The following is a 112,081-nucleotide window of genomic DNA, read 5'->3' on the forward strand; positions in this document are numbered from 1 at the left end:
CGGGCGAGGAATTCGCGGATCTGGGAGGAGCGCGGCGACCAGCGGTTGCCGACCACCTTGGTCTCGGTCACCGGTTTGTGATCGCTGGAACGCCACGCCTCGAGCAGCCCGTCGAGCACCGGATACAGCTTCTCCTCCGGCGGGTCCCACGGTTTGAGCAGGTAGTGGTCGAGATCGATGACGTTGATGGCATCGATCGCGGCGTTGGTGTCGGCGTAGGCGGTGAGCAGCACCCGCCGCGCGAACGGATGCAGGTCCATCGCCTGTTCGAGGAATTCGATGCCGTCCATTCCCGGCATCCGGTAGTCGGCGATGAGCACCGCCACCGGTTGACCGCGCAACTTCATCTCGCGCAGGGCTTCGAGCGCGTCCGCACCGGATTCCGCGCGCAGGATCCGGTAGTCGGCCCCGTAGCGGCGGCGCAGGTCGCGGACCACGGCACGGGACACCCCGGGATCGTCGTCGACGCTGAGGATGGCCGGTTTCGTCGTAGCGGGTGCAGTCACCTTAGAAGTATGTCGTGTCGGGCCCGGGGGTGCGGGGGTGCGGCGGAGCGGTCACAAGCGGTGTTGTTCGACTATCTCGCGTTCGTCGGGCGTCAGTAGCCGTTCGAGTTTTTCCTCACGTGCGTTGGACTTGGCCCGCCGCACGATGTGTTTGCCGGTATCGGCGGACTCTTCGGGATCTCGGGACGGGAGGAGCGGAACCTGGTCCGCGTGGCGACGCTGGAGGAAGGAGCGCAATTTCACGGCCGATCACCTCACATTGGACGTAATGCTCGAGGGCTGTGTGTTGCTCGGGAACCATTGTGCGCTCGCCGTGACCGTCGCAGGTGACCAAAGGCCGAAATGTGACCTGGACGCCTTCCACCCGGTGGCACGTAGGATGCTGACCGACTCGTCGTTGACCCGCGCTCGATGGGGAGCGCGACGACCCACGGAGGCGCAGTGCCCAACACACTCGAAGCGACCATCGATATCAGCGCCCCGCCGGAGCAGGTGTGGAAGGTGCTCTCCGATCTGAAGCGGATGCCGGAGTTCAGCCCGCACACGGTGAAGATGGTCCCGCTCGGCAAGCCGAAAGCGGGCACGTGGACCGTCAACTGGAACCGGGACGGCAAGAAGTTCTATCCGACCACCTCGCGCATCACCAAGTTCGGTCTCGACGAGGGTTTCGCCTTCCGCATGACCGAGAACTTCACCACCTGGAGTTTCACCCTCGAGCCGACCGCCACCGGCACCCGGCTGAATCAGCGCCGCGACGTGGTCGACGGCGTGTCGTGGCCGGTGCGCAAGATGGTCGACGCGTTGCTCGGCGGGGAACAGGCGTTCGAGGCGAATCTGGTGCGCGGCATGAACGAGACCCTCGGCCGGATCAAGACCGCGGTCGAGTCGGGGCGGTGAGTCCGTCGGGACGGTGCGCCGTCCCGACGGGCCGTCACGCCCAGACGGGCAGGGTGACCACCTGAGCGGCGTAGGACAGGCCGGCGCCGAAGGCGATCAGCAGCGCGGTGTCGCCCGGTTTCGATTCGCCCTTGCGCAGCAGCGCCTCCATGGCCAGCGGGATCGAGGCGGCCGATGTGTTGCCGGTTTCCTCGATGTCGTTGGCGAGCGCGCAGCTCTCCGGCAGTTTCAGCACCCTTGCCATGATTTCGATGATCCGGCCGTTGGCCTGGTGCGGGATCATGGCCTGCAGGTCGTCGGTGGACAGTCCGGCGCGGTCGATGGCGTCGCGGCAGACCTTCTCCAGTGAATGCGCCGCCCAGCGGAACACCGCGGTGCCTTCCATCGTGAGGTAGGGGCGGACCGCGTCCACGCCCTTCTCCTCGATCTCGCGGAAGAATTCCACCCAGTCCTTGTCCTGGCGGATCGCGTGATGCTGGGTGCCGTCCGAACCCCAGACCGTTGGGCCGATGCCCGGTTCTTCGGAGGGGCCGACGATGACCGCGCCCGCGCCGTCGGCGAACAGGAACGCCGTCGAGCGGTCGGTGGGATTGATGGTGTCGGTCAATTTCTCGACGCCGATGACGAGCACGTTCTTGGCGGTGCCCGCGCGGACCAGGTCCGAGGAGAGCGCGAGCGCGTGACAGAAGCCCGCGCAGCCCGCCGAGATGTCGAAGGCAGCGGCGCCGTTCATGCCGAGTTCGGTGGCGATGCGCGGTGCGGCGGCGGGGGTGAGCAGCAGATGCGTCGAGGTCGCGACGATCACGCAGTCGACCTCGTCGACTTCGACCCTGGCGGCTTCGAGCGCGCGCTGCGCCGCGGCGACGCTCATGCTCTGCAGCGTCTCGTCCTCGGCGGCGAACCTGCGGGTCTTGATGCCCGATCTGGTTCGTATCCACTCGTCGCTGGAGTTGATCGGTCCTGCGACCTCGTCGTTGGTGACCACTCGGGCCGGGCGGTATACGCCGAGCCCGAGGATCGCGGTGTGCTCTGCCCCCGTGGTCTGGGCGATTCGAGCAGACATGGTGCGTCTCCTATGTACCTGCGGCGCTGCCGCCGGGGTTTCCCCGAAGCATCCGAATTTTCCTCATCTGGTGCGACCTACCACGACGGTAGACATGAGGCCCCCTCATATTAGCGTCCGAAGGTGAACAATGACGCGCGTATTCCCAACATCTGCCGGGTATACGCTCGAATAGCACGTCATTTGCTGAAATATCGCGTGTCCGTCGGGTGTCGTTATCGGGTCGACCTGTGCACCGGACCCGGGGCGGCTGACCGCACGTGCCACGGGTCCGCTTCCCGTAAGGTGTGATCGCGCTGCGCCCCGACCCGTCGTCGGCGGCGCGCGACGAACGCATCGAGCACGAAAGAGGAGACTGTGGCACGCCGTCCCACCCCGCCCGGTACGCCCGAGACCACCGGAATCGGCCATGTGGTCGACCTGGTCCGGGCCGCGATTCCACCGCTGCACCCGGCCGGGCTACCTTTCGTCGCCGCGCCGCTCGCGGTCGCGGTGGTCGGCGGCAGGCGGCGCAAATGGCTGCGCAGGACCGGACTCGTCGCGGCGGCCGCGTGCGCCGCCTTCTTCCGTCACCCGCACCGGGTGCCGCCGAACCGCGCCGGTATCGTCGTCGCCCCCGCCGACGGCGAGATCGCCCTCGTCGACACCGCGGTGCCGCCCGCCGAACTCGGTCTCGGCGATCAGCCGCTGCCCCGGGTCAGCATCTTCCTGTCCGTGCTCGACGTGCACGTGCAGCGCGCCCCGGTCGCGGGCACCGTGCGCACCGTGATCCACGAGCCGGGCCAGTTCCGTTCCGCCGACCTGCCCGAGGCCAGCTCGGTCAACGAGCGCAACAGCATGGTGCTCGAGACCCCGGGCGGGCACACGGTCGTCGTCGTGCAGATCGCGGGTCTGCTGGCCAGGCGCATCGTCTGCGACGCGCGCGCGGGCGACGTGCTCACCATCGGCGACACCTACGGCCTGATCCGTTTCGGCTCGCGGGTCGACACCTACTTCCCGGTCGGCACCGAATTGCTGGTGCGGCCGGGACAGCGCACCATCGGTGCGGAGACCGTATTGGCCGTACTGCCGACGTTCGGTGCGTCGCCGACCGATTCATGATGGAGGCAGCACTGCCTGCACAACCACCGCCACCCCAGCGCCGCCGCCGCAGCATCCGACTGCTGCCGAGCATCGTGACCATCCTTGCCCTCGCCGCCGGATTGTCAGCGGTGAAATTCGCGCTGGACGGAGTATTGGACGTCGCGCTCGCGATGGTCGGCGCCGCCGCGGTGCTCGACACCCTCGACGGCCGCCTCGCCCGCATGCTCGACGCCACCACGAAGATGGGCGCCGAACTGGATTCGCTGTCCGACGCCATCTCCTTCGGCGTCGCGCCCGCGCTCGTGCTGTACGTGGCGCTGCTCGACGAATACAGCGTCGGCTGGATGATCGCGCTGCTGTTCGCGGTGAGCATCGTGCTGCGGCTGGCCCGGTTCAACACCCTGCTCGACGACGACACCCGTCCGGAATGGTCGCGCGAGTACTTCGTCGGCGTGCCCGCACCGGCGGCGGCGTTGATCGCGCTGGTGCCGATCGCGCTGTTCGTCCAGTTCGGCGACGGCTGGTGGGTCGGGTTCTACGAGGTCGCGGCGTGGACGGTGTTCGCGGCGGCGCTCGCGGTGAGCACCATTCCGACGCTGGCGATGAAGTCGGTGTCGGTGGTGCCGCAGGCCGCTGCCGCGCTGCTCGCGCTCGTCGCGGTGGCCGCCGCGCTGCTGGTGACCTACCCGATCGTGCTGCTGCTGATCCTGGTCGGGCTCTACCTCGCGCACATCCCGTTCGCGTGGCATTCGCAGCGGTGGGTGGCGGCGCGGCCGGAGACCTGGGAGCACAAGCCCGCCGAGCGTCGCGCCCAGCGCCGGGCGCAGCGGCGTCGGCCCGCGCTGCGCCGACCGGCCATCCGCGGCGCGAGCCGGTTACGGTTGCGTCGGCCCGGTGCGCGTAAACCAACGGCCGACGACGTGACGCGCTGATTCCGCGTCCGTCGGGGCGAGGAAGGTGACCGGTGGAATCGGAAGGGCTGCGCGAATTCCAGGCGCATCGCGGGCGATTGTTCGCGTTGGCCTACCGGATGCTGGGTTCGGCGACCGAGGCCGAGGACGCGGTGCAGGAGGTCTACCTGCGCTGGGACGGCACGGATCGGGCCGTCATCGGTTCCGCGGAGGCGTGGCTGACCACGGCGGTGGTGAACCTGTGCCGCACCTGGCTGGTGTCGGCGCGGGCGCGTCGCGAGACCTATGTCGGTCCGTGGCTGCCCGAGCCGGTGCCGACCGCGCGCGGTGAACTCGGCCCGCTGGAGACCGTCGAAGAGCGCGAACAGGTTTCGCTGGCACTGCTCGCCACGCTGGAGCGGCTCGGTCCCGTCGAGCGCGCGGTTTTCGTGTTGCGCGAGGCGTTCGGTTACGCGCACCGCGAGATCGCCGACATGCTCGCGATCTCGGAGTCGCTGTCGCAGCAGTCGTTTCGGCGGGCGACCCAGCGGGTGCGCGCGGACGCACCGCGTTTCGAGGTCGATCCGGGCCGGGCCGCCGCCCTGCTCGAACGGTTTCTGAACGCGGCGCGCTCCGGTGACATCGCGGCGCTGGAGAAGATGCTCGCGGCCGACGCCACCGCCACCGCCGACGGGGGCGACCGGATCAACGCGGCGCGCAAACCGGTGCTCGGTGCGCGTCGGGTCGCGCGGTACCTGGCCGGGCTGTTCCGCTTCGCGACCCCGGAGATGCGCGTGGAGACGCGCGAGATCAACGGCGCGCCCGCCATGGTGGTGTGGCTGGACCGCACGCCCGTGGTCGTGGTCGACGTGCGGTGCTCAGCAGAGGTGGTCACCTCGCTGCGGCTGATCGTGAATCCGGACAAGCTGGCCTATCTCGGGCGGGTCGGCGGGGTGTGACGCGGCTCATGCGCCGGGGCTGTCATGGATCGGGTGGCTGTCCGGTCTAGGTGGTGTCGGCAATCGGAAGGAGCCACATCATGAGCGCGGAACATCGGATCGTCGTCCTCGGCGCGGGCTACGGGGGACTCGCGGCGGCGCTGCGTCTGGCGCGCGGGCGCGGGGTGCGGGTCACCGTGGTCGACTCCCGTGCGGAATTCGTGGAGCGCGTGCGGCTGCACCAGCGGGCCGCCGGGCAGTCCATCCCGCGCTGGGATCTGCGGGAGCGTCTGAGTGGCAAGGGTATTCACTTCGAGCGGGCGCGGGTGCGCGGTATCGACCTCGACGCGAAGCGGGTGGATCTCGAACCCGTCGCACCCGATGGCGAAACGGCCATCGACTACGACACGCTGGTGTACGCCCTCGGCAGTGGATTCGATCCAGCGGGTGTGCCGGGAGTGGTGCGGTACGCGGTGTCGGTGGCGACGCCGGAGGACGTGCGCGAGCCGCGCGGGTCGGTCGCGATCGTCGGCGGCGGGGCAACCGGTATCGAATTGGCCGCCGAACTGGCCGAATCGCGGCCGGGTTCGCGGGTGACGCTGCTGAGTTCGGAGGAGCCGGGCGGGTGGATGTCCCCGCGTGCGGCGGCGCATGTGCGGCGGGCCCTGGAACGGCTCGGGGTCGAGATTCGTTCGGGGGCAAAGGTCGTCGAGGTGCTCGCCGACGGGGTGCGGCTTGCCGACGGGAGCGTGGTCGCCGCCGATACGACCGTGTGGACCACCGGATTCGGCGTGCCTCGGGTTGCGGCGGAATCGGGTCTCGCGGTCGACGCGCACGGGCGGGTGCGCACGGACGCGAGTCTGCGGTCGGTGTCACATCCTGATGTGTACGCGATCGGCGACAGCGCGGTGCTTCCCGGTCGCGGCGGTCGAGAGCTGCGGATGGCGTGCGCGACGGCGATTCCGTCGGGCGGATACGCGGCGCGCGCGATCGCGGCCAGGCTGCGCGGACACGAACCCCGCGATTTCGATTTCCGGTATGTGGCGCAGTGCGTGAGCCTCGGGCGCCGGGACGGGGTGATCCAGCTGCTTCGCGCCGACGATTCGCCCGCGCGCACGGTGCTCACCGGTCGACTCGGTGCGCGGGCGAAGGAGTTGGTGGTGCTCGGTGCGGGGTGGTCGGTTCGGCCCTGAGCGGTGATCTGCTGTGGATCAGCGTCAACCAAGTGTTGACGATCGAAAATCGTCAACCTATGGTTGACGCATGACCTCATTTCGACTCGATGACCTGATCAACGGCATCAAGAAGGCTCGTCCCGACAACGTTCTCGACCAACTCTCCGACGCGGTGGTGGCGGGCAGTCACCTCGGTGAACTCGCCGACCACCTCATCGGCCACTTCGTCGACCAGGCCCGCCGCTCCGGCGCTTCGTGGACCGACATCGGCGTCAGCATGGGCGTCACCAAACAAGCCGCTCAGAAACGCTTCGTGCCCAAGGATCCCGGCGATCCGGCCGAGGCCACCACCATGGACCCGAACGCCGGATTCGCCCGCTACACCTTCCGTGCCCGCGCCGTCGTCGTGGCCTCGCAGGAAGCGGCGCGGCTGGCGGGCAATCCGCTGATCGGTACGGGGCATCTCGTACTCGGCCTGCTCAGCGAGCCGGACGGTCTCGCGGTCAAGGAAATCCTGACCAGCGGAGTGGAATTGGACGCGGTGCGCGACGCGGCAACGGCATCGCTGCCCGCCCCCGAGGGCGAGGTGCCGCCGATGGTGCCGTTCGGGCCAGAAGCGAAGAAGGTCCTCGAGCTCACCTTCCGCGAGGCGCTGCGGCTCGGCCACAACTACATCGGCACCGAACACATCCTGCTCGCCTTGCTGGAACAGGAGAACGGCACCGGCACGCTGTCCGGGCTCGGACTCGACAAGGCGCGCATCGAAACCCACCTGCGGGAGGTGCTCGCGGCGATCGTCGCCGACAAGCCTTGAGCCCGAGTCTCGTTCGCGTGCTCGCCGCGCGACGTGTGCTGCGTGTGGTGGCGCGTGCGCACGGTATCGGCATGCGTGCGCGGTTCCTCTCGGGGCTCGCACGCACTGCTCGCCGCGATGGCTAGCTCGCGCGGGCATGCCGCGATGCTCGGTGTGCGCGCCTGCTTTGTTCGCGTGCGCGGTGGGTGCGCCGCCGCCACGTGGTGATTCCGAACGATCGGACGGAGTCGCCGAACCTGTTGCACCGGAAACCTTTCCGCCAGTGGAAGCGGCGGCGCCTCGACTCGCCGCTCGCACAGTGGTCTGCATGCGCGGTTCGCCACGCGTGGAATGGATTTCGGGCGCTCAGTCGGGCACGTTGCGGGCGAGTTCGTCGAGCCAGGCCGCGGCGGACGCGTCGCTGGGGGCACGCCAGTCACCGCGCGGTGACAGCGAACCGCCGGAACCGACCTTCGGGGCGTTGGGCAAGGTGGAGCGTTTGAATTGGCTGGTCTGGATGAAGCGACGCAGGAATTCGGCCAGCCAGCGCTTGATGGTCGCCAGGTCGTAGGCGTTGCGCTGGTCGGCGGGAATCAGTTCGGGCCATGCGCCGACCGTCGGATCCGACCACGCCCGGTGTGCCATGTAGGCGATTCGGCTCGGGCTGTAGCCGAAACGCAGGAGGTAGTACAGGTGGAAGTCCTGGAGTTCGTACGGGCCGACGGTGGCCTCGGAACTCTGCCCGGGGTCGTCGGCGTCGGCGCCGGGTACGAGTTCCGGTGAGATCTCGGTCTGGAGAATGGATTTCAACGCCTCGCCCGCCTCGGGACCGAATCGTCCGGTATCGGCGGTCCACGCGATGAGGTACTTGATCAGGGTCTTCGGCACCGAGGCGTTCACGCTGTAGTGCGCCATGTGGTCGCCGACGCCGAAAGTGCACCAGCCCAAGGCGAGTTCGCTGAGGTCGCCGGTGCCGACCACAAGCGCGCCGTGCTGGTTGGCCAAGCGGAACAGATGCGAGGTGCGTTCGCCCGCCTGCACGTTCTCGTAGGTGATGTCGTAGTGCGCGACCCCTTCCGCCGCCGGGTGGCCGAGGTCGCGCAGCATCTGGGTCGCGGACGGGCGGATGTCGATCTCCGCGGCGCGCACGCCGAGGGCCGCCATCAGCCGGTGCGCGTCGGTGCGGGTGCGGGTGCTCGTGGCGAACCCGGGCATGGTGTAGGCCAGCACGTTCGTGCGCGGCAGGCCGAGCCGGTCCATGGTCTCGACCGCGACGATGAGCGCCTGGGTGGAGTCGAGGCCACCCGATACGCCGATGACCAGGCGCTGCGATCCGGTGGCGCGCATGCGCGTGCTCAATCCCTCGACCTGGATGTGGTGCACCTCGGCGCAGCGCTCGTCCAGGGCCGCCGGATTGCTGGGAACGTAAGGGAAGCGCGGCAATTGGCGTGTCAGCGGCACCGGACCGTCCGGTATCGGCAGCCGCAGCGGTAGCCGCCGCATGCGGGTCAACCGCTCGCGGTGGTCGTGCACGGTGTCGGCGAAACTGGTGGTGCGCAAGCGATCCGCGGCCAGGCGGCGCAGATCCAGGTCGGCGTGCACCAGGCGCGGGTGATCGGCGAAGCGTTCGCCCTCGGCGAGCAGGTCGCCGTTCTCACAGATCAGCGCCTGGCCGTCCCAGGCCATATCGGTGGTCGACTCGCCATGTCCCGCAGCGGAATACAGATAGGCCGCGAGATATCGAGCGGAATGCGATGTGCACAGCGCGCGCCGATAATCGGCTTTCCCGATCACGATATTGCTCGCGGAGAGATTGACCAGAACGGTGGCGCCCGCCAATGCGGCATAACCGCTCGGCGGCAACGGCACCCAGCCGTCCTCGCAGATCTCGAGATGGAACACGAAACCGTCGAGATTGTCGGCCGTGAACAATAGATCGGCGCCGAACGGCACGCGCTGCCCGGCAATCACGATCTGGTCGTCCAATGCCTCGCGGGCCGCCGCGAATTGCCGTTTCTCGTAGAACTCCCGGTAGCCGGGAAGGTAACTCTTGGGCGCCGCGCCGAGCACCGCGCCGCCGTGGATCGCGACCGCGCAATTGAACAACCGGCCCTGCGCGCGCAGCGGCGCACCGACGATCAGCACGGTGTCGATATCGGCGCTCTCGGCGACGACGCGTGCCATCGCCTCGGTCACCGCGACGTCGAGGGCGTCCTGGTGGAACAGGTCGTCGGCGGTGTAGCCGGACAGCCCCAACTCCGGGAATACGGTCAGCACCGCGCCCGCGTCGGCCGCCCGGCGCGCCAACGCGAGGGTGTGCGTCGCGTTGTGGGCCGGGTCGGCGACCCTGACCTGTGGCACCGCCACCGCGACACGGGCGAACCCGTGTCGGTACATCGAGTCGAACGGCAGGTCCGCCACCGCGCCCCCTCGTCAATCTCAGGACGAACGATCATGATCCGCCCCGAAATCTACGCCGCCGCGCCCGCGGACGCCCCATCGCGGTGCCGGGCGGAATTCCGGGCCGGTGGGCGGGGAAGTGCGACCACCGGACACGGATACTCGCGAAACACTCGTGCGCTGAGCGCGCGGGCGTATCCGGTTAAGCTATAGCGATGGCGGATGACACCGACGAAATGGATTCCGACCTAGTGGCGGGGGAACGTCGCATCGATTTGTTGCGCGCGCTTTCCTATGTATCCACGGAATCCGGGCCGGACGGTGAATATATCGTCAACGGCGATCTGCCGCCCGAGGTCGCGCCCCCGTTCATCCGCGCGATCATGCGGGTCGAGGCCGAACTGCTGCTGCACGACGCCGAACTGGTCACCGTCGACAACGAGGAGCCGCGCACCCCCGACGAGCGCCGCACCGACGCGTTCGTGGCCCTGGTGCTGCGCATCGATGACTGTCGGTGACCGTGGGGAGTCGACCCTCCGAGGTCGCGTTCGACCTTGCACTCGGCACCGGCGAGTGCTAGAAATGGCTTTGGCACTCTCCACGTGTGAGTGCCAGGTCGGGACGGTGAGATCGGGTTCCATCGACACCCCTGGTCGTCCGTCGCGGGCACCGAACCTGGCCAGCGTCAATAGGGCGACCCAACCGGCGGTCGTCCTGTGTGTCAGCCATACACATGGAGGATCTCGAGAACGCCATGGCCAAGACAATTGCGTATGACGAAGAGGCCCGCCGCGGCCTCGAGCGGGGCCTGAACGCCCTCGCCGACGCGGTCAAGGTGACGCTGGGCCCCAAGGGGCGCAACGTTGTCCTGGAGAAGAAGTGGGGCGCCCCCACGATCACCAACGATGGTGTGTCCATCGCCAAGGAGATCGACCTGGAGGACCCGTACGAGAAGATCGGCGCCGAGCTGGTCAAAGAGGTCGCCAAGAAGACCGACGACGTCGCCGGAGACGGAACCACCACCGCCACCGTGCTCGCCCAGGCGCTGGTGCGCGAAGGTCTGCGCAACGTCGCGGCCGGTGCGAACCCGCTGGGTCTGAAGCGCGGCATCGAGAAGGCCGTCGAGGCCGTCACCGCCAAGCTGCTCGACACCGCCAAGGAGGTCGAGACCAAGGAGCAGATCGCCGCCACCGCCGGTATCTCGGCGGGCGACGCGTCCATCGGTGAGTTGATCGCCGAGGCCATGGACAAGGTCGGCAAGGAAGGCGTCATCACCGTCGAGGAGAGCAACACCTTCGGACTCCAGCTGGAGCTCACCGAGGGCATGCGCTTCGACAAGGGCTACATCTCCGGTTACTTCGTGACCGACCCGGAGCGTCAGGAAGCGGTCCTCGAGGACCCGTACCTGCTGCTGGTCAGCTCGAAGGTCTCCACCGTCAAGGACCTGCTTCCGCTGCTGGAGAAGGTCATCCAGGCCGGTAAGCCGCTGCTGATCATCGCCGAGGACGTCGAGGGCGAGGCCCTGTCGACCCTGGTCGTCAACAAGATCCGCGGCACCTTCAAGTCCGTCGCGGTCAAGGCCCCCGGCTTCGGTGACCGTCGCAAGGCCCAGCTCGCCGACATCGCCATCCTCACCGGTGGCGAGGTCATCAGCGAAGAGGTCGGCCTCTCGCTGGAGACCGCCGGTGTCGAGCTGCTCGGCCAGGCGCGCAAGGTCGTCGTCACCAAGGACGAGACCACCATCGTCGAGGGTGCGGGCGACGCGGAGGCCATCAAGGGCCGGGTCGCTCAGATCCGCGCGGAGATCGAGAACTCGGACTCCGACTACGACCGTGAAAAGCTGCAGGAGCGTCTGGCCAAGCTGGCAGGCGGCGTCGCGGTCATCAAGGCGGGCGCGGCCACCGAGGTCGAGCTCAAGGAGCGCAAGCACCGCATCGAGGACGCCGTCCGCAACGCGAAGGCCGCCGTCGAAGAGGGCATCGTCGCCGGTGGTGGCGTGGCCCTGCTCCAGTCGGCTCCGGCGCTGGACGCGCTGAACCTGACCGGTGACGAGGCCACCGGCGCCAACATCGTGCGCGTCGCGCTGTCGGCTCCGCTGAAGCAGATCGCCTTCAACGCGGGCCTCGAGCCCGGCGTCGTCGCGGAGAAGGTCTCGAACCTGCCCGCGGGCAACGGCCTCAACGCCGACTCGGGCGAGTACGAGGACCTGCTGGCCGCCGGTGTCGCCGACCCGGTCAAGGTGACCCGTTCCGCCCTGCAGAACGCCGCCTCCATCGCCGCGCTGTTCCTCACCACCGAGGCCGTCGTGGCCGACAAGCCGGAGAAGGCCGCCGCTCCCGCGGGCGACCCCACCGGCGGCATGGGCGGCATGGACTTCTGAGTCCAGCTCCCCAGCACCACCTTTCACCCCGAAAACCGGCCCACCCCACCAGGTGGGCCGGTTTTCGGCATTTCGGGCGCTCGGATCCGCCTCGCGATATCGAGAAGAAGGTGGTTCAGCCGCCGAGGACGAAGGCGGTGAGAAAACCTGCGGCGGTGGCCATTCCTACCCACCAGCCGCCTTCCTTGTAGGCCTCCGGCATGAGGGAGTCGGCCAGGACGGCTATGGTGGCGCCGCCCGCGAAGGCTTGGACGATGGCTATGTGGGTTTCGGAGAGGTTGTCGGACAGGCTGTTTCCGAGGACGGTGACGGCGACGAGGATGACGGCGGTCGCGGTCCACATGGTGAACGCGCGGCGGTGGGAGAAGCCGTGTTCGCGGCGCATGAGGGCGGCGCCGCCGATGGCTTCGGGGACGTTGCCGACGGCGACCGCGACCAAGAGCACCACGCCGCCCTGGGTGGTGAGGGTGACGCCGAGCGCGGTGTTCTCCGGCACGCCGTCCAGGACGGTGCCGAGCATCAGGGCCCAGCCGATGGCGGCGGGGCCGAGTCGGGTCTCGATGGCGTGGTCGGCGATCACGTAGACGCCAGCGCCGAAGAACAGCGCGAGGCCTGCGACGAGCGGGCCGCCGACCTGGAACGCCGGTTCGAACAATTCGGAGGACACCGCGGCGATCATGGTGCCCGCGCCGAACGCCATCAGCGTGGCGAGCACCTGTTTCGGCAGACTCCACCGCAGTCCGATCGCCGCGCCGACGACCAGTGGCGCGGCCGTGCCCACACCGTAGAGCAGCGCTTCGAGCATGGGCTCACCTTAGGCGGCGGCTCGGGCGGGGTCAGATTCCGGTGACGGTGAGGATGCGGAAGGGGGCGGTGGGGGTGCCTTCGCCCATCGGTCCGCCTCGGTCGAATTGTGAGGCGACGACGAGGGTGGTGTCGTCGATGCGGACCAGGGTGGTGGGGATGGCGAGGGCGGGGTCGGTGAAGGCGGCGGTTCTGGTGGCGGTGGCGCGGTCTTCGGTGAGGGTCCACCTGGTGATGGTGTTGGTCAGGTTGTGGGCCGCCCACAGGGAGTTCTCGCGTAGTTCGAGGCCGTCGCCGTTGACGAGGTCGCCGCCGACGAGGGTGACTTTCCGGATGGGGTCGGCGCCGGTGAGCGGTATCCGGTACAGCTCGCCGGGGACCATGTCGACGACGAGCAGGTAGCGGTCGTCGGCGACGATGCCGTTGAGGTTGAAGGCGTTGGGCGCGCGGGCGGCCAGTAGTCCACTGAGGTCGAATTGCGTTGTCATTTCCGTGATTCCGCCGCCGCTGCGCGCTTGTTCCAACTGCGCGGGGGTGATTCGGTAGACGACGCCGCGCACGGAGTCGGTGACGTAGGCCGTGCCGTCCCGGGTGATCGCGAGGTCGTTGACGAATCGCGGTGCGGCGCCGGGGACTTCGAAACGCGCCAGGGCGGTGCGCGAGGCGAGGTCGTAGACGGTCACGCCGTGTGTGGAGTCGGTGACCCAGAGTCGGCCCGCGCCATCGACTTTCAGCCCGTTGGCGGTGCGGCGTCCGTCGGCGCCGGAGGGGAGGAACACTTCGGCGGCGCCCGCGCCTTTGGCGGCACGGTAGACCGCGCCGTCGGTGTAGGAACCGACGTAGGTGTCCCCGGTGCGCGGGTCGGCGGCGATGCCTTCGGGGTAGACGCGTTCGCCGGGCAGCGTGTACGCGGTGGTGAGCGGTGCGCTCGGTTCGTCGGAGCCGCAGGCGGTGAGGCTCGTGGCGAGTAGCGCGGCGGCGGTGGCGGTCAGGAATCGGAAGCGAGTGTGGGACATGGGGTCCTGCCTCTGCGATCTCGTGATCGAATGAAGTCATATCAAATGACGAGCACGAATGTATATTAGAGCTCTAATGATCGTCAAGACTCGAACTTCCAGGTGGGCGGATACCATGCGTGCATGACGTCCATGCCCAGCGCCGAACGCCTTGGCGGCTATGTCAAGCGCGCCGAACAGGCGCTCACCATGGCGAAGAACGCCGCGCTGAAACCGGCGGGCGTCACCGTGCCGCAGTACTCGGCGCTGTTGTTCCTGACCGAGAATCCGGGCATATCGGCCGCCGCGCTGGCCCGCCTGTGCGGGGTGACCCCGCCGACGATGAACACGATCCTCGGCAACCTCCAGGACCGCGGGCTCATCGAACGCACGCCGCACGAGTGGCACCGCAACGTGCTCGAGACGCACCTCACCGAGCGCGGCGCGGCCGTGATGCGCGACGCGGACGAACGGGCGGTGCGCGTGGAACGGACGGTCGACGGGGCGTTCACCGACGCGGAGGGCGCGACCCTGCGTGAGCTACTCGCCAGGCTCATCGATGCCTTCGACGCGGTCCGCACCGAATCCGCCGTCGACCCGAAGGCGTAGTCGCGAAACCGGGCACGGCCGACACCCAAGGCTCGAGCGGGCCGGTCAGTCGAAGGGCGTGACCCGCAGACGCTCGGCCAGCTCGTTGAAGATGTAGAAGTTGGGGATGTTGGCGACCGGCATGAGCGAATGCCAGCGCCCGTCGACCTTGATCCTGACCAGTCCGCCGCGCGCGTCGATGAGCTGGATCCGCTCCCACGGGTAACTCTGGTCGAGGTGCAGCAGCGCGTCCAGGTTCAGCGCCACCTCACCGAAGTGCACGGTTTCGCCGTTGTCGATCGCGGTGACCGCCCGCGGCAACTGGGTGGCGGTTATCGCGGACTGGATCGCTTTACCCCATTCCGGCCCTTCGCCGAAAAGGATGTCGTCGAAGATCGCGTGCGCGCCATCGGGGCCGGTCATTTCCAGCGCGTATTCCGAAGGGGGTCCGCTCTGGAACGCGACGACCCGCTGCCGCACTTCGGCGGTATCCCACCGGAATCCTTGCACGCGTTCCCCCGCGCGATAAATGGTCATACCGAAATCGAATAAATCGAGTCGGGATGACCTGTTCTGCCGATTCAGCTGCCCGCGCCACAGCGCGAACGCGCCGGGAACGGCGGCGAGCAGCCCGATCGCGATGCCGCCCGGCACCGCACCGACGGCGACGCAGATGATGCCGAGGATCGCCAAACCGCCTGTGACGATGATGAATCCGCGCAAGAGGGTGTCGCTGGCCGCGCCGACGGGCAGGAAGGTCTGACGGTGTGCGCCGAGTTTCTGATACTCGGACATCAGATGGATCAACTGGGTCAGCGGGACGGTCCGTCGTTCACGGGTCTCGCTCACGTCGTGCTCCGTCAAGTTCGGAGTGGCCAATCGTCCCTCCACAAGGCGGCTTTCATCCGCGCGAAAGCGTATGACACTCGATCCGCGACCGCTACCGCAGCACCGACTTTTGTGGCCGTACGGAATTCACCGGTATGCCCGCCGACGGGGATCGTATTGATGCGCCCGTGATATCACAGCTGGTCCACGCGCTTTCATGCGATCGCGGGCGCGGGCTTTTCGCGAGTGCGCAATCCGAAACCCGCCGTGACAGCCAGCAACGCGATTCCCACCGAGACCCACGGCACCACCGAACTGCCCGCGGCGCCGAGTACCGCGCCGCCGATGATCGCGCCGAGTCCGCCGCCGAGGTAGGTGGCCGAACCGTTGAGGCCGAGCGCCACCGTCGGCGCGTCGGGCGCGAGGGCGAAGAGCCGATGTTGTTGCGGCACCATCGTCATGCCGACGAAGAATCCGGTGACGGCGAGCGAGACGAAGACGGCCCAGGTGATCTCGGTGGTCGTCGCTAGGCAGAACAGGCCGAGCGCGGTGCCGAGCAGTGCGACGGCAAGGGTCGGGCGCGGGCCGTAGCGGTCGACCCAGCGGCCGATGAGGCCGGTGCCGACGACCTGGCCGATGCCCATCGCGAGCAGCAGCCAGGGGAGCAGGCTCTGCGAGACCGAGGGCGCGACGACCACCGGCAGGTAGTTGAGGGTGATGAAGGTCGCGGTCATGGCGACGGTGCTGACCGCGAGGACGCCGAGGACCGGCGGGCGGATCAGGACCCCGAGCCGGTCCCGCAGTCCGGTGCTCGGCAGGGTGACGCGCGGCAGCAGCGGCACCAGGGCGGCCGCGACGGCGCCGCCGACGGCGATCAGCCACAGCACGCCGCGCCAGCCGATCCAGCGTTCGACGAAGATCCCGATCGGCACGCCCGCGACGGTGGAGACGGTGATGCCGCTGGCGACGATGGCGAGCGCGCGTCCGCGTCCTCGATCGTCGGCGAGGACGCCCGCGACGGCGAACGCGTTGGCCTGGAAGGCGGCGGCGCCGATGGCGGCGACGATCCGGCCGAGCGCCATGACGGCGAAGGTGGTTGCCGCGGCTTGCCCGATCATGCCGAGCACGAACAGCGCCGCGCCGCCGCCGAGGAGGGTGCGGCGGTCCCACGATCCGGTGGCCGCGGCGATGAGCGGTGAGGCGACGGCGTATGTCCAGGCGAACAGGGTGGTGAGCTGGCCCGCGGTGGCCACGGAGACGTCGAGGTCGGTGGCGATGAGCGGGAGCATGCCGGTGAGGACGAACAGGTCGGTGCCCAGGACGAAGGTGCCGACCGCGAGCGGGATGAGCGCCCGCCACGGATTGTTCGATCCTTGTCGAATTATCATAGTGTTAGGCTCCGATACAATTCGATGACTGTCAAATTATTAGGAGTCGTAGTGCGTCAACTGCCCCAGCCGAGCGTCGGCGACCTGGATCTGGTCCGAGTGCTCAGCGCGTTCGCCGATCCGGTCCGGCTCGAGCTGGTCAGGTCGTTGGCGGGCCGTCGCGAGCCGCTGAGCTGTTCGGCCCAGGCATTCGACGTCGAGGTGACCGCCGCGACGCTGTCGCATCACTGGAAAGTCTTGCGGGACTCCGGCGTCACGACCACTTACGTTTCGGGTCGCAATCGCCTGATCGAATTACGCGAACGGGATCTCGACGCGCGGTTCCCGGGTCTGCTCGGCGCGATCCTGTCCGGTGTCGATGCCCGCGCTGTTCCGACTTCGGTTAAAAACATGTCGGCCGGTCGGTAGTCTGCGGGGCATGACGCACCTGCCCGCCATCGGATTCGCCCTGGTGGCCGCGCTGTGCGTGGCGCTGAGCGCGGTGTCGCGTCAGCGGGAGGCCGCGCGGGTCCCCGACGGTGACCTCGGCGCTTTCGGCGTGCTCGGCTCGCTGGTACGCCGCCCGAACTGGTGGCTCGGCACGGCGGTCGGCGCGGGCGGTTACATATTCCAGGCGCTGGCGCTCGGCCGCGGTTCGGTGCTGCTCGTGCAGTCGCTGCTGGTGACCTCGCTGCTGTTCGCGCTGCCGCTGGCGGCGGCCTTCTCCGGCCGCGTGGTGCGCCGCGCGGAATGGCTGTGGGCGACGGTGCTGGTCGCCGCGATCGTGGTGCTGCTCGTGGTCGGCGATCCGAGGCAGGGACATCAGCACGTGTCGAACCGGCGCTGGCTGATCACCGCCGCGATCGGAATCCCGCTGCTGCTCGGCTGTGTGCTCGGTGCGCGCAGGCGGGTTGGACGCACCAGGGCGCTGCTGTTGGGGTTGGCGGCGGGCGCGATGTTCGCGCTGGCGGCCGTGCTCACCAAGAGTCTGGTCGCGCTGCTCGGCGACGGACCGCTCGCGACGTTCACCTCGCCGGTGCCGTACGCGCTCGCCGCGGTGGGGCTGGCCGCGGTGACGTTGCAGCAGAACGCCTATCACGCGGGCGACCTGCAAGCCTCGCTGCCCGCGGCCACGGTGGCCGAACCGGTGATCGCCGCGGTGCTCGGCGTGCTGTTGCTCGACGAATACCTGGACGCCGATCGTGATCATGTCCTGTTGCTCGTGGTGGCCTTCGCCGCCTTGATCGCGGCGACCCTCGCGTTGGCGCGTTCGGCCGCCGATACCGGCCGCGACGACCAGCCGGCGCGGGTGCGCGCGTGACGGGTGCGGGATATCCGAATTAAGACCTGACCGCCCCAGCGGAAAACGGTCGTTGCTTTGGCGAGAAAAACTCTATGATTTCCCTTCAAAAAGGGTGTCCAGTAACGGGGCGCTCGGTATGACACCATCTGGCAAACAGTCAGTGACGGTTCGGTATCGGCCGCCGCGGCGCTACTTTGCGGCAAATCCTCTGATTTGTGCTGCTAGAGCAGGTATCTGGGACAGTTGCGGCCCGGCATGTGGGCGAAGATGGTGAGCTCGCTGGAGTGACGCCATCTTTCGGCTATCGCGCGGTCCGGCGTGGCGCGAGACGAAGGGCCCGATCCATGACAAGGGGCTCGGACGCTTCGGTATTGTCTGGCCCAATGTCACAGGATGCGAATACGGGACGAATGTATGCCGGGCAACCCGTAGAGGACCGGCAACGTCAGCGGCGTGCGCGTTTTCTGGAGTCGGGCCTCACGGTCTTCGCACGCGACGGCTACGCCAATAGCTCGGTCGGCGCTATCTGCAAAGACGCGGGCCTCTCCTCGCGGCAGTTCTACGAGGAGTTCACCGGACGTGAATCCTTACTGCTCGAACTGTACGAGCAGATCGACAAGGAGTCGCGCGACTCGGTGACCACCGCCCTCGACGGCAGAACCGATGCCAGCGCGCTGGAACTCATCGACACCGCGGTGCGCGCCTACGTCGAATCGATCGGCTCGGATCCGCGCAAGGCGCGGGTCGCGCTGGTCGAGGTGGTCGGCGCGGGACCGAAGGTCGAGAAGTTCCGTCTCGAACTCCGTCGCACCTGGGGCTCGCTGCTGGCCAGCGCCGCCGAGGACGCCGCGCTACACGGCGAGATCCCGCCCGGTGACTACGAGATGCGCGTGCTCGCCATCATCGGCGCGGTCAACTACGTCGTCGACGCGTGGAGCGGCGCCGATCCGCGTCCGCCGCTCGACGATGTGATCGGGGTGCTCAGCCGGGTGATCATGGGGGCGGTCAAAGCCTGACCGCGCCCGCGGCGGGTAGCGTGCGCGACATGGAGACCGTTGCGATCCAGGCGCCCGACGGCAGCACGATTCCGGTGCGGCTGCTACCCGCCCGCGGAACGCACCGGCATCCCGTGACGCCCGACGCGCCGCGTCCCGTCGTGGTCGTGATGCCGGGACTCGGTGTCCCCGGCGCGTACTACCTGGTCTTCGCGCGGTATCTGGCCGAGCGCGGCTTCGACGTCGCGGTCGGCGAGATGCGCGGAAACGGTGACAGCACACCGAAACCCAGCGCCACGAGCGCCTACGGGTACCACGAGCTGGTCTCGGTCGACCTGCCCGCGATCTTCCAGGTGGTGCGCGACCGCTTCCCGGCGAGCACCCCCTACCTGCTCGGCCACAGCATGGGCGGCCAGCTCGCCGTCCTCTACGCCTCGCGCGTCAGGGGCAGGCTCGGCGGGCTACTGCTCATCGCCTCCGGCACGCCGTATCACCGCGGATTCCGCGGTGTATTCGGTCCGGGCATGCTGGTCGGGACCACCGCGGCGGCGCTCACCGCCAACCTCGCGGGCTTCTGGCCGGGCGACCGGATCACGGTGGGCGGCTTCGGTCGCCAGTCGAAGGTGCTCGTCTCCGACTGGGCGAGGCTGGCGCGCACCGGCCGGTTCGTGCCGGTCGGCGCGGACATCGATTACGAGGAGCGGATCACAAGGCTGAAGTTGCCGGTGCTCTCGATCACGATCGCGGGCGACGAACTGACGCCGCCGGGTTCGGCCGAGCACCTGCTGTCGAAGATGCCGCTGTCCGAGGTCACCACCTGGCATCAGCCCGAGCCGCTCGGCCACAACGGGTGGATCACGGACCCGAACTCGACGGTCGACCGGATCGAGAAGTGGTTGCGGGACAGGTGATGTCCCGCAACCGGTCGCGAGTCAGCCTTTCATGAGCTGCTCGGCGAAGAACTCGTAGATCAGCGCGGCCTGGAACGCGGACTGCTTGTTGTCGGCCGCGCCGCCGTGGCCGCCCTCGATGTTCTCGTGGTACCAGACCGGATGGCCGAGCTCCTCGAGCAGCGCCGTCATCTTGCGGGCGTGCCCCGGATGCACGCGGTCGTCGCGGGTGGAGGTGGTGATCAGGATCGGCGGGTACCGCAGATCGGAGCGGACGTTCTGGTACGGCGAATATTCGCTGATGTAGGCCCATTCCTCCGGCTTGTCGGGATCGCCGTATTCGGCCATCCAGGACGCGCCGGCGAGCAGCAGGTGATAGCGCTTCATATCCAGCAGCGGCACCTGGCACACGATGGCGCCGAACAGTTCCGGGTAGCGGGTGAGCATCACGCCCATGAGCAGACCGCCGTTGCTGCCGCCGACCGCGCCGAGCTGCGCGGGCGTCGTGATGCCGCGCTCGACCAGATCCTTCGCGATCGCGGCGAAATCCTCGTAGACCTTGTACCGGTTGGCCTTCTGCACCGAGGTGTGCCACTGCGGGCCGTATTCGCCGCCGCCGCGGATATTGGTCATCACCCAGGTGCCGCCGCGTTCGAGCCAGCCCATGCCGGAGGCGCCGCTGTAGGCGGGGGTGCGCGAGACCTCGAAACCGCCGTATCCGGACATCACGGTCGGGCCCGGCACGCCGCGCCGGTCGCGACGGCGGATGACGAAGTACGGCACCCGCGTTCCGTCCTCGGAGCGGGCGAAGAACTGCTCGGTCTCGACGGTGTCGGCGTCGAAGAAGCCAGGTTCCTGTTTGAGCTTCTCGGCGCCCTGCCCCACCGAACCCGCCAGCAGGGTGGTGGGGGTGGTGAAACCGCTGGTGGTGAGCATGTATTCGTCGCCGCCCTCCAACGGGTCGAGATTGGCGACGCTGGTCGAGGCCATCGGCGGGGTGTCGGCCAGCGGTTCGCGTTTCCAGCCCTCGGCGGACGGGGTGAGGACGTACAACTTGGTCTGCACATCCTCGAGGGTGGCCAGCAGCAGATAATTCTCGGTCCAGCCGAAGCCGTGCAGCGCGGTGTGCTCGTCAGGGGTGAACACGATCTCGAAATCCCGTTCGCCCGCGAGGAATCGCTCGAAATCGATGGCGAGCAGCGCGCCGGCGGGATAGGCGGCGCCCGCGATCTCCCACGGCGACTTGAGCCGGATCAGCAGCCAGTCCTTGTACCAGGACTCGCTGGCGTCGGTGGGGATGTCGAGGCGACGCAGCGACCCGTCGTCCTCGAGCAGGAAAACCTCTTCGTTGAAGAAGTCGGTGGCCCGCCCGACGAAATGGCGTTCGTATCCCGGCGTCCTGTCGTAGCCTGCCGATACCGCGACATCGCTCGGTTCGCCTTCGAAAACCGTTTCCGCCGAGGACAGTTCGGTGCCGCGCCGCCATTTCTTCATGATTCGCGGATAGCCGGATTCGGTGAGCGAGCCGGGCCCGAAATCGGTGCCGACGTAGACGGTGTCGATATCGATCCAGCTCAGCTGGGATTTCGCCTCGGGCAGGTGGAATCCGCCGTCGGCGGGATCGATGAAAGTGCGGCTCGCCATATCGAATTCGCGGACCACCTTGGCGTCGGCGCCGCCGCGCGACAGGCTGATCAGTGCGCGCGACTGCTCGGGGCGCAGCACTCCCGCGCCGCCCCACACCCAGTTCTCGTCCTCGGCCTCGGCCAGCGCGTCGACATCGATGAGCACATCCCAGTCCGGCGCGGGTTTCGCGTATTCGTCGAAGGTGGTGCGCCGCCACAATCCGCGCGGATGTTCGGCGTCGCGCCAGAAGTTGTAGAGCCACGGCCCGCGCCTGCCCGGATACGCGATCTTGGTGTCGGTGTCGAGCATGTCGAGGATGCGACCTTCGAGCTCGACGAAGCGGTCGGACTCGGCGAAGGCCGCCACCACCACCTCGTTGTGCGCCCGCGCCCAGTCCAGCGCGCGGTCGTCGGTCACCTGTTCCAGCCACAGGTAGGGGTCGGTCGCAGTCGGCTCGCTCATGGCAACATTCTCACGTAAGCGACCGAGAATCGGGGCGTTCGGTCGCCGTTGCCCCCGCCGGAACGCGAACGAACAGGAGCGAGTCGTGTCTTTCGAAAAAGCTTCTGCCGCTCTTCTGTGGGAACAGCACTGTTGCCTGCCGATGTCGCTCACCGCGCGGGTCACCGAACTGACCAGGTATCCGGTCGGTTCCTACCTGTCGGTGAATGTCGGCTACGCGCCGCAGACCACCGCCGACACCCTGGCGTTGCTGCGGCTGTTCCGCACCGACGCGGTCGCCGACGGCCGTTTCCGCCTGGTCCGCACCCTCGCCGACATCGCGCGGGCCGACACCGCCATCGCGCTCGCCTTCGACCTCGAGGACTGCGGTCCGCTCGGCGGCGACCTCGACAATGTCGCGGTATTCCACGCCCTCGGCGTGCGCTCGCTGGCCGCGACCTACAACCACGCCAACGCCGCGGGCTGCGGCTGCCTCGACACCGACGACACCGGCCTGACCGGCTACGGCCGCGACCTGGTCCGCGCGCTGAACGAGGTCGGCATGTTCGTCGACGGATCGCACTGTTCCCGGCGCAGCGGGCTGGACATGGCCGAACTCACCGAGACCCCGATGATCTACAGCCATTCCAATTTCGCCGCGCTCTGGCCGCATCCCCGCAATATCACCGACGAACAGGCGGTGTCCTGCGCGCGCACCGGCGGCGTGATCGGGATCAACGGGGTCGGCATATTCCTCGGGCGCAATGCCGAATCCGAGCGCGCCGCCCGCGTCGAGGCGATGGCGCGGCATATCGAATACGGCGCCGAACTGGTCGGGATCGACCATATCGGGATCGGTTCGGACTTCTCCTTCGACGCCGACGACTTCAATGCCGAGATACGCGCGAATCCGGAGAACTTCTCCGACGACTACACCAAATACGGTCCGCTGTGCTGGGTGCCGCCAGAAGACCTGCTCGGGCAAGGCGCCACACCGGGGCTGGACGAACTGCTCGCCGGGCGCGGATTCACCCCCGCCGAGCGCGCCGCGGTATTCGGCGGGAATTTCGCGCGCGCCGCCGCACGGGTGTGGCGCGATCCCGCTTGAGCGCGCGAGCGCACCGATGCGGGGGCACGCGCGGTGAAGTTCTCGTGACAGAGCTAGGCTCGCAGATGTGACTTCCCACTACGATGTCGTCGTTCTCGGCGCTGGTCCCGGCGGTTATGTCGCCGCGATCCGTGCCGCTCAACTCGGCCTGCGAACAGCGATTGTCGAGAAGAAATACTGGGGCGGTGTATGCCTGAACGTCGGCTGCATCCCGTCGAAGGCGCTGCTGCGCAACGCCGAACTGGCCCACATCTTCACCAAGGAGGCCAAGACCTTCGGTATTTCCGGGTCGGCGAGCTTCGACTTCGGTGTCGCGTTCGACCGCAGCCGCAAGGTCGCGGACGGCCGGGTCAAGGGCGTTCACTTCCTGATGAAGAAGAACAAGATCGACGAGTTCGACGGTGTCGGCTCCTTCGTCGACGCCAATACGCTCTCGGTCGCGCTCAGCAAGGGCGGCGACGAGCGGATCACCTTCGACAACGTGATCATCGCGACCGGCACCGTCACCAAACTGCTGCCTGGCACCGCGCTCAGCGACAACGTGGTCACCTACGAGGAGCAGATCCTCACCCGTGAGCTGCCCGGCTCCATTCTCATCGTCGGCGCGGGCGCGATCGGCATGGAGTTCGGCTACGTCCTGAAGAATTACGGCGTCGACGTGCGGATCGTGGAATTCCTCGATCGCGCGCTGCCCAACGAGGACGTCGACGTCTCCAAGGAGATCACCAAGCAGTACAAGAAGCTGGGGATCACCATCACCACCGGCGCCGCTGTGCAGTCGATCGACGACGACGGGTCCAAGGTCACGGTGTCGATCAAGGACAACAAGTCCGGTTCGGTGGAGACCGTCACCGTGGACAAGGTCCTGCAGGCGGTCGGCTTCGCGCCCCGCGTCGATGGCTACGGCCTGGAGAACACCGGCGTCGCGCTCACCGAACGGGGCGCGATCGCCATCGATGACAACATGCGCACCAACGTGCCGCACATCTACGCCATCGGTGACGTCACGGCCAAACTGCAGCTCGCGCACGTCGCCGAGGCGCAGGGCGTGGTCGCCGCCGAGACCATCGCGGGCGCGCCGACGCTCACCCTCGGCGACTACCGGATGATGCCGCGCGCCACCTTCTGTCAGCCGCAGGTCGCCAGCTTCGGCCTCACCGAACAGCAGGCGCGCGACGAAGGCTACGACGTCAAGGTCGCCACCTTCCCGTTCACCGCCAACGGCAAGGCGCACGGCCTCGGCGACCCCACCGGCTTCGTCAAACTGATCGCCGACAGCAACTACGGCGAACTGCTCGGCGGCCACCTCATCGGCCCCGACGTCTCCGAACTGCTGCCCGAGCTCACCTTGGCCCAGAAGTGGGACCTCACGGTGAACGAACTCACCCGCAACGTGCACACCCACCCCACCCTGAGCGAGGCGCTGCAGGAGGCCATCCACGGCCTCGCGGGCCACATGATCAACTTCTGATCGGCTCCGACAGGGCGGCGGCATCGACACGGCGGCGGCATCCGGATTCGGGTGCCGCTGTCTCGTTCGCGCCGCGTTCGCGGTTGGCGTTCGACGGGCGTGCGCGATAGACACGTACGGTGCGTCGGAAGATCCTGCTCGGTGGTGCCCTCGTCCTGGTCGTCGCGGCGGTGCTCGGGTTCGGCGGCTACCGGGCGATGAACGCGCGCACCTTCCAATGGACGGGTCGCCTGGTGGCGCGCGTCGACACCGCCGAGAAGGTGGTGGCGCTGACGCTGGACGACGGGCCGAGCGCGAGGGCGCCGGAAGTGCTGCGGGTTCTCGCCGAGGCCGAGATCCGAGCGACCTTCTATCTCAACGGCCGCGATCTGGCGGCACGCCCCGAGGCGGGGCGGGCCATCGCGGCCGCGGGCCACGAGATCGGCAATCACACCTACACCCATCGACGCATGATCCTGGTCTCCGGCGACACCATCCGCGCCGAGATCGAGGACACCGATCGCGAGATCGCCGCGACCGGCTACCGAGGTCCCGTCACCTTCCGACCGCCCTACGGCAAGAAGCTGTGGGGTCTGCCGAAATACCTGTCCGACCACGACCGGACCACGGTGATGTGGGATGTGGAACCCGATTCGGGCAGGTCGGCGACCACCGACGAGATCGTGGCCGAGACCGTGCGCGGGGTGCGCCCGGGGTCCATCGTGCTGCTGCACGTGATGGGCGAGCACGGCGCGACCTCGTTGGCCGCGATTCCCCGCATCGTCGCCGAATTGCGTTCGGCCGGCTACCGCTTCGTCACCGTTTCCGATCTGATCGGTCGCGGTCGGTGAGCATTCCGTACGCGCGCTCCGGGATGATGCGGACTATGGCCCTGCGGTCGGCGACCATCGCGCGTCGGTAGTCGGCCCAGTCGGGGTGTTCGCCCGCGGCGGTGCGGTAGTAGGTGACCAGTGCGTCGACGGTGGCGTCATCTGTGGATTCGGCGGGCGGGGTCAATTCGACCGAGCCTTCGAGTACGGCGTAGGAGAAGAAGTCCGCGCTGGTCACGTGCAGTGCGGCCCAGGGGGTGCGGCGCAGGTTGTGATACTTGGCACGGTCGGCGGTGATGGAGATCGAGATGTCGCCCGCTTCGCCGACCACGTGCAGGACGTTGGACAACTGCGGGCGGCCGTCGCGGCGCAGGGTGGTCAGCACCGAACGGTCGGTGGTCGTGGCGAACCGGAGAGCTGCGGAGAGGTCCATACGTGAGGTAACCGCGAACCGTGGGCGTGGCTTCCCGTCGGACTATCTGTCGTCGCGTTGGATGCGCAGGGCGGTGATGGTGGCGGCGAGGCCCTCGTACTGGTTGGTGAGCAGGACGATCTCGATCAGGGCGCGCTCGTCGTAGTGTTCGGCCAGTTCGTTCCAAGTGGCGTCATCGAGGTCGCGGGTTTCCACCACCCTGTCGACGGCGGTGAGCAGGGCACGGTGTTTCGGTGACCAGCCGGGCGCTTCGGGGCCGGTGTGGATGCGGTCCAGGATTTCCGGGGTGATCCCGGCGCGTTTGCCGAGGCGGATGTGGTGATCGGTCTCGTACGCGCAGTCGCGCAGGTGGGCCACGCGCAGGATGACCAGTTCGGATTCGTGGCGCGGAAGGCGACCGCCCGGCATGAGTTTGCCCGAATAGTGCAGCCAGCCGCGGAAAAGTCCTCCGGTGCGGCCGAGCGTGCTGAACAGGTGCGCGTCGGGAGTGCCCGCGGCGCGGGAAAGCACCTGCCACGCAGCCCAGTTGAGCGGACCGAGCTCGCGTAGCCGTCCGGGGGCGATACGCGGTCGCGACGTCGAAACCATGGCCCTTGCCTCTCGTCGAACTCGGATGGGGAGCGCGGAACCGGTGCGCCAGCGTACCCTTTCACATCGGTGCGGCGTGTATGTGACAGCACGCGAGCGGCGCCACGAGTCGGATCGGTGGGCAGGGGATATCGCACGATGCTGGTGAAGGTCAGGCCTGGAGCCCAGCTCTCCGCGGCCGAACGGGAATTCGTGGAATGCCTGGGCGCGTATCCGATCACCTGCCTGGCAGCCGTCGACCTGCACGTCGGTGACAACGGCACCCGCCAGATCGACACCGTGCTGCTGACCCCGCGCGGCATCGCGGTAATGGAGGTCAAGGGATTCCGGCGGCGGCAGAGCGGCATCCTGCGCGTGGACGACGACCCGTGGACCATCAGCGACGTACCCGCCGACCTCGACGACGAGTCGACGATCAGCACCTCAGCGCAGGTGGAGCAGGCCGTATTCGTGATCAAGGACAAACTCGAACGCGCACTGATCGATCCGGGCGCCATCTGCGGAGCGGTGGTGCTCGTGCCGTACCGCGGCGTGGTGGTCCGCCCCGCCCACACCACGATTCGCCCCGGACTCGACGTCCTCGTCGCCAACGTCCCCGACTCCACCGAATTACGCCTCTACGTGCAGAATTACATGGCCTCCGCGCGGGATTGGAGCGCGGATCGGGTACTCGCGGCGGCCCAAGCCCTCGGCGTCGGCGACGCACCGACGCACGCCGACCTCGTCGCCGACGGGTTCGCCGCGAACGCGTTCGCGGCGCAGACGGCTCCGCGAACCGCTCCGCAGGCGAAGTCGCGCAAGCGCCCATGGAGGACGCAACGCGCCGCGACGCTTCCGGCACCGCCGCCGAGTCCGAAGCCGTCCTCGAAACCGACGCTGCCCATGAGCCTTCCCTCGGGTTCGGCCCCGTCCTCGAGCCCGCCGCCGTCGAGTTCGGCACCGCCGTCGAGTGCGACGCCGTCTTCGAGACCGACGCCGCCCTCGGGTACGACGCCGCCCTCAGGTACGCCGCCGCCCTCAGGTACGACGCAGCCCCCGGGTTCGGCTCCGGCTTCGAACCCGCCGCAGCCCTCGGGTTCGGCCTCGCCGTCGAGTTCGAATCCGCTGCCGAGTGCGAAGCCGTCCTCGAGACCGACGCTGCCCTCGCGTTCGGCTCAGCCTTCTAGTCCGCCGCAGCCTTCTAGTCCGCCGCAGTCCTCGGGTTCGCCGCAGTCCTCGGGTCCGGCCTCGTCGTCGAGTGCGACGCCGTCCTCGGGACCGCCGCAGTCCTCGGGTTCGGCTCCGCCTTCGAGCTCGCCCTCGGGTTCGCCGCAGTCCTCGGGTCCGGCCTCGTCGTCGAGTGCGACGCCGTCCTCGGGACCGCCGCAGTCCTCGGGTTCGGCTCCGCCTTCGAGCTCGCCCTCGGGCTCGCCGCTGCCTTCGGGCCCGCCGTCCCCTGGTTCGGCTCCGTCCTCGGGTTCGGCTCCGCCTTCGGGTTCGTCGCAGTCCTCGGGTTCGGCCTCGTCGTCGAGTGCGAATCCGCTGCCGAGTGCGGCGCCGTACTCGAACCCGGTACGGTCCTCGAGCCCGCCGCTGCCGTCGAGTTCGGCTCCGTTGTCGAGTGCGACGCCGTCCTTGGGACCGACGCCGCCCTCGGGTTCGGCTCCGCCTTCGAGCTCGCCCTCGGGTTCGCCGCTGCCTTCGAGCCCGCCGTCCTCGGGTTCGGCTCCGTCCTCGAGTGCGAATCCGCCGTCGAGCCTGCCGCCGTCCTCTAGCTCGCCGTCGTCCTCGGGTTCGGCCTCGTCGTCGAGTGCGAATCCGCTGCCGAGTGCGCCGTCGTCCTCGAGACCGACGCAGCCCTCGGGTGCAACGCCGTCCTCGGGACCGACGCTGCCCTCGGGTTCGCCGCTGCCCTCGGGTTCGCCGCTGCCCTCGGGTTCGCCGCAGTCCTCGGGTTCGCCGCAGTCCTCGGGTTCGGCCTCGTCATCGAGTGCGAATCCGCCGTCGAGCCCGTCGCTGCCGTCGAGCTCGCCGCCGTCGAGTTCGAAACTGCCCCCGACGCAACCTCCGGGTTCGGGACTGCCCCTGGGTTCGGGACTGCCTTCGAGCCCGCCGCCCGCGAGTTCGAAGCCGCTCCAAGAGCCGAGAACGCTTCCCGGTCGGAAGCCGCGACCGAAGCCGAAGTCGTCGAGTCGGGGTCAGTCCGCGGGTGCGTTGGCGGTGCTCGCGGTCGCGCTGATCGGCATGGTCCTGGTCGCCGGGGTGATCGTCACCGCCCTGGTGTCCAAGAACGACTCCGCCTCGGAGACCGGGGACGCGCCGCCGCCGACCAGCGTCGTGACCACCGGCCCCGCGACCCCGAGTCCGCCGCCGACCAGCCCCGCACCCCGCTCCCGGGCGGGCTGCTTTCCCTTCCAGGCCAACTGCTGACCGCGTCGCGGTCAATCACGCATGGCGCGACCGAGTTTGGTCAGCCGCAGCGCCTGCTGCGCGCGGGCGAGCGCGTGCGCGCGTGAGGTGTCGATATGGCCGACCAGCGCGCGCAGCGCGGTATCGGGGGCACCGGCGAGCAACTGTTCGGCGACGGTGATGTGCTCGGCCGTCATGGTGGCGATGCGTTCCGGTGTCGGCAGGTCGAGTGTGCGCAGCGGGCGGACCCGGACGTAGACGGCCGTGAGCGCTTCGGCGAGCGCGGTATTGCCCGCCGCCGCCAACAGCGTCAGGTGGAACTGTTCGTCGGCGGCGACCAGCGCCGGTCCCGGTTCGGGCGGATCGTCGCGAAGTGCGAGCCACCGTTCGAGTTCCGCGCGCACCGACGTCAGATCGTGTGCGGGAGCCACTGATTCGGGTTCGACGACGCGGTGCGCGGTGCGACCGGTCTGTTCGAGCACCCGCTGGATTCCCCTGGTCTCCAGCACGATCCGCAGTTCGTACAGGTGGTCCAGTTCCTCCAGGCGCGGCCGATACGGGTAGAGGCCGTCGGCGTGGCGTTCGACGAGCCCGTCGGCCTGCAGCCGGGCCAGCGCCTCGCGCACCGGAGTGCGCGAGACGCCGTAGGTCTCGGCGAGACGTTCCTCGCCGAGCCGCTCGGTCGGCACGATGGCGCCCGCGGCGAGGTCGCGGCGCAGCGAGTGGTAGACCCGCTCGCTCAACGAGACTCGCCCCTTGCGAGGCACGCCTCCCGCTCAGATCGCCATCGCCGCGCGCACGTCGGTCTCCGCGCCCGCGCCGCCCGCACCGCTGGAACTCACCCGCCCCGATTGCAGCACGTAATACTGTTGCGCCGCTTGCAGTGCGAAGCCGATGTGCTGTTCCACGAGCAGCACGCTCAGCCCGCCGCGCCGGGTGAGATCGATGATGGTGCGCTCGATCTCGGCCACCACCGAAGGCTGGATGCCCTCGGTCGGTTCGTCGAGGATGAGCAGTTTGGGTTCGGTGATCAGCGCCCGCGCGATCGCCAACTGCTGGCGCTGACCACCGGAGAGCAGACCGGCCTTGCGCGCCAGCAGTTCCCGCAGCGCGGGGAACAATTCGAGGGCTTCCTCGATCAACTGCTTGCCGCGTTTGCGCCCGTCCGCCACCACCTGCAGATTCTCCGCGGTGGTGAGCTGCGGAAAACTCTGCTGTCCCTGCGGCACGTAGGCGATGCCGCGTTTGACCCGCCGCGACGGTGCCATTTTCGTGACCGCCTCGCCGTCGAAGCGGATCTCTCCGGATTTGACGCCGATGAGCCCGACCGCGGTGCGCAGCAGGGTGGTCTTGCCCGCGCCGTTGTGGCCCATGATGGCGACCACGCTGTCGTCGGGCACGGTCACTGTGACACCGTGGATGACCTCGGTGCGGCCGTATCCGGAGTGGACATCGATCAGTTCAAGCATCAGCTGCCTCCTTGCTCGGCGCGGTCGACTCGTCCTCCAGTTCGGTGCCGATGGCCGCGGCGGTGCCGAGATAGACCTCCTGCACCTTGGGATCGGCCTGCACCTGTTCGACGGTGCCCTCGCTGAGCACCTTGCCGCCCGCGAGCACCGTGACCGAGGTGGCGAAGGACCGCATGAAGTCCATGTCGTGTTCAACCACGACCACCACGCGCTCACCGCCGATGCGGCGCAACAGATTCCCGGTCTCTTCGCGTTCCTCGGCGCTCATGCCCGCGACCGGTTCGTCGAGCAGCAGCACCGAGGCGTTCTGCACGAGCAGCATGCCGATCTCGAGCCACTGCTTCTGGCCGTGGGCGAGCACGCCCGCCTGCTTGTCGCGCAGTTCGCCGAGTCCGGTGATCTCGAGGGCTTCCTCGATCGCGGGCAGCACCGACTTGCGCTTGCGCAGCATGGTCAACGCCGAACGCCGCGCTCCCGCGGCGATATCCAGGTTCTGGAGCACCGAGAGCTGTTCGAATACGCTCGCGGTCTGGAAGGTGCGCCCGACGCCGAGCCGCGCGATCTGATGCACCTTCTTCCCGACCAGCTGCGCACCGGACTTGGTCGCCGACCCGGTCGCGGGCACAAGACCGGTGATCGCGTCGATCAAAGTGGTCTTGCCCGCGCCGTTGGGACCGATGAGGAAGCGCAGATCCCCTTGCAGCACGGTCAGATCCACGTCGGTTACTGCCTTGAACCCGTCGAAACTCACCGAGAGGCCGCGGATTTCGAGGTATTCGCTGTCCATGCCCGCGTTGCCGCCGAGTTTCGGCTCGTGCGTTGTCGTCGTCATCGCGTCTGCACCTTCTCCTCGTCGACTTCGGTGGTCTCGCCGTCGGTGGTTTCCGCGACGGCGGCGGGCGGTGGTTCCGGCGCGGGCGCCGGTGTGCTCGACCTGCCGAACCGAGCGTCGTAGGCGCCCTTGAGCATCGGCCACACCCCCGCGAGACCGGCCGGAATGAACCCGACCACCACTATGAACAGCACGCCCTGCATGTAGGTCCACCCGGAGGGGAACTGTTCCGACAGCGCCGTCTGCGCCCACGCCACGCCGATCGCGCCGAGCACCGGCCCGAGCAGGGTGGTCCGGCCGCCGATGGCGACGCCGATCAGGAACGCGATGGACGGCACGACCCCGATGTCGGCGGGGGAGATGATGCCGACGATCGGGGTGAACAGCGCGCCCGCGATCCCCGCGAAGAAGGCGGCTACAACGTAGGCGACGATCTTCACATTCGCCGGGTCGTAGCCCAGGAAGCGCACCCGCTCCTCCTGATCGCGCACCGCGACGAGCAGTTCGCCGTAGCGGCTGTGCATGAGCTGGCGCACCAACGCCACCACGACGAGCAGGGTGCCCGCCGCGATGAAGAACAGCATCTGGCGGTTCGCCGGATCGGACAGTTTGAATCCGAAGAAGGCCCGGAAATCCGACAGGCCGGTGAATCCGCCGATGGCCTGCTGACCGGTGAGCAGAATCGCCAGCGCCGCCGCGAGCGCCTGACTCAGGATCGCGAAATACGCGCCCTTCACCCGGCGTTTGAACACGCCGTAGCCGAGCACCGCCGCGATCAGGCCGGGCAACACCAGAATCGCGATGAGCGCGACCGGCGCCGACGCGAAAGGCTGCCAGAACGTCGGCAGTTCGCGAATGCCCGAGATCTCCATGAATTCCGGCACGTCGTTGCCGAGGCGACTCGCATCCGACATCTGCAGATGCATAGCCATGATGTAGGCGCCGACACCGAAGAACACGCCCTGCCCGAGGGTGAGCATGCCGCCGCGCCCCCACGCCAGGCCGATGCCCGCCGCCACGATCGCGAAACACAGGAATTTGGCGAGCAGATTCAACCGGAAATCGCTGAGCACCGCGGGCGCCACCGCGAACAGCAGGATCGCCCCGACGGCGAAACCGCCGAGCGTGGTCAACGACGAGTGCGCACGCATTCGTTGCAGGAATGGAACGGTCATGCCAGGCTCCTGGTCCGAACGGTGAACAGGCCCTGCGGCCGGACCTGCAGGAAGACGACGATCACCACGAAGACGATGACCTTCGCGATCGACGCCGTCGTCGAATACTCGATGAACGAATTCAGCAGGCCGAGTGCGAATGCCGCGATCACCGTGCCCTTGATCTGGCCCAGCCCGCCGATCACGACAACGAGGAACGCGTCGATCAGATAGCTCTGCCCGATCGTCGGACTGGTCGAACCGATCAATGTCAGCGCGACGCCTGCCACACCGGCCAGGCCCGACCCGATGAAGAAGGTGCTGATATCGGTGAAACGACTGGACACGCCACTGGTTTCGGCGAGACCGCGATTCTGCACGACCGCGCGAATCCGGCGACCGAGCGGCGTGGTCTTCAACGCCACCGCCAATACGGTCACCGCGACCACGGCCAGCACCAGGATGAAAATTCGGGACTTGGGGACGACGGCGCCCAGAATGGTGACACCGCCGCTGAGCCAATCGGGCGCGAGCACGTTCTTCGCGGGCGCGCCGAAGATGTCGCGCGCCGCCTGCTGGAGCACCAGCCCGACACCGAAGGTGACCAGCAGGGTGTCCAGCGGGCGGTCGTACATCCAGCGGATCAACCCCATTTCCAGCGCCGCCCCCAACGCGCCGCCGACGAAGAATCCGATCACCAGCGAAACGAGCAGCGAGACGCCCGCCGAGGAAATGAATTTCTGCACGACATAAGTGGTGTAACAGCCTGCCATGATGAACTCGCCGTGCGCCATGTTGATCACACCCATTTGACCGAAGGTCAACGACAGGCCGAGCGCAGCGAGCAGGAGAATCGATCCGAGACTCAATCCGGTGAAGAGCTGACCGATCACGATGTCCATAAGGACTCCGGGGTCTATGGCGGCGACCCGGTCGCCGCGGTGTACATGCTGTCGAACAGGGGGCCACCGCGACGCGCGTGCGTCGCGGTGGCCCGTGGTGTCACTTCAGGTTCTTTGCCCAGTCGTAGGACTTCAGGTACGGGTCGGGGGTGATCGGCGAGCCGGAATCCCAGACGGTGTAGATCAGTCCGTCCGTGCGGATTTCGCCGATGCGAGCGGTCTTGGTGATGTGGTGGTTCGAACCGTCGATGGTGACCTTGCCCTCGGGGGCTTCGAAGCTCACGCCGTCGGCCGCGGCCTGAATGTCGGCCACCGCGAAGGAATTCGCCTTCTCGACGGTGTTCTTCCACAGGTAGACCGACGCGTACGCGGCTTCCATCGGGTCCGAGGTCGGCTTGTCGGCGCCGAAGGCGGCCTTGTATGCGTCGACGAATGCCTTGTTCTGCGGGCTGTCCACGGTCTGGTAGTAGTTCCAGGCGGTGAGCTGGCCCGCGATGTTCTGCGCACCGATGCCCGCGACCTCCTCCTCGGCGATGGACACCGAAACCACCGGCATGTCAGCGGCTTTCAGGCCCGCGTTGGTGTACTCGCGGAAGAACGCGACGTTGGAGTCGCCGTTGAGGGTGTTGAACACCGCGCCCGCCTTGGCGGTGCGCACCTTGTTGACGATGGTGGAGAAGTCGGTCGAGCCGAGCGGGGTGTAGTCCTCACCCTTGATCTCGATGCCGTTGGCCGCCGCGTACGCCTTGATCTCACGGTTGGCGGTCTGCGGGAACACGTAGTCCGAGCCGACCAGGTAGAGGGATTTGACGCCCTTCTGCTTCAGGTAGTCCAGCGCGGGAATGATCTGCTGGTTCGTGGTGGCGCCGGTGTAGAAGATGTTCTTGCTGTCCTCGAGGCCCTCGTACTGCACGGGGTAGTAGAGCAGCGAGTTGAGGCTCTCGAATTTGGGCTTCATGGCCTTGCGGCTCGAGGAGGTCCAGCCGCCGAAAACCGCGGCGACACAGTCGGAGCTGATGAGTTTCTCGGCCTTCTCCGCGAAGGTCTTCGGGTCCGAGGCGCCGTCCTCGAGCACGACTTCGATCTTCTTGCCCAGCACACCGCCCGCGGCGTTGATCTGGTCGACGGCCAGCTTGGTGGAGTTGGCGACCGTCACCTCGGAAATGGCCATCGTGCCGGACAGGGAGTGCAGTGAGCCGACCTTGATCGTCGGCTTGGAGGTGTCGACGCAGGACGCGGCGTTGGAACCTTCGGTCGAGGCGTCGTCCTTGGCGCCGCAGGCGGTCAGCAACAGACAGGCGAGCGCGAGTGCGGTCGGTGCGACCAGCGCTTTCGTCAGACGGGAATCTGGCATGGGGCGGGACCCTTCTCACTTCATCAGGTGTCGGCGGCGTTGGCTGCGCCGCGCCGAATACGCCCGCCTTCGCACCGGTCAGACCTGTAGACCGGTGTGTATACAACGGCTGTATTCGTGGTGCGAACGGTAGACCTCGCTTGTTGCGCCGGAATATCTGTCGGTGACGATGCCGTTGCGCATGTTTCGGCGAGGTGAACGTTTGCGGCTACCCCGCGGTGAACCATCGCGCGCGGTGCGTTCGCCCGTCGCGTCTTCCTACGGTTGCGTAGCCGAGAGCGGGTGCGGCAGGCTTCTTTTGTACACCGTCGGAACGCCGATCCAGGAGAACCGTCATGGCTCACTACAGGGCGAACGTGCGCGATCTCGAGTTCAATCTCTTCGAGGTGCTCGAGCTGGGCAAACTCCTCGACACCGGGGCATACGGCGATCTCGACACCGACACCGTGCGCGAGATCCTCGCCGAGGTGAAGCGGCTCGCCGAGGGGCCCGTCGCGCAGTCCTTCGCCGCCGCCGACCGCGACCCGGTCACCTACGATCCGGCTACGTTCTCGATCTCCGTTCCCGAGCCGCTCGCCGAGACCGTGCGGGCCGTCCACGCGGCCGACTGGAGCAGACTCGGCCTGCCCGAGGGCATGGGCGGCACCCCGGCGCCCGCCGCGGTGGTCTGGGCCGTCAACGAGATGCTGACGTGCGCGAACCCGTCGGCCAGCTTCTTCAACATGGGCCCGGTGATGGCTTCGGTGCTCTACAACGTCGGCACCGAGCAACAGCGGCACTGGGCCACCGCGGGCTACGAAAAAGGCTGGCAGGGCACCATGGTGCTCACCGAACCCGACGCGGGCTCCGATGTCGGCGCGGGCCGAACCAAGGCGATCGCGCAAGCCGACGGCTCCTGGCACATCGAAGGCGTCAAACGGTTCATCTCCGGCGCCGACGTGGGTGCGACCGCCGAGAACATCTTCCACCTGGTGTTGGCCCGCCCCGAGGGCGCGGGGCCGGGCACCAAGGGGCTTTCGCTGTTCTACGTCCCCAAATACCACTTCGACCCCGAGACCCTCGAACTCGGCGAGCGCAACGGCGTCTTCGTCACCGGCGTCGAACACAAGATGGGCCTGAAATCCTCTCCGACCTGCGAACTCACCTTCGGCGGCACGAGCGTGCCCGCGAAAGGCTGGCTGGTCGGCGAGGTGCACAACGGGATCGCCCAGATGTTCCAGGTCATCGAGAACGCGCGCATGGTGGTCGGCATCAAATCCACCGGAACCCTGTCCACCGGCTACCTGAACGCCCTCGACTACGCCAAGCAGCGGGTGCAGGGCGCCGACCTCACCCGGATGTCGGACAAGGCCGCCCCGCGCGTCCCCATCACCAACCACCCCGACGTGCGGCGTTCACTCGCCATGCAGAAGGCGTACGCCGAAGGTCTGCGCGCGGTCTACCTCTACACCGCCGCCCACCAGAACGCCGATGTGGCGCAACTTGTTTCGGGTGCGGATGCGGAACTCGCGCACCGAGTCGACGATCTGTTGCTGCCCATCGTCAAGGGCGTCGGCTCCGAACGCGCCTACCAGTACCTCGCCGAATCCCTACAGACACTGGGCGGTTCGGGCTACCTCCAGGACTATCCGATCGAGCAGTACATCCGCGACGCGAAGATCGACTCACTCTACGAGGGCACCACCGCCATCCAGGCGCAGGACTTCTTCTTCCGAAAGATAGTGCGGGACAAGGGTGTAGCGCTTGCCCACGTCAGCGGCCGCATCAAGGAATTCCTAGACACCGACTCGGACCGCTTCGCGGCCGAGCGCGCGCTGCTGGCCACCGCCGTCGCCGACATCGAAGCCATGGCGGCGACCCTCACCGGATACCTGATGGCCGGTCAGCAGCAGCCCACCGAGCTCTACAAAGTCGGCCTCGGCTCGGTCCGCTTCCTCCTCGCCGTCGGTGACCTGCTCATCGGCTGGCGCTTGCTCGCCCAAGCCGAAATCGCCGCCGCCGCACTGGCCACCGACGCCACCGAGAAGGACCGCCCCTTCTACACCGGCAAGGTAGCGGTGGCGAGCTTCTTCGCCAAGAACGTCCTCCCCCAACTGACCGCGACCAGGAACATCCTCGCCGCCCTCGACACCGACATCATGAGCCTCGACGAAGCCGCGCTCTGACCCGTTCGATCACTCGGTGAGCAGGCCGAGGACGACCGGGCGGGACAGGGTGCCGTGCACCCTGCGGGCGAGTTGGTTGGCGCTCGTGCCATCGGCGTGCGCCGCTCGCAGGGCGACGGCCAGGTCCTCGCGGGCGGCCTCGGCGGCTGCTCTGGCCTCGCGCAGGCGGCGGGCGGCGCGGTCGACGGGATCGTCGCTCTCGCTCGTCGGCTCGGCGTCCGTCGAATTACCGGTCAACTCATTGACCGCCTGACGGCGGGATGCGCCACCGCGCGGGCCGATGGATTCGTTCTGCATGGCGGCCCTGGCGAATTCACGGAGGAATTCGCGGGTGGTCGCGGTGTCAGCGGCGGCGGGGTCGCCGAGTAGCAGGCGGGTGGTCTGCGGGACGGCGAGGGTCCAGTTCGCCAGTCCGCACAGGGCGAGCAAGGTGCGGCCCGCAGCCTGTTCGTCGAGGTCGAACTGCTGTCGGGCGCTGTCGGATTTGCGCACGTAGTGTGCGGCGCGCCAGCCGTCGATGTCGTGGGCGTCGGCACCGCGGTGCAGCGCCTCCCACAGCAGCAGGCGCAGCAATTGGGGATGCTCGCGGTGGTAGTCGAACAGGTCGGCCACGTAGTCGCCGGGATCGGTCTGCGCGAGCGGGCGCACGACGTCGAGGAATTCGCGCATGCTCTCGATCAGGATGACGTCGAAGAGTTTGTCCTTGCTGCCGAACAGTCCGTATATGCGTTCCTTGTTGACCCCCGCGGTCTCGGCTATGCGATCGACTCGCGCCCCGGCGAGGCCGTACTCGGCGAATTCGGCGCGGGCCGCCCGGATCAGCGCCTGTCGGGTCGCGTCGCTGCGTTGCGCCTGTCGCGCCGCCTCCGGCCGCTGGTGCGCCGCCCGTGCGCGCTCCTCGTCGCCATGGGGCGCTTGCGCGGAAGCGTCCTCGCGCCGCGCGCGGGGGGATCGCGCCGCGCCGGGATCGATGCCTGCCGTCATGGCGTCGACTCTAGCATCCACTAACCAACTATTTGGTTGACAACTGCTCGCGGCTGAGCCTAGCGTCGGGGTATGGCTACGCCGACACTCCGCAGTCCGGCCCTCCCTTCGATTCGCGACCTCTCCGCGCGGGCGCACACCGGGCGCACCCTGCCCGTCTTCGTTCTCTCCGCTCTGCTCGCCACCGGCCAGATGTACGTTCCGATACCGATGTTCAGCGCCATGCGGGCGGACTGGCAGGTCGGCTCCGGCGTCATGACCTGGATCATCAGCGCGTTCGCCTTCGGATACGCGGGTGGGTTCGTGCTGTTCGGTCCGCTGTCGGATCGCTACGGGCATCGCCGCGTGCTGTGCGTCGGCATGGTCGTCGCCGCAGTGGTCACCCTATTGACCGGTCTGGCGCCCGCCGCGCCGGTCGCCGTCGCCCTGCGGGTGGTCCAAGGGTTGGTTGTCGGGTCGATACCGCCCGCGATCATGGCCTACATCGCCACGCGAATCGCGCCGGGACATCGAGCCGTGGTCACCATGTCGGTGGCGACGTCGTTCCTCGCCGCGACCGTGATCGCGCAGCTGGTCTCCCAGACCGTGGTGGAATCCTTCCCGTGGCGCACCGTATTCCTCGGCTCCGCGGTCCTCTTCGCGACACTCGCCGCGGTGCTGCGCGTGGTCATGACGGGTGACGCGCCCGCCGGTCGCGACAAACCGTTGCGGCACAGCTACGCCGCGATCCCCGCGGTGCTGCGTATCGGCGCGCTGCTGCCGATGCTGGCGGCGGGTGCGCTGAGCATGGCGGTCATGGTCGGCGTATACACCGGGATCGAGATCACCGGACTGGTCGATGGTTCCGGTGAACTGCTGGCGCTGCGCGCGGGTGCGCTGCCGGTGATGTTCGCGCTGCCGCTGCTCGCGATACCGCTGTCGCGGCTGTCTCGACCGGCGCAGATGGTCCTCGGCGTGCTGGTCGCGGCCGTGGCCATGGTGGCGGCGACCTTCGAGGGAGCGCATCCGGCGGTGCTCGCGATCCTGCTGGCGGTGTTGGTCGGCGGGCTCGGCGTCATCGCGCCCGCGGTACTCCAGAGCGCGGGCGAGCTCGGCGGGGAATCCCGTGCCGCCGCGTCCTCGGTCGCCATGTTCAGCTTCTACGTCGGCGCGACCTTCGGTCCGATCGTCGCCGCGCTCGCCGCGCCGCACGGATTCGCCGTGCTGGCTTGGACTCTCGCCGCGCTGCTGCTCGCCGCGCTGGCGCTCACCCTGTTCGGCGCGCGTCTGCTCGGTGCGCGCGCCGAAGTCGCCGGATAGCGCGGTCGAGGCAAAGGCCGTTGTGGGGCAGCCTATTTCAGGACGTAGGGGGATACCGAGCTGCGGTGTTCGCTGATGTCGAGGACCTTGCCGAGGGGCGGGAAGGCGCGTTGGGGACAGTTGGCTCGTTCGCAGACGCGGCAGCCCGCGCCGATGGGAGTTGCGTTGACTTCGCCGAGGTCGAGGCCGTCGGCGTAGACGACGCGGGCGGCGTGGCGCAGTTCGCAGCCGAGGCCGATGGCGAAGGTCTTGCTCGGCTGTCCGTAGCGGGTGGCCCTGCGTTCCACGGTGCGGGCGATCCACAGATATTTACGGCCGTCGGGCATCTCGGCGATCTGGGTCATGATCTTGCCCGGATAGGCGAAGGTCTCGTACACGTTCCACAGCGGGCAAGTGCCGCCGCTGGAGGAGAAGTGGAATCCGGTGGCGGACTGTCGTTTCGACATGTTGCCCGCGCGGTCCACCCGGACGAACGAGAACGGCACGCCGCGCAGTTTGGGGCGTTGCAGGGTCGAGAGGCGGTGGCAGACGGTCTCGTAGCTCTGGGTGAAGAAGGCCGAGAGGCGTTCGATGTCGTAACGGAAATCCTCGGCCACCTCGTGGAAATGCGTGTAGGGCAGGGTGGTCGCGGCCGCGAAGTAGTTGGCCAGGCCGAGCATCGCCAGTTTCCTGGTGTCCTCGGCGGCGAAATTGCCTTCCTCGACCAGCTTTTCGAGCAGATCGCCGCATTCGAAGTAGGCCAGTTCGGCGGCGAGTTTGAAGGTGCGCTGCCCGCCGGACAGGTGCGGGGAGATCTCGAGCAGCCGGGTGGCGGGATCGTAGCGGTGCAGCACCCCTTCGCCGAGGTCGATGCGTTCGACGATGTTCACGTCGTAGGCGCGTAGTCTACGGGCGATCTCGCTGTTCACATCCCCGCCGTGGAAGCGGATGCGCGCGGTGAGTTCCTCGGCGGCGGTGTCGAGGTCGTGGATGTAGTTCTGCCGCTGGTAGAAGAAGTCGCGCACCTCTTCGTGCGGTTTGCTGATGGTGGCGCTGCCCGCGCCGTCGGCGAAGCGGTCCTCGGTGGCCGCGGCGAGTTGGGCGCTGGTGTTGCGGTAGCGGTTGTGCATGTTGACCAGCGCGCGGGCCATGCTCGGATGCGCCGAGACCATGTCGGCGATCTCCTGGGTGTCGGCTTCGATGCCGAGTTCGCGGTCCATCACGACCTCCTGGAGTTCGGCGATGAGCCGGGTGTCGTCCAAGGAGGAGAAAAAAGTGGCGTCGACGCCGAATACCTCGCTGATCCGCAGCAGGACCGGTACGGTCAGCGGGCGGACGTCGTGTTCGATCTGGTTGAGATAGCTCGCCGAGATCTCCAGCTTCGCGGCCAGTGCGACCTGGCTGAGCCCGCGTTCGGTGCGCAGTTGCCGTAGTCGCGCCCCGACATAAGTCTTGGCCATGCGTCCAGTTTAGGGTGCCTTCGCAGCAATGCCAACGAAAAAATTAGCAAACCCGCCACAGGTGGCGCCGTCCGGCCATCTGTCACCCTATCGGGTTACGGTCGACGGGTGCTGTTCTCGGATGTCGTCCAGACTTCGGAGACCGTTCGCGCGACCCGGTCCCGGAAGACGAAGATCACCGCCATCGCCGCGCTGCTCGACGCCGCCGCGCCCGTCGAGCTGGAACCCGTCGTGTCCTGGGTGTCGGGTGAACTCGCGCAGGGCCGCCTCGGTACCGGCTGGCGCACCCTCACCGGCCTCGACGGCGCCCCCGCCCCGGTGGCGAAACTCACCGTCACCGAAGTGGACGACGCGTTCACCGCGCTGGCCGCCACTTCGGGCGCCGGTTCCACTGCGCGCCGCAAGGAACTGCTCACCGCGCTGTGGGCCGCCGCGACCGCGCCGGAACAGTCATTCCTGCTGCGCCTGCTCTCCGGAGAACTGCGGCAGGGCGCGCTGACGGCCGTGGTCAGCGAGGCGGTCGCGATGTCCGCGGAGATTCCGCTCGATCTGGTCCGGCGCGCCTACATGCTGTGCGGGCGGCTGCCGCACACCGCCGCGGTCGCGCGCACCGGCGGCGCGGCGGCGCTGGCGGAGTTCCGGCTCGAGGTGGGTCGCGCGATCCAGCCCATGCTCGCCTCGCCCGGCGCGAGCCTGGACGAGACGTTGGCCGAATTCGACGGCGACGTGAGTGTCGAGTTCAAGATGGACGGCGCGCGCATCCAGGTGCATCGCGACGGCGACCTGGTCAGGGTGTTCACTCGCACGCTGCGCGACATCACCTCCGGCGTGCCGGAACTGGTCGAGCTGGTCCTCGGCCTCGAATGCGACAGCGTGGTCCTCGACGGCGAAACCCTCGCGCTCACCGACGCCGGCCGCCCGCGCCCGTTCCAGGAGACGATGAGCCGCTTCTCGGTCTTCGACCCCACCCTGCTCGAACCGGGCGTGAATCCCACCCGCGAACTGCTGCTGCACCCGTACTTCTTCGACTGCCTGCACCTGAACGGCCACGATCTGCTCGACGCGCCGTTGCGGGAACGGCGCGAGGCGCTCACCGAAGTAGCGTGCGCGCACAGCATCCCCGCGCTGCTGCGCCCCGACGCCGAGGCCGCCGCCGAATACTTCGACGGCGCGCTGGCCGCTGGGCACGAGGGCGTGATGATCAAATCCCTCGACGCGCCCTACGCGGCGGGCAGGAGGGGCCGCGCCTGGCAGAAGATCAAACCGACCCACACCCTCGACCTGATCGTGCTCGGCGCGGAATGGGGCTACGGCCGCCGCACCGGTTACCTGTCGAATCTGCATCTCGGCGCGCGGGACGCGGCCACCGGTGAGCCGGTGATGGTCGGCAAGACCTTCAAGGGACTCACCGATGCTCTCTTGCAGTGGCAGACCGCCGAATTCCCGCGGCACGAGCGCTCGCGCGACGAGTACACCGTCTACCTGTGGCCGGAACTGATCGTGGAGATCGCGCTCGACGGCGTCCAGGTGAGTCCGCGCTATCCGGGCGGTGTGGCGCTGCGCTTCGCCAGGGTGGTTCGATATCGCCCCGACAAATCGCTCGCCGAGGCCGACACCATCGATACCGTGCGCGGATTGCTGCCCGCCGGGTCGTGATTCCGCCATCGGTCGATTGCGATCTGATTTCATACTGTGGCAATCATGTGGCTATGAATCGGTCGCTTGAAGGACACTGACTCCGTGAGTGCAGAGCTTCTGATACTGGTGATCGTCATCGTCACCGCTTTGGCATTCGACTTCACCAACGGTTTCCACGACACCGCCAACGCGATGGCGACCTCGATAGCCACCGGTGCGCTCAAACCCAGAGTCGCCGTCGCGCTGTCGGCGGTGCTGAACCTGGTCGGCGCGTTCCTTTCGGTGGCGGTCGCCGCCACGGTCGCCAAAGGCATCGTTCGCCTCGACGGGGTGAGCGGACAGGATCTGCTCGTCATCGTCTTCGCCGGCCTGGTCGGCGGCATCCTGTGGAACCTGCTGACCTGGCTGTTCGGCCTGCCGTCGAGTTCCTCGCACGCCCTGTTCGGCGGCCTGATCGGCGCCACCGTCGCCGCGCTCGGTTGGCACGGCGTCATCTGGGCCTCCGGTTCGGAAGGGGTGCTCACCAAGATCGTGCTGCCCGCCGTGCTCGCGCCGGTGGTGGCCGCGCTGGTCTCGGGCATCGGCACCTGGAACATCTACCGGATCACCCGCGGCGCCGACGAGGACAAGGTCACCGAAGGGTTCCGCTGGGGCCAGATCGGTTCCGCGGCACTGGTCTCCCTCGCCCACGGCACCAACGACGCGCAGAAGACCATGGGCGTGATCTTCCTCGCGCTGGTCGCGCACGGCACCCTCACCGCGAACTCCGAGATGCCGCTGTGGGTGATGGCGTCCTGCGCGGTCGCCATCGCCGCGGGCACCTACCTCGGTGGCTGGCGCATCATCCGCACACTCGGCAAGGGGCTCGTCGAGATCGATTCGCCCCAAGGACTCGCGGCCGAATCCTCCTCGGCGGCGATCATTCTCACCTCCGCGCATTTCGGTCTCCCGCTGTCGACCACGCAGACCGCCACCGGATCGATCCTCGGCACCGGCATCGGAAAAGGCGCGGAAGTGCGGTGGAGGGTGATGGGCCGCATGGTGGTGGCGTGGACGCTGACCCTGCCGCTGGCCGGTCTCGTCGGCGCGATCTGCTGGGTGCTGGCGCATGTGATCGGCGGGCTCGCCGGTGTGCTGGTCGTCTTCGCGATCCTGCTCGCCCTGTCCACGCTGATGTACCTGCGGTCGCGACGCAATCCGGTGGACCGGACCAATGTGAACGAGTGGCCGGGCGACAGCCCCCCGTCTTCGCACACCGGACCGGATCGGGGTGGTGCGTCGGGTGGGGTGCGAGACGATTCGATCGGCGGGATAGGCGCCGCGTCGAAGGTGGCGTCGTGGCCGGTGCCGGGTCGGGCGGCGGTCGATCGGGCAGCGGAGTCGCCTCCGCTGGACTCCGGTGGGATCGGACCGGATGCGGATGACGGGAGGCGGACGGAACGGGCGGCCGTCACGTCGACGCGGACGGAAGTGGTTCGGGGCGAATCGGATTCGGATGGCACTGGGCGGGAGCCCGTCGCGCCTACGCATGCGGGGGAAGCTCGGGCCGAGTCGGAGACGAACGAATTGATGCGGGAGTCCGCCGTTGGAGTGGATCGGCTCGAACCGGAGATGGACGGAACCGCGCGGGCAGTGCGGGAGCCGGCCGGGTCCACGCCGGCGAGAGAAGGTCGGATCGGATCGGACACGGACGAGATCGTGCCCACGCAGACGGGAGTGGCGCAGGTCGCACCGGAAACGGATAGAACCGTGCGGACGGCGCGGGAGTCCGCCACGCCAAGGCAGGCGGGAGTGCCATGGATCCAACCGGACACTGACGGAACGGCGCGGGAACCTGTCGCTTCGACGCAGGCCGGAGTGAAGCGGATCGAACCGGAGACGGGCGGAACCGCGCGAACAGTGCAGGAGCCTGTCGCTCCGACGCACGCCGGAGTGGGGCGGATCGAACCGGAGACGGGCGGAACCGCGCGAACAGTGCGGGGGCCGGTCGCTTCGACGCAGGCCGGAGTGGGGCGGATCGAACCGGAGACGGGCGGAACCGCGCGGGAGCCTGTCGCTCCGACGCACGCCGGAGTAGGACGGATCGACCGTGGAACGGAGAGTCGGTCGGATGAGCGCGACGAACATCGAGGTCCCTGAGTCGCGGCCCGGAAAGGAGTGGGATATGCACACTTTCGTCACGAATATGCAGGCGCTGTGGCAGGTGACCTCGGCGGCGCTCCTCTTCGGCGCGGGCCTGCCGATCGTGTTCGCCTTCGGCGTTCGACTGTGGTCGACGGCCGAGGTGGTGACCGCCGACGGCACGGCCCGGCGCAACCACGTCGCCCTGGTCGGTGCGCTGACCTGCTTCGCGATCACCATCGCGGCGATCGCCACCGGCATCCTCTACACCGCATCGGCCTTCCTCGCCGCCCGCTTCGGCATCCACCTGTTCGGCGAGTGACCAAGGACGTGACCGTGACCGACCATCCCGTGACCGACCGACCCCCGACCCGGCCGAATCTGCTCGAGCGCATCGTCGGCTGGTTGCGCGCCGGCTATCCGCAGGGCGTGCCGAGCGCCGACTACGTCGCACTGTTCGCGGTGCTGCACCGGCATCTGACCGGCGCCGAGGTCGCCGCGATCGCCGATCACTTGGTCGACGGAACCCCCGACGCGCCGATCGAGCGCGACGACATCGAATCCGCCATCGAGCGCGTCGCAAGGGAACACCCCGATCCGAGCGACGTCGCGCGGGTGGTTTCCCGCCTGGCAGCGGGTGGCTGGCCACTGGCCGAACCGTCGACCGAACTCGACTGAGGGGTGCCGTTGCCGATCAAACCACTGCTCAGCGCCATCATCGACTGGCTGCGCGCAGGCTACCCCGACGGCGTCCCCGAGTCGGACTACATCCCGCTGCTTGCCCTGCTGCGCCGCCGCCTCTCCGACGAGGAAGTGCGCGAGATCGCCGCCGAACTCGCCGCCACGGGCGACCTGCCCGCCGACAAGGTCGATATCCAGGTGATGATCACCAAGGTCACCAACGAGATGCCGTCGAAGTCCGACGTGGAGCGAGTCCGCCACAAACTCGAGGCACACGCTTGGCCGGGCTCACCGGCGACGGACGACGGACACCCCGACCCCGGTGATTCCCCGCCGAATCCGTGATCGGCCGCTGAGTCTGTCGGCTTCGTCGTCGAATCGGTCGGTGCCCTTCGGAAAGTATTGGCGTAGAAGACCATTGGTGTTCTCAGGTTCCCGATGACAAGACTCTGGATCATGGTCGGTGTCAGATGATGGGTGGTACCATATATGGCATGGTCAAGACTACCGTCTACCTCCCCGACGAGCTGGAGGTCAGGCTCGACGCGGAGGCCGCGGCAACAGGGGTCAGCAAAGCGGAACTCATCCGCCGTGGCATCTCGATGCTCCTCGATGCGTCCGAGCGGCCCCGCAACGATGCCCCGCTGCCGGTTTTCCACAGTGGACGCTCGCGCGATGCCGACGAGATGCGCGAGGACATCTATCAGCAGATCAAGCGGCGATCGGCCCGCAGATGATCGTCGTCGCCGATACTTCGGCACTTTTCGCCGCATTCGACGCCGACCAAAGCGAGCACGAACAAGCCTTGCGCGTGATGGAGCAGGAAACTCTGATCATCTCGCCGCTGGTGTTGACCGAGCTGGATCACCTGACCCGTCGCGACCTCGGTTTCCCCGCGGCGATGAAAATCACCGACGCACTGTTGGACCGAGCGCTCGAGGGGCGCTACCGACTTGCCGAACTGAAACACGTCGACCTGTCCACTGCACAGAGCGTTCGAGCCAAATACGACGGACTGCGACTCGACCTCGCCGATGCGGTCGGCGTCGCGCTCGCCGACAGGTACAAGACCGACTGCATATTCACTCTCGACCAGCGTGACTTCCGCGCCATCGAACCACTGACACCCGGTTTTCGCGCGTTCCGGATAATGCCCGCCGACGCCTAGGGCCACAGGCGCAGCTGCTCCATCGAGGTGGGCGAATGCGATTGCGCCGCTGACGTCCCCGGCACTGTATCGGCCGCGCACGCCGATCGGTAACTGCCCGTCGCGCAGCCGCCGCGCTGCGCTGACGGATGGCCGAAATCCTCGACGCCGAGCGCGGCGATGGAGGCTGGCATCACTCGACAAGTGGTATCACCGGCGGTACTATCAGAGTGTGGCGAAACCTGAGAAGATCCTCGCGAAAATGCGAGAATCGCCGAAAAACGTCAGGTATTCCGAGGTTTATTCGGTGTGCGTGGAGTTCTTCGGTCTACCTCGACAAACAGGCGGTAGCCACGCTGTATTCAAAACACCTTGGGTGGGAGATCCACGGATCAACATCCAGGCGGACCCCAACGGCGGCTGCAAGATGTACCAGCTGAAACAAGTGATCGCAGCAATCGACAAGCTGCAAGAGATGCAAGCAGAGGAGGACGATCAGTGATGTCTCCGATCCACGAACTACCGGACCACACCCACTACGCATACCGCGTGCTCTGGTCCTCCGAAGACGACGAATACGTTGGACTCTGCGCCGAGTTCCCGTCTCTTTCGTGGCTGGACGAAACCCAGGAAAAGGCACTCCAAGGCATCCGCCGGCTGGTACTTGAAACGATCGAGGACATGGCGGTCAACAGTGAAGTCGTGCCCCTTCCGCTGGCCGAGCGAAGCTACAGCGGGAAGTTCATGGTCCGCGTCTCCACCGACCTCCACGCCCGACTGAGTCGCGAGGCCAAGGAACTGAAGGTCTCGCTGAACTACCTCGTGAACCAGCGCCTCGCTTCCAGCTAGCCATGGCAGATCAATCCGACTGAGCAGTCCGTCGAGGTCCGCACCTCACCAGGTGGTGTCCTCAACTCGGGATACCTACACGTGGACCGATCAACGGGGGTCCCGTCAATCGCGATTGCGTCTGCGACGCTCCCAGCGTATTCACAGCGTCGTCCCCGCTCATCTCGAGCGACGCGCGACAGGATCGGGGACGTCGCGATCGTGAGGTCACGCCGTGCGGGGCGTTCCGGTTCCCGAGCGGTCGCCGACATGGTGGATCATTGCCCGATCCGCCGGCTGGTGGACCGTCCGCCGGTAGCTCGGCCGCGCCCCGGTCGCACCTCCCTCGTCGTGCGTGCCGGGGCGCGACCGTTCGGGTGCGGCCTCGCCGCCGATCTGGCGCTGCCGGACCTGACGGTGCTTCCCGGTGGGGACGCTCAGCTCTCGGGGACCGGGGTCGAAGGCTGTAGCGCGAGTTTCGCCACCGTGATGCTCGGCGCGATCCGGGTTCGCAGGCAGCGGTCGATCTCGCCCGCCACCGGGATCACGCGTGCGGCCGCCGCGGTGGCGACGGCGTCGCAGAGGATGGCCGCCCAGTCCGGTTCCGTGCGTTCGGACAGCGCGGCGATCACGGCGGCGGCCGCGGAGTCCTCGGCTCCGGTCGGGTTGCCGATGATGACCTCCGACAGCATCGCTCCCCATGCGCCCGTCGAGGTGACCGCGACCATGCCGTCGGGGCATCCGGTGGCGATCACCGCGCGCGCCCCTTGGTCGACCAGGGGTTGCAATGCGGCCACCAGTTCCTCGGCGGTTTCGGATTCGCGGCCGGTCAGGCGGCGGATTCCTTCGCGGTTGGGCATGAGGACCACGCCGGGTACCAGCGCGGCCAGGCGCAGGGCCTCGCCGTCGACATCGCAGATCGTCGGCACGCCCGCTTCGATCGCGGTGGCGGCGATCTCGGCGGGCAGCGCGGGGTCGATGCCGCCGGGCAGGGATCCGGAGATCACCAGGCCGTTGATGTCGGGCAGCAGTCCGCTGACCCTGGTCGACAGCTGTTCGGCCGCATGCGGATTGGAGATCCGCGCGCCGGGCTCGAGCAGCGCGGTGGCGGTGCCGTCCTCGGATTCGCTGATCACCACCGTGCGCCGCACCCACGGCAGGGCGTGCACGAAGTCGACGGGGAGTTCCAGTTCGGCGGCCGCCGCGAAGGCGTGATCGGAGAATCCGGTGGCGCGTGCGTATTTGCCGATCTGGTTCAGCACCCGCGTGACATTGATGCCCTTGCCGCCGATGCGCTGCTCGACCGAGCGGACCCGGTGCGCTTCGCCGCGCTCGAACCGCTCGACCCGGTAGGTCATGTCGTAGGCCGGGTTCATGGTCACGGTGAGGATCACGTCAACCACCGTCCATGTCTGAGCACTCCGCGCGAATGCAGGTTGTCATCGACTATTACCAGATCGGCGTAGGCGCCGGTACGAAGATCGCCGACCTGCGCGAGGCCGACCGCGCGCGCCGGAACCGCGGTCGCGGCCTCGACCGCGGCACGCAGCGGGACGTCGGCCGCACGGACCGTCCAGCGGAGGCATTCCAGCAGCGTAGCGGTACTGCCCGCGAGGCAGCCGTCCGGCAGGCGCGCGATCCCGTCGCGGACCGTCACCTCGCGCGGTCCGAGCCGGTATCGCCCGTCGGGTTCGCCTGTCGCCCGCATCGCGTCGCTGACCAGCGCCACCGCGTTCGGCGCCGTCGCGAAGGCCAATGCCGCGAAGCCCGCGTCGATGTGCGCGCTGTCACAGATCAACTCGATGACAGCCGTGCCGCGCGCCGCCGCGACCAGTGCCGCCGCCACCGGACCCGACGCCCGGTGGTGCAGCGGCGGCATGCCGTTGCCGAGGTGGGTGACGAGTCCGGCGTGACCGTCGGGGCGCAGGGCGGCGCGGAAGCGCGCGTGGTCGGCGTCGGTGTGGCCGAGCGCCACCGCGACGCCGCGTTCGGAAAGTCGCTGTGCGGCAGCGGCATAGCCCGCGAGTTCCGGCGCCAGCGTCATCACCCGCAAATGTCGGCCGCCCGCGTCGAGCAGGCGTTCGGTCAGGTCGGGGTCCGGGTCCCGCAGGTGGCGCGGGTCCTGCGCGCCGCAGCGTGCGGCGGAAAGGTACGGACCCTCGGCGTGGATCCCGGCGATATCGCCCGCGTCGGCGAGTTCGCGCAGCGTGGCGACCTGGGCGACCATCTGCTCGGCCGGGCCCGTGACCACACTCGCCACCACCGAGGTCGAGCCGTGCCGCGCGTGGTGGTGTGCGGCGGCGCGCGCCTGCGCGGTATCTACGGTGTCGAAGCCGTGGCCGCCACCGCCGTGCACGTGGATGTCGACGAGTCCGGGCAGCAAGGCGCCGGCGAACTCGGGAAGCGGCGAATCCGGATGTTCGCCTGCCCATTCGGCGACGTCGTGAACGCCGACGATCCGCTCGCCGTCGATCGTGACCACTCCGTCGTCGAGGTCGTGGGAGGCACAGACCACGCGTCCGCGCAGCGCGAGCGTCATCGGCCCCTCCGTCCGGTCCCGGTTGTCGCCGATCATCCTCGCCGACCCGCGCGCTCGCCGCCGCGCGCTCGACGGAATTCGGCGCGTCGCCGGGGGCGTTCGCGCGCGCCAGGCTCGAATATGTTGCCGCCCATGGGCGCAGCGACGCCGGTACCATCGGCGGCGTGGCGCGCGGCGTGGACGGACAGCGTGCAGGACGCAATTACGGCGGACTGTCCCCCGAGCAACGCATCGCGCAGCGGCGGGCGCGCCTGATCGACGCGGCGCTGGAGCTGTACGGCACGCACGGCTACGCCGCCACCTCGATCGAGCGGCTGTGCGCGGTCGCGAATGTCTCAACGCGCAGCTTCTACGAGGACATCGGCAGCCGCGAGGCCCTGCTCATCGCCCTGGTCGACCGCACGACAGAGCAGGCCGTCGACGCCGCGCTTGCTGCCCTCGACGCCGCACGCGACCAACCGCTGCGAACCCGCGTGACCGCCGGATTCCGCGCCTATCTCGCCGTGACCTGCCACGACATGCGCACGGCGCGGGTCAATTACGTCGAGGTCGTCGGGGTGAGCGAAACCGTCGAGCAGTGGCGAAGACAGCAGCGCCGACTCCTGTCGGGCCTGCTGATCGGCGAGGCCGAACGCGCGGTCGCGCGCGGGGAGATCCGGGCGCGCCGTTTCGACCTGTTCGCCCTCGCCGTGATCGGCGCGGTGAATTCGCTGGCGCAGGAACTCGGTGACGCGAGCGATGCCGAGCCGTCGGTCACCCTCGACGAAATATGCGACGAGATCTCCCATCTGGTGAACGCCGGTTTCTGACCCCGCGGTTTTACGGCCGCGCAATATGCGCCGTCCGCACGCAATACCGGTGCAATCGACCGCTTCTATCGTGTCGACATGAGTGCGGAATCCGAGATCGGCGAGCGCGGCACCGGACCCGATCCGGCGGCCGGAGGTACCGGAATCCATATCAGCGGATTGACCAAGACCTTCCGCGCGGGCAGGCGGACCGTGCACGCGCTGGACTCGGTCGACCTGCACACCCCGAAGGGATCGTTTCTCGCCCTGCTCGGACCGTCGGGCTGCGGCAAATCGACGGTGCTGCGCGTGCTGGCCGGACTCGAGGAACCGAGCGCGGGCAAAACGCTGGTCAACGGCGAAACGCCCGCCGAACTGCGGCGCCACCACGAACTCGGCATCGCCTTCCAGGATTCGGCGCTGCTGCCGTGGCGTTCGGTGGAATCCAATATCGCGTTGCCGCTGCAGGTCGCGGGCATCCGACCGGAACCGGGACGGATCGCCGAACTGGTGCGCCTGGTCGGACTCGACGGATTCGAGAAGGCGAAACCGGCGCAATTGTCCGGCGGCATGCGCCAGCGGGTGTCGATCGCGCGGGCGCTGGTCGTGAAACCGACGGTGCTGCTGCTCGACGAACCGTTCGGCGCGCTCGACGATATGACGCGCCAGAAATTGAATCTGGAGCTGCTGCGGATCTGGACCGAGAAACCCGCGACCACGCTGATGGTCACCCACGGCATCGCGGAGGCGGTATTCCTCTCCGATGTGGTCGCGGTCATGAGCCCGCGTCCGGGCCGGGTGCTGGAAATGGTCGATATCGACCTGCCGAGGCCGAGGACCCCCGAGATGATGCGCACCCCCGAATTCCACAAACTGCACGACTACCTGTCGGAACTGTTGTTCGGCAGGTCGGGGACCGGCGGTGTCGCATGAGATATCTCGGCGGGCTGCTCGGATTGCTCGGGCTGATCCTGAGCTGGTGGGCGCTCGCGGCGCTCGGCGTCGCGGGCGGCACGGTGCCGACGCCGTTGGCGGTGGCGCACACGATGTACACCGACGGCTGGGATCTGTACGGCCCGAACTTCGGCATCACCGCGCAAGGCGCGTTGCGCGGATTCCTCTGGGGCAACGCGCTCGCGATCGCGCTGGCGATCCTGGTGACGCTGATCCCGCCGATCGAACCGCTGGCCACCCAGTTGGCCATCCTCAGCTACTGCACCCCGCTGCTCGCGCTCGGGCCGATCATCCTCGTGGTCTTCGGCGGCCGCACGCCGACGGTCTTCCTCGCGGCCATGTACTGTTTCTTCACCACCATGGTCGGCACCGTCACCGGCCTGCGCTCGGCCGACGCGACCAGTCTCGACCTGGTGCGCGCCTACGGTGGCGGGCGGCTGCAACAGCTGTACCGGGTGCGGTTGATCGCCGCGCTGCCGAATGTGTTCGCGGCCTTGAAGATCGCCGCGCCCTCGGCGGTGCTCGGCGCGATCATCGGCGAATATCTCGGCGGCGTCGACAGCGGGATCGGGGTCGCGCTGACCGCCGCGCAGACCGCCTACAACGTGCCGCGCACCTGGGGGATGGCGTTGGCGGCCGCCGCGCTGGCAGGTCTCGGCTACGCGGTCGTCGCGCTGGTGGCTCGGCTGTGCGCACCCTGGACGGCGTGGGAGGCGCGATGACCGTGCTGCGCCGGATCGGCCTGTTCCTGCTTCCGTTGCTGACCTCGCTGCTGCTCGTGCTGGTCGTCTGGGAGGTGTTCCTGCGGGCCTTCCCCGAGGTCGGGCCGAGGGTCGGCAAATCGCCCGCCGATATCTGGCGCTATCTGGTCACCGCGCCGGGTGCGGCGGCCGCGCGCCGGGCGATCTTCGATGATCTGCTGGTCACCCTGCGCGACGCCGCCATCGGATTCGGCATCGGCATGGGGGCGGCGCTGGTGATCGCGGCCGTGTTCGTGTCCTTCGCCACGGTCGAGCAAACCTTCATGCCGGTGGCGATGCTGTTGCGTTCGGTGCCGCTGGTCGCGCTCGCGCCGATCATCGTGCTCGTCTTCGGGCGCGGGCTCGGCGGCGTCACGGTGATGGCCGCGATCGTCGTGCTGTTCCCGGCGCTGGTCATGATCATGACCGGATTGCGTTCCGCACCAAGGCAAGCGCTGGAAGTGGTGGCCGCGTACGGCGGTTCGCGCTGGACCGGACTGCGCATGGTCGCCGTGCCCGCCGCGCTGCCCTCGGTGTTCGCGGCGGCGCGGATCTCGGTGCCGGGCGCGCTGATCGGCGCGCTGATCGGTGAATGGCTCGGCAGCGGAACGGGACTCGGCGCGAGCCTGATCCGCGCCATTCCCACCTTTCAGTACAGCAAACTGTGGGCGTCCATCGTGATCGTCACCGTGGTGTCGGTGGCGCTGTACGCGCTCGTCGGCGTACTCGAGAATCTGGTGCTCGCGCGCTTCGGTCCGGATGCGGGGCGCGGCCGGTCGCGCGGTCTCGGAACGTGACAGTAAAGAGAACGAAACCGGATCGCCCTAGATTCGTCCCATGACACCAGGGTTCGATCGTCGTCGCTTTCTCCGTTATTCCGCGCTGACCGGCGCCACATTCGCGGCAGGCGGCGCGCTCGTCGGCTGCGGTTCCGATTCGAGCGGCTCGTCGGGCGGTTCGACGCCGGACGGCTCGAAATACGGTTCGGTCGCCATCCAATTGTCCTGGCTGAAGAACATCGAATTCGCCGGTGAGTACTTCGCGGATTCGAAAGGCTATTTCCGCGACGCCGGATTCGGCTCGGTGAACCTGATCGCGGGCGGCGCGGCGAGCACCTCCGTCGAAGCCGGTCTCGACACCGGGAAGGTGTGGCTCGGCCTGTCCGCGCCGCAGACCACCGCGCCCGCGATCCTGGAGGGTCTGCCCGCGAAGATCGTGGCGACCACGTACCAGAAGAATCCGTTCTGCATCGTCAGCTCCGCGGCGAAACCCATCAAGAGTCCACAGGATATGAAAGGCCGCAAGATCGGTGTGCAGGATACCAATCAGCTGATCTTCTCCGCGCTGCTCACCGCCAACGACATGAAGGCATCCGACGTCACGATCGTGCCCGCGCAATTCGATCCGACCCCGCTGGCCAACGGCGAAGTGGACGGGTGGGTGAGTTATGCGACCAATGAACCGATCGTGCTCGCCGCCAAGGGATTCGCCAACGCGAATTTCCTGTTCGCCGATTTCAACCTGCCGCTGGTAGCCGAGACCCTGACCGTCACCCAGGCCACCATCGACAAAGAACGCGACAAACTCAAAGCATTCCTCACCGCCGAGATCAAAGGCTGGAAGGACGCGGTCGCGAATCCGGCGGAATCGGCGCGGCTGGCGGTGGAGGTGTACGGCAAGGACCAGAAATTGGACCTCGACGAGCAGATCAAGGAGGCCACCGCGCAGAACGATCTCGTACTTTCCGCCGACACCGCGGCCAATGGACTGCTGACCATGACCGATCGCCTCGTCGAGCAGAACATCGCCGCGCTGCGCACCGCGAAAATCGACATCAAGGCCGAGCAGTTGTTCGACCTGTCCATTCTGCGCGAGGTGTACGCGGAGAACCCGGCCTTGAAAGGGTAGGGCGGCGCTCGGTCAGAGCGCTATCGATGCCCGCGCGCCGAAAACCTGTTCGGCGCGAATCACATCGGGCCGGACGGCGGGCACGCTCCGACCCGACCGGGCCGCCAACAACTCGGCCGCGATGGCCACCGCGTGCTCGGTCGCCGTGCGCGCCCCCACGTCGAAGCCCGCGGGGGAGTGCAGACGCGCCATGGTCGCGTCGCCGAAGCCGCCCGCCCGCAGATCCTCCATGCGGCGATGGTGCGCGGCGAGCGTGCCGGTGGCCCCGAGATAGGCCAGCGCAGGCAGTCGCAGCGCGACCGTGAGCAGCGGAATCTCGAACTTCGGGTCATCGGACAGCACAACGACCGCGGTGCTCGCGTCGATCTCGCCCGCCGCCGCCAGCGTGTTCAGGTACCGGTGCGGCCAGTCGACCACCACCTCGGCGCCCGCGAAGGCGTCGACACTGTCGAGGTCGTCGCGGGAATCGCAGATCGTGACCCGGTAGCCGAGTAGTCGGGCCTGGGTGGTGAGCGCGGCGGCGATCGCGTTGGCGCCGAAGATGATGAGGCGCGGCGGCGGCGCGAACGAGCACACGAACACATCGGACTCGGGCAGCGCCACCAATTCCGTGGCGTGCCGTTTATCGGTGACCAGGTGTTGGCCGATCAGATCGCCGTCCGGATTCCAGACCACCGTGAAGATGGTGACCCGGTGGTTGTTCGCGATCTCGGACGCGACGGTGGGGAATTCGGGGAAATCGCGGCGGGAGAACGGTTCGGCGAATACGTCGATCATGCCGCCCGCGTCATTGCCCGCCTCGGCGGCGGGGACCCCGAACCGGTGCATGGCGCGGCGGCCTGTTCTGGCCGCGGCCAGCGCCGCCTCCCGTACCGCGGATTCCACGGCGCCCCCGAGCACCGACCCGTAGGCGACGCCGTTGGCGTCGACGAGTATCGCCGAGCCGACGTCCAACGGCCCGGACCCGACGGTCCTCACGACAGTGGCGAGCCCTCCGGTTCGGCCGGAGTGCCACACCCGCAATAAGTCATCGACGATGTCGCGCATCTGCTTCTAGCTCCGATCACCGGGCGTCGTGGCCGGGAAATCACGATCGAGTCCCGTCGCCAAATCGTCGCACGTGACGCACACCATATCCTCTCGACCCGATAAATATGTGCGTGCTCCAGAATCTGCTACCGCGGCCGCCCAGACCGAGGTCCAGTGCTTGTCACCGATCACAACCGGGTGCCCCGGTGTGCCGAGAAACACAGCGCGGGCGAGTCCGCCGGGCGATCCGGCGGCAGCGGCGAGCACCCTCGCGACCACATCGGCCCCGACATCGGGGGTGTCGACCGGCATGATCGCCACGAACTCGGCGCCGGAAGCGGCGACCTCGCGCAGACCCGCGCGCAGCGACGCGCCCATTCCGGTCGCCCAATCGGCGGCCCACACGTAGCCGGTGTCGGGCGGCAGATCCACCGTGTCGGGCGAGGGACCCGTCGCGCCCAGGACCACGACCACCGGATCGCAGCCGCCTCCGCGCAAGGCGGCGACCGCCGCGCGCAACCAGGCCCCGCCATCGGCGAGCGCCTTCGGCTTGCCGTATCGGGTGCCCGCGCCTGCCGCGAGCACCAGGCCCGCGCAGCCGGTTCGCGCTCGGTCGGGGGAATCCATGCCGACACCGTAGCGGCGGATGGTGGTTCTCGGGTTACCTACAGAATCACGCTGATGGAAATTTGACACCGACGCGTCGAGAATTTGACACGCCAGGTGACGGCGGCCGTTTCGGGTGGCGGCACGGCGGGTCGTATTCGATGCTGTACCGATGACGGATGACCTCGAGAGCTTCAACACGATGCCCGAGGACGCCGCCGCGCGGGCGCTGCTCGACTGTTGCTCGTCACCCGAATTGGTCCGCGCCGTCCTCGCGGGCAGACCGTACGCCGATGCCGATGCGCTGGTCGCGGCCGCCGACGCCGCACTGGCCGGACTCGACGAGTCCGAGATCGATCGCGCCCTGTCCGGGCATCCGCGCATCGGTGAGCGCGCCGGGTCGGCTTCGGCGCGGGAGCAGGCCGGGGTCGGTGACGCGGAGCGGGCGGCGCTGGCCGAAGGCAACGCCGCCTACGAACGGAAGTTCGGACATATCTACCTGGTTTGTGCCAGCGGCAGGTCGGGCGCCGAACTGCTCGAGCTGCTGACCAATCGGCTCGGCAACGATCCGGCGACGGAGAGGCAAATCATGCGCACCGAATTGGGCAAGATCAACCGCATCCGGTTGCGGCGGCTGGTCGGGGCCGCCGAATGAGCTCGTTGAGCACGCACGTGCTCGACGCGGTGCGCGGGACGCCCGCGACCGGGGTCGGCGTCACCCTGTACGCCGGGGACGAGGTCCGCGGTGACGGCCGCACCGACGGTGACGGACGGATCGCGGCCCTCGGTTCGGCGCTGACCTCGGGAACATATCGGCTGGTCTTCGACACCGGCGCGTACTTCGCCCGGCTCGGGGTAGAGACCTTCTATCCGGAGGTGTCGATCACCTTCGCGGTCACCGAAGAGCGGCACTACCACGTCCCGTTGTTGTTGTCGCCATTCGCCTTTTCCACCTATCGAGGGAGTTGAGCCATGGAGTTGCGCGGCCCGATCGTCCTGGCGGACAACCGATACGGCAAGGCCGAGAATCGGATCGTGCGGATCTACCGGGACGACGCCCGTCACGAGATCCGCGACCTGAACGTCTCCACCGAACTGCGCGGCGACTTCGCCGACGCCTACGTCGAGGGCGACCAGCGCAAAGTGCTGCCGACCGACAGTCAGAAGCAGACCGCCTACGCCTACGCCAAACGTCCGGGCGCGCAGCCGGTGGAGGACTACGCGCTGGCGCTGGCCGCGCACTTCGTCGACGAGATCGAACCGGTGCGCAGGGCGCGCGTCGAGGTCGACGAGTACGCCTGGCAGCGCGTCACCGTCGGCAAGCTCGAACACGATCACACCTGGGTCAGGAGTGGACCCGAGATACGTACTGTGACGGTCACCGTGGATGGCGCCGGTGTGGACCAACGCGCGTGGGTCATCGGCGGCGTGAAGGATCTGGTGATCCTCAAATCCACCGGATCCGAATTCGCCGACTTCCTCGTCGACGATTTCACCGTCCTCGAACCCACCCGCGACCGCATGCTGGCGACCGCCTTGCACGCGCGATGGCGATTCGCGGGCACCACCGGCCTCGACTGGGACGAAATCCACACCGGCATCCGCGCGAGCATGCTGGAGGTATTCGCCACCCACCACTCGAAAGCGTTGCAGCAGACCCTGTTCGAAATGGGTAAGGCCGCGCTGGAGGCATATCCGGTCCTCGCCGAGATCCGCCTCACCGCACCCAACAAACACCACTTCGCCTACGACCTGAAACGATTCGGCATCGAGAACCACGGGGAGGTGTTCCACGCCGACGACCGTCCGTATGGACTCATCCACGCGACCGTCGCGCGAGCGGACGCGCCGTCCGCCGGGCCCGCGTGGGACGACTGATCGAAAGTGCCGCAGTTGATTTCGGCGTCGGCACGAGTGACGGGTAGTCGGAGCTCGATCGAGTGGTGAGGGAGTTGAGATGAGCGGGTCGACGTTGGTGATCGAGGGATGCGCGGTGGCCACCGTGGATTCGGCGGGCACCGAATATTCGAACGGTCACGTTGTACTGCAAGGTAATCGGATCACAGCGGTGGGGTCGGGGCCCGGGCCCGCGATCGAGGCGGTGCGGGTCGACGGGCGCGGGTGCCTGCTCACGCCGGGACTCGTCAACACCCACCACCACCTCTACCAGTGGATCACCCGAGGGCTCGCCGCCGACAGCACCCTGTTCGAATGGCTGACCACGCTGTACCCGATCTGGGCCGACATCACCGAGGACTCGGTGCGCACCGCGGCGACCGGTGCGCTCGCGGCACTGGCCCGCACCGGATGCACCACCACCGCCGACCACCACTACGTGTTCCCGCGCGACGGCGGCGACCCGCTCGGCGCCGAGATCACCGCGGCCGCCGAGGTCGGGTTGCGGTTCCAACCCTGTCGCGGCTCGATGGACCTCGGCGCATCCGCGGGCGGACTGCCGCCCGACGACGTGGTCGAATCGCTGGACGCCATACTCGCCGCGAGCGCCGACGCCATCGCCCGCTGGCACGATCGGTCCTTCGACTCCATGCTGCGCATCGCCCTCGCCCCGTGCTCCCCGTTCTCGGTGTCGGCCGACCTGATGCGCGAATCCGCGGCGCTGGCCCGCGAAACCGGCGTGCGACTGCACACCCACCTCGCCGAAACCACCGACGAGCAGGACTTCTGCACCGCCACCTTCGGATGTTCCCCCGCCGAGTACATGGCCCGACTCGACTGGCTCGGCCCCGACGTGTGGTTCGCCCACGCCGTCCACCTCGACGACCCCGCCATCAGCGCACTCGCCGCCACCCGCACCGGAGTCGCACACTGCCCGACCTCCAACGGCAGGCTCGGCGCGGGCATAGCGCGCACCGCCGCGATGCTGGTCGCGGGCGTTCCGGTCGGCCTCGGCGTGGACGGCGCGGCCAGCAACGAATCCAGTTCCATGATCGAGGAACCACGCAACGCCCTGCTCTACGCCCGCGCGGTCGGCGGCCCCCGCGCGATGAACGTGCGCACCGCCCTCGAACTGGCGACCATGGGCGGCGCGCGAGTCCTCGGCCGCGAAGCCGAGATCGGTTCCATAGAACCCGGCAAGCTCGCCGACCTGGCCCTGTGGCGAATGGACACACCCGCCCACGAAGGCATCGCCGACCCGGTGACCGCGCTGATACTCGGTCCGCCGCCCCCCTTGGCCGCGCTGTACGTCAACGGGCGGGAAGTGGTGCGCGACGGCGAAGTGCGGACCGTCGACGAAGAACTGGTCGCGGGTCGGGTCGCGCGGGCGCAAGCCGCTCTGGTCGCGGCGGTGGGCTAGAGCGACGGCAGTTCGGCTGCGCCCGATCGCGCCACCGCTCCGAGACAGATGTCACTTTCCGCCACCACCGTCCTGCGGGTTCAGGGTGCGGGTAACGGGGGTGCAACTACGCTGGGGTGTCGTGCAACATTCCGGCAATCCGCAGCTCCTAGGGTGGTAACACGCGCTGTGGAATGAGGTGAACTGTGGACCTGGACACGATCCGCGAGGTGGTGGTGGCGCGGGAGCGCGGCGACCTGGTCGGGCTCGGCGCCGGATGCGCGGTGCTGGCGGGCGGCACCGCTCTCTACTCCGAACCGCAGTACTCGCTGGAACGGTTGATCGACATCACCGGATTCGGGTGGGAGCCGCTCACCGACACCGCCGAAGGGCTGGAAATCGCCGCTACCTGCACATTGGCCGAACTCGCCGGTGCTGCCCCCGGGTGTGAACTCGGCTCGGCGCCGCGCGCGGACCGGCCGGGCACTGCCCTGTTCGCGGCGGGCTGTCGAGCCCTGCTCGCCTCGCACAAGATCTGGCGCACCGCGACGGTCGGCGGCAACATCTGTCTCGCGCTGCCCGCCGGTGGCGTACTCGCCGCGGTCACCGCACTGGACGCCGTCGCGCTGATCTGGACGCCGGACGGCCGCGACCGCCGCGTCGCCCTGCGCGATTTCGTCCTCGCGCCCGAACGCACGGTGCTCGAGCCCGGCGAGATCCTCCGCTCCGTCACCGTGCCGACGTCGAGTCTGTTGGCCCGCACCGCCTTCCGTCGTATCAGCCTCGCCACGACCGGACGTTCCGGTGCGGTCGTCATGGGCAGGCGCGAACCCGACGACCGCACCGTGCTCACGATCACCGCCGCCACCGCGCGACCCGTCGTCCTCGATTTCCCCGAACCACCCCACCCGGAAACCCTCGCCGCCGCGCTCACCACCGTCGACCCCGACCTGTGGTTCGACGATCCGCACGGCGCACCCGACTGGCGCGCCCACGTCACCGGACTCCTGGCCAACGCGGTCGCCGCCGAACTGCGCACCGAACCCGGTGAGCGACTATGAAATTCGAAGTCGACGGCGATATCGTCTCGGCACGCCCGAGACCGGGCCAATGCCTGCGCACCCTGCTGCGCGACCTGGGCCGCTTCGCGGTCAAGAAGGGCTGCGACTCCGGCGACTGCGGCGCCTGCTCGGTCCAACTCGACGGCGCGACCGTGCACTCCTGCCTCATCCCCGCCCACCGCGTCGCCGACCGCACCGTCACCACCGCCGCCGGACTCGGCACCGCCGACGACCCACACCCGATCCAGCGCCGCTTCCTCGAAACAGCGGGCTTCCAATGCGGATTCTGCACCGCGGGCATGGTGGTCACCGCCGCGGGCCTCGGCTGCGCCACCCCCACCGCCCCCGACCCGTCACTGCTACCCGAACTGCTGAAGGGCAACCTCTGCCGGTGCACCGGCTACCGCGCGATCACCGAAGCACTCACTGGCGATCCTGCCGAACGGTCGGAACCCGCACGCGGCCATGTCGGACCTAGTGCACTCGCGCCCGCCGATGACGTCGCGATGCAGGCACGTGACGATGTCGGATCGGGAGCGCCTGCGCCTGCCGGTGACCGCGCCGGACAGTCGGACCCGCCACGTGGCCGAGTTGGTTCGGGGATGCCTGCGCCTGTCGGTGACGTCGCCGAACGATCGGAGTGCGGTTCGGGCGCGCTCGTGCAGGCTGGTGACCTAGCCGAACCAGCATGTGGTGACGTCGGTTCAGCTGTGCTCGCGGGTGATGTCGCCGAAGGGGTGGAACCGCCGCGCGGCCACGGCGGTTCTGATGTGCCTGTGCTCGTCGGTGACGTGGCCGAACAGTCCGGTCATGCGCGCGGCCACGTCGGTTCAGGGGCGCTCGCGCCCGCTGGACCGCGACTGGTCCGCGGCGCCGAACCGTTCACCTTCGATGTCCTTCCGCTGGATGCCGAGCGGCCGGACCTCGCTGACGGCCCGGAACCTTCTGGCGCGCCCGATCACGTTCCCGTATCGAAGGATTCGCGTACCGGACCAGAACTCGGCGCGCGATCCGAGGTATCGGCTCCACCGACCGCCCCCCTGCACCTCGCCGTACTGCGAAGCCCGCACCCGCACGCCCGCATCCTGGCGATCGACACCGCGGCCGCCGAAGCGCTGCCGGGCGTGCACGCAGTACTCACGCACGCCGACGCACCCCACGTGGCGTTCTCCACCGCTCGGCACGAACTGCGCACCGACGATCCCGACGACACCTATGTCCTGGACAGCACGGTCCGCTTCGTCGGCCAGCGGGTGGCGGCGGTGGTCGCGGACACCCTGGCGACCGCCGAGCAGGGCTGCCGCGCGCTGCGAGTGGAGTACCAAACGCTCCCCGCTGTGTTCGACCCCGCCGCCGCGCTCGAACCGGGCGCTCCCGCGCTGCATTCCGATAAACCCGAAGCCGCGCGGATCGCCGATCCGGAACGCAACCTCATCGCCGAAATCCACGGCGAGGTAGGCGATCTCGCAGCCGGACTCAGCGCTGCGGCGAAAGTGGTGAGTGGCGTCTGGCATTCGCCGCGCGTCCAGCACGTCCACCTGGAAACACACGGTGGTATCGGCTGGTTGGACACCGACGGCAGGTTGGTGATCCGGTGCAGCACGCAGGTGCCGTTCCTGGTGCGCGACGAACTCTGCGAGGTCTTCGGGCTCGAACGCGACCGGGTGCGGGTGTTCGCGGCCAGGGTCGGGGGTGGTTTCGGCGCCAAACAGGAGATGCTGGCCGAGGACCTGATCGCGCTGGCCGTGCTGCGCACCGAGCGACCCGTCCGCTACGAATTCACCCGCACCGACGAATTCACCGCCGCCACCACCCGGCATCCGATGCGCGTCGCCGTCACCGCGGGCGCGACCGCCGACGGCGTGCTCACCGCGCTCGCCGTAGATGTCCTCGCCGACGCGGGCGCCTATGGAAACCACAGTGCCGGAGTGATGTTCCACGGCGTCGGCGAATCCGTCGAGGTGTATCGCTGCGCCAACAAGCGGGTCGACGGACGCACCGTCTACACCAACAATGTGCCTTCCGGCGCGTTCCGCGGATACGGACTCGGGCAGATCATCTTCGGCGTGGAATCCGCGCTCGACGATCTGGCTCGCGCGCTCGGCATCGATCCGTTCGAATTCCGCCGCCGCAACGTGGTGGTGCCCGGCGATCCGTTCGTCGGCGCCCAGGTCGATGACGGCGACCTGATGTTCGGCAGCTACGGACTCGATCAATGCCTCGACCTCGCCGAGGCGGCATTGCACCGTGGCAACGGCATCGCCGCGCCGGATTCGGGTTGGCGCGTCGGCACCGGCATGGCTTTGGCGATGATCGCCACCATCCCGCCGCGCGGTCACCGTTCCGACGCCGTCGCCGCGCTGCGTCCCGACGGCGGCTACGAGATACGAGTCGGCACGGCGGAATTCGGCAACGGCACCACCACCGTGCACGCTCAGCTCGCCGCCACCGCGCTCGGCGCCGATATCGGCGCAATCACGATCCGCCAGTCCGATACCGACCTGGTCGGCCACGACACCGGAGCGTTCGGTTCAACCGGAATAGTGGTGGCGGGCAAAGCGTCCTACAACGCCGCGACAGCGCTGCGTGCCGCCATCATCCAGCGCGCGACCGCCCGCACCGGATGCCCGCCGAGCGACATCGACCTCACCGCCGAGGGAGTCCGTTGCGGCGACCGGCTTCTCACCCCGAAAGAACTGCTGGCCGAGGGCGAGTTGGTGGCGCACGGTTCGCACGCGGGCTCACCGCGCTCGGTGAGTTTCAACGTGCACGCTTTCCGCGTCGCAGTGCACCCCGACACCGGCGAACTGCGCATCCTGCAATCGATCCAGGCCGCCGACGCGGGTGTCGTCCTGAATCCGGTGCAGTGCCGAGGGCAGATCGAAGGCGGCGTCGCCCAAGCCATCGGCACCGCCCTGCACGAGGAACTGCGCGGCGTCGACGGTGTCGTCACCACGCGAACCCTGCGGCACTACCATATTCCGCAGTTCGCCGACGTGCCACGCACCGAAGTCCATTTCGCCGACACCAGTGACGAACTGGGCCCGCTCGGCGCGAAATCCATGAGCGAATCACCCTACAATCCGGTCGCACCCGCATTGGCCAACGCGATCGCCGACGCCGTCGGGGTGCGCCAGGACCGACTGCCGATGACGGCGGACCGGATCTGGCGGGCCATGCGCGAAGGGGGAACCGAATGAGTCGACTACCCGAGCACATCCGGGCCAGGGTGCACGGCATACTCGATGCCGTCGACGCCGAACTGCGTTCCCGCTATCCGGGTTCGGGCACGCGCGCCCAGCCGATCCACACGGCGTACGTATCCGCGGACCGGGTCGAGGTCACCACACCCGCCGAATGGGGAACGGCCGCCGTCGCCATTCTGGACCGGCACCGGAACGTCCTCGCGGGCTTGGACGCGACGGATTCGCTGACCGCCGTCCGGGCGCGCCTGACCGATGATCCCGTGCAGGATCTGCGCATCGATTTCGAGGACGGCTACGGATTCCGCTCCGATGACGAGGAGGACCGCGCGGCGCGGCGAGCGGGTCGAATTCTCGCCGAATGGGCGGCGAAGGGTCCCGAGCGGTTCGGAATCAGGATGAAGGGCTTGTCAGGAGCCGAACGAGTCCGCGCGTTGCGTACCCTCGAACTCGTCTTGGAATCCGCGGGCGGCATACCGGCCGGATTCGTGGTTACCATACCCAAAATTAGAGCGGTGGAACAGGTTTCGGCTCTCGCCGCACTGTGTCACGGACTCGAGCGTGGATTCGCGGCCGCCGACGGCGCACTCCGCTTCGAAGTGCAGATCGAAAGCCCACAGGCGGTGCTGGCCGCCGACGGCACCGCGCCCATCGGCGCCATCCGCACAGCCGCCGAAGGACGCTGCGACGCACTGCATTTCGGCACCTACGACTACACCGCCGCATGCGGCGTCGCCGCCACCGACCAGGCGCTCGACCACCCCGCCGCCGACCACGCCAAATCGGTCATGCAGGTGGCGGCGGCGCAGACCGGCGTGTGGATCTGCGACGGCTCGACCCAGATCGTGCCGGACACAGACCCGGAAACCGCGCTGCGCAACCACCACCGGCTCGTCACCCGTTCCCTGCGTCGCGGCTACTACCAGGGCTGGGATATGCATCCGGGACACCTGGTCACCCGCTGGCTCGCCACCTACGACTACTTCCGCCTCGCCACCGAGGCCGCCATGCCCCGGCTGCGCGACTACCTCGCGCGCCGCGGCGGCGACATCGTGGACGAACCGGCCACCGCCGAGGCATTGGCCGCCACGGTCCTGCGGGCACTGGCCTGCGGCGCGCGCACCGAGACAGAGGTGCGCGCGCGGGTTCCCGAACTGACCGCGGACCTCCTGCGCGCCCTCGTGGCACGCGAGACGGCGCCGCGGCGAGCTGAGGAGGCACGATGAACGACCGCACCGCCGAGGAATTCACGCTGCTGCCCGATCTCGCCGTTCGCACCCTCGGCGGCGCGGTGATCTGGGCGAACGACGAATCCTTCGCCGAGAAGGAGAACCTGATCACGCCGGAGCCCGCGCGCTACCAGCCGTCCACCTTCGGTCACAAGGGCCAGATCTACGACGGCTGGGAAACCCGCCGACATCGCGGCGAACCCGGTGACGACGCGGCCGTCGTCCGGCTCGGGGTGCCCGGCGTTATCCGCGGCATCGTGGTGGACACCGCCTGGTTCACCGGCAACTATCCGCCCGCCGTCTCGGTGTCGGCGCTCGAACTCAGCGGCTACCCGCCCGCCGAGCGGATCGCCGAACGCGACGACTGGGAACCGCTGATCGACCGCGCGAAGATCGCGGGCGATAGCCGCAACCCGTTCACCGTCGACGACGAACGGCGTTGGACCCATGTGAAACTCACCATGCACCCGGACGGCGGCGTCGCCCGGCTGCGCGTGCACGGAGAAGGCCGCCCCGACCCTGACCTGCTCGGACTCGGCCCGCTCGACCTGGCCGCACTGGAGAACGGCGCACTCGTCCTCGACTGCTCCAACCGCTTCTACAGCTCGCCCAACCAACTCCTGTATCCGGGACTCGCGCGGCGCATGGGCGACGGCTGGGAAACCGCGCGCCGCCGCGACGACGGCAACGACTGGGTCCGCATCCGCCTCGCGGGCCCCGGCCTCATCCGGCTCGCCGAAATCGACACCTCCTACTTCCTCGGCAACAGCCCCGGCGCGGCGGCGCTGACCGGACGCACCACCGACGGCACCGAAGTCGAACTGCTGCCGCGCACCCCGCTGCTGCCCGACACCAGGCACCGTTTCCCGATCGCGCCGGTCGCCGCCTCCGTCGAAGAGGTCCGACTCGACATCTACCCCGACGGCGGACTCGCCCGACTGCGCCTGTTCGGGGAGTTCGGCGGATGACAGCGGACCGGAATTTCATCGGCTACGGCCCGAACCCGCCCGATCCGCGCTGGCCGAACGGTGCGCGGATCGCCGTGCAATTCGTCCTCAACTACGAAGAGGGCGGCGAGAACTGCGTCGTGGACGGCGACCCGCATTCGGAGACCTTCCTGTCGGAGATGACACCGGCCGAAGCCTTCCCGGATCGCCACATGAGCATGGAATCGCTGTACGAGTACGGCTCCCGCGCGGGCGTGTGGCGGATACTGCGCACCTTCCAGCGACGCGATCTACCGCTCACCGTCTTCGCCGTGGCCCGGGCCATGCAGCGCAATCCGGAAGCGGTGGCCGCCTTCCGGGAACTCGGCCACGAGATCGCGAGCCACGGACTGCGATGGAAGTCCTACCAGCTGATCGACCGCGACACCGAACGCGCGCACCTGGCCGAAGCCGTGCGCGTGCTCACCGAACTGACCGGCGCGCCCCCGCTCGGCTGGTACACCGGCCGCGATTCCCCGAACACCAGGGAACTCGTGGTCGAACACGGTGGCTTCCTCTACGATTCCGACTCCTACGCCGACGACCTCCCGTACTGGGTCACGGTCGCGGACACACCGCACCTGGTGATCCCCTACACCCTCGACACTAACGACATGCGATTCGCCTCACCCGCCGGATTCCCCACGGGCGAACAGTTCTTCGCGCATCTGCGTGACGCCTTCGACATCCTCTACCGCGAAGGCACCGAAGGCGCCCCCAAAATGCTGTCCGTCGGCCTGCACTGCCGTCTCGTCGGCAGGCCCGCGCGCCTGGCCGCCCTTGAACGCTTCCTCGACCACATCCAGTCCCACGACAAAGTGTGGATCACCCGCCGCATCGATATCGCCAGGCACTGGCGCGCCGTGCATCCGGCCGACCTTCAGGTGTAGACCGGGTCGGTGTCCTCCCAGTATTGCTGGAGCGTGCGATCCAGCACGGCTTGTAGGTGCGCGGTGAGATCGGCCGCCTCGGCCGGAACAGCTTGGATCGCGGCGGCGGAATGCACGCGGTAGCGGCCGTCCGGATAGTCCATGACATGGAAATCGCGGGTCGCGGTCGGTCGATTGTCATAGGCGGGGCCGGGATAGACGGCGATGTGGGCGAGGGTGGTGCGCGGACGTTCGAAGAACCGCTGCACCTCGGTGCGCGGCGATCGCGGCGTCTCGTCGCCGAGACCGGTGAACGGCTGATCGTCGTAGGCGTCGAGATCGGCGCGGTTGATGCGGAAGGACGGACCGGAACCGCGCGGCGTCGACGGCAGACTCGCGATGATGCGCGCCGCGATCGTGCGCGTGCCGACGATCGCCATCCGGACCGGTCCGCCGCGGTACGGGTCGGGCGTCGACTCCTGGGTGAGCATGACCGCCGACTGCCCCGACACCGCGGCGTGCAACCGGATCAGCGCCATCGGGTCCGGTTCGGCGCCCGGTCTGACCCCCTCGGCGGAACGCGCGAAACCGGCGACCTCGATCCGCGCCTCCGGTTCGATCAGAATTCGCAGCGGACCGTAAAGATCCTCGTCGAAAATGGACTGAACCCGCGTGGCAGCCGACTTGTAGGCACGCTCGTACTCCTCGACGGTCTCCTGCGTCGGCCGGTGCTGCAGCGGATACGGCAGGATCTCGCGTCCGAGCGCATGCCACAACACCGTGAGTTCGAGCGGCGAGAGCGACCACGCGCGCGGGCTCATTCGCCCAGTACCGGAGGAACGGTCGGCCGCCGGTGCTCGGGATCCATCCCCGTCAATTCCGCACCGTTGGTGCGATTCACCAATGCCTCGGCTACCGCCGACTTGCCCTTCTCCTTGTCCTCGTCACCCTTGCCGCGCCCCGCACCCGGCGACATGCCGCCCATCCCGGATGTGCCCGCGCGTCCGGTCGACCCGCTCGCACCGGAGCCGCTCGCCGCGTTCGCGCCGAGTGCCGCACCGCCGGGCGTGCCCGCGACGGAGCGGCCCGGCGCGCCCGTGCCGCCCGCCCCGGAACCTCCCGAACCCGCCGAAGAACGCGGCGTACCCGAACCGCCGTGCCATCCGCCCGCGGGCGTGCCCGCGCCGGAACCGCCGGTACCCGCGCCGGACGGCTGTCCGCTCGAACCGGCGCTCGCGGGCGTGGTCGGCTGCGAATCACCGAGCCCCGCCGTCGATGTCGAATCGGACGCCTTGCCCTGCGACGCCTGCTGATCGCCCGCCGACGAAGGCTGCGTCCCGGCATCGCCGCTCGGCGGCTCGGCCACGCCCGGCTGCTCCGACGAGCCCGGCGAGCCCGACGAACCCTGCGAACCCGCACCCGACGACACCGGCGCCGGTGCGCCCACGGACGGCGAACCGCCGCCACCCGGAACATACGGCGCACCACTCGAATCCTGAACCGGGTTGTACGCCAACGGAATCCGAGGCTGCCCGGTATCGCCCTCCTTGATCCCCGGCTGATAGACCCGCTCCAGCACCGTATGCGTGGCCAACTCGGCCGCATCCGTGCGATCCCGATCCATCTTCCACGTCGGCCCCGGCATCCAGCTCGTCAACGTACTCGCCCACCCGGTGGTCGGCGGCGGCTGCACATTCGCCTTCGTGACCTCGACCGCCGACTTCACGATCTCCACCTTCTCGGCGACGATCTTCGTCGCCGTCACCATATTCCGCGCCTTGTTCACGTAATCGACGATCCCCTGCGCGGCCGACTGCGCCGCCGCACCCTCCCACTTCTCCGCGATCGCCGACAAGATCTCGGGCCCGAACTGATTCAGCCCCTGCTCCAACTTCTCCGCACGCGACTTCCACATTCCCTGCAAGTCGCTCACCGCACCGACATCGATGGCCTGCGCCTTCCGATACAGCTCGGCGAGGCCATCCCGGCGCGTATTCTCGAACAGCGCATCCGGAATCCGCTGCTCATGGAACTCGCCCACGAACTCGTTGTCGGTGAGATCCTTCACCCGATTCCGCGCCGCGATCGACTCCGGACTCTGATCCCCCAACGCCGTATGCAACGCCATCGCGGCCCGATCGATACCGTTCGCCCCCGCCGCCATCGCCCCGAGAGGGCCGTGCGCGACGAGCGTCGTCAAATTGACCAGGATCGTATCGAAAGACGGAATCCCTAACACCATATTCCCTCCTGTTCAGACCTGACCGAGATCTTGCGCATTATCCGAATCCTGCTGCTGCAAACGGTTGACCGAAACCTGGATGGTTTCTTCCATCAACTCGAGCACCCGTATGTGGTCCTTCAAGGCGGTACTCAGGTCACCATCGCCCGCAGGATCGATTGCTTTCAGCTCCAGCAGTCTCGCGAGCTCCTTGCCGCATTCGAAATCACCGAGCCCGGTGACATTGACCGCCTGGTTCGTGGCCGCCAGGCATGTTTGATACACATCGAGTTGGCGTTCGATCGCGGCTCGGCACTGATTTGCGACAGAGTCGTCGAGACTCAGACGGCCCGCCTTCGCTTCGTTCGAGAGGTGCTGCCATAAAGTCACATCGTCTTGAATGCTCACGGTGGACACCTCTATTCGGCCGGAAAGGTAGGTGCGAGAATGGTCGCGGCGCGAGATGCTAGCGAGCACGGCTCGCGGTTATCCGCCGGTGTCTTCGTTGTAAAGGACTTGTAGATCGAGACCTCTATGATCTGGCCCTTGGTTGGAAAGGCGAGGTAGCAAACCAGATTGTCTCGATCGTCCGCCTTGCGGAACTGGACTCCGGTGCGCCCTGCGACCTGCGACTCGGTGAAATTGATGTTGTTCTTGTCGCCTCTCACCTCATCCAGTGAATGGATGGTCGACCACACGCCGAGGTTGTAATTCCATCCGCTCGGTTTGTCGTTCCACGAGCAGAGTTTCCAGCCTGCGACGCGTTGCACTCCGGCGATTGTGGTATCGCGAGTCGAAGGATCGACCCCGACCTGCCGCAGCACATCGTCACCGATCTGCGTGCACGGATCCCACAGCGCCGCTGTAGCAGCCGATTTGTCCACGGTGGACACGGGCGTAGCCGTCCCATCACTCGTCCCCTCGCAGGCGGCAAGGACCAGCGCCCCAGCGAGCACCACTACCGCCGTCGTCAGTCGTCGCACCCGCTGCTCCCGTCGGCCGTCCGTACACACTCCGGTCGTAAGTCTAGGACGCACGAGATCGCCGTTCGGTTCCAGTTGGACTTCGACTGTCCGAACGCAACTCGCGTTCCGCCGGGAGCAACGGTCGGAACCCATTGGAACCGCTGGTGGGACCAATTGGAACCGCTCGCGGGGACCAATTGGAACCACGGCGATTTCGGGCCATGTCCCACATCACATCCGCCCGAATCGGGCCGCCGCGCGCCGTAGCGTTCGGTCTGCTCGCGGTGTCGAGCGAGTTCACGCAGGGGTAATCGGCGGCGAATTTCGTTGTGCCGGTTCGGTTGACAGTGGGGATCGAGGTAGTGGTGTGAGTATTTGGTATCTGGTGACGGCGATCGCGGCGGTGTCGGCGGGCTGTGCGTTCACCCTGTTCCTTACCGCCGTGTTGGGTTCCGAGCCGCGGTATCCGCGGCACGCGCGGTGGATTTCGGTCGCGGATCAGGGTTCGCGCCCGCCGCGTACGTGGGCCTGTGATCTGCCGCGCCCGCCGTTGACTTTCCATCAGGCGTACCGGGCGATGGACGCGCACGGCTGGCACGATTGCGCCCGCAAGCACGCGGCCTTCGAGAAGATGATGAACCACGTCCTCGCCGAGAACTTGGACGCGCGGGGGATCATTTGAGCTCGTGCCGATTTCGCTGCCGCCCGGTCGGCGACGAAGGGTCACGTGACGTGAAATCCGGTGCGGCGGACCGTGGCTGTCCGCGCATTCCGGTGTCAGTTGAACAGCCCGCGCACGAAGGGGATCGAGTCGGTGAGCGAAGCGTTCACCGTCCCGCTGTGGTCGGTGGGGTACACGTGGACGGTCACCGGCTGCCCGTTGACTTGCAGGCGGGTCGTGTAGAGGAGAGTCGCCGGGGTGATGACGTCGGTGTCGCGCGCGCCCTGCCCGAGGAACAGCGGTCGGTCGAATCCGGTTTCGGGCAGGCCCATGGTTCGGGTCAGCTTGCCGAGCAGGTCGGGGATCTCGGACAGGGGCCGTGTGAACTGGTCGCCGATGACCACGCCCGCGGCGGCGAGCTCGTCGCCGAACGCGCCGACGCACGCGGTGCGGCCGCGTTCGAGCCAGCGGCGTCCGGATTCGGTGAGGTAGGACTCGATGGCGAGGTCGGGGTAGGTCGTGCGCAGTCCGTCGAGGATGTAGAAGATGTAGGCGGTGGTGTGCGGCCCGAGTGCGACGGGCGGGACGCCGGGGCCGATGGGCAGCAGGATGTTCTCGATGTAGGCGGGTACGCCGGTGGCGACCGCGCCGCGATAGTCGAGTTCGCCCCGGCCGAATTCGACGGCGTGGCGGGCGGTGAACACGGCGGCGGCGCCGCCCTGCGACTGTCCGACGACGGCCCATTTCTTCGACAGCGTCGGGTACTGGCGGGTCGCGGCCGTGACGGCGTCGACCACATTGTGTGCTTCGACCGTGCCGTTGAGGTACGGGTGGTCGCCTGGGGTGCCGAGGCCCGCGTAGTCGGCGGCCACGATCGCGTAGCCCTGCGCAAGCCAGGTCCCGAGGTAGGCCCAGTCACGGGCGACCTCGCCGGGTCCGGCGACGCTGTATGCGCAGTCATCGCCGAGGCCGACGGTGCCGTGTGCCCACGCGATCACCGGCCAGCCGCCTTCGGGCGCCTGTCCGGGCGGGAAGTAGACGGCGGCGCTCGCGGTGGTCGGCTGGTCGCCGACGGTGGTGGTGCCGTAGAGGATGCGCGTCGAGTTCACCGAGCCGGGCGGGGTGGCGCGGGCGGGCAGTGCTTCGACGCCGACGACGGATCCGGTGGTCACGTCGGCGGCGGCGGAACCGGGCATGCCGATCGCGAGCGATACGACGGCGGCGGCCGCGGTAATAGCAGTGCACAGCGTGCGCATGGGTCTCCTCTTCGACGCCTCGGACCTCTGTCCAAGTATGTCCGGCCTGCCTCGCCCAGCCCGTTCGGGTGTCGAGGTACCCCGCGAGTGGCGCCGCGCACACCGAGGGCGTCCGCTTCCTGTTGTGAAGGTCCTCACAACCGGCGGCCCTCGCGTGTCAGGTCGGCCGGATCCGGCCCGACTTCAAACAGTACGGGCGTAACGCTAAAATCCCACGTCAGGGCTACTGGTGAGTAGAAAATGAGTTTGCTATTTATCCGCAAATTTCGCAAAGTTGGCAAACACTGTAAGAAACCTAGCTGAGTTTCACAGTAGTAACAGGTAGACGGCCATTTCCTGGTGTGCCATCGTGTGGAAGTACACCCCAAGGGCATAGCAAGCCTGCAAATAGCCGCCACAGCAGTCCGGGCGAGATCTCGGAACGCGGCGCCTACCTACCAAGGAAGTGGAGTCAGGTATGTCGACCACCGGCACCCCGAAGACCACCGCGGAGATCCAGAAGGACTGGGACACCAACCCGCGCTGGAAGGGAATCACCCGCAACTACACCGCGGAGCAGGTGTCGAAGCTCCAGGGCACCGTCGTCGAAGAGGCCACCCTGGCCCGCCGCGGCTCGGAGATCCTGTGGGATCTCGTCAACAACGAGGACTACATCAACTCCCTCGGCGCGCTCACCGGCAACCAGGCGGTGCAGCAGGTCCGCGCAGGCCTCAAGGCCATCTACCTGTCGGGCTGGCAGGTCGCCGGTGACGCGAACCTCTCCGGCCACACCTACCCCGACCAGTCGCTGTACCCGGCCAACTCGGTGCCGTCGGTGGTCCGCCGCATCAACAACGCGCTACTACGCGCCGACGAGATCGCCAAGGTCGAAGGCGACACCTCCGTCGCCAACTGGCTGGCCCCGATCGTCGCCGACGCCGAAGCGGGCTTCGGTGGCGCGCTCAACGCCTACGAACTCCAGAAGGCCATGATCGCCGCGGGCGCCGCCGGCGTGCACTGGGAAGACCAGCTGGCCTCGGAGAAGAAGTGCGGCCACCTCGGCGGCAAGGTGCTGATCCCCACCCAGCAGCACATCCGCACCCTCACCTCCGCGCGCCTGGCCGCCGACGTCGCCGACGTGCCCTCGGTCATCATCGCGCGCACCGACGCCGAAGCCGCCACCCTCATCACCTCCGACGTGGACGAGCGCGACCGCGAATTCCTCGACGGCACCCGCACCGCGGAAGGCTTCTTCGGCGTCAAGAACGGCATCGAGCCCTGCATCGCGCGCGCCAAGGCCTACGCCCCGTACTCCGACCTCATCTGGATGGAGACCGGCGTGCCCGATCTCGAGGTCGCCCGCAAGTTCGCCGAAGCCGTCCGCGGCGAATTCCCGGACCAGCTGCTTGCCTACAACTGCTCGCCGTCCTTCAACTGGAAGGCGCACCTGGACGACGCCACCATCGCGAAGTTCCAGCGCGAACTCGGCGCCATGGGCTTCAAGTTCCAGTTCATCACCCTCGCGGGCTTCCACTCGCTCAACTACGGCATGTTCGACCTGGCCCACGGCTACGCCCGCGAGGGCATGACCGCCTTCGTCGACCTCCAGGAGCGCGAGTTCAAGGCCGCCGCCGAACGCGGCTTCACCGCCGTCAAGCACCAGCGCGAGGTCGGTGCGGGCTACTTCGACACCATCGCGACCACCGTCGACCCCAACACGTCGACGGCCGCGCTGAAGGGCTCCACCGAAGAAGGCCAGTTCCACTGAGACATGGCGGCGACTCCGTCGCCGCGGGTTCGCGGCCCTTCATGCCTCGCGTCCGAGCGGTCGATACTTGCTCCTTCGTCGCATCGTCTCGACCACTCGGACGCGAGACGGCCGCGAACCAGTCGCTCGTCAGGCTCGCTCCGTGGTGGTCGAGTGAGAACGGATCCGGGAGGGCGATTCAGGTGAATACCGACACCGAAGATGTTTGTTGGCCGCCAAATCTCCTACGCCAGTAGGGGTGTACCGCCCTCCTCGTCGAACAGCCCCGGCGAGGAGGGCATCCCTATACCTTGGACTGTCGAAGGCGCCGCTCGAGGCGAGTCGCCCTTCACCACAAGCCAACCCGACTAGCCAGACCTAACCAGCAGGAGCGGGACGTGAGCAGCGAGAAGATTCAGCGCGTCGGAGTCATCGGCGCCGGACAGATGGGCGCCGGAATCGCGGAGGTGTGCGCGCGTGCGCACGTCGACGTGCTCGTCTACGAACAGACCAGGGAACTGGCCGCCGCGGGGCGCGCGCGCATTCTGCGTTCGCTGGATCGCGGCGTGTCCAGCGGCAAGATCACCGAACGCGAGCGGGAGCAGGCGGCGTGGCGGCTGCGCTTCACCTCCGACGTGGGCGATTTCGCCGACCGCCAGCTGGTGGTCGAGGCCGTGTTGGAGAACGAAGAGGTCAAGACCTCGATCTTCGCCGAACTGGACAAGGTCGTCACCGACCCGAACGCCGTGCTCGCCTCCAACACCTCGTCCATCCCGATCATGAAGATCGCCGTCGCCACCGCGAACCCGGAACGGGTGGTCGGCATGCACTTCTTCAATCCCGTGCCGGTGCTGCCGCTGGTCGAACTCGTCACCACCCTCAAGACCAGCGAGTCGGTGTCCAAGCGCGCCGAGGGTTTCGCGGGCGAAGTCCTCGGCAAGCAGGTCGTGCGTTCCGCCGACCGCTCCGGTTTCGTCGTGAACGCCCTGCTCGTGCCGTACCTGCTCTCCGCCATCAGGATGGTCGAATCCGGTTTCGCCACCAAGGAGGACGTCGACAAGGCCATGGTCCTCGGCTGCGCCCACCCCATGGGCCCGCTCGCGCTGACCGACCTCGTCGGCCTCGACACGGTGAAATCCATCGCCGACTCGATGTACACGGAATTCAAGGAGCCGCTGTACTCGGCTCCGCCCCTGCTGATGCGTATGGTCGAAGCAGGACTGCTCGGCAAGAAGACCGGCGCAGGCTTCTACCAGTACAACCGCGCGTAATAGTTCCTCTCGCGACACCTCGAGCCCACCGCTTCCGGCACGCCGGCTCCCGGTGCGCCCCGGTCAGTTCGCGGCCGTCTCGCGTCCGAGCGGTCGAGACAATGCGCCGAAGGCGCGAGTATCGGCCGCTCGGACGCGAGACATGAAGGGCCGCGAACTCGCGGCGCCGCAGGCGACGCAAAAGGACAGAGCATGGTGAATGTCAGCGACGGTTACGGGAGCAGCATTCTCGGTTACCCGAGGATCGGTCCGCACCGGGAACTCAAGCGCGCGCTGGAAGCGTATTGGCGCGGCGCCCTCGACAAGCCGGGGCTGCTTGAAGTCGGCCGCGATATCCAGGAACGCCAGTTCGACGAGCTGGCCGCCACCGGCCTGACCCAGGTTCCCGGCAACACCTTCTCCTTCTACGACCACATCCTCGACAACGCGCTGCTGTTCGGCGCGGTCCCTTCGCGGTTCGAGCCGTACCGGGACGCGATGGACCCGCTGGATTTCTATTTCCTGATGGCGCGCGGCAGGCCGGATGTGCCGCCGCTGGAGTTGGTGCGCCTGTTCAGCACCAACTACCACTACCGGCAGCCGGAACTCGACGCCGACACCGAGTTCTCGCTGCATCCCGAAGCCCTGCTCGACGAGTGGGATCGTGCGATCGCGCGCGGTATCGAGTTGCGTCCGGTGCTGCTCGGCCCGGTGTCGCTGCTGCTGCTGTCCAAGGCCGGGCAGGTCCCCGGCGAGTCCGAGTTCGACACACTCGCATTGCTGGACAAGTTGTTGCCGGTGTACGAGGAGTTGTTCGAGGTGCTCGCGAAACGCGGGTCGACCTGTGTGCAGTTGGACGAGCCTGCTTTCACCAGTGAACGTTCCGATGCCGAGTTGGCCGCGTTCGCGCGCGCGTATCAGCGACTATCGAAAGCGCCGCTGCGTCCGCGCATCCTGGTGACGGGTCAGTACGGCGATTTCGGTCCGGCGTTGGGGATTCTCGCCGCGACGAATGTGGAGGCGATCGGCCTCGATCTGGCGGCGCACCGGGTGCGTCCGGAGGATCTGGCGAAGATCCCGGGCATTCGACGTAAGCGCTTGTACGCCGGTGTGATCAACGGCCGCAATGTGTGGCGCGCGGATCGTTACGTGACGCTCGAGTATCTGAACGAGTTGGCGCAGGTGTGCCCGGATCTGGTGGTGTCGACGGGTACCACGCTGTTGCACGTCCCGTATGACGTGCTCGCCGAATACGATATCGACGGCAATGTGGCGGATCGGCTCGCTTTCGCGAAACAGAAGGTGGGCGAGGTGGTTTCGCTCGCCAAGGCGTTGACCGACGGCCCTTCCGACAAGTGGCGCAAGCGCCCGACCGAGGTGCATTTCAAGCAGAAACACGCGGTGCGCCAACGGGTTTACGCCATCACCCCGGCGATGCGGCAGCGCGAGTCGTACGAGGTGCGCCGTGCCGCGCAGCAGGAGCGGTTGCAGTTGCCGCCGGTGCCCGCGACGACGCTCGGCTCGTTCCCGCAGACTCCGCAGGCCAGGCAAGCGCGGCACGAACTCGGCGAGGGCAGGCTCGCGCACGACGAGTACCGCAAGCGCATCGAGTCCGAGATCGAGGCGACCATCCGGTTGCAGGAGGACATCGGCCTCGACGTGTTCGTGCACGGCGAGCACGAGCGCAGCGACATGATCCAGTACTTCGCCGAACTGCTCGACGGTTTCGCGACCACGCGTTTCGGCTGGGTGCAGGTGTACGGTTCGCGGTGTGTGCGGCCGCCGATCATCTACGGTGACGTGTCACGTCCCGCGCCCATGTCGGTGGATTGGCTCACCTACGCCCAGTCGTTGACCGACAAGCCGGTCAAGGGCATGGTGACCGGCCCGGTGACGATGATCGCGCGTTCGTTCGTGCGCCAGGATCAGCCGCTGTACGAGACCGCCGATCAGGTGGCGCTGGCGATTCGCGACGAGGTGGTCGATCTGGAGAAGGCGGGTATCGCCATCATCCAGGTGGACGAGCCCGCGATCCGCGAGTTGCTGCCCGCGCGGCCGGAGGGGCGCGCGGAGTATCTGCGCTGGGCGGTCGCGGCGTTCCGGTTGGCGACCTCCGGTGTCGGTCCCGCGACCCAGATCCACACCCACATCAGCTATTCCGGCCGCGCGGAGGTGGTCGGCGCGATCGAGGAACTCGACGCCGATGTGACCGCGATCGTGGCGACCCGCTCCATCGAGTGGGTTCTGAAGGCGCTGACCGAGGATTACGCGTCCGGCCATGGTCTCAGCCACGGTGTGGGACCCGGTGTGTACGAGAGCCGTTCGGCGCGTATCCCGGATATCGACGAACTCGACGAACTGTTGACGGCCGCGGCCGCCGCGATCGGCCCGGAGCGGCTGTGGGCGAATCCGGACGGTGGCTTGAAGACCCGCCACTACTGGCAGCTCGAGCCGTCGCTGCGCAATCTGGTCGCCGCCGCGCGTCGGGTGCGCAGGCGGGCCGTCACGGCCGGGGACTGATGCCGGGCGGGCCGCTCACTTCTTCGGGCGGTCCGCCTTCCGCACGCGGGCGGTCAACTCGCGCAGCCATTGTCGCGTTGGCCGGGGCGGCGGGGCGGGTTCGTCGGCTGTCACTTCGTAGCGCCGGATGTAGGCGCCCGCGAAGCCCTGCACGGTCGCGGTGACGGGTATGGCCAGTAGCGCGCCTGTCGCGCCGAGTAGCGCGGCGCCGGCGAGTACCGCGCCGAATGCGACGGCGGGGTGCATGTCCAGGGTGCTGGCGGTGACGCGCGGTTGCAGGACGTAGTTCTCGAATTGCTGGTAGAGCACGATGAATCCGAGGATCCACAGCGCGGTCGCCGGACTGTGCACGAGTGCGACGGCCACGGGCAGCGCGCCCGCGAGGTAGGTGCCGACGGTGGGGATGAACTGCGACACCACCCCCACCCACAGCGCCAAGGCGAAGGCCGACGGCACGTCGAGCACCCGCAGCGCGACGTAGTGCGCGAGGGTCGATGCCAGCGCGAGCAGTCCGCGCGAATAGATGTAGCCGCCGGTCTTCTCGACCGCGATATCCCAGGCGCGCAGCACATGTCGCTGTCTGCTCGGCGGCAGCAGCGAGCTCACGGCGTGCCGGAAGCGCGGCCCGTCGGCGGCGAAATAGTAGGTGAACAGCAGGATTCCGAGCGACTGGAACAGCGCGCCGACGGCCGCGGTGCCGATGCCCCAGGCGTTTTCGGCGAGCCCGACGAGATACCCCTCGAGTTTGTCGCTCCACTCGGTGGCGTACTTCTGGATGTCGGTTCCCGAGATGTCCTGGTCGAAGGTGCGATTGAACCAGTCGACCACCTGGTCGGCGTATTCGGGCGCGTTCTGCACGAGGGTGGTGACCTGGTCGACCAGCAGTGCGCCGAGCGTCCACACGAATCCGACCACGACCAGCAGCAGGCCGAGGAACACCACGCCGGTGGCAGGCCCCCGTCGCATGCCGCGCGCGGCCAGCCAGTTCACCGCTGGTTCGATGGCGAAGGCGAGGAACAGCGAGATCAGCAGGATGGTGAGCAGGCCCTGAAGGCGTTGCAGCACCCAGAATCCCGCGATGAGACCCGCCACCGTCGCGGCCGCGAGCAGGAACGCGCGCAACAGCCACGGCGGTGGCGCCGCGGCGAATCCGGCCTCGCGCGCTGGTGCGGCGGGCTCCACGGTGTCGGGGGACGGTGTGGCGTCGGCTTCCTCGGGCACACGGGTCAAACTACCCATGCGCGCACCGGCTGTCGCGTCCGGTGACCGCCGTGTGAGGCGGGCCGGGCGTGCCTACATCGTTGCCGTGTCGATGACGAAGCGGTAGCGGACGTCGCTGTCGACGACCCGGTCGTAGGCGCTGTCGATCTCGTCGGCGGAGATCAACTCGATTTCGGCGCCGATGCCGTGCGCGGCGCAGAAGTCCAGCATTTCCTGGGTCTGGGCGATGCCGCCGATCATCGAGCCCGCCAGCGATTTGCGCCCGCCCGCCAGGAGGAAGGACCGCACGCTCAGCGGCTTCTCGGGCAGGCCGAGGACCACCAGGGTGCCGTCGAGCGCGAGCAGCCGCAGGTAGTCGTCGATCGGCAGGTCGGCCGATACCGTGTTGAGGATCAGGTCGAATCGTCCACGCAGGTCACGGAAGGTCTGCTTGTCGCCGGTGGCGTAGTAGTGGTCGGCGCCGAAGCGTTTGCCGTCCTCCTGCTTGCTCAGCGAGTGGCTGAGCACGGTGACCTCGGCGCCCATGGCTGCGGCCAGTTTCACGCCGATGTGCCCGAGTCCGCCCATGCCGATGATCGCGACCTTCTTGCCAGGTCCCGCGCCCCAGTGCCGCAGCGGCGAGAACAGGGTGATGCCCGCGCACAGCAGCGGTGCGGCCACGTCGAGGCCGATGCCCTCCGGTATCGACAGCACGAAATCCTCGCCGACCACCACTTGCGTCGAATAGCCGCCGAGGGTGTGTCCATCGGTCTGCACGCTCGCGTCCACCGGTGTGTTGTACGTCATGATCGCGCCGCGTTCGCAGTACTGCTCCTCGTCGGCCAGGCACGGGCCGCACTTGCCGCAGGACCCGACCATGCAGCCGACGCCGACCCGGTCCCCTGGCGCGAATCTGCCGACCGCGGCGCCGACCGCGGCGACGGTGCCCGCGATCTCGTGCCCCGGCACGCAGGGATAGCGGGTGCGGCCCCACTCGTTGCGTGCCGTGTGGATATCGGAGTGGCAGATTCCCGCGTACGCGATATCGATCAGCACATCGCGCGGACCGAGTTCACGCCGCTCGATCGTGACCTTCTCGAAGGTCCCGTCCGGGGTGGCCAATGCGTACGCGGCGGCATTACTCATGAGTACATGCCTACCTGCGCATCCTGGGTTTTGGCAATCGGGCGGTATGCGGCAATCGGCGGGACGCCAGGCGATCAGCGCGTTCGGGTCTCGGGACGTCGGTGAACGCCTCGCGGATGCCCCACTTGTGGTGACAATGGAATCCGTCAGTCAATCGATGGCGGGAGAGCGATGGACGACGTACCGCACAGAGCGCCCGAGTACCGACCGCCCGAGTCGCCGCGCGGCGGCGGACGCGTGCTCGCGCTGGTGGTCGCCGTGGTCCTGGCCGCGGCCGGCCTGCTCGGCTATCGCGGCGAACTACCCGGTTTCGCGGCGCTCGGCGGCGCGGGCACCGCGGTCGCGCCGATCGTCGGAGAACCGCTGCCCCCGCTGGACACGGTCGCGGTCGCCGCGGTGGTGCAGCCCGCGCTGGTGAACATCAACACCACGTCCCGACCGCTCGGTGCGGGTTCGGCGGGGTCGGGAATCGTGCTCAGCGCGGACGGACAGGTCCTCACCAGCCACCACGTGGTGAAGGGCGCCGATACCGTCACCGTGACCGATGTCGGCAACGGCGAGGTCTACCGCGCCACCGTGCTCGGTTACGACTCCACCGCCGATATCGCGCTGATCGCCTTGGAGGGCGCGGCTGGGCTCTCGGTGGCGCGGGTCGGCAGTTCGGCCGCGGTGCGCATCCGCGACGAGGTGCTCGCCATCGGCAACGCCGGTGGTCTCGGCGGTACGCCGACCGCGATCGGCGGCGTCATCACCGATGTGGACAGCACCATCGTCGCGTTGAACGCCGCCGACCTGACCCGCAAGGCGCTCACCGGGATGCTCGAGGTGGCCGCACCGGTCAGTTCTGGTCAGTCCGGCGGCGCGCTCGCCGATCGGTGGGGCGCGGTGGTCGGTGTCGTTACGGCGGCCTCGGGACAGCCGCAGCGCGAGGAAGGCGGGCAGGCCAACGGCTACGCGGTGCCGATCGACACGGCGATGCGGGTGGTCGAGCAGATCCGTTCCGGGAAGCCGACGGAAACCGTGCACATCGGTCCCACCGCGACCCTCGGCGTGCTGATCTCGGACGCCTATCCGACCGGCGCGCGCGTCGATGTCGCCGTCTACGGCGCGCCCGCGTACCACGCGGGCCTGATCGACGGCGAGGTGATCGTCGCGGTGGACGGTCAGCCGGTCCCGACGGCGCGCGCCCTGCGCGGCGTGATCAACCTGCGCAAACCACAGGACGCGGTACGGCTGGAGGTGCTCGGCGTCGACGGCGCACGGCGCGTGGTCGAGGTGGTGCTCGAACTGGGCGCGCCGAACTGATCCTGGCGAATCAGACCAGCGAGAGCCAGTAGTCCTGGAAGCGCAGGAAGATCAGCACGAGCACGATCGCGACGAACAGCGCGACGATCGTCCACCGCCATTCGGCGAGGATGCCGAGCGGCCCGCGCCTGCCGTTCCACAGCACGCCCGTGCACACCGCGAGCAGTGGCGTGATGATCGCCCACACCACCATGCAGTACGGGCACAGCGCGTTGATCCGGTAGAGGCTCTGGAAGATCAGCCAGCACACGAAGACCACGCCGAGCAGGTTGAACAGCCACAGTCCGCCCCAGATCCAGCGCGGGAAGCGCACGGCCGCGACACTGAGCACGCCGAGGGTGACCACCACCGAGAACCCGACCACGCCGATCAGCGGATTCGGGAATCCGAATACCGCCGCCTGATCGGTGACCATGACCGACCCGCAGGACAGCACGGGATTGAGGCTGCACGAGGGGATGTAGCCGGGGTCGGTGAGTAGTTTGAACCGTTCCACGGTCAGCGCCACCGAGGCGAGCCAGCCCGCGAGGCCGCCGAGCAGCAGCAGCCAGGCCGACCGGGGCGGCGCGTCGATCATCGTCCGCTCGCGGCGGCGATGGCCTGGGCCAGGTTGCTCGGGCTCACCTGCTGGTTGTTCACGAAGACCGTCGGCGTGGAGTTGACGCCGCCGTCGAAGGTCTTCTGGGTGGTCGCGGCGATGAACGCGTCATAGGGGCGGTTGCGGATGCAGTCCGCGACCTCGTCGGAGTAGCCTGCGGATTTCGCGATGGCGATCAGCTCGTCGTCGGTCAGGCCCTTGCCGCCCTCTTTGGGCTGCTTGTCGAACATCGTGGCGATCCAGCCCTGGTACTTGCTCGGATCCTGGGCGGCGACGCAATAGGAGGCGTTGGCCGCGCGGGTGGAGTACTTGGTGCCCGAGGAGGCGCGGTCGAGGAAGGAGATGATGTTGTATTCGACGGCGGCCGTTCCGCTGTTCACCGCGTCTTCCAAGGTCTGCTTGTTGGCGGCCTCGAACGCCTTGCACGCGGGGCATTGCAGGTCGGCGACCACGCGCACGGTGACCGGCGCGTCCGGTTTGCCGATGCGGATCGCGCCGCTGTCGGTGATGACCCCGGTGACCCCGTTCGGCGCGGCGCCCGCGGCGATGGTCGGGGTGGCGGCGGGCGCGGCCGGTGCGGCCACCGAACTCGAACCGGTCGGTGTCTGCGCCGCGGCGTCGTCGTCCTTGGACGCGTTCTGCACGGCGATACTGACGCCGATGGCCGCGACCAGCGCGATCAGCACGGCGGCGACCGCGACCTGGATGATGATCCTGCGATTGCGGTCGGCGTTGTTCGCCTTCGTCAGCGCGTTCGGCGTCTTGCGTCCGGACGGATTGCTGCTCACCCTGCGTTCACCACACCTCTCGCTCGCCCGACGATTTCGATTGCCGCCACGATGGTAGTTCCGGGCACGGGCACGCGGCGGCGGGCACGGCCCACATCATGGTCGGTGAACCTGAGAGATTCCGAAAGATCATTCGGCCCCCCGATTCGTGGTCCTTGGGCACCACGTTCCCCGGACGCGGTTTCCGTTCGCCTGCACTCTCGTTCGCGATCTTGCGAATCCAATCGTGCGCCACATCACAGTCGCGACGCGGGGTCAAGCGGGTAACGGTAGTCGTTACCTACCGGTAGAGTGCCGACCAGTATGCGGTGGGTGGTCCGAGCGGAGGGGTGACCCGGATGGCGGTACCGGTGGCCGGACACGAGACGGCACGCGGTCTGACCGCGGGACCGGCCTCGGATCCCGCACGGGGGTGAGGATGGCGGATCGCGCCGCCGCGCGAGGCGCCGGGAGCGGCGTGCGGTGAGATGGACCTTCACCCCGGACGAATTCACCCACGTCTGGGAGAACGAGACGAATCTGGACCGGCGACCCTATCCGATCAACATGATGCCGGGCGCCACCGCGCGAACCGAAACCGAGTACGCCGCATTGCGTTTGCCACAACGTTTCGCGCGCCAGGCCGATCCCGACCTCGCCGCCGCGCTGATGCTGTGCGCGCGTGCAGACGCCACCACCGTCACGATCTCCGGTGAACGCAGCAAGACCACCGCGCGTGACGCCACCGACGGGCGCGTACTCGCCTTCGCCGCGGTCGTGCACAATCACGCGGGCATCCTGGTCGCGACCCCGGAGAAGGTGATGGTGCAGATGTGCCACGCCCGCGCACTCGGCGCCAGGCTGGTGCAGATCATCGGCAGCGCGCGACCCGGCCGCCTCGGCGCCATGCGCGAACCACAGGACGAGGTGCTCAGCGCCGGACCCGAACCGGCCAACGGACACCGCGGCGCCACGAGATTCCGTGAGACCCTGCGCAAACCGGTCGACTGCCGCGGCTTCATCACCGTCTCCGTCGAACCGGAGAACCCGATGTCGCCGCCGACCAGGCATCGCACCTGGCTCGACTTCTCCGGTGACGGCCGCTATCTGCTCACCACCTCCCACGACCTGATCCTCACCCCGGTCGGCGACGAGGAATTCGCCGCGCAGTTGCTCCGCCTCGCCCAGATCCGCTGAGGGCCGTGGTAGGCATGGACGATGGCGAAGTACTGGACCACCCCCGCCGTCGAGGCGTTGCGCGCCGACGGCGTGCGTATCTCCGAGCTGGACACCTCGGCCACGCCGGGTTTCACCGGCGACAAGGCGGCCGGAGTCGAATCGCTGGCCGAACGCACCGCGGTGCTGTCCGGTCTGCAGGAGAAGCTGTACGCGAACGGGCGATCCGGCGACAAACGCAGCGTGCTCCTGGTTTTGCAGGGGATGGACACCGCCGGTAAGGGCGGAATCGTGCGCCACGTCATCGGTTCGGTCGACCCGCAGGGCGTGGACCACGCCGCGTTCGGCGTGCCGACGCCGGAGGAGAAGCGCCACCACTATCTGTGGCGTATCCGCAAGGCGCTGCCGCGCGGCGGCCAGCTCGGCGTCTTCGACCGGTCGCACTACGAGGACGTGCTCGTGGTGCGGGTGCACGACCTGGTGCCGCGCTCGGAATGGGAGCCACGCTACGACGAGATCAACGCCTTCGAACAGGAATTGGCGGACGAGGACACCACGGTGGTGAAGGTCGCGATGTTCGTCTCGCTCGACGAACAGAAGCGGCGCCTGCGCGAACGGCTCGAACGTCCCGACAAATACTGGAAATTCAACCCGTCCGACATAGACGAGCGCGCGTACTGGCCCGCCTACCAGGAGGCGTACCAGGCGATGCTGGAGCGCACCAGCACCGATGTCGCGCCCTGGTACGTGATCCCGGCGGACCGGAAGTGGTTCGCGCGCTTGGCGATCACCGAACTGCTCGTCGAGGCGCTGGAAACCCTCGACCTCGACTGGCCGAAGGCCGGATTCGACATCCAGGAACAGTTGCGCAGGTTGGAGCAGGCGTAGGCAGGCCCGTCACGCGGGACGAGTCGCGCTCACGTACTGGAACATTCGGTGCACCCGCTGGTCGATGTCGACCAAGCCCAGTGCCGCGAACAGTTCCGGGAACGTGTCGTCGTCGAACACCCGCAGGCCACTCCAGCCGCCGACGATGCGGCTGGCGTGGCCGAACGGCGAATCGGTGCCGTGGCTGGTCGTGATCGCGATGCGGCCGCCCGGTGCGAGCACCCGCACCATCTCCCTGGTCGCCGCGAGCGGGTCGGGGATCAGGTAGAGCGCGCCGAAACAGCAGACGGCGTCGAAACTTCCGTCCGCGAACGGCAGTCGACGCGCGTCGGCGCGCAGGTAGGCGACCCGGGGACCGGCGTTGTCGGTGCGCGCGCGGGCCAGCATCGGCTCGGAGTAGTCGACGCCGACGGCGTAGCCGGAACCGGAAAGGCGCTCGCTCAGGTAATGCGTGAAATTACCGGGGCCGCAAGCGATGTCGAGTACCTTCTGGGCGCCGTCGAGGCGCAGCGCGGCCACCGCGTCCCTGCGGTCGGCCGACATGGTCCGACCGCTGGCCAGATAGAAAACAGCAGGGCGCCAAGCCTTCTCGTAGATCGCGGCGAGCGCCGGGGTGTTCATGGTGCGTCGCGCGAGATTCATCGATCCTGACCGCGCTCTACCTCGATGGTCATGCCCGCCGCGCGCAGTCGGTCGGTGAGCGCGTCGCCCATCGCCGCCGCGGGCGTGAGCACGCCTGCCACTTCGGGCAATTCGTCGAAGGCGAGCGCGAGACCGCTCTCGCCGAGCAGTACCGCGGTGGCCTGATATCCCGGATCGCCCTTGCCTGCGAAGGTCGCGACGTAGCGGGCGCCCGAGGTGGTCACGGTGTAGGTCTGCATCGTGAACCAGCCGCCCGCGCGACTCTTCTCGTCCGGTCCGGTGCCCGGCGCGGGCAGCACCCGGTCGAGCAGTTTGCGTCCCGCCGACGCGCGCGAGAGCACCGCGCCCACCGCCATGGTGGCCACCACGCCGCCCGCGACACCCGCCGCGACCAGCGGCGCCGCCACCGACTTGCCCGCGCTCATGACCTCGCGATACCGGAAGTTCTTCCCGTACACCCACCCGAGCAGACCGTTGCTGCGCCGCACGATCTTGGTGTTGTGCGCGGCCATCACGAAGGTGGCGACCCAACCGTGCAGCGCGGGATCGATCGCGCTCGCCCGCTGCAGCGCCTGATCACTCTGCCTGCCGACATCGGGGTCCATGGACTTGTCGGGGCTGAGCGAGTACGGATGCGACAGCACCGACGCCTTGGACGAATCGGCCGCGATGGCCTCCATCATGGCGCGCGCCGAATCGATGGTGCCGCCGCTGACGCCGCCCTTGAAGGAAGCGACCAGGGTGGTGTCGGTGAGTTCGCCGGTGTTGTCCTCGACCGTGCGGCGGTAGAGCTGGTACACGCTCAGATCCGACGGAACCGAGTCGAAGCCACAGGAATTCACGATCTTCGCACCGGAGGCGACGGCCCGGTCGTGGTCGGCGTCGATGGCGTCGCGGATGAACAGGGGCTCACCGGTGAGGTCGGCGTAGTGCGTGCCCGCCGCGGCGCAGGCGGCCACCAGCGGCAGGCCGTAGCGCAGGTAGGGGCCGACGGTGCTGACGACGACCTTGGTGCGCGCGGCCAGCGCGTCCAGTGCGCTCCGGTCGTTCGAATCGGCCACCACAAGCGCCCAATCCGCGGCCCCCGCACCGAGTTCGGCGCGCGCCGCGGTCAATTTCGCCTGCGACCGGCCCGCCAGCGCGATCCGCGCGCCCGAGGGCGCAGCGCCGAGCAGGTATTTCGCGGTGAGCTTGCCGACGAATCCGGTCGCGCCGAATAGGATCAGGTCGAATTCTCGATTGTCTGCCATGTCTGCTGCTTTCCGTTGGTTCGGCTGCTTTCCTGTGCTACGGAGGCGCAGGGCGCGTTCAGGATTCGGTGCGCTCGCGGCGGGTCCGGCCGGTCGGCCGGGATTTCGGCGGTGCGGGCTGCGCGGCCCGGTCGGCGCCGGATTTCTTGCGGCGCACCGTGTTCGGCGGCCGGGTCGCGGTGAGCCAGCGGTGGTGGATTTCGCCCAGTTCGGTGACCGGCGCCTCGTCGTAGAGCCATTCGCGGGCGACGCGATGCCAGTTCGCCGTCGCGCGCAGTTGTCCGAGCATGCCGAAGGTGAGGAAATCGGCGCGGCGGGAGAACAGGTGTTCCGGCGGCAGATTCTGCTGTTTCATGCCGGTGAACTCACTCGCCCTCGGGTCGACGGCGAGCAGGAACGCGCCGCTGGCGAGTTCGGGGGTGATGGTCAGTTCCTCGTCGACCAGACACCATTCCGAGGCCGAGAGCACGTATTCGAGAGCTTCCTCGGCGCCGATCTCCTCCGGCGAGTCGATCACCCCGCGTTGGACCATCAGGTCGCGCAGGTCCTCGGCGCGGTCCTCGGCCGCCGCGCGCAGGCAGATCGTCTCGAACCGCACGTGTTCGGGGTCCATCCGGTTGAACAGCCCGAAATCGAGGAAGCCGACCCGGCCGTCCTCGACGAGCAGCACATTGCCCGGATGCGGGTCGCCGCAGAATTCGTTGAACGTGAACAGCGACCCGACGTAGAACCGGTAGATGATCTCGCCGACCCGGTCGCGTTCGTCCTGCGGCAGCTCCCGGATCTCCTCGAAACTCTTACCCGGCAGATATTCGCTGACCAGGACGCGGGTGGTGCTGAGTTCGGGCATCGAGCGCGGCACCGCGATGAACGGATGCCCGGCGTAGAGCTCGGCGATCTGCAACTGGGTGGCGGCCTCGGCCTGATAGTCGAGTTCGCTCTCCATATTGAGCCGCAGTTCGTCCAGCACCGCCGGGGTGACCCACGGCATCGCCGACTGCAAGACCTTGCGGAACATGGTGAGGTTCTTGAGGTCGGCGCGCACGGCCACGTCGATACCCGGATATTGCACCTTGACCGCGACCACCCGCCCGTCGTGCAGCTTCGCGCGGTAGACCTGCCCGATCGAGGCGGCCGCGATCGGTTCGGGTTCGAATTCGGCGAACAGGCGTTCCAGCGATTCGCCGAAATCCTCCTCGATCACCCGCCGCATGGATTCGAAGGAGACCGTCGGCGCCGCGTTGCGCAGTACAGCCAGCCGCTTCTGGAACCGTTCGCGGTGGTTCTCGGGGACGAGGTCGAGGTCGAGCACCGACATCATCTGGCCCAGTTTCATGGCGACGCCTTTCATGGTGCCGAGCACCATGACCACCTGTTCGGTGGTGCGGATCATCGACTCCTCGGCCATCCGCGCGCGCACCGCTTCCGACCTGCCTCGCATGGACAGCCTGGTCCGCTGGGTCCGAAGTACCGAACTGGCCGCGACCGCGCCCAGTTTGGTGCCGCGCGCCAGTCGGGACGTCGGCACTTGCTTCGCCATCGAGGTACCTCCATTGGTGCCGCGCGCGGTGACATTCCCCACTGGGACGGACCGCTCGGGTTCAGACTAACCAACGACCCGGCGAAGTCGAGATGGCCCGCACGGCTCGATTCGGTGACGTCGGTGTGTCGGTCGGTCAGCCGCCGCGCCGGTCGCCGCCGTCCGTGTCGCCGCCGTCCGTGTCGCCGCCTGTGTTGTCGCCGCCCTGGTCGCCGTCGCCCTCCTGATCGAGAGCTTCGCCGTTGGTGAAGTCGGGCAGCACGTGGGTGCGCGAGTTGAAGGTCGCCCGCGAGCCGCCCGCCCGCATCATGCCCTCGATCGCGCTCCACACCATCATGGTGAGGTAGTCGATGACCTCTTCACGCGCCATCGTCTTGTCCGTGGTCCACCAGTGCGTGGCGAGCTGAATGCCCCCCACCAGCACATACGACCACAACATCGCCCCGTCGGTATCGGCGCCGCGTTCGCGCCCGCGCGCCACGATCACGGTGGAGACCACCTCGGCGAACAACTTCTCGAATTCCGCCAGCGAGGACTGATCCGACCCGTTGCCCATGATGAAGCGATAGACCTCGGGATCCTCGTCCACCGTGCCCACATAAGCCGCCAGCGCCGACCGCACGAGCTGATACTCCGCCGCATCGAGACTGATGGCCTCGTACACCCGAGGCATCAACGTGATCTCGATGAACCGCTGCATGGTGGCCCGAATCAGATCGTTCTTATCGGAAAAGTACCGATAGAGCACGGTTTTGGAGACCCCGATCTCCGCCGCGATCTCATCCATCCCCGCATTCGACCCCCGCGCCCGAACCGCCGCGAGCGTCCCGTCGACGAGCTCCTCCCGCCGATCGATCTTGTGCTGCCGCCACCGCCGCTTCCGCCCGTCCATCCCCCCACCGCGCGCCCCAGAGGGCCGCTCGGCGCGCTCACCGACATCGACAAGGTCTTCGGTGGACAGCGTGCACTCCTATGTCATGAGAACGGGCAGGAAGCAATCCTTCGACACCCCAGCTTAAATCCCCCCCACCCCCACCACACCAGTTCACCCCCAGGCAACCCCCAACCATCTCCTCCCAGCCCCCACCCAGCCCCCCACCCCCACCCCAGCCCCACCCCCCCGGCACACCGACAAGGTTCGCGGCCGTCTCGCGTCCCAGCGTTCGAGACAATGCGACGCAGGAGCAAGTATCGAACGCTGGGACGCGAGACTCCCAGGGCCGCGAACCCGCGGCGCCGAAGGCGACGCCAATAAACACAGCGCGCGGGCAAACCATTGCGAAGAGCCGCGCCCGACTTCTCCCGCACGCCATCTAACGCACCCCAGGTATCCACCACAAACCGCCGCACCCGAACCCCCACGCCGGAAACATACAGAATGGGTGCCATGGAGATAGCTCCCAGCAAGACAGCGGTGCTCGTCCCCCCGGACCCCGCAGGCCCAACCGGCTTCTTCGTGGACGAGGCAAGCAAACGCCGCGACCTGTTCCGCATGAAAGCCGTGGCGACAAGCCTCCTGGCCTTCGCGAGCGTGGTCTACCTCCTCTGCCGCTGGCTCGAATCCCGAGGCCAGGGCGGCGACTGGGTCGGCTATCTCCGAGCGGCCTCGGAAGCGGGCATGGTGGGCGCCTTGGCGGACTGGTTCGCCGTAACGGCCCTGTTCCGCCACCCCCTCGGCCTCCCGATCCCCCACACGGCGATCATCCGCAGGAAGAAGGACCAACTCGGCTCGAGCCTCGGCAGTTTCGTAGGCACCAATTTCCTGTCCCCTGACGTCGTCTCCGCGAAGGTCGCCTCGGCCGAGGTCACCCTCCGCGTCGGCCGCTGGATGGCCGACCCCGGCCACGCCGCCCGAGTGGCGGAGGAAAGCTCGACCTTGCTGCGCGCGGTAGTCGGCGTCCTGCGCGACGAGGACGTAGAGCAGGTGATCGACAACACCATCGTGAAACGCATCGCCGACCCGCTGTGGGGCCCGCCGATCGGCCGAGTGCTGGCGGAGCTGTTGGCCGACAACCGTCAACTGGCCCTGTTGGACCTGCTGGCGGAACGAGCACACCAGTGGGCACTCGGCAGCCAGGAAACGATCGACCGCATCGTGCTGCGCGACGCCCCCCAGTGGTCGCCGAAGTTCGTGAATATCATGTTGTCGGAGAAGATCTACCGCGAGCTGGTGGAGTTCACCTGGAAGGTCCGGTCGAACCCGGAGCACGAGGTGCGCCTGGCGGCGAACCGTTTCCTGGAGGAGTTCGCCCACGATCTGCAGTTCGATGACGCCATGATCAAGAAGGCGGAGCGGATCAAGGCGCAGGTGATGGGCCGCGAGGAGATCACGGGTATGGCCTCGGCCACGTGGCGCGCGGCCAAGCGGTTGATCTTGGAGTCGGCCGACGACCCGGACAGCACGTTGCGGCGCAAGGTCGCCGAGAACGTGCGGCAGTTGGGTGAGCGCTTGCGCGACGACGAGCAGATGCGCGGCAAGGTCGATGGCTGGATCGATCGCGGCGCGCGCTATCTGGTCGGGAATTACGCGGCGGAGATCGCCACGGTGGTGACCGATACGGTGGCCAGGTGGGATGCCGAGGAGGCGAGTAAGAAGATCGAATTGCAGGTGGGGCGTGATCTGCAGTTCATTCGCATCAATGGAACGGTGGTCGGTTCGCTGGCGGGTCTGGCGATCTATGCGGTTTCGCAGGTGCTGTTCCACTGAGACTCGTCTTTTCTCGTGCGCGCCACGCCGCGCTAGCAGGCTGCTTGCAAGAGTTAGCACGCTGACCTACCATCGAACCCGTACAACCGCCAGAAGGTGAGTAATGGCCGACCGACCCGAGGTTTCCGCCGAGTACACCGACAATTCCGCCGAACATTCCGACGGAGCCGGAGAACGAGGGGGGCGTGTCGCCACCGCGGCACACGACATCGGTGGTTTCATCAGGTCGCAGCGGGAAGCCGCGCAAGTCTCGCTGCGTCAGCTCGCCGCGCTGGCGGGGGTGAGCAATCCGTACCTCAGCCAGATCGAGCGCGGATTGCGCAATCCCTCCGCCGAAGTGCTCGCGCAGATCGCCAAGGCGCTGCGGGTGTCCTCGGAGGTGTTGTACGTCCGGGCAGGCTTCCTCGAGCAGCGGGCGCACAGTCCGGTCAGGGACGCGCTGCTTGCCGACACTTTCATCAGTGAGCGGCAGAAGCAGGTGCTCCTGGACATCTACGAATCGTTTCGCCGGGAAAACGGAGGGAACGAGCCAGCGGGGCAGGGTGAAAGAGCCCCAGCTCACGGGGGGGAGTGGGACAGCGACGTTCCGCGTACGACAACCGAAACTCCGCCACGCCAGGAGAACGAACTATGACCGAAAAGAACGCCACCGTCACCAAGCCCCTGTTCGCTGCGGTCGGCGCGGGCGATGCCGTCTACACCGCCGCGCTCGATGTCGTGACCCAGGTCCGCGAACGCGCCGCGTCGGCCGATGTCGGCAGCCGGGTCGAAGGCGCGCGCGAGCGCTTCGCCAATGTGCCCGCCGATGTGCAGACCCAGTTCGATTCGCTGCGCGAGCGGCTCGCGGGTCTGCCGTCCGAACTGCCCGAGGACCTCGCCGAGCTGCGCGAGAAGTTCACCCCCGAGGAACTGCGCGCACTCGCCGAGAAGTACTACCGGCAGGTGCTCGACGCCTACGCCGACCTGGCCGTGCGCGGTGAGGAGACCTACGGTCGCCTGCGCACCAACCACTTGGTCGAGGAGCGGATCGAGCGTGTGGAGACCCTCTACAAGGACGCCACCGTGCGCGCCGAGGAGGCCATCGGCCGGGTGAACGGCCTGCTCGGCCGCAAGGTCGACGAGGAGCAGGCCGACGAGCCGGTGGCCGTGGTCGCCGAGCCCGCGGTGGTGGAGGCAGAAGTCCTCTCGGTGTCCACCGAGCCGGAGCCCGAGCCGGAGCTGTTCGCCGAGCCGTCCGCCGCCGAGCCGAAGAAGGCGCCCGCCAAGAAGGCGCCCGTAGCGAAGAAGGCGCCCGCGAAGAAGGCCGCGCCCAAGGAGATCTGAGCCTCGCCGTCCGTCGCGGCCCTCGCACATCCTGAAGTGCGGGGGCCGCGCTCGTATGATGGAGCGGGTGAACACCGTGAACGGGTTGACCGCAATGATCATGCTCGTGCTGTGGCTCGCGGCGCTCGGCGCGACGATCTTCGCGCTGATCCACGCCATTCGCCAACGGCCCGACGCGTTCACCGCGGTCGACAAGCAGACCAAACCGATCTGGTTGGCCATCCTCGGCGTGGCGTTGCTGCTGCTGTTGCTCTCGCCCGCCGGTCTCGGCCTGCTCGCCTTCATCTCGATCATCGCCACCGGCGTCTACCTGGCCGATGTCCGTCCGAAGGTGGACGAGGTCCAGCGCGGCCCGCGCTGGTAGGTCGATACTTCCAGCCCTCGTAACCGGGGGTTTTCGTACGCGCACGCGGACTCGCCGCGTGCGCGTTCTCGTGTCCGGGGCGCCCGCGTTGGTCAGCGGACCCTCTTTCGGGTTACTGTATCTTTGAGTAACACAAAGGAGTGTCCGATGCGTGCACTACCGCCCGCGATGGCGGACCTACCGGGAACCATCCGACGGCTGCTCGACCGACATCGCGCCGACCTGCGCTCGCGCACCTACGTGGGCGCGGCGCTGAATCCGCCGACCGCGCGCCACGAGGTCATCCCGGTCACCACGGCCGATGGCGCCCGCCTGCGCGTACACGCCTACGGTCCCGCCGACGCACCGGCGATCGTGCTCGTGCATGGCTGGACATGCGCGATCGAATACTGGAACCCGCAGATCAACGCGTTCGCCGACGAATACCGCGTCATCGCCTACGACCACCGCGGACACGGCGCCAGCGAACTCGGCGGCGCCGCGCTGACCATGGACCTGCTCGCCGACGACCTCGCGGCCGTGCTCGACGCCGCGCTCCCCTCGGGTGAGCGCGCCGTACTGGTCGGCCACAGCCTGGGCGGGATGACCCTGCAAGCGTGGGCGGGCCGGTACCCGGAGCAGGTGCGGCGGCGCGCGCACGCGGTCCTGCTGTGCAATACCGCCTCCGGCGGGCTGGTCGCCGAGACCACGGTGGTGCCGCTGTTCAATCGGCCGCTGCGGTGGTTCGGGCGCCGCGTCGCACTGCCCGCGGCCATCGGTCGCCGCGGCCTCGGCACCCTCCTGTTCTTCCCGCCGATCCCGCCGATGCGCTGGGCTTTCGCGCGGCAGATCATGAGTCCGGCGGCCGCGCCCGAGATCGTGGACTACTGCATGGCCGTGGTGCGTTCGTGTCCGGCGGCGGTCCGCGCGAAGTTCGGACTGTTGCTCGCCGACATGGATCTCGGCGAGTCCGCGCGCGATCTCACGGTGCCGACCACGATCCTGGCCGGTTCGGCCGATTTCATGACGCCGCCCGTCCATTCGCGGCGTCTGGCCGACATGCTGGCCGAGACCGGCGCGCTCGTGCGCTACGAAGTGCTCGCCACCGGCCACCTTGGCAATGTCGAGATGTACGAGCGGTTCAACGAGGAACTCGTGCGGATACTCGACGCGGTCGTGGCGGATGCGGAGATCGAAGCCGCGGGCTGAGTTCGCTCCCGGTCAGGAGAAGACCACCGTGCGCCGCCCGTGCACGAGGACCCTGCCCTCGAGGTGCCAGCGCAGTCCGCGGGCGAGCACGACCCGCTCGATATCGCGCCCCTGGCGGACCATGTCACGCACGTCGTCGGCGTGATCGATGCGGCTCACGTCCTGTTCGATGATCGGGCCCGCGTCCAGTTCGGCCGTCACGTAGTGGCAGGTCGCGCCGATCAGCTTGACGCCACGCGCGAACGCCTGATGGTAGGGACGCGCGCCGACGAACGACGGCAGGAAGCTGTGGTGGATATTGATCGCCCGCCCCGCCCAGTGCTCGCACAGCGACGCGGGCAGCACCTGCATGAAACGGGCGAGCACCACCGCGTGCGGATCGTGTTCGTCGACCAGCGCGCGCACCTGTTCGAAGGCGGGCCCGCGTTCGGCCGGGTCCTTGGGGAACGGCACGTGGTGGAATTTCACGCCGTGCGCGCTCGCCATCTCGCCGAGGTCGGGATGGTTGCCGATGACCGCTTCGACGGTGGCGGGCAGTTCCCCGCTGCCCGCGCGGCCGAGCAGGTCGTGCAGGCAGTGCCCGTCGCGGCTGACCAGCAGCACAGCCCGGCGGCGCGCCCCCGAATCGTGCACCTGCCAGTCGGTCTCCGTGCCGAAGTCGGCGGCCACCGCGGCGAACCGGTCGCGCAGTTCGGCCAGGCCGAAAGGCACGGTGGCGGCCGCGATGGCCTGGCGGGTGAAGAACCAGCCGGTATCCGGGTCGGAGTGGTAGCCGGCTTCCACGATCGACCCGCCGAATTCGGCGATGAACGAGCTGATCCCGGCGATGATGCCGGGGCGGTCCCGGCAGCCCAGGGTCAGCACGTAGCGGCGGTCGTGTGGATCACTCATCCGGTCATTGTCCCGTACCGGTCGCGGTCGATTTGCCGGGGCCGGTACAGGTGCGGCGGCCGCGTGGCTCAGAGTTCGTAGAACGGTTCCGCGTAATGGAATTCGCCGCTGATCTGGGATTCGTAGGCGGTGAGCGGGCGAACCTGGAAGTGCGCGACCCACTCCGGATCGTCGGGGGTGATGCCGAGCCGGGCGGCGGGCACGAAGCCGAAGCGCGGGTAGTAGTCGAGGCTGCCGAGCAAGCAGACCAGGGGTTCGTCGAGCGCGTCGGCGGCGCCGAGTGCCGCGTGCATGAGTGCCGAGCCGATGCCGTGGTGTTGATGGTCGGCGACGACCCCGATCGGGCCGAGTCCGAGCACGGGGAACGGACCGACGGTGGCGCGGGTGAGGCAGACGTGACCGAGGACGGTGTCGAATTCGACGGCGACCAGCGACAGCGTCGGTATCCAGCCCGCGTCGCCGCGCAGCCGGTCCACCAGAGCGACCTCGGGCGGGTCGGCGTCGGCTTCGCCCTCGGCGCGGTACCGCGCGGCGAACGCGCTGCGGTGCACCTCGGCGACCGCGGTCTCGTCGTCGGCGCGTTCGCGACGGATCAACACGGTGGGGGTCTCCTGTCGAACGAGTGTGGCCCCGCCGTACGTACCGGTGGACGGCGGTGCGGACATCACGGGGTGTCCGGTCGTGCGCCGGCGAGTACGAGTCTGCTGGAATCGATCGAGGCACGCAATGGAATTCGCCTGCCATATGCCAGACTCTCACCTCATGGCAGACTCCACGCCACCGACCCGTTCCGAGGTGGCCGCCCGCATCGATCACACCCTGCTCGCGCCGGAGGCGACGCCCGCCGAGGTGGACGCGCTCGTCGCCGAGGCGCGGGAACTCGGCGTGTACGCGATCTGTGTCTCGCCGTCGATGCTGCCGGTGCGCGCCGAGGGGCTCGTGGTCGCGACGGTCGCGGGATTCCCTTCCGGGAAACATCATTCGCTGGTCAAGGGGGCCGAGGCGCGGCTCGCGGTGGATCAGGGCGCGGCCGAGGTGGATATGGTGATCGATGTCGGCGCGGCGGTGGCCGGTGATTACACCGCGGTGCTCGCCGATATCGTCACCGTGCGCGAGGCCGTGGCCGATCGCGCGGTGCTGAAGGTGATCATCGAGTCGGCGGCGCTGTCGGACGAGGCGATCGTCGAGGTCTGCCGCGCGGCCGAGCGGGCGGGCGGCGATTTCGTGAAGACCTCCACCGGCTTCCATCCGGCGGGCGGTGCGAGCGCGCACGCGGTGCGGCTGATGGCCGAGACGGTGGGCGGGCGACTCGGGGTGAAGGCCAGCGGTGGTATCCGCACCGCCGAGGCGGCGGCGGAGCTGCTCGCGGCGGGCGCGACCCGGCTCGGACTTTCCAAATCGCGCGCGGTGCTCGCCGGATTCCCCGAGCACTGACCTCGCGAATCCGTTTCGGCGGCAACCCGATCCGCCATCACTTCGATCGGGCCGGCTCGGGCTTTTCAAGTCGCGTGCGGTGCTCGCAGCCCTTTCCGGTGCCGAGCTCGCGAATCCGTTCTGGCGGGAACTCGATCCGGTATCACTTCGACTGGCGCGCTCGGGTTGTCCGGGTCGCTTGCGGTACTTGCAGGCTTCTCCGGGTGTCGAGCTCACGAATCCGGTTCGGCGGTAACCCAATCCGCCATCACCTCGGCCAGTGCCGCGGCTCCCGCCCGGCAGTCGTCGGGTAGCGCGAACTCTTCGGGAGAATGGGAGATCCCGGTCGGGTTGCGGACGAACAGCATGGCCGTCGGCAGGACGGCGGAGAGGATGCCCGCGTCGTGGCCTGCGGCGGTCGGGAGCACCGGTATGTCGCCGAGTTCGCCGAGCGCCCGCGCGATCCGGTCGCGTGGCCCTTGCGGGAATTCCACGATGGGGGTGACAGATTCGGCTTCGACGCGTAGACCGACGCGGTCGCAGGCGGCGTGATCGCGCGCCTCGGCGCTGATCCGCGCGACCATGCGGGTGAGGGTGTCCTCGTCGGCGGCGCGCGCGTCGAGCCAGGCCGCGACCTCGGAGGGGATGGCGTTCGCGCCGTTGGGCAGCACTCGGATCTTGCCGAATGTCGCTACCGCGCCGTGGAGTTCGGCGGCGTGGCGGGCGGTGTGCACCGAGGAGGCGAAGGCGAGCATGGGGTCGCGCCGGTCCACGAGTCGGGTCGCGCCCGCGTGGTTGGCCTCGCCGGTGAAGGTGAACAGCCAGCGCCCGTGCGGCCAGATGGATGACGCCACCGCGAGCGGGCGGTCGACCAGGTCGAGTGCGCGGCCCTGTTCGACGTGCAGTTCCACGTAGGCGCCGACGCGTGCGGTCAGCGTCGGGTCGGGTCCGAGGTGCGCGGGATCGCGGCCAGCGGCGGCCATCGCCTCGGCCAGTGTGATCCCGTCGGCGTCGCGCAGGGCCAGCGCGCGGGCGGGCGCCAGCGCACCGGTGCTGAGCTGGGAGCCGACGCAGGCCACTCCGAAGCGCGCGCCCTCTTCGTCGGAGAACGCGGCGATCCCGACCGGGCGGCTTGGCACGATGCCGCGCGCCCGCACGGTGTCGACCGCGGCGAAGGCCGACACCACGCCGAGCGGCCCGTCGTAGGCGCCGCCGTCGGGCACCGAATCCAGGTGGGAGCCGGTGACGAAGGCGTCCTCGGGGTCGCCGGTCCATCCGGGCGGCAGCCACCAGGCCCACAGGTTGCCGTTGCGGTCCTCCTCCACCGCCATGCCGCGTTCGGCGGCGCACCCGCTGAACCATTCGCGCAGCGTCAGATCGGCGGGGTTCCAGGCGAACCGCCGGTAGCCGCCGGTGGCGGGCTCGCGGCCGACCTCGAGTATCGATGCCCAGAGTGCGTCGAAGGTCATGAGCCGTCCTCTCGCGGTGTCAGTAGCGGCCCGGAATCCAGTCGGTGCCCGCCAGCGGCACCCTGGCCATGGCCGAGGCTTCCACGGTGAGCGCGACCAGATCCTCGGGTTCCAGATTGCGCAGGTGGGATTTGCCGCAGGCGCGCGCCAGGGTCTGGGCTTCCATGGTCAGCACCCGCAGGTAGTTCGCGAGCCGACGGCCCGCGGCCACCGGATCGAGGTTGCGGGCCAGCTCCGGGTCCTGGGTGGTGATGCCCGCCGGGTCGCGGCCTTCCTGGAAGTCGTCGTAGAAACCGGCCGCCGAACCCAGCGCCTCGTACTGCGCGGCGTAGCGAGGGTTGTTGTCGCCCAACGCGATCAGCGCCGCGGTGCCGATGGCGACGGCGTCCGCGCCGAGCGCCATGGCCTTGGCCACGTCGGCGCCGCTGCGGATGCCGCCGGACACGATGAGCTGCACCTCGCGGTGCACGCCGAGTTCCTGCATGGCCTGCACGGCCTGCGGGATCGCGGCCAGCGTCGGGATGCCGACGTGTTCGATGAACACGTCCTGGGTCGCCGCCGTACCACCCTGCATACCGTCGACGACGACAACGTCCGCGCCCGCTTTCACCGCGAGTTTCACGTCGTAGTAGGTGCGGGTCGCGCCGACCTTGATGTAGACCGGCTTCTCCCAGTCGGTGATCTCGCGCAGTTCGATGATCTTGATCGCCAGGTCGTCGGGGCCGGTCCAGTCCGGATGTCTGCACGCCGAACGCTGGTCGACGCCCTGCGGCAGGGTGCGCATCCGCGCGACCCGCTCGGTGATCTTCTGGCCGAGCAGCATGCCGCCGCCGCCGGGTTTGGCGCCCTGACCGAGCACGATCTCGATGGCGTCGGCCTTGCGCAGGTCGTCGGGATTCATTCCGTAGCGCGACGGAAGATACTGGTAGACAAGATGTTTCGACTGTCCGCGCTCCTCGGCCGTCATGCCGCCGTCGCCGGTGGTGGTCGAGGTGCCGACCTCGCTCGCGCCGCGCCCGAGCGCCTCCTTGGCCGCGCCGGAGAGCGCGCCGAAGCTCATCCCCGCGATGGTGATCGGAATATCCAGGTGCAGGGGGAATTTCGCATGCCGGTCGCCGAGGACCACGTCGGTGTCGCAGCGTTCCCGGTAGCCCTCCAGCGGATAGCGCGACATCGAGGCGCCGAGGAACAGCAGATCGTCGAAATGCGGCAGCGGGCGTTTCGCGCCCCACCCTCGGATGTCGTAGATACCGGTCTCGGCGGCGCGCTGGATCTCGGCGATGACGCCGCGCGGAAAGGTCGCCGATTCGCGCAGTGCAGGATTGGTGTGCACGCTTGGCCTCCTAGTAGGCGCCGACATTGTCGACGTGGAAGTTGTAGAGTCCGCGGGCCGAGCCGTAGCGGGTGAAATCGGCCGGGTCGGCGTCGAAACCCGCCGCCTCCAGCAGTTCTCGCAACTCGGCGAGGTGTTCGTCGCGCATCGGTTTGACGACGCAGTCCGCGCCGAGCGAGGCCACTTGGCCGCGCACGTAGATCCGCGCCTCGTACAGCGAATCACCGAGCGCCTCACCGGCATCACCGCAGACCACGAGTCGCCCCGCCTGCCCCATGAACGCGCTCATATGCCCGATATCGCCCCCGACGACGATGTCGACGCCCTTCATCGAGATCCCGCAGCGCGCGGCCGCATTGCCCTCGACGACGAGCAGGCCGCCGTGCGCGGTGGCGCCTGCGGACTGCGAGGCGTCACCGGTGACGCGCACCGTGCCCGACATCATGTTCTCGGCGACCCCGACGCCCGCGTTGCCGCGCACGGTGACCGTCGCGCGCTGATTCATACCCGCGCAGTAGTACCCGACATGCCCGTCGATGACGACCTCGATCTCGTCGTTGAGGCCGCAGGCCAGCGCGTGCGCGCCGCGCGGTCCGGTGATCCGTGCGCGCCGTGGCGCACCGGGCGCGTGCAATGCCTCGTTGACCTCACGGACACTGCTTTCCCGCAGGTCGAAGGCGGTTTCCGTGACGGTGTTCACTGCCGGTGCCATACGTAGACCTCTTCCGGTTCGGGTTCGAAGATGCGGGCGTCCTCGACACCGGGCAGGTTCGCCAGCGCGCGGTATTCCGAGGCCATGGCGACCCAGCGCGGGGTCTCGGCGACGACGGCCGGTTTGCACGCGATCGGGTCGCGCAGCACGGCGAAGGACTCCCGATTGGCGACGAGCAGGGTGTAGAAGCCGTCGAAGCGTTCGTTGAGCAGCAGCAGCGCCTTCTCCAGGTCGACGCCGTCGGCGAGCTGGCCGGCGACGAACAGGGCGCCGACCTCGGTGTCGTTCTCGCTGTCGAACACCACGCCTGCGCGTTCCAGTTCGTGTTTGACGCTCATGTGGTTGGCGAACGACCCGTTGTGCACCAGGCACTGGTCGGGGCCGACGGAGAAGGGATGCGAGCCCGCCGCCGTCACCGCGGATTCGGTCGCCATCCTGGTGTGGGCGACGCCCTGCCAGCCGGAGGCCGCGGGCAGGCCGAACCGGTGCGCCAGCTCCGTGGGGTTGCCGATGCCCTTGACCACGGTCAGTTCCTCGCCGAAGCCGATCACGCGGGCCGCCGGATCGATCCGCCGCGCCGCCGCGAGCAGCGTGTCCGCGTCGACGGGTGCGTGCAGGACCGTGGTCGGGGCCAGGTCTATCGCGGTCACGGTGATCCCCAGCTCCGCGTCCAGCGCCGCGGCGAGCTCGGGTGCGGGGACGGTGGCGTCGAGCAGCGACACCGTCGACTCGCCCGGCGGCGACCACACCGGATCGCCGTACACGGCCATGCCCGCCGAATCCGGCCCTCGGTCGCAGAGCTGATCGAGCATATCGGTGAGCAGGGATCCGAGCCGCGGATACAGCGCGGGGTCGCGCAGGTGCAGCCCGACAATTCCGCACATGGGGAACTCCTTCGTGGTGCAGGGAAATCAGAAGGCGGTCAGGTAGTTGTCGATCTCCCACGCGGACACGGTGTTGTGCCAGGCGAAGAACTCGTCGCGTTTGAGGTCGGTGAAGTAGTCGCTGACGCCGGGGCCGACGGTGTCGAGCGCTCCGGTGAGCACCGGGTCGGCCGCGAGCGCTTCCATGGCGTGCAGCAGGGTCAGCGGCAGCGTGTCGCGGCGGTGGTCGCCGCCAGGGGCGCCGGGGTCGAGGGCGCGGTCGATGCCGTCGAGTCCGGCGGCGACGGTCGCGGCGATGGCGAGATACGGGTTGGCCGATCCGTCGCCGCCGCGCAACTCGACCCGGTTGTGGTCAGGGACGCGCAGGTAGTGCGTGCGGTCGTTGCCGCCGTAGGTGGCGTAGCGCGGCGACCAGGTCGCGCCGCTGCTGGTCGAGGTCGCGCCGATGCGCTTGTAGGAGTTGACGGTCGGCGCGATGACGCCCTGCAGCGCGCAGGCGTGTTCGAGGATGCCCGCGATGAACGAGTACGCGGTCGGCGAGAGACCGAGGCCGCGCGCGTCGTCGGCGGCGGGGAAGGTCGGGCCGTCGGAATTCCACAGCGACAGATGCAGATGCATGCCGGAACCGGTGCGGTCGGCGAACGGCTTCGGCATGAAAGTGGCTCGCATACCGCGCTTCTCGGCGATCACCGAGAGCAGGTAGCGCGCGGTGATCACCCGGTCGGCGGTGGTCATGGCGTCGGCGTAGGCGAAGTTCTGCTCGAACTGCCCGTTGGCGTCCTCGTGGTCGCTGGCGTAGTTGCCCCAGCCGAGGGTGTTCATGGCGGCCGAGATCTCGGTCAGGTGGTCGTACATGCGGGTGACGTCGCGGGCGTCGTAACAGGGCTGCCTGCTGGTGTCGGCGGCGTCGGCGGTGCGCAGCGCGCCGCCGGGGTCCCGCTCGACCAGGAAGTATTCGATCTCGGCGCCCACGTTCACGGTGAGACCGCGCGCGTCGGCGGTGCGCAGCACCGAGGCCAGGATGTTGCGCGGCGCGTACGGCCACGGTTCGCCGTTCACGTGCGGGTCGCAGTGCACCAGCGCGAGTCCGGGACGGACGAACGGGATGGGGGTGAAGGAGGCCGGGTCCGGGTAGGCGACGAGATCGGGGTCGGCGGGCCGCTGGCCCATGGCGCCCGCCGCGTAGCCCGCGAATCCCGCACCGTCGGAGACCAATTGGTCGATGGCTTCGACCGGGACCAGTTTCGCGCACGGCTTGCCCGCGAGGGTGACGAAAAGCGCGAGTAGGTAGCGGGTTCCGGTGGCCTTCGCCACGGCGGCGAGACTGCTCGATGTGGTGTCGGGGGCGTACGCGGTCGCGGTGTCGATGGCCATGTCGGGCTCCAAGGGAAAGGGTTGTGATGGACTACGTTGTGGATCAGCGCATTTCGCCCGCGCCGCGATAGGGATGCGGGCTGAGCAGCGGATCGTTCTCGGCGAAGCGGGACCAGCGGAAGTCGTGCGGGTCCACATTCGGCAGGTCGGTCTTGCCGTCCAGGATCAGGTCGGCTGCCAGTTTGCCGACCGCGGGCGAGATCTTGAATCCGTGACCGGAGAAACCCGCCGCCAGGAACAGGCCGTCGACCGGCGCGGGACCGATCACCGGGTTGTAATCGGGGGTCACGTCGTAGGCGCCGACGTAGGAACCGGTGATGCGCGGGTCGGGCATGTCGGGGAGTCGGTGGCCGAGTTCGGCGATCGCGGTGTCGATGGTGCTCTCGTCGGCCCGGTTCACATAGTCGTCCGGATCGATGTACTGCGGCACGCTGTGATCGGAATTGCCGTACAGGATCTCACCGTTCGGTTCCCGGCACAGGTACGACAGGCCCGCCAGATCGGACAGCACCGGTACCACCGGGGTCGGGGCGCCCTGGTCGACCAGAATCAGTTGGGCGCGCTGTGCCTTGATGTCGAGGTCGACGCCCGCGCCCGCCGCCAGCGCGGGTGTCCATGGGCCCGCGGCGAGAATCACGGTGTCGGCGTGGATCTCGGAGCCGTCGGCGAGGGTCACCCCGTACACCTCGCCGTCCGGCCTCGGCAGCAGTGCGCGCACCGGAGTGGACTGGCGGATGCGCACCCCGAGTCGGCGGGCGGCGGCGGCGAAGGCCATGCCGGTCAGATACGCCTCGCCGCGCCCGCCCAACGGCTCGTAGGCGAAGGCGGCGAAATCCTCCAGGTGCAGTCCTGGCCAGAGCGCGGCGACGGTGTCGTGGTCGACCAGGTCGACCTCGATGCCGAGATCGCGCATCATCGCGACATTGGCGTGCAGCGGCTCCACATTGTCCGCGCCGACTCCGACTACGTAGCCGCACTGCTGGAAGCCCATGTCGTCGCCGAAGAGCTCGGTGGCGCGCGTGAAGACGTCGATTCCGTACCGGGACATGGCCGCCAGCGACGGCACGCCGTAGTGGCAGCGCACCACGCCGCTGGACTTGCCGGTCATGCCCGAGCACAGGGTGTCGCGTTCGAGCACGACGATGTCGGTGTCGCCGCGGTCGGCGAGTGACCAGGCGATGGCCAGACCTTCCAGGCCGCCGCCGACGATCACGCGGCTGTGGGTTTCGATCACGGGCCGTCCTCGCTCCGGTGTTTCATGTGGTGACTCGATGTCATTTGCTATGAAACTCTGATGATATGACGATGCTGTTACGCGATGGTCAGCGCTTGATGACGTCAGCTGCGGTAGATCGACTCCTTTGGGTCGCTCTGCCGTCGTTTTCGGAGGTATCCGCATGCGTGGCCGGTGAGCTCGTACTTCCATGAAAGTTTCATATGGCTACTCAACGTTTCATCTAAAGTGAAACCGATCGGTTGGCTACGTGGGGTTGACATGGATGTGCGGGCAGCGTTCGTGTCGACCCGGACGAATCGGGCGGCATTAACAGGAATGTCACCGACGGGTCGCCATCGGCAACGTGGCGGGCCGTCTACTGGAACGGATGCCGTCCACTCTCGGGAGACAGCGATTCGCGGCGGCAGACAATGTAGACAATCAAGATCGATGAGGGAAGATCTATGACGGAAGCGATCGCCGCGGCTAATGCCGCGTGGATATTGGCGGCATTCGCCGCCGTGAGCCTGATGGTGCCCGGCCTCGCCATGTTCTACGGCGGCATGGTCAGCATCAAGAACACCCTGAACATGGCCATGATGACCTTCGGCGCGTTCGCGGTGGTCGGCGTGCTGTGGATCATCTTCGGATACTCGGCGGTACTCGGCGATTCACTCGGCGGCATCGGCCTGCTCGGCGACCCGCTCGAATTCTTCGGCTCCAGCCAATTGCTCACCGCGCCTGCCGAACCCGCGCTGCCGCCCGCGCTGGTCTCCGGATTCCAGATGCTGTTCGCCTGTATCACGGTCGCGCTGATCTCCGGCGCGGTCGCGGACCGGATGAAATTCGGCGCGTGGATGCTGTTCGCGGGCGTGTGGGCGACCCTGGTGTACTTCCCGGTCGCGCACTGGGTCTTCGCCTTCGACTCCGCCGACGGCTCGGTGGTCGGCGGCTGGATCGCCAACAACCTCAAGGCCATCGACTTCGCGGGCGGCACCGCGGTGCACGTGAACGCCGGAATCGCGGCGCTGGCCTTGGTGCTCGTGCTCGGCAAGCGCTCGGTGTTCCCGAACGCGCCACGCCCGCACAACCTTCCGCTGACCGTGCTCGGCGCGGGCATCCTGTTCTTCGGCTGGTTCGGATTCAACGGCGGCTCCGCGCTCGCGGCGGGCAACAGCGCATCGGTGGTCATCCTGAACACCGTCGCGGCCGCCGCCGCGGGCATCTGCGCGTGGCTGCTCGTGGAGAAGTTCCGCGAGGGGCGCTCCACTTCGCTGGGCGCGGCGTCGGGCCTGATCGCGGCGCTGGTCGGGATCACCCCCGCCTGCGGTGCGGTCGCCCCGATCGGCGCGCTCGCCATCGGCGCGATCTGCGGCGCCGTGTGCTGCTTCGCGGTCTCGCTGAAATACCGCTTCGGCGTCGATGATTCGCTGGACGTGGTCGGCATCCACCTGGTCGGCGGCATCCTCGGCACCGTGCTCATCGGCCTGCTCGCCGATCCGGACGCGCCCAACGCCGCGGCCGGGCTGTTCTACGGCGGCGGCGTCGATGTGCTGTGGCGGCAGACGGTCGCGGTGCTGGCCGTATTCGCCTACACCTTCGTGGTGACGTTGCTGATCGCCACGGTGATCGGCAAGACCATGGGGCTGCGCGTCACCGAGGAGCACGAACTCGAGGGCCTCGACACCGCCACTCACGGCGAATCCGCCTACATCATGGAGACCGTGGTCATCGCGTCCAAGGTGACGACGCCGGAGGAGGCCGTCGAGGCCGCCGAGACCATCACCGCGAGCGCGGCGCGTGCCGGAGTCGCCGAATAGCTCAGCGGTACCGATGGAGCAGGGCCGGTCGAGCGGGACGCCACCCCCGCCTCGGCCGGCTCCTGTGCGTCTCAGTGCTCTTCGTGGTTGTCCGGGTAGGCGGTCACCGCGAGGAAACGGATCGGCAGCCGGACCAGTTCGTTCGGCCCGTGGATCCCCTCGCCGTCCAGCAGCAGTGAATCACCTGGCCGCAGTGTGTATTCGGCGTCGCCGTGGCCGTAGACCATGACGCCTTCGAGCATGTAGAGCAATTCGGTGCCCGCGTGCTGGAAACGCGGGAACACCTCGCTGGCGTTGGTGAGGGTCACCAGTACCGGTTCGAGCCGTTTGTGTTGTCCCCGAAGCGAACCGAGCAATTCGTAGTGGTGCCCGACCCTGGTGCCGCGCCCCACGATCACCGCGCCGTTGCCCGCGGGCACGTACACCGCCTCGCGCGCGGTGTCCGCTCCGCGGAACAGCGAGGTCACCGGAACATCGAGGCCTGCGGCGAGTCTGGCCAGCGTGGACAGGCTGCACGAGGTCTGCGCGTTCTCGATCTTGGACAGCATGGCCTTGGAAATGCCCACCTTGGCGGCCATTTCGCCGACCGAGAGTCCGCTCGCCCTGCGCAGTGCGCGCACCTGTCGCGCGATGGCGGCCTCCAGATCGCCCGCGGTGGCCGCCTCGCCGATCACCTCGCGTTGCACCGGAGCGGGATCGCCGGTGTCGCGGTGGATCTGCTGGGTGTGCGTCGAATCCGGCATCATCCGATTCTAGCCGGGGTTTCCTGGCAGTGGACGACACGCGGTGCGGATCGAAGCTCAGCAGCTCATCTCGGAACCGGGCTCGGCCGCGGGCAGGTCGGTGTGACCGCCAGCGAGCCTGACATCGATGCCCTTGTCGGTCACCTTGATCTCACTCGGCTTCAAGCCCATCGGATAACTCTGCAAGGACTGCGAGAACACGTCGACGATGCCCTGTACGAGATCGGTCGGCAGACCGATGCCGAGCAACTGCGCCGATTTGGTCTCCACCGTCACGACGCCGTTGCGCACCTGCGGCTGCACCTGTAACTGCGCGACCCCGCCGAGCACGTCCAAGGTCAACATGCCGGTGGTGGAGGACGATTTCACGCCGCTGACCAGGCCGCCGAGAGTCTCGGCGATCCCCTCGTTGCTCCAGGTCACCTCGGCCGAGGAACTGCCGACGGTGCCGCCGCCCTTCCCGCCGTCCTTCATCTCCAGATCGTGGAACTCGGCGTGCACGACCATGCCGACCGCGGGGCCGAACTTGTCGCCCTCGCTGTCCACCGTGACGGCGGACACCTTGCCGTCGATCCAGCTCACCAGCAGCGGCTTGGCGCCGAAGCCGACATCGATCGTCGACCCCATCTCCTGCTCGAACTGCTTGCTTATGCAGTCGGCCATCCGATTTCTCGCGTAGGCCTCGCCGCCGATCAGGGCGCCCGCGAGCAGGGTCGCGACCACGGCTAGCGCGATCACCAGTGTGCGTCGGCTTACCTTCGCGGTGACGGGGGGCTTCGTAGTCATGGGAAAGATTCTTCCCCATGATTCTGTGCCTGCTCTGTGCCGCGAGTGAGGGGCTCGTTTGTGACTTGCGGCACAGGTATGGGTAGTAGCCTTTACCCATGGCTGGCGAGGCGGCGGGCCGCGAGGACACACTCGAGCACGGTTGGCGGGTGCTGCGACGACTCGCGGGGCGACACGCGGGCTTCTTCACCACCCGCCAGGTCCTGCGCACCGGATGCGAGACGAAAGTGCGCGCCGGACTCGGTGAAGGCAGCGTCACCAGGGCGGGCGTCGGGCTGCTTCGCCTCGCCGAATGGCCCGACGGGCCGCTCGATGAATACGCCATGTGGGCGGCCTGGTTCGACGGGGCGGCCGCGGTCTCCCATCAGAGCGCCGCCGAATTGCACGGCATCGGGCGGCTGCGCCCGCACTTCCTGCACATGTCGGTCGGTAAAGGACGTCCGCCCGTCACGCCGCGGCTCGTGGTGCTGCGTCGCCCGCTGGCGGGGATCGACGTCGAATCGGCCGGGCCGTTTCTGGTCACCACGCCCGTGCGGACCGTCCTCGACCTCGCCGAATCCGATATCGGGCAGCTCGCGCTCAACGAAGTCGTCGCCGACGCGCTCGCTATCCGTCGCTGCGACGACGACGAAATCCAGTCCGCTAGTACGCGATCCACGCCGCGGGCCGCCGAACGACTACGGCGGGCGCTCACCGCGCTGTAGGACCGGTGGGCGCCACGCACGACCATGGCACCGATAGGACGCAATCACGCATGCGTCTGCGATACCGGCGCACCGGAAAGCCTTCCGCGCGAAGCTGATCCGCTGCCGCCCGCCAGCGGGCGCGAGGTCCGAACGGCGCCAGCGGTGCGGCCCGCGCCCACGCTCTGTCGGCGGCCGACAACAACGTGTTGACCGGTTCGCCCGGCACGTTTCGGTGGATCAATGCCTTCGGTAAGCGCTCGGCGATATCCGACGGGCGCTCGACTGTGAACGGGTCCCATGCCAGCGTCAGCGACAACGGGCCCGAACGGTCCAGCAACACCCAGGCGCATCGACGGCCGAGTTCGTCGCAGGTGCCGTCGACCAGCAAACCCCCAGCAGTCAGATTCGACGACACCGTGGCCCAGGCCCCCGCCACCGCCTCCTCCGGGTACTGCCGCAGCACGTTGAAGGCGCGGACCAGGACCGGGTGCAGGCCCGCCAATTCGAATCCGCCGCGGGCGAACACCACACCGTCGCGGGCCGGGACCACGCGGGCCGGATCGATCTCGAGGCCGACCACACGGACATCAGGGCGCACCGCGCGCAGACGCATGGCCAACTCGAGCGTCGTCCACGGGCTGGCACCGTAACCCAGGTCGACCACCAGCGGATCGGGGGCCGCCGACAAACGCGCGCGGACCAGGTCGTCATGGACCAGCCAGCGGTCGCTGCGGCGCAGCCGGTTCACGCCCGTCGTGCCTCGGGTGACGACACCGAGCGGCTTGGTCAAGCGGTCGGGTTTCGGGCTTCCAGCCAACGCACCGTCTCTTCGGTCTCGGCGCGGAACAAGTCGACCAAGTTCACCAGCATCAACTGTTCCAAGCGGGGGCCGACCATGGGGATGTACACCTTCGCTTCCGACGAGAAGCGCATCGTGCAGCCTGTTTCGGTGGGGAATAGGCGGATCTTGCCGCCAAGACTGCCCGGGCCCGCCGGGATCGAGGCCGAGAACTTGCCGGTTGTTTCCGCACCGTCGAACGGGGACCAGGATTCCTTGCGGGTGATGATCATGTCCTTGCGCATCACCGTTTGGGCTATCTCCGGGAGCATGTCCCTGGGGAGGGTGTGGTGGAGGACTACCTCTATGCCGGAGTCGGTTACCTCGACGCTCGCCACCTCGTTGCCCGGGGTGTATTTGCGCATTTCGGCGACTCTGGCTTCCCAGTATTCGCGGGTGGACAGCGCCTCGTAGAGCTCCTTGGTGGTGTGGAGGGGGTAGCGAGCTGAGTAGTCCAATCGGCGTGCCATGGGGGGTAATTATGGCTGGTGGGGGGTTGGGTGGGGTGGGGGCGGGGGGATTTTGGAGGTTTGCCCAACCCCCGGGGCGCATCAGGCTCCCCGAACCCAACCCATCGACACCCCGACAAGCCGGGGTGGGTCAGGGTTTGTCGCTGAGCCAGGTGTTGGTGAATTCTTCTTCGGCTCGCAGGAGGTTGGTGAGGTGTTCTTGGATCGCCGACTCGATCTTGCCGCCGAAGAGGGGGATTTTGACTTCGATGGTTCCGGCTACGGTGGCGGTGGCCGAGCCTGCGTCGCCGGTGAGGGTCACGGTTCCTCGGACTTCGGCGGGGGCGCCGTCTACCTGGGCTTCGAAGGTGGCGGTGTCGGCGGTCCAGGATTCGGTGCGGGGGATGATCAGGTCGCCGGGGCGGACGGCGGTGATGGCGGGGGGCAGGAGGTCGGCGGCGATGGCTTGGACCATTTCCGCGTGTACTCGGTCGCCTTCGATCGTCACCTGCTGCAGGCGGGCGTTGGGGCCGCCCACTTCGGCGATACGGTCTTTCCAGTACTGCTCGTCGGCGATGGCGGCGCGTACCGATTCGAGGGAATGGGTGTAGTGGGCCGTGTACGCCAAGGGTGTAGCCATGGTCGGACAGGCTACCGTCTGAAGGGTGCGAACCTCTCGGGCGGTGTCGACGGACACCCTGCGTGATCTGCTGGTCGACACCGGCGCGACGGTGCGTTTCGCGGTGCCGCTGGCGGAACTGACGACGCTGCGGGTCGGTGGGCCCGCGACGGTGGCCTACTGCGCCTCCACCGAGGCGCTGGTGGCCACGGTGCGCGCCCTCGACTCGGCGGGTGTCGCGGCGCTGATCGTGGCGGGCGGGTCGAATCTGCTGATCGGTGACGCGGGCTTCGACGGGGTTGTGGTCAAGGTCGCCAACGAGGGGGTCGAGATCGGGGCGGACGGGGTGGTGGCCGAGGCGGGGGCGTCCTGGGACGCGGTGGTCGCGGCGACCGTCGCGGCGGGGTTCGGCGGGTTGGAATGTCTGTCGGGGATACCGGGGTCGGCGGGGGCGACGCCGGTGCAGAACGTGGGCGCTTACGGGGTCGAGGTGGCCGGTCTGCTGCGGCGGGTGCGGCTGCTCGACCGCGCGGACGGCACGATCCGGTGGGTGGACCCCGCCGAACTCGGATTCGGGTATCGCACGAGCGTGCTCAAACATCGCGACGACGCGGTGGTGCTCGCCGTCGACTTCGCGCTCGACCCGTCGGGGCACAGTGCGCCGCTGCGCTACGGCGAACTCGCGAGAGCGCTGGACGCCGCCGACGGCGACACCCGCCCGGCCGCCGCGGTGCGCGCCGAGGTGCTGCGCCTGCGAGCGGGCAAGGGCATGGTGCTCGACGACGCCGATCACGACACCTGGAGCGCGGGTTCTTTCTTCACCAATCCCGTGGTGTCCGCGGACCGCGCCGAGCGGGTGCGCGCCGCGATTACCGCCCATGTGGGTGAGGTCACGATCCCGACCTATCCCGACCCGGACGGGGTGAAGTTCTCGGCGGGCTGGCTCATCGAACGCGCCGGATTCGCGAAAGGGTTCCCCGGCGGGTCCGCGCGGGCCACCCTGTCCACGAAACACACGCTGGCGCTGACCAATCGCGGCGGTGCGAGCGCCGAGGAACTGGTGGCGTTGGCGCGGACCGTGCGCGACGGGGTGGCCGAGCGGTTCGGCGTGCTGTTGGAACCCGAGCCGGTGACGGTCGGTATCACACTGTGACCCGCTGATCCCCACGAATGAGACCGACACGATCCGCGCTGACCGGCGCGTTCGTCTGGCGCGCGTAAATTCGTAGGACGTGAGCAACGGTCAGGGGATAGGTAGACCGGTCGCCGTGGTGACGGCCATCGTTCTCGTCGTGGTCGCGCTGGTCGCCGGATGCACGGTCGACGGCGGCAGCGGCGGCGAACAGCGGCGCGAAGCGGAGCCGGTCGCGAAGGTCGAGATGAACCCGGCGGCGGACGCGACGAAGGTCAGTCCGGTGGCGCCGATCTCGGTGACGGTGTCCGACGGCGTCATCGATCAGATCGCGCTGACCAACGCGGCGGGCAAACAGGTCGCGGGCGAACTCGCCGCCGACAAGCGCAGCTACCGGATCACCGAACCGCTCGGCTACGACGCCGCCTACACCTGGTCGGGCACCGCCGTCGGCACCGACCGCAAACCGGTCCCGATCGACGGCCGGTTCACCACGGTCGCCCCGGTCGCGACCGCACCCGCGACGGTCAATATCGGCGATGGGCAGGAGGTCGGCATCGCCGCGCCGATCATCCTCCAGTTCAAGGGTTCGGTCACGAACAAGGCCGCTGTCGAGAAGGCGCTCACGGTCACCACCGATCCGCCGACCGAGGGCGCGTGGGCCTGGTTCCCGGACGACAACGGCGGCGCGCGGGCGCATTGGCGGCCGCGGAACTACTGGACTCCCGGCACCACCGTGCACGTGGCGGCGAAACTGTACGGACTCGACCTCGGCGGTGGGCGATACGGCGACTCCGACCTGACCACCGATTTCCGCATCGGGCGCAGCCAGATCGTGAAGGCCGAGGCGCCGAGCCACCGCATGCGGGTGGTCCGCGACGGGCAGACCATCTTCGATTTCGCGGTCAGCTACGGCGAGGGCAACGAAGCGCGCAATGTGACGCGCACCGGCGTGCACGTGGTCACCGAGAAGTACGAGGACTTCCTGATGTCGAATCCGCCGTTCTACACCAACGTTCGCGAGCGCTGGGCCGTGCGCATCTCCAACAACGGCGAATTCATACACGCCAACCCGGAATCGCTGTCCGCGCAAGGCTCGGCCAACGTCACCAACGGCTGCATCAACCTCTCGCCGTCCGACGCCCAGCAGTACTTCCCGACCGCCCTCTACGGCGACCCCGTCGAGGTCACCGGCACCTCTATCCCGCTGTCCGCGGCCGACGGCGACCTCTACGACTGGACCATCGACTGGGACACCTGGAAGTCGATGTCGGCGGACGACGGCTCGTCCGCCCCGGTGGTCTCGGCCACCCCGGTGCCGCCACGCGCACCGGGCGCCCGCTGACGAATTCCGCTCGTCCGCCCCGATCGCCACGGCAAGCGAACCTCGGTCGCGACCGTTGTCGGTGCGGGCGGTGACAGCGACCGCACGCCACGCATCGGAGTGGGAACGGGCAGGTTTCCTAGCTTCGACTGCGCACGGGGATCTCGTCGGCCGCTCGCGAGTCCGCGCGGCCGGAGTCGGCGTTCGCGCTCGCATCGCTTCCGGTGTCGATCGAACCGGCTCCCCGCGCGTCCGAGTTCGCGCTCGCCTCCGCCTCGGCGACCGCGGTCGCCGTGCTCTCCTGTCCGGTGGCCTGTTTCGCGAGCAGGTCGCGGATCTCGATGAGCAGTTCGGTTTGCGTCGGCTCGGCCGCCTTGGTGGTGCCGAAGCGGTTGGTGAGGGTCTTCATCGGCAGGAGCAGCACGAAGTAGAGCACCGCGGCGATCATGGCGAAGTTCAGCAGGGCGGTGATGATCGGGCCGACTTCGACGAAGGTCGCCGGTTTGCTCGGCACCAGGTGGAAGCCGAGGCCGAGTTCGCCACTGGTGCCGAAGACCGCTAGCAGCGGGTTGATGATGCCCTTGGTGACCGAGGTCACCACGGCGGTGAAGGCGGTGCCCATGACCACCGCGACCGCGAGGTCGATGACATTGCCTCGCATCAGGAAATCTTTGAAACCCTTGAACACCGCTGAAACTCCCATCCGGTTCGTATGCGTCCTGTTCGGGATGCCCGGATTCAGGATCGCCTAGCGAAGCGTCCCGGGTCGGCCTGATCGCGTGGTTTGACGATGATCTGGTCGAGATTCACGTGCGGCGGCCGCGAGGCCACGAATCCGACGATCTCGGCGATGTCCTCGGCGACCAGCGGGTCGATGCCGTCGTAGACCTTGGCGGCGCGTTCGGCGTCGCCGCCGAAGCGCACCAGCGAGAATTCGGTCTCCACCGCGCCGGGCGCGATCTCGGTGAGCCGCACCGGCTTTCCGAGCAGTTCGCCGCGCAGCGTGCGATGCAGCACCGCCTGTGCGTGTTTGGCGGAGGTGTAGCCGGAGCCGTTGTCGTAGGCGTGGAAGGCCGCGACCGAGGTGATGGTGACGATGAGCCCGTCACCGGAGGCGATCAGGCGCGGCAGCAGCGCCTTGGTGACTCGCAGCGTGCCGAGGACGTTGGTCTCCCACATCCAGCGCCAGTCGTCGAGGTCGGCGTCGGCGACGCTGGCTGTGCCTTTCGCGCCGCCCGCGTTGTTGACAAGCACGTCCACCGATTCGAGCGCGCCCGCGAACTCGGCCACCGAAGCGTCGGAGGTGACGTCGAGTTCGAGTGCGGTGCCGCCGATCTCGTCGGCCAGCGCCTTCAGCCGGTCGAGTCGCCGGGCGCCGACGTAGACGTGGTAGCCCTGGCTCGCGAGGTGCCTCGCGGTGGCTTCGCCGATGCCCGAACTGGCTCCGGTGACGACAGCGGTGCGTTTGCTCATGCCGCGATACTAGGTGCGGCGGTACGCGGATGCTGTTGCCCCCGTCACCGCTACCCTCGGTGACGTGGCACTTCGGGAAACGATCAGCGCGGACGGAACCGGTATCGCCTATCGGGTGACGGGGCGCCCGGACGCGCGGCCTCTGGTTCTGGTCCACGGTTGGGCCGCCGACCTGCGGTGCTGGGGTGGGGCCGCGGACGCGTTGGCGCGGCGCTACCGGGTGATCGCGGTCGATCTGCGCGGGCAC

110 protein-coding genes and 1 pseudogene (2 of these 111 running past the window's edge) are annotated in these 112,081 nt (G+C 68.2%); 60 read left to right on the plus strand and 51 right to left on the minus strand.

The window, feature by feature from the left end; translation table 11 throughout:
- Both IT779_RS18125 and IT779_RS18130 read right to left on the minus strand, forming a co-directional pair.
- Positions 1-506 carry the 5' end (the start) of an FAD-dependent oxidoreductase gene (locus IT779_RS18125; protein ID WP_196150527.1) on the minus strand. The gene continues 1,162 nt to the left of window position 1, outside the view, so 506 of the gene's 1,668 nt are visible here — the first part of the coding sequence; its start codon is at positions 504-506; the stop codon falls past the left edge of the window.
- A 51-nt stretch (positions 507-557) separates the two neighbouring features.
- Positions 558-749, minus strand: a complete 192-nt coding sequence (locus IT779_RS18130) for a hypothetical protein (protein WP_196150528.1) — start codon at positions 747-749, stop codon at positions 558-560.
- A gap of 198 nt (positions 750-947) precedes the next feature.
- Between IT779_RS18130 and IT779_RS18135 the strand changes: the two genes are divergently transcribed.
- The gene (locus IT779_RS18135; protein WP_196150529.1) at positions 948-1,403 is read left to right on the plus strand and encodes an SRPBCC family protein; all 456 of its coding nucleotides are present in this window, start codon (positions 948-950) and stop codon (positions 1,401-1,403) included.
- A gap of 34 nt (positions 1,404-1,437) precedes the next feature.
- On the opposite strand, the gene IT779_RS18140 is transcribed toward IT779_RS18135, so the two are convergent.
- Positions 1,438-2,466, minus strand: coding sequence for a beta-ketoacyl-ACP synthase III (locus IT779_RS18140; RefSeq protein WP_196150530.1), 1,029 nt, complete (start codon positions 2,464-2,466; stop codon positions 1,438-1,440).
- A 357-nt stretch (positions 2,467-2,823) separates the two neighbouring features.
- Between IT779_RS18140 and IT779_RS18145 the strand changes: the two genes are divergently transcribed.
- The 5 genes from IT779_RS18145 (at position 2,824) to IT779_RS18165 (ending at position 7,366) form a co-directional block, all read left to right on the plus strand.
- Positions 2,824-3,567 (plus strand): phosphatidylserine decarboxylase, encoded by a 744-nt coding sequence (locus IT779_RS18145; RefSeq protein ID WP_196150531.1) that lies wholly within the window; start codon positions 2,824-2,826, stop codon positions 3,565-3,567.
- Entirely contained in the window at positions 3,567-4,481 is a 915-nt protein-coding gene (locus IT779_RS18150) for a CDP-alcohol phosphatidyltransferase family protein (RefSeq protein WP_196150801.1), read from the plus strand. The genes IT779_RS18145 and IT779_RS18150 overlap by 1 nt, the downstream gene beginning before the upstream one ends.
- Before the next feature lie 32 nt (positions 4,482-4,513).
- The gene (locus tag IT779_RS18155; protein ID WP_196150532.1) at positions 4,514-5,398 is read left to right on the plus strand and encodes an RNA polymerase sigma-70 factor; all 885 of its coding nucleotides are present in this window, start codon (positions 4,514-4,516) and stop codon (positions 5,396-5,398) included.
- 80 nt (positions 5,399-5,478) lie between these two features.
- Positions 5,479-6,570, plus strand: coding sequence for an NAD(P)/FAD-dependent oxidoreductase (locus tag IT779_RS18160; RefSeq protein WP_196150533.1), 1,092 nt, complete (start codon positions 5,479-5,481; stop codon positions 6,568-6,570).
- Positions 6,571-6,640: 70 nt separating this feature from the next.
- Positions 6,641-7,366 carry a Clp protease N-terminal domain-containing protein gene (locus tag IT779_RS18165; RefSeq protein WP_196150534.1) on the plus strand — a complete coding sequence of 242 codons (726 nt, stop codon included), beginning with the start codon at positions 6,641-6,643 and terminating at the stop codon, positions 7,364-7,366.
- Positions 7,367-7,711: 345 nt separating this feature from the next.
- On the opposite strand, the gene IT779_RS18170 is transcribed toward IT779_RS18165, so the two are convergent.
- Entirely contained in the window at positions 7,712-9,742 is a 2,031-nt protein-coding gene (locus IT779_RS18170) for an NAD(+) synthase (RefSeq protein ID WP_196150802.1), read from the minus strand.
- 218 nt (positions 9,743-9,960) lie between these two features.
- Here IT779_RS18170 and IT779_RS18175 point away from each other — a divergent pair, with 218 nt between their 5' ends.
- Positions 9,961-10,263, plus strand: coding sequence for a hypothetical protein (locus IT779_RS18175; RefSeq protein WP_196150535.1), 303 nt, complete (start codon positions 9,961-9,963; stop codon positions 10,261-10,263).
- 236 nt (positions 10,264-10,499) lie between these two features.
- On the plus strand, positions 10,500-12,125 hold the full coding sequence (gene groL / locus IT779_RS18180; RefSeq protein ID WP_196150536.1) for a chaperonin GroEL: 1,626 nt from the start codon (positions 10,500-10,502) through the stop codon (positions 12,123-12,125).
- Between the two features lie 115 nt (positions 12,126-12,240).
- Here the strand turns inward: groL and IT779_RS18185 are convergent, their stop codons facing one another.
- Both IT779_RS18185 and IT779_RS18190 read right to left on the minus strand, forming a co-directional pair.
- Positions 12,241-12,930, minus strand: a complete 690-nt coding sequence (locus tag IT779_RS18185) for a ZIP family metal transporter (protein WP_196150537.1) — start codon at positions 12,928-12,930, stop codon at positions 12,241-12,243.
- 31 nt (positions 12,931-12,961) lie between these two features.
- Positions 12,962-13,945: an SMP-30/gluconolactonase/LRE family protein gene (locus IT779_RS18190; RefSeq protein ID WP_196150538.1), complete on the minus strand. Its 984-nt coding sequence runs from the start codon at positions 13,943-13,945 to the stop codon at positions 12,962-12,964.
- Positions 13,946-14,068: 123 nt separating this feature from the next.
- Here IT779_RS18190 and IT779_RS18195 point away from each other — a divergent pair, with 123 nt between their 5' ends.
- On the plus strand, positions 14,069-14,533 hold the full coding sequence (locus IT779_RS18195) for a MarR family winged helix-turn-helix transcriptional regulator (protein WP_232541874.1): 465 nt from the start codon (positions 14,069-14,071) through the stop codon (positions 14,531-14,533).
- Positions 14,534-14,578: 45 nt separating this feature from the next.
- On the opposite strand, the gene IT779_RS18200 is transcribed toward IT779_RS18195, so the two are convergent.
- Together IT779_RS18200 and IT779_RS18205 are read right to left on the minus strand one after the other, a co-directional pair.
- A complete protein-coding gene (locus tag IT779_RS18200; protein ID WP_332838855.1) occupies positions 14,579-15,361 on the minus strand; it encodes a DUF6585 family protein in 783 nt (260 codons plus the stop codon).
- 194 nt (positions 15,362-15,555) lie between these two features.
- On the minus strand, positions 15,556-16,728 hold the full coding sequence (locus IT779_RS18205) for an MFS transporter (RefSeq protein WP_196150539.1): 1,173 nt from the start codon (positions 16,726-16,728) through the stop codon (positions 15,556-15,558).
- 51 nt (positions 16,729-16,779) lie between these two features.
- Between IT779_RS18205 and IT779_RS18210 the strand changes: the two genes are divergently transcribed.
- The 4 genes from IT779_RS18210 (at position 16,780) to IT779_RS18225 (ending at position 19,916) form a co-directional block, all read left to right on the plus strand.
- Positions 16,780-17,136, plus strand: coding sequence for an ArsR/SmtB family transcription factor (locus IT779_RS18210; RefSeq protein ID WP_332838856.1), 357 nt, complete (start codon positions 16,780-16,782; stop codon positions 17,134-17,136).
- A 10-nt stretch (positions 17,137-17,146) separates the two neighbouring features.
- Positions 17,147-18,028, plus strand: coding sequence for a DMT family transporter (locus tag IT779_RS18215; RefSeq protein WP_196150541.1), 882 nt, complete (start codon positions 17,147-17,149; stop codon positions 18,026-18,028).
- A 365-nt stretch (positions 18,029-18,393) separates the two neighbouring features.
- The gene (locus IT779_RS18220) at positions 18,394-19,026 is read left to right on the plus strand and encodes a TetR/AcrR family transcriptional regulator (protein ID WP_232541875.1); all 633 of its coding nucleotides are present in this window, start codon (positions 18,394-18,396) and stop codon (positions 19,024-19,026) included.
- Positions 19,027-19,055: 29 nt separating this feature from the next.
- Complete coding sequence (locus IT779_RS18225) at positions 19,056-19,916, plus strand: alpha/beta hydrolase family protein (RefSeq protein WP_196150542.1); 861 nt, start codon at positions 19,056-19,058, stop codon at positions 19,914-19,916.
- Between the two features lie 21 nt (positions 19,917-19,937).
- On the opposite strand, the gene IT779_RS18230 is transcribed toward IT779_RS18225, so the two are convergent.
- On the minus strand, positions 19,938-21,983 hold the full coding sequence (locus IT779_RS18230) for a prolyl oligopeptidase family serine peptidase (protein WP_196150543.1): 2,046 nt from the start codon (positions 21,981-21,983) through the stop codon (positions 19,938-19,940).
- Positions 21,984-22,125: 142 nt separating this feature from the next.
- On the opposite strand from IT779_RS18230, the gene IT779_RS18235 reads away from it, so the two are divergent.
- The 3 genes from IT779_RS18235 (at position 22,126) to IT779_RS18245 (ending at position 25,371) form a co-directional block, all read left to right on the plus strand.
- Positions 22,126-23,070 (plus strand): dipeptidase, encoded by a 945-nt coding sequence (locus tag IT779_RS18235; RefSeq protein WP_232541895.1) that lies wholly within the window; start codon positions 22,126-22,128, stop codon positions 23,068-23,070.
- Between the two features lie 67 nt (positions 23,071-23,137).
- Positions 23,138-24,541 carry a dihydrolipoyl dehydrogenase gene (lpdA, locus tag IT779_RS18240; RefSeq protein ID WP_196150545.1) on the plus strand — a complete coding sequence of 468 codons (1,404 nt, stop codon included), beginning with the start codon at positions 23,138-23,140 and terminating at the stop codon, positions 24,539-24,541.
- Positions 24,542-24,660: 119 nt separating this feature from the next.
- On the plus strand, positions 24,661-25,371 hold the full coding sequence (locus IT779_RS18245; RefSeq protein WP_196150546.1) for a polysaccharide deacetylase family protein: 711 nt from the start codon (positions 24,661-24,663) through the stop codon (positions 25,369-25,371).
- On the opposite strand, the gene IT779_RS18250 is transcribed toward IT779_RS18245, so the two are convergent.
- On the minus strand, positions 25,337-25,783 hold the full coding sequence (locus tag IT779_RS18250; protein WP_196150547.1) for a PPOX class F420-dependent oxidoreductase: 447 nt from the start codon (positions 25,781-25,783) through the stop codon (positions 25,337-25,339). The genes IT779_RS18245 and IT779_RS18250 overlap by 35 nt on opposite strands.
- A 42-nt stretch (positions 25,784-25,825) precedes the next feature.
- Positions 25,826-26,371 (minus strand): carboxymuconolactone decarboxylase family protein, encoded by a 546-nt coding sequence (locus tag IT779_RS18255; protein WP_196150548.1) that lies wholly within the window; start codon positions 26,369-26,371, stop codon positions 25,826-25,828.
- Between the two features lie 138 nt (positions 26,372-26,509).
- On the opposite strand from IT779_RS18255, the gene IT779_RS18260 reads away from it, so the two are divergent.
- On the plus strand, positions 26,510-28,780 hold the full coding sequence (locus IT779_RS18260; RefSeq protein ID WP_196150549.1) for a nuclease-related domain-containing protein: 2,271 nt from the start codon (positions 26,510-26,512) through the stop codon (positions 28,778-28,780).
- 11 nt (positions 28,781-28,791) lie between these two features.
- On the opposite strand, the gene IT779_RS18265 is transcribed toward IT779_RS18260, so the two are convergent.
- The 6 genes from IT779_RS18265 to urtA form a co-directional block, all read right to left on the minus strand.
- Positions 28,792-29,526: a GntR family transcriptional regulator gene (locus IT779_RS18265; RefSeq protein WP_196150550.1), complete on the minus strand. Its 735-nt coding sequence runs from the start codon at positions 29,524-29,526 to the stop codon at positions 28,792-28,794.
- Between the two features lie 9 nt (positions 29,527-29,535).
- Positions 29,536-30,228, minus strand: a complete 693-nt coding sequence (gene urtE, locus IT779_RS18270) for an urea ABC transporter ATP-binding subunit UrtE (protein WP_196150551.1) — start codon at positions 30,226-30,228, stop codon at positions 29,536-29,538.
- The gene (gene urtD, locus IT779_RS18275; RefSeq protein WP_196150552.1) at positions 30,221-31,060 is read right to left on the minus strand and encodes an urea ABC transporter ATP-binding protein UrtD; all 840 of its coding nucleotides are present in this window, start codon (positions 31,058-31,060) and stop codon (positions 30,221-30,223) included. The genes urtE and urtD overlap by 8 nt, the downstream gene beginning before the upstream one ends.
- Complete coding sequence (gene urtC / locus IT779_RS18280) at positions 31,057-32,235, minus strand: urea ABC transporter permease subunit UrtC (protein ID WP_232541876.1); 1,179 nt, start codon at positions 32,233-32,235, stop codon at positions 31,057-31,059. Before urtC ends, urtD begins: the two co-directional genes overlap by 4 nt.
- Entirely contained in the window at positions 32,232-33,116 is an 885-nt protein-coding gene (urtB, locus tag IT779_RS18285; RefSeq protein ID WP_196150553.1) for an urea ABC transporter permease subunit UrtB, read from the minus strand. The genes urtC and urtB overlap by 4 nt, the downstream gene beginning before the upstream one ends.
- Positions 33,117-33,216: 100 nt before the next feature.
- A complete protein-coding gene (gene urtA / locus IT779_RS18290; RefSeq protein ID WP_196150554.1) occupies positions 33,217-34,470 on the minus strand; it encodes an urea ABC transporter substrate-binding protein in 1,254 nt (417 codons plus the stop codon).
- Between the two features lie 335 nt (positions 34,471-34,805).
- Here urtA and IT779_RS18295 point away from each other — a divergent pair, with 335 nt between their 5' ends.
- On the plus strand, positions 34,806-36,635 hold the full coding sequence (locus IT779_RS18295; RefSeq protein WP_196150555.1) for an acyl-CoA dehydrogenase: 1,830 nt from the start codon (positions 34,806-34,808) through the stop codon (positions 36,633-36,635).
- Between the two features lie 9 nt (positions 36,636-36,644).
- On the opposite strand, the gene IT779_RS18300 is transcribed toward IT779_RS18295, so the two are convergent.
- Positions 36,645-37,619: a TetR/AcrR family transcriptional regulator gene (locus tag IT779_RS18300; RefSeq protein ID WP_196150556.1), complete on the minus strand. Its 975-nt coding sequence runs from the start codon at positions 37,617-37,619 to the stop codon at positions 36,645-36,647.
- A 72-nt stretch (positions 37,620-37,691) separates the two neighbouring features.
- Between IT779_RS18300 and IT779_RS18305 the strand changes: the two genes are divergently transcribed.
- Positions 37,692-38,918, plus strand: coding sequence for an MFS transporter (locus tag IT779_RS18305; protein ID WP_196150557.1), 1,227 nt, complete (start codon positions 37,692-37,694; stop codon positions 38,916-38,918).
- A 32-nt stretch (positions 38,919-38,950) separates the two neighbouring features.
- Here IT779_RS18305 and ramB read toward each other — a convergent pair whose 3' ends face one another.
- Positions 38,951-40,357: an acetate metabolism transcriptional regulator RamB gene (ramB, locus tag IT779_RS18310; protein ID WP_196150558.1), complete on the minus strand. Its 1,407-nt coding sequence runs from the start codon at positions 40,355-40,357 to the stop codon at positions 38,951-38,953.
- A gap of 108 nt (positions 40,358-40,465) precedes the next feature.
- Here ramB and IT779_RS18315 point away from each other — a divergent pair, with 108 nt between their 5' ends.
- From IT779_RS18315 to IT779_RS18355, 9 genes and pseudogenes are all read left to right on the plus strand, one after another.
- Positions 40,466-42,013 (plus strand): ATP-dependent DNA ligase, encoded by a 1,548-nt coding sequence (locus IT779_RS18315; RefSeq protein ID WP_196150559.1) that lies wholly within the window; start codon positions 40,466-40,468, stop codon positions 42,011-42,013.
- A gap of 84 nt (positions 42,014-42,097) precedes the next feature.
- A pseudogene (locus IT779_RS18320) lies at positions 42,098-43,291 on the plus strand (anion permease); the annotation flags it as partial.
- Positions 43,292-44,159: 868 nt separating this feature from the next.
- Positions 44,160-44,438, plus strand: coding sequence for a hypothetical protein (locus IT779_RS18325; RefSeq protein WP_196150560.1), 279 nt, complete (start codon positions 44,160-44,162; stop codon positions 44,436-44,438).
- 14 nt (positions 44,439-44,452) lie between these two features.
- Positions 44,453-44,794 carry a DUF3349 domain-containing protein gene (locus tag IT779_RS18330; RefSeq protein WP_196150561.1) on the plus strand — a complete coding sequence of 114 codons (342 nt, stop codon included), beginning with the start codon at positions 44,453-44,455 and terminating at the stop codon, positions 44,792-44,794.
- A 9-nt stretch (positions 44,795-44,803) separates the two neighbouring features.
- On the plus strand, positions 44,804-45,142 hold the full coding sequence (locus IT779_RS18335) for a DUF3349 domain-containing protein (RefSeq protein WP_196150562.1): 339 nt from the start codon (positions 44,804-44,806) through the stop codon (positions 45,140-45,142).
- A gap of 149 nt (positions 45,143-45,291) precedes the next feature.
- A complete protein-coding gene (locus IT779_RS18340) occupies positions 45,292-45,534 on the plus strand; it encodes a ribbon-helix-helix domain-containing protein (RefSeq protein WP_196150563.1) in 243 nt (80 codons plus the stop codon).
- Complete coding sequence (locus IT779_RS18345) at positions 45,531-45,965, plus strand: type II toxin-antitoxin system VapC family toxin (protein ID WP_196150564.1); 435 nt, start codon at positions 45,531-45,533, stop codon at positions 45,963-45,965. The genes IT779_RS18340 and IT779_RS18345 overlap by 4 nt, the downstream gene beginning before the upstream one ends.
- Positions 45,966-46,176: 211 nt before the next feature.
- Positions 46,177-46,446, plus strand: a complete 270-nt coding sequence (locus tag IT779_RS18350) for a toxin HicA (RefSeq protein WP_196150565.1) — start codon at positions 46,177-46,179, stop codon at positions 46,444-46,446.
- Entirely contained in the window at positions 46,446-46,793 is a 348-nt protein-coding gene (locus IT779_RS18355) for a type II toxin-antitoxin system HicB family antitoxin (protein WP_196150566.1), read from the plus strand. Before IT779_RS18350 ends, IT779_RS18355 begins: the two co-directional genes overlap by 1 nt.
- 416 nt (positions 46,794-47,209) lie before the next feature.
- Here IT779_RS18355 and IT779_RS18360 read toward each other — a convergent pair whose 3' ends face one another.
- Positions 47,210-48,175, minus strand: a complete 966-nt coding sequence (locus tag IT779_RS18360; RefSeq protein WP_332838857.1) for a hexose kinase — start codon at positions 48,173-48,175, stop codon at positions 47,210-47,212.
- Complete coding sequence (locus IT779_RS18365) at positions 48,163-49,311, minus strand: N-acetylglucosamine-6-phosphate deacetylase (RefSeq protein ID WP_232541877.1); 1,149 nt, start codon at positions 49,309-49,311, stop codon at positions 48,163-48,165. The genes IT779_RS18360 and IT779_RS18365 overlap by 13 nt, the downstream gene beginning before the upstream one ends.
- Before the next feature lie 164 nt (positions 49,312-49,475).
- Here IT779_RS18365 and IT779_RS18370 point away from each other — a divergent pair, with 164 nt between their 5' ends.
- The 5 genes from IT779_RS18370 (at position 49,476) to IT779_RS18390 (ending at position 53,701) form a co-directional block, all read left to right on the plus strand.
- On the plus strand, positions 49,476-50,120 hold the full coding sequence (locus IT779_RS18370; RefSeq protein ID WP_196150568.1) for a TetR/AcrR family transcriptional regulator: 645 nt from the start codon (positions 49,476-49,478) through the stop codon (positions 50,118-50,120).
- Positions 50,121-50,198: 78 nt separating this feature from the next.
- Positions 50,199-51,032 (plus strand): ABC transporter ATP-binding protein, encoded by an 834-nt coding sequence (locus IT779_RS18375; RefSeq protein ID WP_196150569.1) that lies wholly within the window; start codon positions 50,199-50,201, stop codon positions 51,030-51,032.
- Entirely contained in the window at positions 51,029-51,775 is a 747-nt protein-coding gene (locus IT779_RS18380; protein WP_196150570.1) for an ABC transporter permease, read from the plus strand. Before IT779_RS18375 ends, IT779_RS18380 begins: the two co-directional genes overlap by 4 nt.
- Positions 51,772-52,590, plus strand: coding sequence for an ABC transporter permease (locus tag IT779_RS18385; protein ID WP_196150571.1), 819 nt, complete (start codon positions 51,772-51,774; stop codon positions 52,588-52,590). The genes IT779_RS18380 and IT779_RS18385 overlap by 4 nt, the downstream gene beginning before the upstream one ends.
- A 40-nt stretch (positions 52,591-52,630) precedes the next feature.
- Positions 52,631-53,701 carry an ABC transporter substrate-binding protein gene (locus IT779_RS18390; protein WP_196150572.1) on the plus strand — a complete coding sequence of 357 codons (1,071 nt, stop codon included), beginning with the start codon at positions 52,631-52,633 and terminating at the stop codon, positions 53,699-53,701.
- Positions 53,702-53,713: 12 nt separating this feature from the next.
- Here the strand turns inward: IT779_RS18390 and IT779_RS18395 are convergent, their stop codons facing one another.
- Positions 53,714-54,748 (minus strand): XdhC family protein, encoded by a 1,035-nt coding sequence (locus tag IT779_RS18395; protein ID WP_196150573.1) that lies wholly within the window; start codon positions 54,746-54,748, stop codon positions 53,714-53,716.
- Between the two features lie 6 nt (positions 54,749-54,754).
- Positions 54,755-55,357 carry a nucleotidyltransferase family protein gene (locus IT779_RS18400; protein WP_196150574.1) on the minus strand — a complete coding sequence of 201 codons (603 nt, stop codon included), beginning with the start codon at positions 55,355-55,357 and terminating at the stop codon, positions 54,755-54,757.
- A 151-nt stretch (positions 55,358-55,508) separates the two neighbouring features.
- Between IT779_RS18400 and uraD the strand changes: the two genes are divergently transcribed.
- The 9 genes from uraD (at position 55,509) to puuE (ending at position 66,000) form a co-directional block, all read left to right on the plus strand.
- Positions 55,509-55,991, plus strand: a complete 483-nt coding sequence (gene uraD / locus IT779_RS18405) for a 2-oxo-4-hydroxy-4-carboxy-5-ureidoimidazoline decarboxylase (protein WP_196150575.1) — start codon at positions 55,509-55,511, stop codon at positions 55,989-55,991.
- Positions 55,988-56,305: a hydroxyisourate hydrolase gene (gene uraH, locus IT779_RS18410; RefSeq protein WP_196150576.1), complete on the plus strand. Its 318-nt coding sequence runs from the start codon at positions 55,988-55,990 to the stop codon at positions 56,303-56,305. The genes uraD and uraH overlap by 4 nt, the downstream gene beginning before the upstream one ends.
- A gap of 3 nt (positions 56,306-56,308) precedes the next feature.
- Positions 56,309-57,214, plus strand: coding sequence for a factor-independent urate hydroxylase (gene pucL / locus IT779_RS18415; protein WP_196150577.1), 906 nt, complete (start codon positions 56,309-56,311; stop codon positions 57,212-57,214).
- A gap of 79 nt (positions 57,215-57,293) precedes the next feature.
- Positions 57,294-58,652: an 8-oxoguanine deaminase gene (locus IT779_RS18420; protein WP_196150578.1), complete on the plus strand. Its 1,359-nt coding sequence runs from the start codon at positions 57,294-57,296 to the stop codon at positions 58,650-58,652.
- Between the two features lie 185 nt (positions 58,653-58,837).
- The gene (locus IT779_RS18425; protein ID WP_196150579.1) at positions 58,838-59,692 is read left to right on the plus strand and encodes an FAD binding domain-containing protein; all 855 of its coding nucleotides are present in this window, start codon (positions 58,838-58,840) and stop codon (positions 59,690-59,692) included.
- Entirely contained in the window at positions 59,689-62,892 is a 3,204-nt protein-coding gene (locus IT779_RS18430; protein WP_196150580.1) for a molybdopterin-dependent oxidoreductase, read from the plus strand. Before IT779_RS18425 ends, IT779_RS18430 begins: the two co-directional genes overlap by 4 nt.
- On the plus strand, positions 62,889-64,121 hold the full coding sequence (locus tag IT779_RS18435) for a DUF6986 family protein (RefSeq protein WP_196150581.1): 1,233 nt from the start codon (positions 62,889-62,891) through the stop codon (positions 64,119-64,121). The genes IT779_RS18430 and IT779_RS18435 overlap by 4 nt, the downstream gene beginning before the upstream one ends.
- Positions 64,118-65,092: an allantoicase gene (gene alc / locus IT779_RS18440; protein WP_196150582.1), complete on the plus strand. Its 975-nt coding sequence runs from the start codon at positions 64,118-64,120 to the stop codon at positions 65,090-65,092. The genes IT779_RS18435 and alc overlap by 4 nt, the downstream gene beginning before the upstream one ends.
- Complete coding sequence (puuE, locus tag IT779_RS18445; protein WP_196150583.1) at positions 65,089-66,000, plus strand: allantoinase PuuE; 912 nt, start codon at positions 65,089-65,091, stop codon at positions 65,998-66,000. The genes alc and puuE overlap by 4 nt, the downstream gene beginning before the upstream one ends.
- Here the strand turns inward: puuE and IT779_RS18450 are convergent.
- The 4 genes from IT779_RS18450 to IT779_RS18465 are packed head-to-tail and all read right to left on the minus strand — an operon-like array spanning position 65,991 to position 69,318.
- Positions 65,991-66,800 (minus strand): ESX secretion-associated protein EspG, encoded by an 810-nt coding sequence (locus IT779_RS18450; protein ID WP_196150584.1) that lies wholly within the window; start codon positions 66,798-66,800, stop codon positions 65,991-65,993. The two genes, puuE and IT779_RS18450, sit on opposite strands and share 10 nt — an antisense overlap.
- Positions 66,797-68,221, minus strand: coding sequence for a hypothetical protein (locus tag IT779_RS18455; RefSeq protein WP_196150585.1), 1,425 nt, complete (start codon positions 68,219-68,221; stop codon positions 66,797-66,799). The genes IT779_RS18450 and IT779_RS18455 overlap by 4 nt, the downstream gene beginning before the upstream one ends.
- Before the next feature lie 12 nt (positions 68,222-68,233).
- Positions 68,234-68,608, minus strand: a complete 375-nt coding sequence (locus tag IT779_RS18460; protein WP_196150586.1) for a hypothetical protein — start codon at positions 68,606-68,608, stop codon at positions 68,234-68,236.
- An 11-nt stretch (positions 68,609-68,619) separates the two neighbouring features.
- Positions 68,620-69,318 (minus strand): DUF3558 domain-containing protein, encoded by a 699-nt coding sequence (locus IT779_RS18465; RefSeq protein ID WP_232541878.1) that lies wholly within the window; start codon positions 69,316-69,318, stop codon positions 68,620-68,622.
- A 214-nt stretch (positions 69,319-69,532) separates the two neighbouring features.
- On the opposite strand from IT779_RS18465, the gene IT779_RS18470 reads away from it, so the two are divergent.
- The gene (locus IT779_RS18470) at positions 69,533-69,847 is read left to right on the plus strand and encodes a hypothetical protein (RefSeq protein ID WP_196150588.1); all 315 of its coding nucleotides are present in this window, start codon (positions 69,533-69,535) and stop codon (positions 69,845-69,847) included.
- A gap of 95 nt (positions 69,848-69,942) precedes the next feature.
- Here the strand turns inward: IT779_RS18470 and IT779_RS18475 are convergent, their stop codons facing one another.
- Complete coding sequence (locus IT779_RS18475) at positions 69,943-71,082, minus strand: alpha/beta hydrolase (protein WP_196150589.1); 1,140 nt, start codon at positions 71,080-71,082, stop codon at positions 69,943-69,945.
- A gap of 457 nt (positions 71,083-71,539) precedes the next feature.
- On the opposite strand from IT779_RS18475, the gene aceA reads away from it, so the two are divergent.
- The 3 genes from aceA (at position 71,540) to metE (ending at position 76,578) form a co-directional block, all read left to right on the plus strand.
- On the plus strand, positions 71,540-72,829 hold the full coding sequence (aceA, locus tag IT779_RS18480) for an isocitrate lyase (RefSeq protein ID WP_196150590.1): 1,290 nt from the start codon (positions 71,540-71,542) through the stop codon (positions 72,827-72,829).
- Between the two features lie 377 nt (positions 72,830-73,206).
- Complete coding sequence (locus IT779_RS18485; protein WP_196150591.1) at positions 73,207-74,079, plus strand: 3-hydroxybutyryl-CoA dehydrogenase; 873 nt, start codon at positions 73,207-73,209, stop codon at positions 74,077-74,079.
- 192 nt (positions 74,080-74,271) lie between these two features.
- Positions 74,272-76,578 (plus strand): 5-methyltetrahydropteroyltriglutamate--homocysteine S-methyltransferase, encoded by a 2,307-nt coding sequence (metE, locus tag IT779_RS18490; protein WP_196150592.1) that lies wholly within the window; start codon positions 74,272-74,274, stop codon positions 76,576-76,578.
- A gap of 15 nt (positions 76,579-76,593) precedes the next feature.
- Here the strand turns inward: metE and IT779_RS18495 are convergent, their stop codons facing one another.
- Positions 76,594-77,817 (minus strand): AI-2E family transporter, encoded by a 1,224-nt coding sequence (locus IT779_RS18495; RefSeq protein WP_196150593.1) that lies wholly within the window; start codon positions 77,815-77,817, stop codon positions 76,594-76,596.
- Between the two features lie 54 nt (positions 77,818-77,871).
- Positions 77,872-78,924 (minus strand): NAD(P)-dependent alcohol dehydrogenase, encoded by a 1,053-nt coding sequence (locus IT779_RS18500; protein ID WP_196150594.1) that lies wholly within the window; start codon positions 78,922-78,924, stop codon positions 77,872-77,874.
- 171 nt (positions 78,925-79,095) lie between these two features.
- On the opposite strand from IT779_RS18500, the gene IT779_RS18505 reads away from it, so the two are divergent.
- Complete coding sequence (locus IT779_RS18505; RefSeq protein ID WP_196150595.1) at positions 79,096-80,229, plus strand: S1C family serine protease; 1,134 nt, start codon at positions 79,096-79,098, stop codon at positions 80,227-80,229.
- A gap of 10 nt (positions 80,230-80,239) precedes the next feature.
- Here the strand turns inward: IT779_RS18505 and IT779_RS18510 are convergent, their stop codons facing one another.
- Together IT779_RS18510 and IT779_RS18515 are read right to left on the minus strand one after the other, a co-directional pair.
- The gene (locus IT779_RS18510; protein ID WP_198428656.1) at positions 80,240-80,806 is read right to left on the minus strand and encodes a vitamin K epoxide reductase family protein; all 567 of its coding nucleotides are present in this window, start codon (positions 80,804-80,806) and stop codon (positions 80,240-80,242) included.
- Positions 80,803-81,615 (minus strand): DsbA family protein, encoded by an 813-nt coding sequence (locus IT779_RS18515; protein ID WP_196150596.1) that lies wholly within the window; start codon positions 81,613-81,615, stop codon positions 80,803-80,805. Before IT779_RS18515 ends, IT779_RS18510 begins: the two co-directional genes overlap by 4 nt.
- A gap of 462 nt (positions 81,616-82,077) precedes the next feature.
- Here IT779_RS18515 and IT779_RS18520 point away from each other — a divergent pair, with 462 nt between their 5' ends.
- Together IT779_RS18520 and IT779_RS18525 are read left to right on the plus strand one after the other, a co-directional pair.
- Positions 82,078-82,791: an ESX secretion-associated protein EspG gene (locus tag IT779_RS18520; RefSeq protein WP_196150597.1), complete on the plus strand. Its 714-nt coding sequence runs from the start codon at positions 82,078-82,080 to the stop codon at positions 82,789-82,791.
- A 21-nt stretch (positions 82,792-82,812) separates the two neighbouring features.
- Positions 82,813-83,658, plus strand: coding sequence for a polyphosphate kinase 2 family protein (locus tag IT779_RS18525; RefSeq protein WP_196150598.1), 846 nt, complete (start codon positions 82,813-82,815; stop codon positions 83,656-83,658).
- Between the two features lie 9 nt (positions 83,659-83,667).
- On the opposite strand, the gene IT779_RS18530 is transcribed toward IT779_RS18525, so the two are convergent.
- The 4 genes from IT779_RS18530 to IT779_RS18545 form a co-directional block, all read right to left on the minus strand.
- On the minus strand, positions 83,668-84,300 hold the full coding sequence (locus IT779_RS18530; protein ID WP_196150599.1) for a class I SAM-dependent methyltransferase: 633 nt from the start codon (positions 84,298-84,300) through the stop codon (positions 83,668-83,670).
- Entirely contained in the window at positions 84,297-85,550 is a 1,254-nt protein-coding gene (locus tag IT779_RS18535; RefSeq protein ID WP_196150600.1) for a saccharopine dehydrogenase family protein, read from the minus strand. The genes IT779_RS18530 and IT779_RS18535 overlap by 4 nt, the downstream gene beginning before the upstream one ends.
- 58 nt (positions 85,551-85,608) lie before the next feature.
- Positions 85,609-87,090 (minus strand): ABC1 kinase family protein, encoded by a 1,482-nt coding sequence (locus IT779_RS18540; protein ID WP_196150601.1) that lies wholly within the window; start codon positions 87,088-87,090, stop codon positions 85,609-85,611.
- A 136-nt stretch (positions 87,091-87,226) separates the two neighbouring features.
- A complete protein-coding gene (locus IT779_RS18545) occupies positions 87,227-87,982 on the minus strand; it encodes a TetR/AcrR family transcriptional regulator (RefSeq protein ID WP_198428657.1) in 756 nt (251 codons plus the stop codon).
- Between the two features lie 495 nt (positions 87,983-88,477).
- On the opposite strand from IT779_RS18545, the gene IT779_RS18550 reads away from it, so the two are divergent.
- From IT779_RS18550 to IT779_RS18570, 5 genes are all read left to right on the plus strand, one after another.
- A complete protein-coding gene (locus IT779_RS18550; RefSeq protein ID WP_196150602.1) occupies positions 88,478-89,797 on the plus strand; it encodes a DUF445 domain-containing protein in 1,320 nt (439 codons plus the stop codon).
- A gap of 103 nt (positions 89,798-89,900) precedes the next feature.
- Complete coding sequence (locus IT779_RS18555) at positions 89,901-90,431, plus strand: helix-turn-helix domain-containing protein (RefSeq protein WP_198428658.1); 531 nt, start codon at positions 89,901-89,903, stop codon at positions 90,429-90,431.
- Complete coding sequence (locus IT779_RS18560) at positions 90,428-91,120, plus strand: heparin-binding hemagglutinin (RefSeq protein ID WP_196150603.1); 693 nt, start codon at positions 90,428-90,430, stop codon at positions 91,118-91,120. Before IT779_RS18555 ends, IT779_RS18560 begins: the two co-directional genes overlap by 4 nt.
- Before the next feature lie 58 nt (positions 91,121-91,178).
- Positions 91,179-91,484 (plus strand): DUF2516 family protein, encoded by a 306-nt coding sequence (locus tag IT779_RS18565; protein WP_232541880.1) that lies wholly within the window; start codon positions 91,179-91,181, stop codon positions 91,482-91,484.
- Positions 91,485-91,631: 147 nt separating this feature from the next.
- A complete protein-coding gene (locus IT779_RS18570; RefSeq protein ID WP_196150605.1) occupies positions 91,632-92,672 on the plus strand; it encodes an alpha/beta fold hydrolase in 1,041 nt (346 codons plus the stop codon).
- A gap of 12 nt (positions 92,673-92,684) precedes the next feature.
- On the opposite strand, the gene purU is transcribed toward IT779_RS18570, so the two are convergent.
- Together purU and IT779_RS18580 are read right to left on the minus strand one after the other, a co-directional pair.
- On the minus strand, positions 92,685-93,563 hold the full coding sequence (purU, locus tag IT779_RS18575; RefSeq protein ID WP_196150606.1) for a formyltetrahydrofolate deformylase: 879 nt from the start codon (positions 93,561-93,563) through the stop codon (positions 92,685-92,687).
- A 68-nt stretch (positions 93,564-93,631) separates the two neighbouring features.
- A complete protein-coding gene (locus IT779_RS18580) occupies positions 93,632-94,162 on the minus strand; it encodes a GNAT family N-acetyltransferase (RefSeq protein WP_196150607.1) in 531 nt (176 codons plus the stop codon).
- A gap of 163 nt (positions 94,163-94,325) precedes the next feature.
- Between IT779_RS18580 and deoC the strand changes: the two genes are divergently transcribed.
- On the plus strand, positions 94,326-94,997 hold the full coding sequence (gene deoC, locus IT779_RS18585) for a deoxyribose-phosphate aldolase (protein ID WP_196150608.1): 672 nt from the start codon (positions 94,326-94,328) through the stop codon (positions 94,995-94,997).
- Positions 94,998-95,209: 212 nt separating this feature from the next.
- On the opposite strand, the gene IT779_RS18590 is transcribed toward deoC, so the two are convergent.
- The 6 genes from IT779_RS18590 to IT779_RS18615 are packed head-to-tail and all read right to left on the minus strand — an operon-like array spanning position 95,210 to position 101,982.
- Positions 95,210-96,445, minus strand: a complete 1,236-nt coding sequence (locus IT779_RS18590; RefSeq protein WP_196150609.1) for an allantoate amidohydrolase — start codon at positions 96,443-96,445, stop codon at positions 95,210-95,212.
- 19 nt (positions 96,446-96,464) lie between these two features.
- A complete protein-coding gene (locus IT779_RS18595; protein ID WP_196150610.1) occupies positions 96,465-97,805 on the minus strand; it encodes an FMN-binding glutamate synthase family protein in 1,341 nt (446 codons plus the stop codon).
- Positions 97,789-98,490 carry a GltB/FmdC/FwdC-like GXGXG domain-containing protein gene (locus IT779_RS18600; protein WP_196150611.1) on the minus strand — a complete coding sequence of 234 codons (702 nt, stop codon included), beginning with the start codon at positions 98,488-98,490 and terminating at the stop codon, positions 97,789-97,791. Before IT779_RS18600 ends, IT779_RS18595 begins: the two co-directional genes overlap by 17 nt.
- Positions 98,475-99,374, minus strand: a complete 900-nt coding sequence (locus IT779_RS18605; RefSeq protein WP_196150612.1) for a class II glutamine amidotransferase — start codon at positions 99,372-99,374, stop codon at positions 98,475-98,477. Before IT779_RS18605 ends, IT779_RS18600 begins: the two co-directional genes overlap by 16 nt.
- Before the next feature lie 27 nt (positions 99,375-99,401).
- Complete coding sequence (gene glnT, locus IT779_RS18610) at positions 99,402-100,748, minus strand: type III glutamate--ammonia ligase (RefSeq protein ID WP_196150613.1); 1,347 nt, start codon at positions 100,746-100,748, stop codon at positions 99,402-99,404.
- A gap of 43 nt (positions 100,749-100,791) precedes the next feature.
- A complete protein-coding gene (locus IT779_RS18615) occupies positions 100,792-101,982 on the minus strand; it encodes an NAD(P)/FAD-dependent oxidoreductase (protein WP_196150614.1) in 1,191 nt (396 codons plus the stop codon).
- 446 nt (positions 101,983-102,428) lie between these two features.
- Here IT779_RS18615 and IT779_RS18620 point away from each other — a divergent pair, with 446 nt between their 5' ends.
- Positions 102,429-103,784 (plus strand): ammonium transporter, encoded by a 1,356-nt coding sequence (locus tag IT779_RS18620; protein WP_196150615.1) that lies wholly within the window; start codon positions 102,429-102,431, stop codon positions 103,782-103,784.
- 71 nt (positions 103,785-103,855) lie between these two features.
- On the opposite strand, the gene IT779_RS18625 is transcribed toward IT779_RS18620, so the two are convergent.
- Positions 103,856-104,527, minus strand: a complete 672-nt coding sequence (locus tag IT779_RS18625; RefSeq protein ID WP_196150616.1) for a helix-turn-helix domain-containing protein — start codon at positions 104,525-104,527, stop codon at positions 103,856-103,858.
- 57 nt (positions 104,528-104,584) lie between these two features.
- Complete coding sequence (locus IT779_RS18630; RefSeq protein ID WP_196150617.1) at positions 104,585-105,313, minus strand: LmeA family phospholipid-binding protein; 729 nt, start codon at positions 105,311-105,313, stop codon at positions 104,585-104,587.
- Between the two features lie 98 nt (positions 105,314-105,411).
- On the opposite strand from IT779_RS18630, the gene IT779_RS18635 reads away from it, so the two are divergent.
- Complete coding sequence (locus IT779_RS18635) at positions 105,412-106,017, plus strand: type IV toxin-antitoxin system AbiEi family antitoxin domain-containing protein (RefSeq protein WP_196150618.1); 606 nt, start codon at positions 105,412-105,414, stop codon at positions 106,015-106,017.
- On the opposite strand, the gene IT779_RS18640 is transcribed toward IT779_RS18635, so the two are convergent.
- The 3 genes from IT779_RS18640 to IT779_RS18650 all read right to left on the minus strand — a co-directional run bounded on the left by IT779_RS18640 (position 106,004) and on the right by IT779_RS18650 (position 107,926).
- Entirely contained in the window at positions 106,004-106,789 is a 786-nt protein-coding gene (locus tag IT779_RS18640; protein WP_196150619.1) for a class I SAM-dependent methyltransferase, read from the minus strand. The genes IT779_RS18635 and IT779_RS18640 overlap by 14 nt on opposite strands.
- On the minus strand, positions 106,786-107,307 hold the full coding sequence (locus tag IT779_RS18645) for a DUF2505 domain-containing protein (protein WP_196150620.1): 522 nt from the start codon (positions 107,305-107,307) through the stop codon (positions 106,786-106,788). The genes IT779_RS18640 and IT779_RS18645 overlap by 4 nt, the downstream gene beginning before the upstream one ends.
- A 130-nt stretch (positions 107,308-107,437) precedes the next feature.
- A complete protein-coding gene (locus IT779_RS18650; protein ID WP_196150621.1) occupies positions 107,438-107,926 on the minus strand; it encodes a DUF2505 domain-containing protein in 489 nt (162 codons plus the stop codon).
- Positions 107,927-107,969: 43 nt separating this feature from the next.
- On the opposite strand from IT779_RS18650, the gene IT779_RS18655 reads away from it, so the two are divergent.
- Both IT779_RS18655 and IT779_RS18660 read left to right on the plus strand, forming a co-directional pair.
- Positions 107,970-109,058 (plus strand): UDP-N-acetylmuramate dehydrogenase, encoded by a 1,089-nt coding sequence (locus IT779_RS18655; RefSeq protein WP_408637772.1) that lies wholly within the window; start codon positions 107,970-107,972, stop codon positions 109,056-109,058.
- A 79-nt stretch (positions 109,059-109,137) separates the two neighbouring features.
- On the plus strand, positions 109,138-110,382 hold the full coding sequence (locus IT779_RS18660; protein WP_196150622.1) for a L,D-transpeptidase: 1,245 nt from the start codon (positions 109,138-109,140) through the stop codon (positions 110,380-110,382).
- 118 nt (positions 110,383-110,500) lie between these two features.
- Here IT779_RS18660 and mscL read toward each other — a convergent pair whose 3' ends face one another.
- Together mscL and IT779_RS18670 are read right to left on the minus strand one after the other, a co-directional pair.
- Positions 110,501-111,064, minus strand: a complete 564-nt coding sequence (mscL, locus tag IT779_RS18665) for a large conductance mechanosensitive channel protein MscL (protein WP_198428660.1) — start codon at positions 111,062-111,064, stop codon at positions 110,501-110,503.
- A gap of 35 nt (positions 111,065-111,099) precedes the next feature.
- Positions 111,100-111,834 carry an SDR family NAD(P)-dependent oxidoreductase gene (locus tag IT779_RS18670; protein ID WP_196150623.1) on the minus strand — a complete coding sequence of 245 codons (735 nt, stop codon included), beginning with the start codon at positions 111,832-111,834 and terminating at the stop codon, positions 111,100-111,102.
- A gap of 64 nt (positions 111,835-111,898) precedes the next feature.
- Between IT779_RS18670 and IT779_RS18675 the strand changes: the two genes are divergently transcribed.
- Positions 111,899-112,081: the start of an alpha/beta fold hydrolase gene (locus tag IT779_RS18675; protein ID WP_196150624.1), read on the plus strand. 636 nt of this gene lie beyond the right edge of the window; only the first 183 of its 819 coding nucleotides appear in the window; the start codon lies at positions 111,899-111,901; the stop codon falls past the right edge of the window.

Origin of the sequence: Nocardia bovistercoris, from assembly GCF_015674855.1 — a bacterium.
GTDB classification, from domain to species: domain Bacteria; phylum Actinomycetota; class Actinomycetes; order Mycobacteriales; family Mycobacteriaceae; genus Nocardia; species Nocardia bovistercoris.

What these genes read in the sequence shown, in the direction of transcription:
- urtD (WP_196150552.1), bottom strand. Translation starts at nt 31,060, where the DNA reads ATGACGACGACAACGCACGAGCCGAAACTCGGCGGCAACGCGGGCATG.
- IT779_RS18340 (WP_196150563.1), top strand. Translation starts at nt 45,292, where the DNA reads ATGGTCAAGACTACCGTCTACCTCCCCGACGAGCTGGAGGTCAGGCTC.
- IT779_RS18510 (WP_198428656.1), bottom strand. Translation starts at nt 80,806, where the DNA reads ATGATCGACGCGCCGCCCCGGTCGGCCTGGCTGCTGCTGCTCGGCGGC.
- IT779_RS18195 (WP_232541874.1), top strand. Translation starts at nt 14,069, where the DNA reads ATGACGTCCATGCCCAGCGCCGAACGCCTTGGCGGCTATGTCAAGCGC.
- pucL (WP_196150577.1), top strand. Translation starts at nt 56,309, where the DNA reads ATGGAGTTGCGCGGCCCGATCGTCCTGGCGGACAACCGATACGGCAAG.
- IT779_RS18645 (WP_196150620.1), bottom strand. Translation starts at nt 107,307, where the DNA reads ATGGCACGCCGATTGGACTACTCAGCTCGCTACCCCCTCCACACCACC.
- IT779_RS18455 (WP_196150585.1), bottom strand. Translation starts at nt 68,221, where the DNA reads ATGGTGTTAGGGATTCCGTCTTTCGATACGATCCTGGTCAATTTGACG.
- IT779_RS18355 (WP_196150566.1), top strand. Translation starts at nt 46,446, where the DNA reads ATGTCTCCGATCCACGAACTACCGGACCACACCCACTACGCATACCGC.
- uraH (WP_196150576.1), top strand. Translation starts at nt 55,988, where the DNA reads ATGAGCTCGTTGAGCACGCACGTGCTCGACGCGGTGCGCGGGACGCCC.
- IT779_RS18650 (WP_196150621.1), bottom strand. Translation starts at nt 107,926, where the DNA reads ATGGCTACACCCTTGGCGTACACGGCCCACTACACCCATTCCCTCGAA.
- IT779_RS18505 (WP_196150595.1), top strand. Translation starts at nt 79,096, where the DNA reads ATGGACGACGTACCGCACAGAGCGCCCGAGTACCGACCGCCCGAGTCG.
- IT779_RS18300 (WP_196150556.1), bottom strand. Translation starts at nt 37,619, where the DNA reads ATGACGGCAGGCATCGATCCCGGCGCGGCGCGATCCCCCCGCGCGCGG.
- IT779_RS18230 (WP_196150543.1), bottom strand. Translation starts at nt 21,983, where the DNA reads ATGAGCGAGCCGACTGCGACCGACCCCTACCTGTGGCTGGAACAGGTG.
- IT779_RS18545 (WP_198428657.1), bottom strand. Translation starts at nt 87,982, where the DNA reads ATGGACGGGCGGAAGCGGCGGTGGCGGCAGCACAAGATCGATCGGCGG.
- IT779_RS18475 (WP_196150589.1), bottom strand. Translation starts at nt 71,082, where the DNA reads ATGCGCACGCTGTGCACTGCTATTACCGCGGCCGCCGCCGTCGTATCG.
- IT779_RS18250 (WP_196150547.1), bottom strand. Translation starts at nt 25,783, where the DNA reads ATGGACCTCTCCGCAGCTCTCCGGTTCGCCACGACCACCGACCGTTCG.
- IT779_RS18140 (WP_196150530.1), bottom strand. Translation starts at nt 2,466, where the DNA reads ATGTCTGCTCGAATCGCCCAGACCACGGGGGCAGAGCACACCGCGATC.
- deoC (WP_196150608.1), top strand. Translation starts at nt 94,326, where the DNA reads ATGGCAGACTCCACGCCACCGACCCGTTCCGAGGTGGCCGCCCGCATC.
- IT779_RS18495 (WP_196150593.1), bottom strand. Translation starts at nt 77,817, where the DNA reads ATGGGTAGTTTGACCCGTGTGCCCGAGGAAGCCGACGCCACACCGTCC.
- IT779_RS18380 (WP_196150570.1), top strand. Translation starts at nt 51,029, where the DNA reads ATGAGATATCTCGGCGGGCTGCTCGGATTGCTCGGGCTGATCCTGAGC.
- IT779_RS18630 (WP_196150617.1), bottom strand. Translation starts at nt 105,313, where the DNA reads ATGACTACGAAGCCCCCCGTCACCGCGAAGGTAAGCCGACGCACACTG.
- IT779_RS18555 (WP_198428658.1), top strand. Translation starts at nt 89,901, where the DNA reads ATGGCCGACCGACCCGAGGTTTCCGCCGAGTACACCGACAATTCCGCC.
- IT779_RS18435 (WP_196150581.1), top strand. Translation starts at nt 62,889, where the DNA reads ATGAGTCGACTACCCGAGCACATCCGGGCCAGGGTGCACGGCATACTC.
- IT779_RS18530 (WP_196150599.1), bottom strand. Translation starts at nt 84,300, where the DNA reads ATGAATCTCGCGCGACGCACCATGAACACCCCGGCGCTCGCCGCGATC.
- IT779_RS18220 (WP_232541875.1), top strand. Translation starts at nt 18,394, where the DNA reads ATGTCACAGGATGCGAATACGGGACGAATGTATGCCGGGCAACCCGTA.
- IT779_RS18255 (WP_196150548.1), bottom strand. Translation starts at nt 26,371, where the DNA reads ATGGTTTCGACGTCGCGACCGCGTATCGCCCCCGGACGGCTACGCGAG.
- urtE (WP_196150551.1), bottom strand. Translation starts at nt 30,228, where the DNA reads ATGCTTGAACTGATCGATGTCCACTCCGGATACGGCCGCACCGAGGTC.
- IT779_RS18535 (WP_196150600.1), bottom strand. Translation starts at nt 85,550, where the DNA reads ATGGCAGACAATCGAGAATTCGACCTGATCCTATTCGGCGCGACCGGA.
- IT779_RS18670 (WP_196150623.1), bottom strand. Translation starts at nt 111,834, where the DNA reads ATGAGCAAACGCACCGCTGTCGTCACCGGAGCCAGTTCGGGCATCGGC.
- IT779_RS18420 (WP_196150578.1), top strand. Translation starts at nt 57,294, where the DNA reads ATGAGCGGGTCGACGTTGGTGATCGAGGGATGCGCGGTGGCCACCGTG.
- IT779_RS18395 (WP_196150573.1), bottom strand. Translation starts at nt 54,748, where the DNA reads ATGCGCGACATCGTCGATGACTTATTGCGGGTGTGGCACTCCGGCCGA.
- IT779_RS18215 (WP_196150541.1), top strand. Translation starts at nt 17,147, where the DNA reads ATGACGCACCTGCCCGCCATCGGATTCGCCCTGGTGGCCGCGCTGTGC.
- IT779_RS18525 (WP_196150598.1), top strand. Translation starts at nt 82,813, where the DNA reads ATGGCGAAGTACTGGACCACCCCCGCCGTCGAGGCGTTGCGCGCCGAC.
- IT779_RS18605 (WP_196150612.1), bottom strand. Translation starts at nt 99,374, where the DNA reads ATGTGCGGAATTGTCGGGCTGCACCTGCGCGACCCCGCGCTGTATCCG.
- aceA (WP_196150590.1), top strand. Translation starts at nt 71,540, where the DNA reads ATGTCGACCACCGGCACCCCGAAGACCACCGCGGAGATCCAGAAGGAC.
- groL (WP_196150536.1), top strand. Translation starts at nt 10,500, where the DNA reads ATGGCCAAGACAATTGCGTATGACGAAGAGGCCCGCCGCGGCCTCGAG.
- IT779_RS18205 (WP_196150539.1), bottom strand. Translation starts at nt 16,728, where the DNA reads ATGATAATTCGACAAGGATCGAACAATCCGTGGCGGGCGCTCATCCCG.
- alc (WP_196150582.1), top strand. Translation starts at nt 64,118, where the DNA reads ATGAACGACCGCACCGCCGAGGAATTCACGCTGCTGCCCGATCTCGCC.
- IT779_RS18365 (WP_232541877.1), bottom strand. Translation starts at nt 49,311, where the DNA reads ATGACGCTCGCGCTGCGCGGACGCGTGGTCTGTGCCTCCCACGACCTC.
- IT779_RS18570 (WP_196150605.1), top strand. Translation starts at nt 91,632, where the DNA reads ATGCGTGCACTACCGCCCGCGATGGCGGACCTACCGGGAACCATCCGA.
- IT779_RS18430 (WP_196150580.1), top strand. Translation starts at nt 59,689, where the DNA reads ATGAAATTCGAAGTCGACGGCGATATCGTCTCGGCACGCCCGAGACCG.
- IT779_RS18325 (WP_196150560.1), top strand. Translation starts at nt 44,160, where the DNA reads ATGCACACTTTCGTCACGAATATGCAGGCGCTGTGGCAGGTGACCTCG.
- IT779_RS18590 (WP_196150609.1), bottom strand. Translation starts at nt 96,445, where the DNA reads ATGACCTTCGACGCACTCTGGGCATCGATACTCGAGGTCGGCCGCGAG.
- IT779_RS18225 (WP_196150542.1), top strand. Translation starts at nt 19,056, where the DNA reads ATGGAGACCGTTGCGATCCAGGCGCCCGACGGCAGCACGATTCCGGTG.
- IT779_RS18560 (WP_196150603.1), top strand. Translation starts at nt 90,428, where the DNA reads ATGACCGAAAAGAACGCCACCGTCACCAAGCCCCTGTTCGCTGCGGTC.
- IT779_RS18170 (WP_196150802.1), bottom strand. Translation starts at nt 9,742, where the DNA reads ATGTACCGACACGGGTTCGCCCGTGTCGCGGTGGCGGTGCCACAGGTC.
- IT779_RS18260 (WP_196150549.1), top strand. Translation starts at nt 26,510, where the DNA reads ATGCTGGTGAAGGTCAGGCCTGGAGCCCAGCTCTCCGCGGCCGAACGG.
- IT779_RS18450 (WP_196150584.1), bottom strand. Translation starts at nt 66,800, where the DNA reads ATGAGCCCGCGCGCGTGGTCGCTCTCGCCGCTCGAACTCACGGTGTTG.
- urtB (WP_196150553.1), bottom strand. Translation starts at nt 33,116, where the DNA reads ATGGACATCGTGATCGGTCAGCTCTTCACCGGATTGAGTCTCGGATCG.
- IT779_RS18295 (WP_196150555.1), top strand. Translation starts at nt 34,806, where the DNA reads ATGGCTCACTACAGGGCGAACGTGCGCGATCTCGAGTTCAATCTCTTC.
- IT779_RS18175 (WP_196150535.1), top strand. Translation starts at nt 9,961, where the DNA reads ATGGCGGATGACACCGACGAAATGGATTCCGACCTAGTGGCGGGGGAA.
- IT779_RS18385 (WP_196150571.1), top strand. Translation starts at nt 51,772, where the DNA reads ATGACCGTGCTGCGCCGGATCGGCCTGTTCCTGCTTCCGTTGCTGACC.
- IT779_RS18390 (WP_196150572.1), top strand. Translation starts at nt 52,631, where the DNA reads ATGACACCAGGGTTCGATCGTCGTCGCTTTCTCCGTTATTCCGCGCTG.
- IT779_RS18185 (WP_196150537.1), bottom strand. Translation starts at nt 12,930, where the DNA reads ATGCTCGAAGCGCTGCTCTACGGTGTGGGCACGGCCGCGCCACTGGTC.
- urtC (WP_232541876.1), bottom strand. Translation starts at nt 32,235, where the DNA reads ATGACCGTTCCATTCCTGCAACGAATGCGTGCGCACTCGTCGTTGACC.
- IT779_RS18190 (WP_196150538.1), bottom strand. Translation starts at nt 13,945, where the DNA reads ATGTCCCACACTCGCTTCCGATTCCTGACCGCCACCGCCGCCGCGCTA.
- IT779_RS18565 (WP_232541880.1), top strand. Translation starts at nt 91,179, where the DNA reads ATGGAGCGGGTGAACACCGTGAACGGGTTGACCGCAATGATCATGCTC.
- IT779_RS18620 (WP_196150615.1), top strand. Translation starts at nt 102,429, where the DNA reads ATGACGGAAGCGATCGCCGCGGCTAATGCCGCGTGGATATTGGCGGCA.
- IT779_RS18625 (WP_196150616.1), bottom strand. Translation starts at nt 104,527, where the DNA reads ATGCCGGATTCGACGCACACCCAGCAGATCCACCGCGACACCGGCGAT.
- IT779_RS18375 (WP_196150569.1), top strand. Translation starts at nt 50,199, where the DNA reads ATGAGTGCGGAATCCGAGATCGGCGAGCGCGGCACCGGACCCGATCCG.
- IT779_RS18540 (WP_196150601.1), bottom strand. Translation starts at nt 87,090, where the DNA reads ATGGCGAAGCAAGTGCCGACGTCCCGACTGGCGCGCGGCACCAAACTG.
- IT779_RS18465 (WP_232541878.1), bottom strand. Translation starts at nt 69,318, where the DNA reads ATGGGTTCCGACCGTTGCTCCCGGCGGAACGCGAGTTGCGTTCGGACA.
- IT779_RS18500 (WP_196150594.1), bottom strand. Translation starts at nt 78,924, where the DNA reads ATGAGTAATGCCGCCGCGTACGCATTGGCCACCCCGGACGGGACCTTC.
- puuE (WP_196150583.1), top strand. Translation starts at nt 65,089, where the DNA reads ATGACAGCGGACCGGAATTTCATCGGCTACGGCCCGAACCCGCCCGAT.
- IT779_RS18160 (WP_196150533.1), top strand. Translation starts at nt 5,479, where the DNA reads ATGAGCGCGGAACATCGGATCGTCGTCCTCGGCGCGGGCTACGGGGGA.
- IT779_RS18635 (WP_196150618.1), top strand. Translation starts at nt 105,412, where the DNA reads ATGGCTGGCGAGGCGGCGGGCCGCGAGGACACACTCGAGCACGGTTGG.
- purU (WP_196150606.1), bottom strand. Translation starts at nt 93,563, where the DNA reads ATGAGTGATCCACACGACCGCCGCTACGTGCTGACCCTGGGCTGCCGG.
- IT779_RS18305 (WP_196150557.1), top strand. Translation starts at nt 37,692, where the DNA reads ATGGCTACGCCGACACTCCGCAGTCCGGCCCTCCCTTCGATTCGCGAC.
- ramB (WP_196150558.1), bottom strand. Translation starts at nt 40,357, where the DNA reads ATGGCCAAGACTTATGTCGGGGCGCGACTACGGCAACTGCGCACCGAA.
- IT779_RS18165 (WP_196150534.1), top strand. Translation starts at nt 6,641, where the DNA reads ATGACCTCATTTCGACTCGATGACCTGATCAACGGCATCAAGAAGGCT.
- mscL (WP_198428660.1), bottom strand. Translation starts at nt 111,064, where the DNA reads ATGGGAGTTTCAGCGGTGTTCAAGGGTTTCAAAGATTTCCTGATGCGA.
- IT779_RS18595 (WP_196150610.1), bottom strand. Translation starts at nt 97,805, where the DNA reads ATGTCGGCGCCTACTAGGAGGCCAAGCGTGCACACCAATCCTGCACTG.
- uraD (WP_196150575.1), top strand. Translation starts at nt 55,509, where the DNA reads ATGACGGATGACCTCGAGAGCTTCAACACGATGCCCGAGGACGCCGCC.
- IT779_RS18400 (WP_196150574.1), bottom strand. Translation starts at nt 55,357, where the DNA reads ATGGATTCCCCCGACCGAGCGCGAACCGGCTGCGCGGGCCTGGTGCTC.
- IT779_RS18150 (WP_196150801.1), top strand. Translation starts at nt 3,567, where the DNA reads ATGGAGGCAGCACTGCCTGCACAACCACCGCCACCCCAGCGCCGCCGC.
- IT779_RS18600 (WP_196150611.1), bottom strand. Translation starts at nt 98,490, where the DNA reads ATGGCACCGGCAGTGAACACCGTCACGGAAACCGCCTTCGACCTGCGG.
- urtA (WP_196150554.1), bottom strand. Translation starts at nt 34,470, where the DNA reads ATGCCAGATTCCCGTCTGACGAAAGCGCTGGTCGCACCGACCGCACTC.
- IT779_RS18235 (WP_232541895.1), top strand. Translation starts at nt 22,126, where the DNA reads ATGTCGCTCACCGCGCGGGTCACCGAACTGACCAGGTATCCGGTCGGT.
- IT779_RS18550 (WP_196150602.1), top strand. Translation starts at nt 88,478, where the DNA reads ATGGAGATAGCTCCCAGCAAGACAGCGGTGCTCGTCCCCCCGGACCCC.
- metE (WP_196150592.1), top strand. Translation starts at nt 74,272, where the DNA reads ATGGTGAATGTCAGCGACGGTTACGGGAGCAGCATTCTCGGTTACCCG.
- IT779_RS18345 (WP_196150564.1), top strand. Translation starts at nt 45,531, where the DNA reads ATGATCGTCGTCGCCGATACTTCGGCACTTTTCGCCGCATTCGACGCC.
- glnT (WP_196150613.1), bottom strand. Translation starts at nt 100,748, where the DNA reads ATGGCCATCGACACCGCGACCGCGTACGCCCCCGACACCACATCGAGC.